Consider the following 115,343-nt stretch of genomic DNA (forward strand, 5'->3'; position numbering starts at 1 on the left):
TTCGTAGGACGAACTTCTATTTTACTTGGCAAAACATTTGGATTCATTTTCAATAAATCAACGACCATTTGTCCTAAATCTTCGGGCTGAATTTTCCATCCATCCTCAGAATTTGGCACATGATCATTAAAATTTGAAGTCACAGAACCAGGCATAATCGTTGTACATTTGATATCATAATTTCTCAAATCTAACATCGCAGCCTGCGTAAAACCAACAACGCCAAATTTCGAAGCATTGTAACCAGCTCCATTCGCAAAGAAATTTGTTCCAGCCAAAGAAGCAATCGAAATATAATATCCTTTCGAAACTTTTAATGCTTCAACTGAAGCTTTTATCGTATGAAAAACTCCCGTCAAATTTGTATCAATCATCGCATTCCAATCTTCTAAAGAAAGTTCATCAACTGGAGCAAACTTCCCTAAACCAGCATTTGCAATGACAATATCCAAACGTCCAAACGCAGAAATAATCTGCTCAATTGCATTTTGTTCATCTTCGAAATGTCTCACATCCGACTGAATTGCCAACACATTTTGATTTCCTAAATAGTGACGCGCTTTTTCAACATCATCAATATTTCGTCCAGAAATTGCTACTTTTAAACCATTTTCTACCAATGATTTTGCAATTCCTAATCCAATTCCTTTTGTTCCGCCCGTTATATAAGCTACTTTACCTTCTATATTTTGCATAATTATTTTATTTTTGATTCAACCAATTCCATTTACCATCTTTTCGGTAAATAAATCCGCCTTCTTTCGCATTATCTTGATGCACATAAATCGCATCATAATCTAAAGTTACGATTTCATTTTTAGAAACTCCATTTAAATTTCGTTTAACTCCATCTTTATAATTCGAATAAAGTGGCGTTCCTTTCGGAATCATCATCAACGTTCCGAAATCATAATTTGTAATTTTGAACGGATCTTTTGCTCCTCCCAAACCATAAATTTGACTTCCTTTTTTTAGATTGTTTACTATAAATAAACGTACATTTCCTTTTGTATCAATCATTCGATATAAATAATCCACCACGCCATCTCCAAAAAAATCGCCTTTAATTGCGAAACATTTATAAGCTGTAGCTAAATAAAATTCGCTAAAAGCTGGGTGTGTAGAAATTTCTGTTTCGAATTGATTGACAAAATTTTGTTGCGTGATTAAATAACCACTAAATGCATACAAATCGCCTTGAACAGAAGAGTCACTAACACCTTCATCCAGAATTAATTTAGACGAGCTAACATCCAATTTCATCCAATTTCCACTTTTTGCTTTCCCATTATCTTTGATTGCAAACGCTTCACCTTTTTCTGAAATTTTAACGGGATAACCGTACGGAATTTTACCAATTCGTTTTCCATTCGGACTTGTTCTAACAGTCAATCCTTCTTGTGCTATAACTTGATAAATTTCTTGTGAAAACACAACAGAACTCATCATCAAAATGAATCCAACAACTATTTTTTTCATGATGTAAAATTAAAAAGCTTCAAGTAATCTTGAAGCTTTTATATGAACTATTTTAAATTAAAATTTACTTAAAATTAGGTTTTCTTTTCTCAACAAAAGCCGTTGTTCCTTCTTTGAAATCTTCTTCGTCAAATAAATTTCCGAAACTTTCAATTTCAACCTCAAAACCATTGTCTTTATCCGATGCATTGATCGCTCTAATCGCATGACGAATCGCTACAGAAGAATTTTTAGAAATTTTCGTCGCAATTTCTTTCGCTCGGTTGATTAATTCAGCTTGTTCCACGACTTCGTTCACTAAACCAATTTCATATGCGCGCTCAGCCGTAAACATATCAGCCGTCATAATTGCTTGCATTGCACGACCTTTTCCAATTAATTTTGGCAATCGTTGCGTTCCTCCATAACCAGGAATCAAACCTAATGTAACCTCTGGTAATCCTAATTTTGCATTGGTTGATGCAATACGAAAATGAGAAGCCATCGCCAATTCTAAACCTCCTCCCAATGCAAAACCATTCACAGCCGCAATTACAGGTTTCTTAGAATCTTCAATTTTATCAAAAACATTTTCTTGACCTTTTGCAGCTAATTGCTCTCCTTGACGACCATCAAAATTTGCAAATTCTTTGATATCAGCACCAGCAACAAAAGATTTTTCACCAGAACCAGTCAAAATAATTACTCGAATAGCAGGATCTGAATCCGCATCCGTAAAAAAGTTTGAGATATCATCTAATAAATCTTTGTTCAATGCATTTAACGCTTGCGGACGATTTAAAGTAACTAACGCAATTTTATTTTCTACCTCAACAATCAGATTGTTATAATTATATTCCATTTTGTTTGTGTTTTTATTATTCACTCAAAAATATCAATTGTTCACTCAACTAAAAAATTTATCAAAAAATAATTTGTACAATTCAAAATCCTTTCTAAATTTGTCCCAATGAAAACATTATTTACAAATAACTGGTGGTGGAATATCGAACAACAAAACGTTGGTTCGTAAGACCTCTATGCAGTTATATGTAGAAAAGGCTTGTCGTAACCGACAAGCCTTTTTTTTGTGCTCTAAACCTAAATATTTAACTAATGAATTTAACTTTTAACATACAGAAAGAAACTGTTTTAGCGGATTTAACGACTCCTGTTCAGCTTTATTTGAAACTGCGAGATATTTATCCGAATGCCTTATTATTAGAGAGTTCTGACTATCATTCGAAGACAGATGCTAACTCTTTTATTTGCCTAAATCCGATCGCGACTTTTAAGGTTACAAACGGAATGGTGAATGAAACGTATGCAAATGGAGAAACAAAAGAATACGCATTGAATGGTCAAGAATTGACAGAAAAATTCAAAGAATTTACAAGTCAGTTTATCATTCAAAATGGAGAAAATTTACCTGTAAATGGTTTATTCGGATACATTGCTTGGGATGCGATTCCTCATTTCGAAACAGTAAAATTTTCATCTAAAGGAAATGAAGCAACGATCCCAGAATTTTCATATTCATTCTATCAAAATATTGTGGTCTTCAATCATTTTCACAACGAAATTCAGTTTATCGAATATCAAAATGATGAAACAGCTTCTAAATTTTCTGAAATTAAAAGTGTTGTTCATAACAAATCAATTGTTGAATATCCATTTAATGTCGAATCTGAAATTCAATCGAATTTAACAGATGATGAATTCAAAGAAATGGTGACAAAATGTAAACAGTCTTGTTTCCGTGGAGATGTTTTTCAGATTGTTCCTTCTCGTCAATTCAAACAAAAATTTTCGGGTGATGAATTCAATGTTTACCGCATTTTACGTTCGGTAAATCCTTCGCCTTATTTGTTTTATTTCGATTATGGAAATTATAAAATCTTCGGTTCTTCGCCAGAAGCGCAAATTATCATCAATAATAATCATGCAGAAATTCATCCAATTGCAGGAACTGTTCGTAGAACAGGAAGTCCAACTTTGGACAAAGAATTAACCGAAAAATTAATCGCCGATCCAAAAGAAAACGAGGAACATGTGATGTTAGTCGATTTGGCACGTAACGATTTGAGTAGAAATTCTACTGATGTAAAAGTCGCACAATACAAAGAAATTCAGTATTTCTCGCATGTGATTCACATGGTTTCGAAAGTTACTGCGCAATTGGATCCAAGCGTGAATACAATGAAAGTTTTTGCAGATTCTTTTCCTGCCGGAACACTTTCTGGTGCACCAAAATTCAAAGCAATGGAATTGTTAGACGGTTACGAAAATCAAAATCGTGGCGTTTATGGTGGCGGAATTGGCTATTTAGGGTTTAACGGAGATATCAACATGGCGATTGCGATTCGTACGTTCGTCAGCAAACAAAACACCTTATATTTTCAGGCTGGTGCTGGAGTTGTTTCCAAATCGGTCGAAGAAAATGAATTACAAGAAGTCAATCATAAATTAGGAGCGCTTCGTCGCTCAATAGAAATCGCTCAAAACCTATAAACTATGAAAATTTTAGTTATCGATAATTACGATTCGTTCACCTATAATTTAGTGCATTCACTAAAGAAATTCGCCGATGATATTACCGTTGTTCGTAATGATGGAATCGCTTTGGAAGAAGTAAATAATTATGATAAAATATTACTTTCTCCTGGTCCAGGAGTTCCTGATGAAGCTAATTTATTGAAACCAATCATCGAGAAATATGCTGCAACGAAATCTATTTTTGGCGTTTGTTTAGGTCAACAAGCAATCGGAGAAGTTTTTGGAGGAAAATTATTAAACACACAAGAAGTTTTTCACGGTGTAGAATCTACGATTGAAGTAATAAAAGACGAAGTATTATTCCATAATTTACCGAAGAAATTAGAAGTTGGTCGTTATCATTCTTGGGTAGTTTCGAACGAAGATTTTCCTGAAGAATTAGAAATTACAGCAATTGGTCCAAAAGGAGAAATCATGGCTTTGCGTCACAAAACCTATGATGTCCGTGGTGTTCAGTTTCATCCAGAATCTATTTTGACGTCACTTGGAGATGAGATGATTAAGAATTGGTTAGAAGCTTAAAACGATGAAAAAATTATTAAATTTATTATTCGAAAATTATACCTTGAGCGAAGATGAAGCGTATCAAATTATGGTGGAAATTTCGGAAGAAAAATATTCGGCAGTCGAATTAGCTTCTTTTGTAACCATTTTTAATATGCGCAACATTACGTTGGAGGAATTAAAAGGCTATCGTCGAGCGTTGTTAGATTTATGTATCAAAGTTGATTTGCCAAAGCAAGCGATTGATGTTGTAGGAACGGGTGGTGACGGAAAAGACACCTTCAATATTTCGACATTAAGTTGTTTTGTTTTGGCTGGAGCTGGCGAGAAAATTATCAAACAAGGAAATTATGGAGCGTCGTCTGTGAGCGGTTCTTCGAATATGTTGGATAATTTTGGTTACGAATTTTCTGTTAATCAAGATAAATTGAACCGTGAGTTCGACGAAGTTGGAATTACATTTTTACATGCGCCACTTTTTCATCCAGCTTTAGCGAAAGTTGCTCCGATTAGAAAAGGTTTAGCGGTGAAAACATTTTTCAATTTAATGGGACCTTTGGTGAATCCAGTTCAACCAGAATTCCAAAATTTGGGAACATACGATGTCAAAACTGCGCGATTATATCATTATGTGATGCAAAATTCGGGTGTATACTATTCGATTTCGACTGCTCTGGCTGGTTATGATGAAATTTCGTTGACATCGCCTACAAAAGTGTACAACAATTCGGGTGAATTTGTTTTAGAAAGTAAAGATTTTGGTTTAAGCATTCTTCAACCTGATGAGATAAAAGGAGGAAAATCAATCGAAGAAAATTCTAAAATATTTTTGAGTGTTTTAGAAGGAAATTCAACTCAAGCACAAAAAGAAGTTGTTTTAGCAAACGCAGCTTTAGCGCTTAAAACAATTTATCCAACCAAAGATTTAATCGAATGTGTAGCGATTGCGAACGAAAGTTTAGACAGTAAAAATGCCTTGAATGTATTCCAAAAATTAATGAAACCATGAAAACGATATTAGACGAAATTGTCGCGCAAAAACGTGTTGAAATTCTAGAAAAACAGAAAACTCAATCAATCGAAAGTTTTAGAAATTCAGAAAATTTCTTGCTTCCTGTAAAATCTGCGAAAGCTTCAATTTTAGATGATACAAAATCTGGAATTATTGCAGAATTTAAACGAAAATCTCCTTCAAAAGGTTTTATCAACAAAGATGCAAACGTAAAAGAAGTTGTTTCGGGTTACGAAAAATATGGAGCTTCTGTTGTTTCTGTTTTGACGGATGAACAATTTTTTGGCGGAAGTTTTGATGATTTACAACAAGCAAAAGAAGTTTTGAATATTCCAGTTTTGCGTAAAGATTTCATTGTTGAAGAATTTCAAGTGTACGAAACGAAAGCAATTGGTGCGGATTTGATGTTGTTGATTGCAGAATGTTTAACGAAAGATGAAGTCTATCATTTAGCGAAAACAGCTAAAGAAATTGGTTTAGAAGTTTTGTTGGAATTGCATTCGGAAGATCAATTGGAAAAAGTGAATGAATTCATCGATTTGATCGGGATTAACAACCGAAATTTGAAAAATTTTGAGGTTGATATTGAAAAATCGAAACAAATTTTGAAACAATTACCAACCGATTTAATCAAAGTTGCGGAAAGTGGAATTTCTGATCCTAAAACAGTAAAAGAATTAAGACAAGCTGGATTTCAGGCATTTTTGATTGGTGAAAATTTTATGAAAGCTGAAAATCCTAGTTTAGCATTTGAACAATTTGTAAAAGAATCAAAATGAAACGTTTTCAAGTAAAAGTTTGTGGAAACAATAACATCGAAAATTTCAAAGAAATTGCAGCAGTCGAACCTGATTATGTTGGCTTTATTTTCTATCCAAAATCAAAACGATTTGTAGAAGATGAATCTGTTTTTGAAGTTTTTCCAAATGCAGAAAAAGTTGGTGTTTTCGTGAATGAATCTATTGAAAATATTCTTGAAAAAGTTGAACAATATAAATTAGATGTTGTGCAATTGCATGGTGATGAAACATCAAGATTTTGTGAAGAATTAATCAATCGAAAACATCAACGATTACTAACTGATGAAAGCTTTTTAGACTTTAAAATTTGGAAAGCTGTTGGTATAAAATCGATTGAAGATTTTCAACAATTAACCACTTATCAACAAGTTGTTGATAGTTTTGTTTTCGATAAAAAATCAAGTGATTATGGCGGAACAGGAAAAAAATTTGATTGGCAATTGTTAACAAACTATCAGTTATCAACACCCTTTTTATTAAGTGGAGGAATAACATTGGAAGATGCATTTATCTTGAAAAATTTTCAACATCCGAGATGTATTGGATTTGATATCAATAGTGGTTTTGAGTCAGCACCAGGAATAAAAAAAACTGACGAAGTAAAACAGTTTATCGATACAATTGATGGACGAATTGAACAAAATTAAAAAAGAAACAAAATGAAATACGAAGTTGACGAAAGAGGTTTTTATGGTGAATTTGGAGGAGCATTTATTCCAGAATTATTACATCATAATTGTGAAGAATTATCAGAAGCTTTAGCAAAATATGTCGATACAGACGAATTCAAAAACGAATTTAATTTGTTACTAAAAGATTACGTTGGTCGACCAAGTCCATTGTATTTTGCTCCAAATCTTTCCAAAAAATATAACACTAATATTTTATTAAAACGAGAAGATTTGAATCATACAGGAGCGCATAAAATCAACAATGCGATTGGTCAAGTACTTTTGGCAAAACGAATGGGTAAAACCAAAATTATTGCCGAAACTGGCGCTGGACAACATGGTGTTGCAACTGCTACGGTTTGTGCATTGATGGGATTAGAATGTATCGTTTTTATGGGAGAAATTGACATTGCTCGTCAAGCACCAAATGTTGCGCGAATGAAAATGTTGGGTGCAGAAGTAATCCCAGCAACATCAGGGAGTAAAACCTTGAAAGATGCAACAAATGAAGCAATTCGTTATTGGATTAATAATCCTGAAACTTTTTACATCATTGGTTCTGTCGTTGGACCTCATCCTTATCCAGCAATGGTAACAAAATTCCAAGCGATTATTTCGGAAGAAATTAAAGCGCAAATGAAAGAGAAATATGGGAAAGAAAATCCTGATTACGTGATTGCTTGTGTTGGTGGAGGAAGTAATGCAGCAGGAGCTTTTTATCATTTTTTAGATGATGATTCTGTCAAATTAATCGCGGTTGAAGCGGCTGGTTTGGGCGTAGAATCTGGAGAAACTGCTGCTACAACTATCAAAGGAACGGAAGGAATTATTCATGGAAGTCGAACATTATTGATGCAAGATAAAGATGGACAAATTGTTGAACCTTATTCAATTTCGGCTGGATTAGATTATCCTGGAGTTGGTCCTTTACATGCGCATTTGTTCAAAACTGGACGTGCAGAATTCTTAAATGCAACAGATGATGAAGCCTTGGAAGCTGCTTTTATGTTAACAAAAGAGGAAGGAATCATTCCTGCATTAGAATCTTCTCACGCTTTAGCAGCTTTAGAAAAAATTAATTTTAAACCGCAAGATATTGTGGTTCTGAATCTTTCGGGTCGAGGAGACAAAGATTTGGAAACCTATATGAAAGTTTCGGAAAAATATTCTTAAAAATATTTGGATATCTCCCAAATGTAGCCTTAAATTTGCACCCACGATAATGAAATCTATCGGGGTGTAGCGTAGCCCGGTCATCGCGCCTGCTTTGGGAGCAGGAGGTCGCAGGTTCGAATCCTGCCACCCCGACAAAATTTTCATCCGAAAATAGAAAGATTTATCGTAAAGAATGACCGAATCGGGGTGTAGCGTAGCCCGGTCATCGCGCCTGCTTTGGGAGCAGGAGGTCGCAGGTTCGAATCCTGCCACCCCGACAAAATTCAATGAATTTTTGGATCGGTCCAGTAGCTCAGCTGGATAGAGCAACTGCCTTCTAAGCAGTAGGTCTCAGGTTCGAATCCTGACTGGATCACACGTTTTATTAAAAACCAGGAGAGGTGCCAGAGCGGTAATGGAGCAGATTGCTAATCTGTCATCGGGAAACCGATGCCAGGGTTCGAGTCCCTGTCTCTCCGCATTTTTTTTGAATGACCGAATCGGGGTGTAGCGTAGCCCGGTCATCGCGCCTGCTTTGGGAGCAGGAGGTCGCAGGTTCGAATCCTGCCACCCCGACAAAAACCTTTGTATATTTGCAAAGGTTTTTTTTATACATTTATTTCATGAAATCTATCTTAGGTAACAAAGAATCTTTCGTCTCATACTCCGTCGCTTTTCTATTTATTTTAATCATGATTGGAACAGCAATGATTTATGGTGATAAAGAAATTATTTTACCAGAAGTCGCTGCATTATCTGTCGGAATTTTAACGTTTCGAGAAAATAAATGGCTACAACGACCATTTCATATTTTTTTACTTCCATCTATAACCGCTATTTTAGGATTTGGAATTAATTTTTTACCAATTTTACTATCATTCAAATTAGCATTGGTATTAGTTGCGATGTTAATTGTCTTGAAAATTTTTAAAAGTCAACTTGCACCTGCTTTAGCTACGGGATTATTACCAATTGTTACAAATGCAGAATCTTTTGTATTTCTATATGCAATATTTCTGTTTGTCTTTTTACTTTTTCTATCAATAAAAATATTCAAACTAAAACCAACTGAAAATGCGGTTCCAATGATTTATACAAGCCATAACAGATGGTTAATTGGACTATGTGTAGTTTGGTTTGCGGCTTGTTATTTTAGTGGATTTGCACACTTCTCTGCTATTCCTCCTATTATTGTAATTTCTTTTGAATCTTTAAATAATCCAACATTAAAATTAACTGTACGTTTAAAACGTATTCTTGTAATGTTTATGGCTACAATGACTGGTTGTTTAACAACGCATTATCTTGATAATTGGTTAATCATTGGCTTGATCGATTTGATTATCGTAATGTTTATTTTGAAATTAACAAATTTACGCTTACCTCCTGCTTTTGCAATGGTTATTTTACCAATGATTTTACCTTCTGACTCGATAAAATATTTACCTGTTGCAACATTAATCATGAGTATATTTTTTATGTTATCGATTTATATTATTCAGAAAGTTGCTTATCCAAAAGCGATCGATTTCAAATAAAAAAGTCATCCAAACTTGAATGACTTTGTAGCTATATTTTAACAATATTTTTCTCCGTTTTTCTGTAATTTCAAATCGCTCACATAAGTTTTTATAAACTGTACATTACTTCGAGGACAAATCAATAATCCTTTCTCCGAATTAATAACCACATAACTATCTAATCCGTCAATAATAATTGCTTTATCTTGTGTAGAATAAATGAAATTGTTTTTAGCGTTGTATCCAGAAAAATGTTTACACAATAACGTATTGTGATTTTCATCCTGATCTTCACCTGTATATTTATACTTTTCGTTGATTGCCGACCAAGTTCCAATATCACTCCAGCCAAAAGTTGTCGGAATAACATAAACATTATCTGCTTGCTCTAAAATTCCTTTGTTAATAGAAGTTACATCTAACGTTGTGTAAATAGGTTTTAAAGTTTCTGTATTCTGTAAAGAACGATCAAGATCAAAATACTTTTTCAAAGTTTCTTTCATCGAAGGTAAATGTTGTTGAAAAGCTTTTACAATACTATCTACAGACCAAATAAGGATTCCTGTATTCCAAATAAATTCGCCACTCGTTATAAAAGATTCAGCAAATTCTAAATCAGGTTTATCGATATAAGATTTTACTTTTTTTATAGGTGTTGTATTTTCAATGAACTGAATGTAACTGTAATTAATATCTGGACGCGTTGGAGCTACTCCCAAAGTAATCAATCGATCGTTGTCAGCATCCTCGAAAGCAAGATTTACTTTTTCTACAAATTCATCTTCATCAAAAATAAAATGATCTGAAGGAGAAATTATCAATTTTGCATTTGGATTAATTTGTTGGATTGTCATTGCGGCCAATAAATTACAAGCTGCGGTATTCATGACTCTTGGTTCGATGATAAAATTTTCATCCTCAAAATCAGGTAATTGTTCTTTTACAATCTCTTTATAATCTTGAATAGTTACAATGAAAATATTTTCTTGTGGAACGATTTTTTTTAATCGATTATATGTTAATTGAATAAAAGTTTTTCCGATTCCTAATAAATCATGAAATTGTTTTGGTTTCTTAATCGTACTCAAAGGCCATAATCTCACTCCTGTACCACTGGCAAGGATAACAGCATAGTTATCTTTATTATTCATGATTGTCTCTTAAAGTTTATTTACAGTTGCAGTTGCGTTTATCAAATATTTTTTCTTGGTTTTCAACTCTAAACAAAGATACCTTAATTTTCGTTTAGATTCTTTTTTAAAGATTCTTTTTCCAATCGAAAATATTGTGCCATCCTCCAAATCTTCAAGATAAATTTGAGCAGGATTTTTATCATCTATAATATATTTTGAGATATTAACATCCGCTCCTAAACTTGCCTTTGGATGTTTGGCATGATGAAGAATATACGGTTGCAATTCTTCGGGATAAACGTGAAGAGATTCTAATAATAAATGCCCAAAAATGGTTTTCCATTCTTTTCCGTGCGGATTTATTTTACGCGAATCAAACTGAACAAAAGTTTTGAGATGCGCCACTTCATGTGTAAAAACAAAAAAGAAAGCATACTGATTTAAGTCGCCATTCACTGTAATTTGATGACGATTATTTTCGACCAATTTGCGATAATCTCCCAACTTAGTTTCACGTCTTCTTGTAATTTTTAACGTTATAAAATGATTTTCTAACCACTTTTTTACATACAAGTCTGCATTATGAGGGAGATAAGAAGTTAAATGTTCTAAATTCACATTGTGCAAGATAAATAAAAAGCCTTTCCAATAAAAATATTAATTTTGTCGTAATGAAACTAATCGAAAATTTAGGGTCATACTTTATGCTTATGGGTAAAGTATTTAGCAAACCTCAAAAATTGAGCGTTTTCTGGAAATTGACCGTTAGAGAAATATATGATTTAGGTGTCAACTCTTTGGGAATTGTAACCTTTATCTCAACATTTATGGGTGCAGTTGTAGCAATACAAATGGCGCAAAACTTTCAGGGAGCGTCTATTCCTGTTCCAGATGCTTACATTGGTTATGCGACCAAAGTGGTTTTGGTGTTAGAGTTTGCCCCAACCATTATGTCGCTAATTTTAGTTGGTAAAGTAGGTTCGTACATCGCATCGAGTATCGGAACTATGCGTGTTACAGAACAAATTGACGCGTTAGATGTAATGGGGATCAATTCTGCAAACTTCTTGATTTTACCAAAAATTATCGCCTGTGTATTTTTCAATCCTTTATTGGTTATGATTTCTATCGGATTTGGATTATTAGGAGGTTACTACATTGGTGTTTTTACAAAACTATGGTCTGCAGCCGATTTTATTACAGGTTTACAAATGAATATGGCAACAAAAATCTTTGTCTATACATTCCTTAAAACAATGGTATTCGCGTTTGTTATCGCAACAATTCCGGCATATTATGGTTATAAAGTAAAAGGAGGTTCGTTAGAAGTTGGTCGTTCTGCAACAACAGCTGTTGTATGGACATCAGTAGCAATTATTGTGATCAATTTAATATTAACACAAACAATTTTGAGCTAATGATTGAGGTAAAAGATATCAGAAAATCATTTGATGCAGTAGAAGTACTGAAAGGTTTTTCTGTCACTTTCGAGAAAGGAAAAGTTAGTTTGATTATTGGTCAAAGTGGTTCTGGAAAAACTGTTTTTTTGAAAAATTTGATTGGATTATTAACGCCAACTTCAGGTCAAATTTTGTACGAAGGAGATAATATGATCGAGTTTGATTACAAAGAAAAACAACGTTTACGTTCAGAAATTGGAGTAGTTTTTCAAGGTTCGGCTTTGTATGATACGATGAATATTGTCGAAAATGTAAAATTTCCATTGCAAATGTTTTCGGATATGTCAAATGCAGATGCCGAAAAACGTGCACGTGAAGTGTTAGACCGTGTAGAAATAGCTCGTACAGCACTTAAAAAATATCCGTCAGAAATATCTGGAGGAATGCAAAAACGTGTGGCAATTGCGCGTGCGATTGTAAATAATCCAAAATATTTATTTGCTGATGAACCAAACTCTGGTCTTGACCCAAAAACGGCTTTAGTTATCGACCAATTAATTTATGATATCACAAAAGAATATAACACAACAACCGTTGTAAATACACACGATATGAACTCGGTGATGGAAATTGGAGATCATATTGTTTTCTTAAAAAATGGTTTCTTGGAATGGGAAGGTACAAAAGAGGAGATTTTGGTGGCTGATAATCCAAATGTAATTGATTTTGTATATTCGTCAAATCTTTTCAAGAAATTAAGAGAAGCCTTATTAAAAGAGCAACAATAAATCAATAAAAATAAAAATTCTATGAAAAAATTAATTTTAACTGCAATTGTAGGTTTAGCTGCAAATTTTGCTACAGCACAAAATATCGATTTTGGTATCAAAGGTGGAGCTGTTTTCAATACAGATAAAGGAAAAGTTTGGCAAGATGCTGGAAATATTTTCAAGAGAGATGGAAAAGCTTCTGCTGGATTTCAAGCGGGTGCTTTAGCGCGCGTTTCTTTAGCAGGAATTTACATTCAGCCAGAGTTATTGTATACGCAATTCAAAAACGAATATGATGTTGATGGACAAAATCTTGATGTAACTAAAAAACGTTTAGATATTCCTGTAAATGTTGGAAAAAGATTTTTAGGAATCGGACACGTTCAAGCAGGACCAGTTTTCTCATACTATTTTGATGATAAATTATCTGTAAAAGATTTTACAACTGCAAAACAAGACGAATTTAATGTCGGAATGCAAATTGGTGCAGGTGTGGAAGTTTCTAAATTATTATTCGATTTACGTTACGAATTCGGTTTAGGAAAAGTTGGATCTGACATTTTGAATGGATCAAAAGGACAATATAGAACAGAAAATCGTCCACAAATGTTGAACTTATCAGTAGCATATTTATTCTAAAAGGTTGTTTGTAAATAAATTTATTGGATATATTTGTTCCAAATTGTATTTTTGCAACCTCGTAAATTATTAAAATGGCAAAAAATAATAAAAAAGAAGAATTCGCAACAGAGCAATTCGTAGAAAAATTAGATAGAACAGCTTTCAACGTAGAGTTCTTTGTTGAAAAATATGCTAAAGCAATTGGTATTGGTTTAGGAGTAATTATTGTAGCTGTTTTAGGTTATTTTGCTTACTTAAAATTAGTCGTAGAACCTAAATCGGATGACGCTTTCAAAGAAATGGTTCAAGCAGAACGTCTTTTCGATCAAGATTCTATTAACGTCGCTCTTAATGGTAGCGCAGGAAGCTTCCAAGGTTTACAACAAATTGTTGATGAATATGGAAATACTGATGCGGGTAATTTAGCACGTTTCAAAGCGGCAAGTTCTTATTATAAATTAGGAGATTACGCATCTGCTGTAAAATTATTAGAAGATTTTGACACTGATGACAATGTAATGTTAGCGCAAAAATATGGTATGTTAGGAAATGCATTAGTTGCTTCTAACAAATTGGAAGAAGGTTTACCTTACTATGTAAAAGCTGCTGAAGCGACAGAAGTTGAAACTTTACAATCAACTTACTACACAAAGGCAGGTGAAATTGCAATGGAATTAGGTAAAGATGCTGATGCTTTAAAATATTTTCAAGCTTTAGAGGATAAATATCCAAATGCGAATAATGGTGAAACTGCGAAGTTTATTGAGCGTTTAAAATACGCTTCTGAAACTGCGAAATAATTCACTTCAAAAGATAATTAAAAGCCGAACAAGTTGTTCGGCTTTTTTTATTGACTCAAATCAAAGTTTATCCTAAATCATTTTTGTAATTTTACCATTCAAATTTTAAACAAAATGGCAACAGAAAATAAAAATTTATCTCAATATAATAAAGCAGAATTACCAAATGTAGCGGGCTCTAAGTTTGCAATCATTACATCTGAATGGAATAATCATATCACATTTAATTTGCGCGATGGAGCAAAAGACACATTGATTGATTTGGGTGCAAATCCTGACGATGTTACATTATATCAAGTTCCTGGTAGTTTTGAATTGATTTATGGAGCAGATAAAGTGGCGCAAACCCATCCAAATTTGGACGGAATTATCGTTGTTGGATGTGTGATTCGTGGAGCAACAGCGCATTTTGATTATGTTTGTCAAGGTGTGACACAAGGTGTAAAAGATTTGAATATCAAACACAATATGCCAATTATTTTTTGTGTTTTAACGGACGAAAATGAACAGCAATCAATTGATCGTTCTGGCGGAAAACATGGAAATAAAGGAGTTGAAGCTGGTGTAGCTGCGGTTATGATGGCGGATATGAAAAAGAAATTAGGAAAATAATTTCACTATAATAGATTCAAAGCTTTATCGATGCCAATAGCAGAAGATTTTAAATCAATTTATACGAAAAATTGGGAAATTTATTTTTCTCAATGTGATCCGACAGGTAAAATGAAATTGTCTGAAATGGCAAATCTTTTTCAATTAACAGCTTCAGAACATGCGATAAAAGGAGGTTTGGGATTCTTTGATTTACAAGAATTTAATCAATCTTGGGTAATGAATCGACTTCGAATAGAAATTGATGAATTACCTTCTTGGACAGATTTTGTTGATGTAAAAACGTGGATTGAGGTGCTGAAAGGTGCAAAATCTATTCGTGATTTTACGATTGAGAAAAATGGAAAAAAATTAATTGGAGCTTCAAGCTTGTGGGCGGTTTTCAATACAGAAAAACGTCGTCCGGATATTCTTCAACTTGATTCATCTCACATTGAACGATTTCCTAATCTAAAACCAACAGAAATCGAGAATTCGATTTTGAACATTGATTTTGAACCAACAGAAGTTATTCAGTATAAAGTTCAATTCTCTGATTTGGATATCGTAAAACACGCCAATAACACCAAATATTTGGATTGGTGCTTGAATACTATTGATCCTGAAATTACATTAAAACATCGTATCAAAGCGATTGATATGAATTTCTTAAAAGAATTAAGTTTAAACGACGAAATAGAAATCCAGAAATTAGAAACTGAACATTTAATTCAGTTTAAAATCATCAATCAAGAAAAAGTAAACTTTGTTTGTCGATTGGAGTTGAGGTAGAGTATTTGAATAGATATCAAACTGAATTTATTTCAGCTTATCAAAAAATCTAAAATTATTACAATAAAAAAAAGGTTTCATTACGAAACCTTTTTATCTATTTTTCTTTTGTCAAAACAAATTTAGCAGAATCAGCCGATTCGATTTTCTTTTGATTTTTATCTAACTGAATAATTTTTCCTTCTTCAACTAAAAAAGCATTCGGAACATTGGCAATTTCAGGAAAAACAATTGTATTTCCATCTTCTTTAAACTGAAAAGTTCCAGTTGTCATAATGGCCATTTTATCTAACCCCAAACGTTTTGTAGAATAAACATATCCTTTGTTTGGCAATAATTTTATTTCCATTTCAACCTCTTTGCAATCTTTCTCGTAACAAGGTAAAATTCCTTTGTAAGCTCCTTCGTATTGAATAGATTCTTCGGCAGTTTTTGCTTCAACTTTTACTGAATCTTCTACATTTTCTACTTCATTTTTTACAGGTTCTGTTTCGCTTTTACAACTTGACACAACGAAAGCTGCGATTGTAAATGTGGCTAAAATTATTTTTTTCATATTTTAGAATTTGATTTAAAGGTAAGTAAATTTTGAGCCAAAAAAAATCCTTCCGAATATTTTCAGAAGGATTTGTATAATGTTTTGTAATCTTATTCGATTAGAAAATTTCTTTCGCAGCAAAGTGGAAAGCAGCTTCAATAGCAGCATTTTCGTCAGAATCAGAACCGTGAACAGCGTTAGCATCGATAGATTCAGCATATTTAGCACGGATTGTACCTTCTGCAGCCTCAGCTGGGTTAGTAGCACCGATTAAAGTACGGAAATCAGCAACTGCGTTGTCTTTTTCTAAAACTGCAGCAACGATTGGTCCAGAAGTCATGAATTCTACTAAATCCTTGAAGAAAGGACGCTCTGCGTGGATAGCGTAAAATGCTTCAGCATCTTGTTTTGCTAATTGAGTCATTTTAGCCGCTTTGATTTTGAAACCAGCGTCAGTAATGTCTTTTAAAATATCTCCGATGTGTCCTTTTGCAACTGCATCAGGCTTAATCATTGTGAATGTAATGTTTGCCATTTTATTGAATTGTATTTATTACTTAATTTTTGAGGTGCAAAATTACAAAAATGATTCGAATGTTTGTGTTTTATGATTAAAATTTCTTGTTTTAATAAAATACATCAATTATTATTCATTTAAGATTATTCCAATTCGATAATATTTCTTATTTTTAAGAGAAATCTAATAACTTATGAATACAAATAATCTTTCCACATTTCATCATAAAACAAAACTCAAAAAGGTTGGTGATAAATATTTTCTGCCTTTCGAAATTTGGAATTATTTGGATTTAGGTTGGATGCTTTTACTTGTTTCGTTTTTTGCTTATGCATCAAGTGAAATCAATATTATTTTTATTTCAATGATTGTAATTTTTGGAATCCGAATAATAACGACAATTAATGATAGATTTTTTGTAGAAATTATAACATCAAAATCGTTGAGTGAGAATATTAATTTAATCAAAGAATTAGCGCAGCGACAACATAATTTTACAGAATCGTTGGATGAACAAGGTTTGTTTCTTTTTGAATATTCGGAACGAAATATTTTTTATAAATACAATTACCGAAGAAGAGATTATACCGAAACAGTTGTGATTTATTGTGAAGACAATTCGATTTGGGTGAACTCTTTTAATCAACGTTATTTGGGAATTTTTAGACGATATAATCTAAAACAATGGATAAAATTAATTCAATTAAAAAGCGAGAATTAATCTCGCTTTTTAATTTTAATATCTTTCGATTAAATCGTTTCCTATTTCGTTGATAGAATCATCAGTTTCTTTTGGGTTTGGTCCCCATTGATTAGAACCTGGTTGGCTATCTGTTACTAATGCTATTATTAATAAAATAGCTCCCACAAGAGGAATTAAACCAATTAAATAATACCAACCACTTTTTCCTGTGTCGTGTAATCGTCTTACAACAACTGCTAAAGAAGGGATAAAAGTTGCTAATGCATACAACATTAAAATTCCATAAATTAAGTAAAATAAAATTCCAGGACTTTCTCCATCGCTTCCAATAGCTACAGAGATAATAACTAGAATATACATTACAAATGAAATGATAACATTACATAATGTATAATACCAATATTCGCTTCTGCGGGCTCTTCCCGAGAAGTTAGCGTAGTTTTCGAAAACTACTTTTTTGTACCAGTCGATCATAATGAGGTAGTTTAGTTTTGTTAAAAATATTAAGAAAAATTTTACTACGCAACTCTTAATCTGCTTTTAAACGTTTAGTTTTGAACATTTCTGGCTTATAATTAATAATAAAAACACCAAGAATAATTAGAATAGTAGCGACAATAAATTTTGATGAAATCTGCTCGTCAAGAACTAACCAACCCAAAATAATTGCAATAATCGTATTGAAATAAGAAAGAATAGAAACTTGTATAGGCGAAATTTTGGTCAATGCATAATGAAATGAAAAAAACGTAATCACAGAACCAAAAACAGCTAAATAAAGCATGGCAGAAATACTTTTTGTACTCCAATTCTCGAAATTATAATTTTCTGTAAAAGCGAAAGCAAAAATAATTTGTACAATTCCAGCAAATATAAATTGGTAAAAAAGATTGAGAGAAATATTTTTGGATTGAATATTCATTTTTTTTGTGAAAATAGTTCCTGTTGCCCAACCTGTAATCGCACAAAAAAGTAAAATAATTCCTGTTTTATATGCTGGATTTGCTAATTCTTGAATTCCATCCCAAAATATAAAAATTACACCTCCAAAACAAAGTAAAACGCCTAATAATCCGCGGTAACTGAATTTTTGTAAGCCAATAAAAATACTTCCTAAAAAAACGAGAATAGGTGAGGTTGCGCTAATTAATGCAGCTAAACTACTCGATAAATTTTCTTCTGCAACAGTAGTTAAACCATTTGCAGCGATTAACATCAAACTTGAAAATATAAGTTGATAAGACAAATTTTTCCAGCCAATCCATTTTAATTCCTTTTTCGAAAGTAAAATAATTAGCATAATTAGCCCTGCCAAAAATTGACGAATTCCAGCTACAAACCAACCTGGAATAGTTTCTACAGCTACACGAATTCCGAGAAAAGTTGTTCCCCAAACAATTGCAACTATACTTACGGCAATCAATAATTTGATGTCTTTCAAGATTAAAAAAGTTAAAAGTGTTAATTCTAAATAGAATTATAAAAATAAAAAAAGCGACTTGATAAACCAAGTCGCTTTTAAATATTATGATCGAGATTTGTTATTTAACAAAATCTTCTGCTTGTTTTAGTGCAGCATCTAATCCAGAAACTTCTTTACCACCTGCAGTAGCTAAAAAGGCTTGTCCACCTCCGCCACCGTTGATGTGTTTCGCGATTTCTTTTACAATTTGTCCTGCATTATAACCTTTATCATCTACAAGGTTTTTCGCGATAGAAATTGTAATCGATGGTTTTACTGCATCATTCGTACCAACAACGATAAATGCATTTTCGATTTCTTTTGTCAAATCAATTGCATTTTGTTTTGCTGCATTTGTATCTAAATTCGTTTTAACCGCTAAGAAATTAACACCGTTAATCTCTTTAACAGCAGCTTTCCAAGTTGCTTTTTCAGCAGCAGCTTGTTGCGCAACAAACGATTCTAATTGTTTTTTCAATTCAGCATTTTCATCTAATAAATGTTGAACCGCTTTTACAGCGTCATTTTTAGTTTTAAGCGCAGCTAAAACATCATTGTAGTTTTTCTCAGCATCTTTGTACGCTTCGATAGCTTTGTTTGATGTAATTGCTTCGATACGACGAATACCAGCAGCAGTCGAAGATTCAGATAAAATTCTGAACAAACGAATATCTGCAGTATTTTTTACGTGTGTACCACCACATAATTCGATTGAAGATCCGAAACGAATCACACGAACTTTATCACCATATTTTTCACCGAATAAAGCCATTGCACCTTCAGCGATAGCGTCGTTGATATCACAATCTCTTTTTTCGATTAATGGTAAAGCTTCTGCAATTTTATCGTTTACTTTTTGCTCAACAATTGTCAATTCTTCATCTGTCATTTTAGAGAAATGAGAAAAGTCAAAACGTAAATAATCATCTCCAACATAAGAACCTTTTTGTTCTACATGAGTTCCTAAAACTTCGCGTAATGCTTCGTGCATTAAGTGTGTTGCAGAGTGATTTTTCGTTGTCTCGTTACGTTTTTCTGTGTCAACTTTTGCATTGAATGTAGCGTTTACATTTTCTGGTAAAGTTTCAACAAAATGAATGACTAAGTTGTTTTCTTTTTTCGTGTCAACAACTTCAATTGTTTCATTCAAAGTAGAAATTGATCCTGTATCACCAATTTGTCCTCCAGATTCTGCATAGAATGGCGTTTGGTTGAATACTAATTGGAAAAATTCTCCTTTTTTATTTTTTACTTTTCTGTAACGTGTAATTTTTACTTCAGCTTCTGTGTTATCATAAGCGATAGACGTTTCGTTTCCTTTGTCATCTAAAATAACCCAGTCGTCCGTTACCAAAGCAGTTGCTTTTTTCGAACGTTCTTTTTGTTTCGCCATCTCCGCTTCAAAACCAGCTTCGTCAATTGTGAAACCGTGATCTTCTGCTACAATACGAGATAAATCTGCAGGGAAACCGAATGTATCATATAATTCGAAAATTACATCACCAGGAACAACTTTAGAATCTCCTAATTGCTCGATGATTTGATTTAATCGGTTTAATCCTTGTTCAATTGTACGTAAGAAAGAAGCTTCTTCTTCGCGAATAACGCCAGTTACAATTGTTTCTTGTTTTACTAATTCTGGGAAGAAATCACCCATTTCAGCTTTCAAGATTGGATATAATTTATAGATAAAAGGTTCTTTAAGACCTAAGAAACGATATCCGTAAGAAATTGCACGACGTAAAATACGACGAATTACATATCCTGCTCCTGTGTTTGATGGTAATTGTCCGTCTGCAATTGCAAAAGAAACGGCGCGTAAATGGTCAACTACAACACGTATAGCGATATCTGTTTTTTCTGCTGTTCCGTATTTTACACCAGAAATTTCTTCTAATTTATTGATTGTTGGTTGAAAAACATCTGTATCATAATTAGATGATTTTCCTTGTAAAACCATTGCTAAACGCTCAAATCCCATACCTGTATCGATGTGACGCGCTGGTAAAGATTCTAAAGAACCATCCGCTTTACGTTGATATTGCATAAATACCAAGTTCCAAATTTCGATCACTTGTGGATGATCCATATTAACCAATGTTTTACCATCAACAGCTAAACGATCCGCTTCTGGACGAATATCTACGTGAATTTCAGAACATGGTCCACATGGTCCGATATCACCCATTTCCCAGAAATTATCTTTTTTATTTCCGTAAAGAATTCTGTCTTCCGCAATATGTTGTTTCCAAAGTTCTAACGCTTCTTCATCTAATGATGTTCCGTCACCTTTATCACCTTCAAAAACGGTTACATAAATTTGATCTTTAGAGATTCCGTATTTTTCTGTTAGTAATTCCCACGCCCAAGCGATTGCTTCTTTTTTGAAATAATCACCAAAAGACCAGTTTCCTAACATTTCGAACATCGTGTGGTGGTAAGTATCTTTTCCTACATCATCCAAATCATTATGTTTACCAGAAACACGAAGACATTTTTGTGTATCCGCGATACGATTACTTTTTGGAGTTCCGTTTCCTAAAAAATATTCTTTGAATTGTGCCATCCCCGAATTATTGAACATTAATGTCGGATCGTCTTTCAAAACAATCGGCGCAGAGTCTACTATTAAGTGGCCTTTTGTCTCAAAAAAATGCAGAAATTCTTTTCTTATATCTTTGGATTTCATTTAATTAAATTATTTTTATCATTTGATTAACAAGTTTACTCGTACAATATTCGTTACTTTGCAAACGTTTTACAAAGATAATAAAAGGTTGGTTAAGTAATGGAAAATAAAAACTATAAGTATAATTCTGTGAAATTTTTAATGAGTTGGGCGAAGAAAAGAGTCCAAAAAACTCCTAAAACAGCATTATACGTATTACTATTTTTATGTCTATCGACAATATCTGCTGGAATGATTGGATATCATTTTAATGATTCTGAATACGCATCGAGAGCAGGAAAATTCAAAGACGACAAAAGCAAATTATTGGCTGAGTTGGAAAGAATGGAAAATGAAAATCAGCAATTACATAAAAAATTCAAAGAAGTAGAAGAAGCTTTGACAGAAATCGAAGAAAAAGATCGCAATATTTATCGTACGATTTATGATATGCGTGTCAATGAAAACATCGATTCTGTAAATAAAGAAATTGACAATTATACAGCAGAAGATATTGAGAAATTAATCGATAAAATCGAAATTGAATCAAAATCGTTGGACGAAGTGTTTCGTTCGGCTGGTGTAAAAGATGCTAATTTATCATCAATGCCAGTTCTAAAACCTGTTGCTGATAAATATGTAAGTAGATTAGCGTCTGGTTATGGATCTCGTTTTCACCCAATTTTGAAAGTGAATAAAATGCACAAAGGTTTAGATTTTGCAGCTTCTACGGGAACACCAATCTATGCAACTGGAGATGGTTCTGTAAAAGTTTCAGAATTTAATTCTGGTTACGGAAATATGGTGGTCTTGAAACACGGAAATGGTTACGAAAGTTTGTATGCTCACATGTCTCGTGCGAAAGTTCGTAGCGGACAAAAAGTGAAAAGAGGTGATGTAATTGGTTATGTTGGGACGACTGGACTTTCTACTGGAGCGCATTTGCATTACGAAATTCACAAGAATGGAGAACCTGTAGATCCGATTATGTATTTCTATAATGATGTTGATCCAGACGATTTCATTAAAATTTATCAAAACTCTAAAAAATTGTCATTATCTTTGGATTAAACGCTGATAATGAACGTAGACCTGCCTGATAAACTATATTATTCGATTGGCGAAGTTGCCAAAGCCTTTGATGTAAATGCATCGTTGATTCGATTTTGGGAAAAAGAATTTGAAATTATTCAACCCAAAAAGAACAAAAAAGGAAATAGATTATTTACCAAAAATGATATTGATTGTTTTAAGAATATCTATTATTTGGTCAAAATAAAAGGCTATACGTTAGAAGGTGCAAAACAAGCGATAGGTAAAAAAGGAATTGCGACAACAACGGATGAAATAGATGTTGTGAAGCGATTAGAAAATATAAAAGACGAACTCATCAAACTTAAAATGAGTTTTGAATCCGAAGAAATTTTAGAAAAAGATGAACTGAATTAAGTTCATCTTTTTTGGTTTGATTAAGCTGCCATTTCTTTGCAAATTTTAGCACATTCGCGGCAAGCTTTCGCACATTCTTCGCAATGTTTCATACCCATTTTGGCGTGCATTTCGCATTCTTCGGCACACGCTTCACACGCTTTGACACATATAGCACATAATTCTTTGGCAAACTTTCCATTCAAGCTCATTATTTCAACAGCGGTGTTACAAATTGCAGCACATTCTAAATTTGTTTGAATACATTTTTTCAAATGTTCTACTTCTTTTTCGTTCAAACATGCAACGGCACATTGTTTACAAATGACTAAACATTCTAAGCAAGCTTCGATACATTTTTTGTAATCAGTTTCTAACATAATTTATATTTTTTGTGGTTATAGCTATAAAGCTCCAAATATTATGCCGCTGATTTTTAATGAATTGTTGTTAAAATAATTTTATAAAAGCTAAATAAGTAAAAACCGCCATAAAAAAAGCAATGATAATTAAAACCCATTTTGGTTTTTCAGTTGATTGATTTTCGAATAATTTTATAAATATTTCTTTAACTTTTCTGAAATCAATTATTAAAATAATGAAGATGAAGAATTGTAGATAAATCGAAATTCTTAAGGCTGAAATTTCATAGAAATAATCTTGTAGAATAATATTAACTAAAATTGTGGTTAATAACAAACATCCAAAAATTCTTGTCCTTCTAAAAAGTAAAGTAATTGCACCAATCACTTCAAAAATTCCGATGATTATTGGATATCCTTTACTAAAACCATAAAAATTCCACATTAATTGATGACCTTCAGAAAGATGATTATTAATGGCGTTACTCGTATTTGCTAATTGAGTAGGTTTCAAAATTCCATATACAAAAATTGATATTGAAACTGTAAAAATTGCAGCCCAATAAAGTATATAAATTAGTTTTTGTCTCATTTATTTTTTTAAATTATTTAGAATAATCATTACAGTTTTTATAATTAATACAATAATAGTGATTGGAAACAAGAAGAAAAAAATAGAATATAAAATCCAAGAGTCATCTAAAATTTTAAAATATTCTAAAAAATATAAACCGATATAATATAGCCAGAATAAAAAAACTAAAATGAGAAGGTTATTTATTTTGAATATTTTTCGTTCAACGTAATAAAAAGATAAAATAATCAAAAGTGGTATTGCAATAGTATAAACGTAAAACATATTGGATATATATCTTTTAATAAAATTACATTTTCTATAAAAACTTTCTTAACTTATCTTAAGAAAATCTTCTGCTAAGATTTCGTAAATTTACAGATTCAAACGAAAACTCAATGTACTTAATATACGATACAGAGACAACTGGTCTTCCGAAAGATTGGAATGCGCCGATTTCTGACTCCGACAACTGGCCGCGTTGTATACAAATCGCTTGGCAATTGCACGATGAAATGGGACAAATTATTGAACATCAAGATTATTTGGTTCGTCCAGATGGTTTTGATATTCCGTATGATTCTGAGCGTATTCACGGAATTTCGACTGATTTGGCTACCGAAAAAGGTGTTTCATTAAAAGAAGTTTTAGATAAATTCAACGAAGTTTTAGGTAAAGCTAAATTCATTGTTGGACAAAATTTAGGTTTCGATATTAACATTATGGGAGCCGAATTTTATCGTCTGAATTATGAAAATAATTTAGCCGAAAAACCTGTTTTGGATACCTGTACAGAAGTAACTGCCGAGTTATTGAAACTTCCTGGTGGTCGTGGAGGTCGTTACAAATTACCAACGTTAACGGAGTTGCATCAATATCTTTTTGGTGTTCCATTTGGCGAAGCGCATAACGCGACTGCCGATGTGGAGGCAACTACGCGTTGTTTTTTCGAGTTGATTCGTAAAGGAATTTTTACGAAAAACGAGTTAGAAGTTGAGGATGATTATTTTGTTCGATTTAATGAAATTAATCAGACAAATATTCAGCCAGTTGGACTAAATCACGTCAATCTTAAAAAGGCTTCGGAAGAAATTGCGAAAATTAAAGCTAAAGAAGATGGAGGTGATGAGGTCGTTGAAATTTCGGAGGAAGTTTTAGCACAGTTTGAAAAAGCAAAATTTGCGCATTTACATAATCACACACAATTTTCGATTTTGCAATCAACCATTTCTGTAAACGATTTGGTGAGTGCTGCGGCAAAAAATAAAATGCCTGCAGTTGCGATTACCGATCATGGAAATATGATGTGTGCGTTCCATTTTAATGCAGCAGTTCAGAATCATAACAAAGCGGCAAAAGAAAAGAATGCAGAATTAATTGAAGAAGGAAAAGAACCAACGGAAGTGTTAATTACACCGATTATTGGTTCAGAATTTTTTGTGTGTGAGAATCATTTAGATAAATCAAAAAAAGATAATGGTTATCAAATTGTTGTTTTTGCAAAGAACAAAAATGGTTATCATCATTTAGCAAAAATGGCGTCGAAGGCGTATACAGATGGTTTTTATTATGTACCTCGAATTGATAAAGCGATTATTGAAGAATATAAAGAAGATTTGATTGTTTTGTCTGGAAATTTACAAGGTGAAGTTCCAAATAAAATTTTGAATCTTGGTGAAAAGCAAGCCGAAGAAGCTTTACTATGGTGGAAAGAGCAGTTTGGTGATGATTTTTACATCGAATTGATGCGTCACGGACAAGAAGATGAAGATCGTGTTAATCAGACTTTGCTTGCCTTTGCCCGTAAACACAATGTAAAAGTTGTGGCTACAAATAATACGTATTATATCAATCAAGACGATTCGAATGCACACGATATTTTGTTGTGTGTGCGCGATGCAGAAAAACAATCAACGCCAATTGGTCGTGGTCGCGGATTCCGTTTTGGTTTGCCAAATCAAGAATATTATTTCAAGTCAGAAGCTGAAATGAAACAATTGTTTCAAGATGTTCCTGATGCGATTATTAATATACAAGAAATCATTGATAAGATAGAAGAGTACACGCTTTATCGCGATGTATTACTTCCAAAATTTGATATACCAGAAGAGTTTCATCATGTAGAAGATGACAAAGACGGAGGAAAACGTGGTGAGAATGCTTACCTAAAACATTTGACATACGAAGGTGCGAAAAAACGCTATCCCGAATTGACAGATGAAATAAAAGAGCGTATCGATTTTGAATTAGCAACAATTGAGAAAACTGGTTATCCGGGTTATTTCTTGATTGTACAAGATTTCATTGCTGCGGCTCGTGAAATGGGCGTTTCTGTTGGTCCTGGTCGTGGTTCTGCAGCAGGTTCTGCGGTTGCCTATTGTTTGTGGATTACCAATTTAGATCCAATTCAGTACGATTTACTTTTTGAGCGTTTTCTTAATCCCGATCGTGTTTCCATGCCCGATATCGATATCGACTTTGATGACGAAGGTCGATCGTTGGTAATGGATTATGTAATTGATAAATATGGTGCAAATCAAGTAGCGCAAATCATTACGTATGGTACAATGGCAGCGAAATCTTCGATAAAAGATACGGCTCGTGTATTAGATTTACCATTGTTTGATGCGAACCGTGTTGCAGGTTTGATTCCGAATATGAAGTTATCTAAAATCTTCAATTTAGATGAAGCTGCATTAAAAGGAGCCTTAAAACCAGAAGAGTTTGATGCTGTAAGCGAATTAAAACGTTTATCGAATGGAGACGATTTAGCTGCAGAAACTATTCAGCAAGCAAAAATTTTAGAAGGTTCTGTTCGTAACACGGGAATTCACGCGTGTGGGGTAATTATTACGCCAGATGATATCACGAATTTCGTACCTGTAACAACGGCGAAAGATTCAGATTTATATGTAACACAATTTGATAACTCGGTTGCAGAAAGTGCCGGATTATTGAAGATGGACTTTTTGGGGTTGAAAACCTTAACCTTGATTAAAGATACCATCAAATTAGTAAAAGCGAGAACAGGAATCGAGATTAATCCGGATGAAATTCCGATTGATGACGAAAAAACATATGAGCTTTTCCAGCGTGGTGAAACGGTTGGGGTTTTCCAATATGAGTCTCCCGGAATGCAAAAATACATGAAGGATTTACGTCCGACAGTTTTTGCCGATTTAATTGCCATGAATGCCCTTTATCGTCCAGGGCCTATCGAATATATTCCGTCGTTCGTTCGTCGTAAAAATGGGGAAGAACCGATTCAGTACGATTTGGATGCGATGGAAGAATATTTATCAGAAACCTACGGAATTACGGTTTATCAGGAGCAAGTAATGTTGCTTTCGCAAAAATTAGCAGGTTTCTCGAAAGGTGATGCCGATGTTTTGCGTAAAGCAATGGGGAAAAAGCAAAAAGCTGTCTTGGATAAAATGAAACCAAAATTTGTTGCGCAAGCTTCAGAAAAAGGGCATGATCCTAAAATTTTAGAAAAAGTTTGGACAGACTGGGAAGCCTTTGCGTCCTACGCCTTCAATAAATCGCACTCGACATGTTATGCGTGGGTTGCGTACCAAACAGCTTACCTAAAAGCGCATTATCCTGCTGAATATATGGCGGCTGTTCTTTCAAATAATATGAATGATATCAAGCAGGTTACGTTCTTTATGGAAGAATGTAAACGCATGGGATTAGCTGTTCTTGGACCGGATATCAACGAGTCGATTACGAAGTTTAACGTAAACGAAAATTATGAAATTCGTTTCGGAATGGGCGCTGTAAAAGGAGTTGGACATGCTGCGGTAAATTCGATTATTTCGGAACGTGAAGAAAATGGTCCATTCAAAGATATTTACGATTTTGTAAAACGTGTGGAATTAAGAACAGTCAACAAAAAAACAATCGAAAATTTAGTTTTGGCTGGAGGTTTTGATTCGTTCGAATTTCATCGTGGACGTTATTTCTTTATCGATAATACAACGACGAATTTGGAGAAATTAATCAAGTATGGAGGAAATTATCAGGAGCAAAAAAATTCTTCTCAAACTTCTTTATTTGGTGATTTTGGCGGAGATTCTGTTGTAGAAGATGTGGTTCCGATGTTGCCAGATTGTGAGAAATGGAATATGTTGCAACGTTTGTCGAAAGAGAAAGAAGTTGTCGGAATTTATATTTCTTCGCATCCGTTAGATGATTTTAAACATGAGTTGAAAATGGCTTCAAATTGTAGTATTTCTGATATCAATGCGAATGAAGATAACTTTGTTAACAAAGAAGTTTCGATTTGTGGAATGATGTCAAATATTCAACATAGAATTGCCAAAAATGGAAACGAATTTGGTATTTTTACGTTTAGCGATTACACCGATTCGATGGATATCATGGTTTTTGGAAGCGATTATATGAAGTATAGACACTTTATGCAAGAAAATATGTTCTTGAATTTGAAATTGAATATCTCGAAAAAAGAATTCAAAGACAAAGAAGGAAATGTAACGCAAGGTCGTGTGTATAAAAACATCACAAATATTTTGTTGTTGAATGAAATTGTGGAAAAGCAAGCCGAAAAAATGACAGTGAAGATTGAAGTTCCAGAATTTTCGGAAGAAACATTTAGCAAATTATCAGATATTATGTTCAAATATCAAGGAGATAAATTATTAAAAATTCAATTAATTGATCCAAAAGATTATTTGAATAATTTAGATTTACCAGCAAGTAAAATAAAAATTAACATTTGTCGAGATTTGTTGAAAGAATTAGATGAATTGCAGGAAATTACATTCAAACTGAATTAATTATTCGTTTCATCTATTGAATAATTGATAGATAATATGAACGAAATTTTTCAAGAATAAAATTTTATGTAGATTTGTAAACTTAAGATTAGATAAAAAAATATAAGATTATGGCATTAGAAGTAACAGACGCATCATTTGCATCAGATATTATAGAGTCAGGAAAACCAGCAATGGTTGATTTTTGGGCTGTTTGGTGTGGTCCTTGTAGAATGGTTGGTCCAGTTGTGGAAGAGCTTGCTACAGAATATCAAGGAAAAGCAGTTATTGGTAAAGTTGATGTAGACACAAACCAAGAAGTTGCAGCAAAATATGGAATTCGCAACATTCCTACAATTTTATTCTTCAAAGACGGAGAAGTAGTAGATAAAGTTGTTGGAGTTGTTCCAAAAGAGCAATTAGTAGAAAAATTAAACGCGATTTTATAATAAATTAAATCGCTGATTTTGAAATAAAAGAATCTCGGATGCAAAATTTCCGAGATTTTTTTTGAAAAAAGTTTAGGTTTTATCAGAAAACCGCCTATATTTGCAATCCGAAATCGATACAGATTTTGATCCGGTAGTTCAGTTGGTTAGAATACTTGCCTGTCACGCAAGTGGTCGCGGGTTCGAGTCCCGTCCGGATCGCAAAAAGTTCGTTCTTTTACACAATATATTTTTTATAATTTCTGATCCGGTAGTTCAGTTGGTTAGAATACTTGCCTGTCACGCAAGTGGTCGCGGGTTCGAGTCCCGTCCGGATCGCAATTTTTTATAAAAATTCATAAAAAATATATCAATTTATAATTTTCTGATCCGGTAGTTCAGTTGGTTAGAATACTTGCCTGTCACGCAAGTGGTCGCGGGTTCGAGTCCCGTCCGGATCGCATCTATTTCTTTTTCTATTTTAGATCGATCGAAAATTATAAATAAAAAAAACAGACTGATCCGGTAGTTCAGTTGGTTAGAATACTTGCCTGTCACGCAAGTGGTCGCGGGTTCGAGTCCCGTCCGGATCGCCAACTTTTATAAGCTTCACTTATTGTGAAGCTTTTTTTTGCTCCAAACTTTTTATTTTTGCATAACGCATAACGCATAACGCATAACGCATAACGCATAACGCATAACGCATAACGCATAACGCATAACGCATAACAATGAATCATATTTATTTGGTGAACGCCTTGGTTACAGATGAAACGGGTAGGATGTTAGCTGTCCGAAAAAAGAAATCGAAATTTTTTCAGATGGTTGGAGGAAAACGAGAACAAGATGAAGAATTATTAACCACACTTCGACGCGAATTTTTAGAAGAGATTAATGTTTATATTCTACAACATGATGTTTCATTTTTAGGGCAACACACTTCTATTGCCGTTAACGAAGCGAATACTGAAGTTCATGCAAATGTGTTTCATGTTAAATTAAAATCATTAGAAACGCTTAAAATCGCTTCTGAGATAGAAGAAATGGCGTGGATAACGAAAGAAAACTACAAAGAATTTCAATTGGCTCATTTATTAGAAGAATTCAGTTTACCGATTTGGTTAGAAATGGAATTTTAAGCAAATATTTTTGAAACACGCTAATGCGATTGTATTGCATTAATTAAAAATCATCTATCTTTATTTAAAAAAATAAATGATGGAGATAATTATAAAAACAATATTGGTTGGCGTTGGAGCAACAATTGTGATGGATATTTGGGCTTTTATTTTGAAATTATTCGATATTAAATCTTTGGATTATAGATTTGTAGGCCGTTGGATTGGACATTTTGCAAATGGAAAGTTTACGCATGATAAAATATTTGATTCAAAACCAATTCAAAATGAAGTTTTTATCGGTTGGTTGGCGCATTACTTAATCGGAATTACATTTTCTATTTTATTAGTCGTGATTTTTGGGGTAGAATGGTTAAATCATCCTACAATTTTTCCTGCTTTATTTGTAGGGTTTTTTACAATTGTAGCACCTTTTTTTATTATGCAACCAGCATTTGGGCTTGGAATTGCATCTTCAAAACTTGCGTCGCCAAATGTAATGCGTTTTCGCAGTTTGCTTACACATCTTATTTTTGGTTTTGGTTTATATATTTCTGCATTAACTCTTTCTCTATTCTAAATATTTTTCAAAAAAGTTTGTAACGTTTTTACTTTTTTGCTACTTACTAGTAAACACTAAAATAATTAAACGATGAAATCTATTTGGGAAACAACAGTTGAAAATAATGTTATCAGAATCGAGAATAATTGGTTTTCTGGCGAAAAACTTTTTGTAAATGATAAATTACAAGATTATCAAATTAACTATTTTTCTGCACCAATTTTAACGGGACATTTAAAAAATTCTAAAGATGAAAAGTTAAATATCAAAGTAAATATTTTGCAAGAATTTTTCGGAGTCAATTGTATTTTATTTATCGACGATGAACAAGTTGCGTTGAAAAAAATAAAGTAACGATTTTGGAAGCTAAACAAACTCTTTTTTTAGAATTAATCGATCAACACAAAGGGATTTTACACAAAATCGCTAAGATGTATATGGATAATTCTGAAGATCAAAATGATTTGATACAAGAGATTGTTTTGCAACTATGGAAATCTTTTGATCGTTTTGAAGGTAAATCTCAATTTTCAACTTGGATGTATCGCGTTTCGTTGAACACGGCGTTAACTTATTTTAGAAAAGAAAAGAAAAAAGCAGATCGTCATACTTTTTTAGAAAATATTGATCAAGTAGATGAGATGGATTCTGGTGAAAAAGAAACACAACTCGAATTGTTTTATAAAGCAGTTCATGAATTGAATAAAGTAGAAAAAGCATTGATTTTTCTGTTTTTGGAAGGACAAAATCACAAGGAAATTAGTATGAACTTGGGAATTTCGGAAGTAAATGCACGTGTGAAATTGAACAGAACGAAAGAAAAAATACAAATCATCATAAAAAAATACGGTTATGAATTTTGATGAATTACAAAAACAATGGGACAATCAATCTTCAGATGAAGTGAAAATTGATCCAAATCTTGAGCTTAATCAAGAAGCAAATACCATTATTGATAAAGTAAGAAAAACATTGAAACAAGAGTTTTATTTTCAATTATTAGGATTATTGTTTTTATATACTTTTCCTTTCTTATTTGATGCAAATACGCCAACAATTTGGTGGACATTGTTGTGTGTTTCGTTGACTTTTTTGGTGCCGTTTATTTATGTTTTCAAGTTTTATAAACGATCATATCATCTGGAATATAATTCGTTAAAGAATATCAATTGGTTTTATTTCAATTACAAATCTGCGATTGATATTTACAGTATTTACTCGTACATGATCTGTATTTTAATGTTGATGATTATTGGTGTTTCGTATATCCAGCATCCTAACTCGTTGCAATTTGTTCATAAATTTCAGTTTTATCTTTATATTTTTCTTACACTATTTTTCTATGTTTTAATTTGCGTTTTATTATTAAAATGGTGGATTTCTACTTATTATAAAAAGAATCTGGTAGAATTAGAAAATATATTGCATCAATTAGAAGAGTAACCAAAAGTTACTCTTTTTTTAATACGGAATATCGAGGATAAACTTAAATTTCATCGGAACATTATTTCGGAGAATTTCTACTGAAATTTGTTGAAATTCATTTTTAATCATAAATTTTTCGATATCATCTAAACTCATTTTATTCACTTGTTTTCCATCCAATTTTGTAAGTATATCATTTGCTTTCAAACCCACTAAATCTGCATTCGATTTTTTACGAACTGCTTCTATTTTATAAACAGGTTTCATCACATATTGATAGTTAACTTTGTTTGTCGTGATAGAATTATATTCAGATATAGATGTATTTTGTGATACAATATTTATTTTTTCATTTTTCCATTCAAATTGATCGTGAATTATCGTTAATCCACTTCTGTTGTAGTGGAAAGCATCTTTGAAATTTCGATTGGGTTTATAATAAAACAACTGATTTTTATAATCTAAAATAATTGTAAATCTTCTCAAAATTTCATTTCCAAGAGAGCCTTTTCGATTATTTTTTAAATTAAGATATTGGATTGATTCGATATCTGGAATGGCAATTAAAGGAAATTCTAGTTTATATTTTCCAAGGTTAGTAGATGAAATAACTCCACGCTTTCCATTGATCGAACCATTGAAACCTTTGCCCAATTCATCCGAAAATACATATTGTAAAGGTGCTAAATTCTCAATTTGATTCTCGAAAAGCCACAAACCATCACTATTTCCGATATCTATCAACATTTTTTGATTCGTGTAAGTTGTTTGATGCGTAAAATCAACAGTTGTAAAAGGTTTTATTTCTGGATTTATTTCTAATGGATTTGATTGAAATTTTTTTAAATTTTTAACTTCAAGAATAGATTTATAAATGGTAATTTTTCTTTTTGCATAATCTATTTGAATTGGATGATTTTTGAAAAAGTCTGCACCAATTATACCGTGAACATCAAGTCCTAAGCGAGAAAAAAGATTAAAATTCTCGTCTTGTATCACGATAATATCCATATTGTTTGATGAATAATTTTTACCAATCTCGATTTGATTATTTGATGAAAAAAATCCTTTGGTATCGATGTTGTCTTTTCCTAAACCTTTTAAGTTTACTTGACGGAGATTATTTTTATTAATTGTTTCGTCGTATTGGCTAAATAAAATAGTTTCTTTAAGACCAGAATCTACAATGAAATTCATTTGATGACCATTGAATGTAATTGGAACAATAACTAAATTCTTGATAAATTGAAATGAAATTGTCTCTTTATTTACATTTTCGGCCAAAGAAAGTTCTTTTTTTTGTGCATGAGTTAGTAAAAAAGTAAACACAAAAATTATTGAAAGTAATAATCTAATTTTCATTCAAATTTCAGTTTTTATTAAAATTATGCAAAAAAAATGATGTGATAATAAGATTATTCTTAATGTTAGAATTAAAACTTTAACATGTTATTGTGTAACCTTTGTGAATTTTGAACATCTATATTTTATAAAATTGATAAATGATTTAAAAACCAAATAGATGACAAAAATTTACTTCCTTTTTTTATGTTTTATAACGTTTGCAAATGCGCAAGATTATAAAAAAGATACGATAGAATTGCATGAAACGATTTTGTATGATAAAAGCAAATTTCGATTGAAACGTGTTGGTCCAGAAACAAAATCTAAAAGTATTTGTCTTCAATTTTCTACAATAAAAGATAGTGTAAAATGGAATAAACCGATCATAGAAAGTTTTATTCAGGTGAATGCTCCTAAGAAAGATTTTATTGTAAAAGCGATTAATTTTAATTTTTCATATCCTCCAAAAGAAGAAAGTTTAAAATTTAATTTAAAACTATATAAATCGTCTAAAAATACTCCTGTTGATACTGTATTTTTTGAAAAGAATAATATTGAGATTTCTCCAAGTGATATTGTAAATCAATCGTACAAACTTGATTTAACCGATGATAACATTAGTTATAATGACGAATTTTATATAAGTGTTTTGATGACAAAAAGATTGGTTGATGAATTTGTTTGTTTAAGTGGTGTTATTTTGTCGAATGGATTTACAAGAAACTTAACGACAAATGGAGGTTTTGAGAAAAATCCTTTGGGAGCAAAACCATCTGTAAACGCTGATTTATTGATAAAAAGATAAAAGAGCTTTTCAGCTCTTTTATTATCGTGGTGTTGCCCAACCCCAAGATGCTGGCGGAGTTTCAATTTCTTTTGTCAAGTCAAAATAGACGTTGAAAGGTGTTTTAGAACCTGCTTTTTGCAAATTGTAACTAAACGTTTTATCATCTAAGGTAATCCACCAAATATTTGTAGAAGCATAATCTATTAAGGTTGCAGTTTCTTGATCGGCAGGAAACATCTGGAAATTTTTGAAACCATAATTTGTATTTGTTCCTCCATAAAATGTAATTGTTTCCGAAGTTCCATTTTCGTGACGATGATCGTGTTTTAGCGTGATGATTCCATCTTTTTTAGTCAAAATCCACGTTCTCGAATAATTATCACCAACATTGAACGGAATTTTAATTTCGTTTGCAGAACAACTTTTTACATGCATGGTCAATTTTTTACCTGCAAAATCATCGCGCGTAATATGTTCAGGCAATTTGCCTTCGTAAGCTTTACCGCAATGTTTTTCGAGATTTTTCCAGAATATTTCTGAAGGTTTTTCGGTTTGTGCAAAAAGTGAGGAACAACCAATTAAAACGAATCCAAGTTGTAAACATTTTTTAATCATAATCAGTAATAAAAATTATTCAATAATGATTTAAAGATAATATTTTAAAAATGATTAAGCGTTGTTTGTCTATTTGGAAATAAAGACTAACAAAAAAGCCCTCGCTTGTTCAGGGCGAGGGCATATAGTTAAGTGCTTTTTTCTTTTTTCAAATAAAAATTCTGAATTAAAATTAATTAATATCTATAATATTCTGGTTTAAATGGTCCTTCAACCGTTACACCAATGTATTCTGCTTGTTCTTGAGATAAAACTTCTAATTCTACTCCTAATTTAGCTAAATGCAATTCTGCAACTTTTTCATCTAAATGCTTAGGTAAAGTATATACTTCGTTTTTGTAAGCTGATGAATTTGTCCACAATTCGATTTGAGCTAAAGTTTGGTTAGAGAAAGAGTTTGACATCACAAAAGAAGGGTGTCCTGTTGCACAACCTAAGTTTACTAAACGTCCTTCAGCCAAAATGATGATGTCATTTCCGTTGATGTTGTATTTGTCAACTTGTGGTTTAATTTCTTCTTTCGTGTTTCCGTAATTTCCGTTTAACCAAGCCATATCGATTTCGTTATCGAAGTGACCAATGTTACACACAACTACTTTGTCTTTCATTTTCTCGAAATGCTCTGCACGTACAATTCCAAAGTTACCAGTAGTCGTAATTACGATATCAGCGTTTGCAACCACTGTATCTAATTTTTTTACTTCGTAACCTTCCATAGATGCTTGTAAAGCACAAATAGGGTCGATTTCTGTTACTGTAACAATTGCTCCAGCACCACGGAAAGAAGCCGCTGTACCTTTACCAACATCACCAAATCCACAAACTACAACACGTTTACCAGCGATCATCAAGTCAGTAGCACGTTTGATAGCATCTACTGCAGATTCGCGACATCCGTATTTGTTGTCGAATTTAGATTTTGTTACAGAATCATTTACGTTAATTGCAGGCATAGGCAATGTACCTTTCTCCATTCTTTCGTAAAGACGGTGTACACCCGTAGTTGTTTCTTCTGATAATCCTTTGATCTCAGCAACCAATTCTGGGTAACGATCAATCACCATATTCGTTAAGTCTCCACCATCATCCAAAATCATGTTTAATGGTTTGCGATCTTCTCCGAAGAATAATGTTTGCTCGATACACCAATCGAATTCCTCTTCGTTCATCCCTTTCCAAGCATACACAGGAATCCCAGCAGCAGCAATTGCAGCAGCAGCGTGATCTTGTGTAGAGAAAATATTACATGACGACCATGTAACATCAGCTCCTAAAGCAACCAACGTTTCGATTAATACTGCAGTTTGGATTGTCATGTGTAGACAACCTGCAATGCGAGCACCTTTCAAAGGTTGAGCAGCTTTGTACTCTTCACGGATAGCCATCAACCCAGGCATTTCTGCCTCAGCCAACGTAATTTCCTTTCTTCCCCACTCAGCTAAAGAAATATCTTTAACTTTGTATGGAATGTATTGCGTTTTTGTATCCATCAATTGATATATTTAACTAACTTTTTTTTAAAGTTTATAAGGAACAAATTTACAAACAAATTTCGATTAATAAAATGCCCGTTATCGATTATATTAACGATTTTAAACATACCCGCATTATTACGTGGAATGTAACAGAATCGAATGAAGAATTATTAGAATATCTTCATTTAGAGGATTATAGAATAGAAAAATATAATAATCTTCGACCTAAACAGGCCAGAGAATATCTTGGTTTGCGCGCTTGTCTAAAGAAATTGGACTTGGATTATGATGTAAATTATGACGAACGTGGAAAACCTTTTTTGCCTACAAATAAAGAAATTTCCATCACACATTCCTATGGATTGGTTTCTGTTGGCGTGAGCGAATATAATATTGGGATTGATATTGAATTGGCTCGACCAAGAAAAATTTTGAACATCAAACATAAATTTGCGCGTCCAGATGAAATAGCTTGGATTCCGCAAGAGCATGAAATTGAATATTTGCATGTGATTTGGGGAATGAAAGAAGGTTTGTACAAATTGAATGGTGGAAATCTTTGGAATTTTCTGAATCATTATCGTGCAGAAGAATTTGAATTAGTAGAGAATAAACAATTTATTTGTTGGATTTCGGATGATGTGAAATCTCGAAAATATCATGCATTCTATAAAATGATTGGTGAATATTATTTGGTTTGGGTGTTGGATTATGAATAGATCGAAGTTAGAAATTACGAATTTAGATTTTTGATTTACGATTTAGAATGAATTATTTTTAACTCACAACTTAACAATGAACGATTTTATTGATTACATCCTTGCGCCTTACAAAACTTATTCTACGCTGAATATCTTGCTAGAAACGATAGCAACGTTGTTCGGAATTATTTCAGTTTATTATACCTACAAACGCAATATTTGGGTTTATCCAACTACAATTATTTCGACGTTTATTTTCATTTATTTATTTTTTAATTGGGGATTATATGGTGAGACGATTATTAATGTTTACTATACTTCGATGGCGATTTATGGTTGGATTTTGTGGCAAAAAAATCTCGAAGCCGATCATAAACATGTTGACGTATCATGGGCAACGAAGAAAGAATATCTGTACGCAACGTTACTTTTCGCGTTGAGTTTTCTCTTTATTTTGACGATTTATTATTTCCGTCCAGTCATTCAAAACGGGTTTGATTTCAGTTTTATCAATCAATGTAAATTACATTATACCAAAATTGATTTTATAGACGCATCGACGACTGCTATTTTTTTGATTGGAATGTGGATGATGGCGAGACGAAAAATTGACAACTGGTATTTCTGGATTATCGGCGATTTAATCATGATTCCATTAATGATTTACAAAGGAGCAGTCATCACTTCGGTGCAATATATTGTCTTGTTGATTTTATCATTTATTGGATTAATCGATTGGATAAAATCAGTCAAAAATTCACAGAAAATAGTGAGTTAAGAAATAATTTAAAATTAGTATTTTAGCCTTATAAATTGAATTTGAAAAACCTATAAAAATTACGAATATGGAAAATCAACACGTATATCAACAAAACCAATTGGTTGCAGAAGCAACAAGCGTAGAAAGGGCAAATTTCTATAAACATACTTACGGACACGTTGCTGGAGGAGTTTTGGTATTTGTTTTAATCGAATCTTTGATGTTAAAATCAGAAGCATTAGTGAGCTTTATGTTAAGTTTAACTTCTGGATATCTTTGGCTTATTTTACTAGCAGGTTTCATGGGAATTACATGGGTTGCACAAAAAATGGCGTACGGATCGATTTCAAAATCTAAACAATATTTAGGCTACTTTTTATACATAGTTGCAGAAGCTTTAATCTTTGTGCCAATGCTTTACATTGCCTTGTATTATGGCGGAACTTATGTGATAAAACAAGCAGCCGTTGTAACAGGCGGATTATTTGTAGGATTATCAGCTATTGTATTTTTAACAAAAGCAGATTTCTCTATCTTACGAGGAGCATTAACTATAGGATTTTTCTTAGCAATTGGATTGATTATTGCAGGAATGTTATTCGGGTTCGATTTAGGATTATGGTTCTCAGTAGGAATGTGCGTCTTAGCTGGTGGAGCAATTTTGTACAACACTCACCAATTAAAATATGAGTTCGGAACACAACAATATGTTGCAGCGGCATTGTCGTTATTTGCTTCATTAATGTTATTGTTCTGGTATATTTTGAGAATTTTTATGAGTAGAGATTAATCATTAAGAAACAATAAATTTGTATATTGAACCGTAGCATTTTTGTTGCGGTTTTTTTATTTAAATAATATGACAGATAAAGAAAAAGAAGACGATAGAATACAATCTCCGTTTCGACCAAAAGATTGGAATGAGATTAGAATAAATGATTCTTGGGCGTTGTTCAAGATTATGGCAGAGTTTGTAAATGGTTACGAAGTAATGTCTAAAATAGGACCTTGTGTGTCTATTTTTGGTTCGGCACGTACTTCGTCAGATCATCCATATTATGCTTTAGCAGAAGATATTGCATACCGATTAACACAGATTGGTTTTGGAGTAATTACTGGTGGAGGTCCTGCAATTATGGAAGCTGCAAACAAAGGAGCGCAAAAGGGTGGAGGAACTTCTGTTGGATTGGGAATTACATTGCCTTTCGAAACAGAATTGAACAAATATATCGACCGCGAGTATGAAATTAATTTCGATTATTTCTTTGCACGAAAAGTAATGTTTGTGAAATATTCACAAGGATTTATTGGAATGCCAGGAGGTTTCGGAACGTTAGACGAATTGTTTGAGTCGATGACATTAGTACAAACGAAGAAAACAGGACGTTTCCCGATTGTGTTAGTCGGAACTGAATATTGGTCAGGTTTGATTGATTGGATCAAAGAAACAGTTTTGAGAGAAGGTTATATTTCTGAGAAAGATTTGGATCTTTTCCGTTTGGTTGATACAGCGGAAGAAGCCGTTGCTCATATCAAAAATTTCTACGAAAAATATAATATTAAGCTTAATTTTTAAGCAACAAAAAAACCTCATCAATTGATGAGGTTTTTTTATTTCATAAAGAATGATAATTATTGTTTAATTAATTTAGACGTTCCAATTTTTCCATTTTTAGCTTCAATATCAAGAATGTAAATTCCTTTTGGTAATTCTTTGATGTTAAATTGATGTATCGCTGAAAATTTTCCTGAAAATTCTTTGACCAGTTTTCCTGTTAAATCATATATTTTTACTTTTTCTGAATGAATATTTAGTGAAAAAGAAGAAGAAACTGGATTTGGAGTTATAGAAATCTTCTCTGTTTTAACCTCGATATTGTCCATTGATAAATTTGCTTTTGCATTCCCATAAATTCTGAATTCACCTGGATTTAGATTAATTGTAAACGATGAATTTGTATTGGTTACATTCAGCGTTGTTTCGTCCATTAAATTGTACCAATTTCCTACAAATGGAAAAAGTGGCGCAATTGCTTGAGTACTTGTAGTGAAGTTTGCAATCACAATAACTTCATATAAATCAGAAGTTGATAATAAGTTATTTGTAATCTGAACACGAGGTTTTAAATCGCCAGATGTAATCGTATAATTATCAGTTTCGAAAACTTTGTTGTTTAATTTAAGTCCAATAATTTTTGCCCAAACATCATAAACAGATTTTCTATCAGTATTTGTTAAATAACCAATTTCGCTTGGAATTGGTTTTGGATTGGTACGGCATCCGTCACTATTTGTCTCATCTTGACAATGATTAATCGAGTAATCGTATCCTAATTCTCCGAATTGCCACAACATTTTAGGACCAGGAATTGTAAATAAAACTGCACCAAGAGCTTTTTGTCTTTCTAAAGAAGTTTTTAAATCTTTTACATTATAGGTTCCTGAAGATGCACCATATTGTAAATTCTTGTACATCATTCTTTCCTCATCATGACTTTCTGCGTAAGCAACTAAATGTTTTTTCGTAAAACCTTTTACAGTATGTTTTAACCAATCAAAATTGCTATCCGAAGCATATCCCATTGTATTCTGATTGAAATTGTTTGTCGCTTTCCCCCAAAGCATAATTCCTTTCCCTTCGTTAATGCGATAATTTGCCCATTCTGTTTCTTCTTGTGCAGAACCATTATTTCCTAAATGCTCAAAAATGATGTAAGAATTTGGATCAATTGTCCATTGCATATCAGCATATTTCTTTAAAATTGCTACACGATCAGCTTGATATCCGTTTGTACAAGTTTCATCAGAAGGCGTACAATTTTGAGTAAATCCTTTTGTTAAATCCCATCTAAAACCATCAATTTTGAACTCTTCAATCCAATGTTTTAATGTACGTTGCACATAATTTTGAGTTGGCGTTAATTGATGATTCAAGTCGTAACCAACATTGTAACTATGTTTTGCGGTTTGATTAACATAAGGATTTGTAGAGGTTGGTTCTCCAAAACCATCTCCATCAAAATCATTCATCCACATTCTAACCAACGGAGAACGACCATAAACGTGATTTAAAGCAACATCTAAAATGATTGAAATTCCATTTTGATGACATAAATCGATGAATTCTTTCATTTTATCTGCTGGTCCATAAGCTTTATCCAAAGCAAGATGATAAGCGGTATTATAACCCCAAGAAATATTTCCTTCAAATTCCATTACAGGCATCACTTCGATAGCGTTGATGTTTAATTTTTTGAAATAGTCAAAATCATCAATTAAAGATTGCCACGTTTTTGTCGAATTGAAATCACGAATTAATAATTCGTAAATCATCAAATTTTCTTTATTTGGACGAGCAAAATTGGAAACTTTCCAATTGTATTTTGTTTGATTTGTTTGTAAAACCGAAACTTCAAATTGTTGTCCAGTTGGATAAACAGGCATATTTGGATACGTAGCTGCGGTAATATGCGGATCATCATAAGGCGATAAAACTAAAGTCGAATAAGGATCGGCAGTTTTGATTCCATCACTTGTACGGTATTGAAATGTATAAATTTCATTAGCTTTAAGATTAGATAATTCAATCCAATATAAATCTTTGTTTGTTGTATCACGATTCATTACATATTGATCAGAAAGTTGCCAATTATTGAAACTTCCAATCACATGAATAAACTCTTTTTGTGGAGCGTATAAAACCAAATATGCTTTTGTAAAATCATTATTCAAATAATTAATTCCTTCATGTAAATTAGATGGAATGGCTACATCTTTAACCGTTGGTTTGATATTAATTGTAAAAGATTTGCTTATTGTTTGACCATTAAAAGTTGCATTTAATGTATAATTCTGATTTTGTAAAATGGTATAATTTTTATCAAAAGAAGTTGAATTATTTAATGCATCAATTTGAGTTCCGTTAGCAGATAATGTCCAATTAGCAGATTTTGTAGCTATCGCTTTGATGTTAAAACTTGATCCTGAAGAAACATTTGTAATTGAATTTTCGAGCGGATTAGTTAAAGTAACTTTGAAAGAACCTACCGAAATAGAAAGATCCGTAGTTTGTTGTTTTCCATCTGCACTTCTAAAAACAACATCTATTGCTGTAATATTTTTAGAAGTATCAACTCCATAGAATTGATAAATAGATGTAGGGATTTCTAATTTGTAGGTTGATCCAGAAACGAAAGTTAATTTGGGTTGAGTGGTATTATTTCCCCAACTTTCAATTATATTTTCCCATTGTTTTCCATCAATAGTTACGCCTGTATGCGCATAAATATCTCCCGAATAATTGGCAAGACCTGTTCCTATTTTATCAAAGTTTATTACAACTGCTTGGTTTGCTTCGGGCGGTGAAGGTGTTGTTGTAATTTGTGCTTTGGTAAAAGATATTACCATTAAAAGCATCAAAATAGATAGAATGTTTTTCATGTTTTGAGTGGTTTTAGAAAAAAAGCCATTAAAAAACGTAATTGAATTTTAATGGCTTTTAAAAAATTAATTGTTGATGAGAAAAAATTTTATTGAGCTTCTACTGTATAAGTTTTCTTTGTGAAATTAGCTGTGATTTTATATTTTCCAGCTTTTATTTTGATGTTAGCTCCGTCTTTATCTGTTAACTCTCCTGCGTTGCTTGTACCACCATAGTTTGTTCCCCAATCATTATTTAAACGGAATTTAAATTCTCCATCTTTTAATGTTGTGGTAATAGTCCAAGCATCTAAAGTTCCATCATAAGATAATTTTTGGTCTGGACCATCCCATCCGTTTGCTGTAGCGTCACCTACTAATCCCCAAGAATAGTTATCTAATTTATAAGTTAGATTTGTTAAGTCCATAGTTATCTTGTAAGTACCAGCATCTACTGCGATGTTTTTACCTCCTTTTTCAAGTTTTCCATTAGATCCACCATAATCTAACTCCCATTTGTTGTCTTGACGGAATTTGATTTCACCACCTTTTAAATCTGTGTACGCTACAAATACATTTGTAACATCAGTTTTCCAAAATGGAACGTCTGGCCCGTCCCAACCGTTAGGAGTAGCAGAACCAACAACACCCCAATTTGTAGATAAATCTGTTGGATATGGTGTTATTTTTAATGTATTGACATTAGAGATTAATTGTTGAGAACTAGGTGTACCAACTGTAGAAACAATACGATATTCTATCTCTCCTTCTTTAAAAGGTTCTAATCCTAAAGCAATAACTGCTAAATTCAATTCTTTTACTGTTACATCAGCTGTTAATGTTGAAGTTGAAGAAAGAACTTGATGATTTTTAAAATTATCTCCTTTGATATCAATTTGTAATTCATATTTAGGAGGAGTATTTGTTCCATAATTTGCAGCACTCCAATTAAACGTCATTGCTGTATTTGCAGCATTTTCTTCTAACAATTCAATTGTTGATGAAGCAGGCGTTTCTACTTTCGGTGCAACAAAAGTTGAAGGATCTAATTTGATGATATCTTCATCGTCGTTACATGCGCTTAAGGCAAAAATACTCGCACAAGCTAACGAAATATATTTTATAAAATTTTTCATCTTAATAACCTGGATTTTGAGTTAAGTTTGGATTAATGACAATAATATTGTTTGGAATTGGGAAGATAACTTTTGTTGCATCTACAGAAGTTCCGTTTTGAACGCCACCTTTCCAAGGCCAATTGTAATTATTTGTATATCTACTGAAACGAATTAAATCCGTTCTACGCGTTCCTTCCCAGTACAATTCTCTTGATCTTTCAGCTAAAATGAAATCTAAGTTTAATTGTCCGTCAGTAATATTACCTGATGTATTTCCGTATGCACGAGTTCTTAATTGATTAATTAAGTTCAATGCAGTTGCGCGGTCTCCACCAGTTCCTCCACGTAAAACAGCTTCAGCATAATTTAAATAAACTTCTGCTAAACGAATTACTGGAACATCTGTGTCAACATATTCTCCTGTTGCATCGTTTGCACTTTTTCCGTCTGAACGTTTGTTTGACCATTTGTAAACAGCATAACCTTCTCCAAATGTACTTACGTTATTAATCTCAAATGTTTGTCCGTCTGTAAAGAACATTGCACGTTTATCTTTCCATGCAGTTGGATTTCCGTTACTGTCTTTTGTTGTAACAGCATCTGTAAATTGATTCACCAATGCTTTTGTAGAACGAGGACCTCCCCATCCACCATTTACACCGTAATCAGCAGCAGTCATTTTTCCACCGATTGCAGCTTTTACTAAGAAAGTGGAACCTCCGTAGGTACGAGAATTATTTCCGTCAAAGTTTAAAACGAAAATAGCTTCGTTTTGCGCGCCATTCGTATTATTATCAGCTAAAAATAATTCGTCATAAGCAGAACCATTTTTATTTGCATCAGTTGTGTTAAGCGTATATCCAGCTTGCATAGCCAATTTAGAATAAGTAATAGCCTCTGTATATTTTGCTTGACCAATCCAAGTTTCTGCATTTAGATATAAACGAGATAATAATGCTTCGGCAGCTGCTTTGTCTACACGTCCGTATTCGTTTGCGCGACCAGCTTTTAATTCAGCTTCGATTGCTTTTAATTCACTTTCAACGAAAGTGAAAATCTCTTGACGATTGCTTTGTTTTGGTAATTCAGAAGAAACTTCTGTTACTAACGGAACATTGGCATATAAATCCATTAAGCTATAATAAGCATATGCTCTAATGAAACGCGCTTCAGCTACATATTCTTTCACTTCCGGAGTTGTGCTAGATAAAGCTTCAGCATTTGCAATAAATGAGTTTGAGAAAGAAACAGTTTGTGCTAAACGATAATACATTGCTTCAACAAAACTGTTGCTTGCTCCCCAAGAAATCTCATGCAAGTTTGGTAAACCTGGATCTCCCCAGCCAACAATAGATTCGTCTGTTGTCAATACATTTAAGTTGAACATTAAACGAGTATATTGAGAAGCACCTTCGTCAATACCTTGAATATCTCCACTTCCCGCTGGACCTTTTTGTCCCGTAAGCGCTAAAGAAGCGTATACTTTTGCTAAAGCAGATTTTGCTGTAGCAGCATCTTTGAATACATCAAATTGTGTATAAGTATCTGGATCATTTGGCATTAAATCTAAATCATCTTGACAAGAAGAAACAGAGAAAGCCAATGCCGCTGCTAAAATATATGTTGAAATTTTAATCTTTTTCATTGTAGTTTTCTTAGAAATTAACATTTAAACCAAATACATACGTTCTCGGTCTTGGATAAAAACTATTATCAATTCCGCGGTAAATTTCAGGATCTAAACCACTGTAATTTGTGAATACAGCTACGTTTTGAACCGCTCCATAAAGACGAATATCCAATCCTTTGATCGCTTGTTTTAGGTTGTAACCTAATGTAATGTTATCAATACGGAAGAAAGATGCATCTTCTATAAAGTGGTCACTTAACAAATTAGTTTCTGTGATACTTGTGAAACCTGTGTTGTAGTAGCTTGATAGGACATTAGATAAATAGTTTTGACCATTTCCTGTCGCTTTTTTGCTGTAACCTTTAGACGAAGCCATGTTATTGTAAGCATAGTTTCCGATATTAGCACGAGCAGTTGCACTTAAATCCCAATTTTTGTAACGGAAGAATGTATTGAATCCCATTGTTACTTTTGCGAAAGGACTTTTGTGAATATAACGGTCTTTTTCGTTGATGATTCCGTCGTTGTTCAAATCTTCGTAAGCTCCTTCGATTGGTTTTCCGTTTGCATCATAAATTTGCTTGTATACGTAGAAACTAAATGGTTCTTCTCCTTCACGTTGAATTTGAATATTGTTACCAGTTCCTCCATCGATACCACCTGTTAAGTTATCAGTAGGTAAGTTGACAATTTTATTATCATTGAAAGCGATGTTGTATCCAAAAGACCAATCAAAATCTTTTGTTTTTACGATATCGGCATTGATGCTAAATTCGATTCCTTTATTTTCCATATCACCGATATTTTTATCGATCATATTTCCAAAGTTTGTAAATGGATCTACATAAACACTCGCAATCAAATCACTTGTTTTTTTCTTGTAAACGTCTAATGTACCATAGATTCTATTTTTGAATAAAGAGTAATCAATACCAGCATTTAATGTACTAGAAATTTCCCATTTCAAATCACCATTAAATGGTTGAGGACGATAAGTTTGATAGAATGTAGAGCCAAATTGATAATAAGCTGTTGATTCTGATCCTTGATAACGCGTTAAGAATTGGAAGTTTCCTAGCCCGTTTACATTACCAACTTTACCATATCCAACACGTAATTTTAAATCATTAACAACAGAACTTCCTTTCAAGAATTCTTCTTTAGAAATATTCCATGCAATAGCTGCGGAAGGGAAATATCCCCATTGGTTGTCATGACTTAATTTTGATGAAGCATCTGCACGCATAGTCGCTGTTAAGATGTAACGATTATCAAAATTATAGTTTAAACGTCCAAAATATGATAATAAAGAATAGTGATCACGGTCTACAAAACGAAATTGATCAGAACCTTGTTGCTCTAATTCGCTATCGTAATTGGTGTTGTATGTATTAAAGTATTGATAACTGTAACCTCCAACAACAGTTAATCCGTGTTGTCCAAAATCTTTGTTGAATGTTAAATATGCATCAAATAATTTGTTGTAGAATTGCGCACTAAAAGTTGTTTTAGAACCATCCCAAGTCAAAGAAGAACTTGGCATATTTGCAGTCGTTACATTGCGCCCATTCGCATTAGAAATATCATAACCTACATTTACCGTTGCAGTAACAGATGGTAAGAAATGTAATTTATAATCCATTTTTGCATTTCCTACAAAACGGCGAACTTCAGATGTATCTCTGTTTTCGTTGATTAATGCAACTGGGTTAGTTGGCGCTAAATTGTGTTTTACAGCTCCATCCATCCAAGTGTGGTAGCCTCCAAATACATTTGCTCCAGAATAAACTGGTTGAGTTGGGTCGTACTCTAAAGCAGCTCCAATTGCACCTCTGTTTGCAAATTGATTTTCGATATAAGAACCACGAGCATTCAATTCAAATTTTAAGTGATCATCTAAGAAAGATGGACTCAAGTTCATAGAAGCTGTTGTACGATTGATGTTATCTCCTTTCAAAATACCATCTTGATCTGTATTAGAAATAGAAAAACGAGAAGGCATTTTACCTCCAATATTTCCTGTTGCACTAAAATTGTGATCAAAACCTACAGCAGTTTTATAAATTTCTTTTTGCCAATCTGTATTTGCATTACCTAAACGAGCAATTTCGTCAGCTGTTCCTACAGATTTTACCAATTCACGGAATTGATCTGCATTCATTACGTCAATATAACCTTCTGGTTGATAAATTGATGTAACTGAATTATAGTTAAAACGGAATTTTTTCCCTTTACCTTTTTTAGTTGTAACCATTACAACACCATTCGCAGCACGAGAACCATAAATAGCAGTTGCCGAAGCATCTTTCAGAATAGTCATCGTTTCGATGTCGTTAGGATTTAAGAAATCCAAAGGATTTCGAGAACCTCCAATATTTACTTCAGATAAAGGAACGCCATCTACCACATATAATGGTTGAGAGTTTAATGATAACGAACTATTACCACGAATGATAATGTTTTGTCCATCACCAGGAGCTCCACCAGCAGATGTTACCACAACACCAGCGATTTTTCCAGTCACTAATTCTTGTGCAGAAGTGATTGATCCTTTATTGAAATCTTCTGAATTTAATTGATTTACAGAACCTGTAACATCTTCTTTTTTTGCTGTACCATATCCAATTACAACAACTTCTTTCAAGTTTTCTGTCGTTTTAGACATACGAAGTTGTAATTGTGTTTGTCCCGCAAAAGTTATTTCTTGATCGTCATAACCAAAAAAACTGATAACAATTATATCACCATCGTTCGCTTCTAATGTAAAATTTCCTTTTTCATCAGAAACTGTCGATTCTCCTGTTGTAATGTTCGAAACATCTGCACCAGCTAAAACCGTGTTATTAGCGCTATCTTGTACTGTTCCTTTTATCGCAGTTTGTGCAGATAAAATAGCAGGGCTTGATAAAACTAATGCTAGAAGAGATTGTTTTAAAATCCTCATATATTTTTCGTTTTGTTTCGTTAATTATTAATTTATATTTTTACTTCTCATTACCAAATGTAAGTCGTTTAATTGATTGATTGTGTATGTAATACACCGACTAACTAAACGAAAACGTTTTCGTGTTAATAAATAATTAAATTAATTGTTAGCGCTTGTTAATTTTTAATAAAAAAGACGGAAATTAGTAGAATAAGATTGATGGTTAAGGTAGAAAGAAGATTATGAAAAAGAATTTGACATTAAAACAGATTGCAAAAGAGTTAGATGTTTCGATATCAACGGTTTCTAAAGCGTTGAAAAATAGCGAAGAGATTAGTGCTGCAACGAAACAAAAGATTCAAGCATTTGCAAAATTATACAACTACAAACCGAATAATATTGCATTAAGTCTAAAGAATCGAAAAACGAAAACAATTGCTGTGATTATTCCCGAAATCGTTCACGATTTTTTCGCGATGGTAATTAGTGGGATCGAAAATTTAGCAAATCAATATGGTTATAATGTATTAATTTGTTTGTCAAATGAATCGTACGAACGCGAAGTTATTAATATGGAGATGCTTGCGGCGGGTAGTATAGATGGATTTGTAATTTCTCTTTCAAAAGAAACTCAAGCCAAAAAAGATTATCATCATATCAAAGAAATCATCAACCAAGGAATGCCAGTTGTGATGTTCGATCGTGTAACACGTGAGGTTTATACCGATAAAGTGATTATTGATGATGTACTTGCGACACAAGAAGCAATTCAATATTTTATAAGTAAAGGACGCAAGAAAATCGGCTTTATTACGACGCCAGATTATATAAGTGTCGGACGCTTAAGAACCGAAGGATATAAAAGAACGTTGGAAGCGAATGGAATTGAAATTGACGAAAACTTGATTTTGCGTGTAGAAGACGAGAGTCAGTTGGACACTATGATTGATGAATTTTTCGAAAAAAATAAATTTGACGCAGTAATGGCAGTAAATGAATTATATGCCGTAAAAGTTTTGAGAGCTGCATTGAAAAAAGGAATCAAAGTGCCAGAAGAGTTACATTTAATTGCTTTTACAGATGGTGTAATTTCCAAGAACTCAATTCCAAGCATTTCTACAGTCAAACAAAATGCATTCAAAATGGGTGAGATTGCTGCGCGTTTATTGATTCAAAAATTAGAGTCAGAAAACGAGCACGAACATTACATTACCGAAGTTGTCGGAACTGAATTATTACACCGAGAAACTACAACGATTTAGTAAGTTTTTTTTGGTTAAATAATTGTTACAGTTGCAATAATCCCAAAAAAAAGTTTTAACATTGTAAACAAATCAAAACATATTTTTACTTCTCAAATTACAAAAATATAGTTTTGATAAGCATAAAACGCTTATCGTAAAATACATAAAAAAATTACGATAATGGGAAAGCGTAGATTAGGATTTCTTGAAATCTGGAATTTAAGTTTCGGATATTTAGGAGTTCAAATGGGTTTCGCCTTGCAAAACGCAAATGCGAGCCGTATTCTAAGTTCATTTGGTGCTGATGTGCACGAATTGTCTTGGTTTTGGATTGTTGCACCGTTAATGGGATTGATTGTTCAGCCTATTATTGGTCATTATTCAGATAATACTTGGTCCAAATTTGGACGAAGAAAACCATACTTTTTAGTAGGAGCTTTATTGGCTTCTTTCGGATTAATCTTAATGCCACAAGCAGGTGCATTTACGGCATTGATGCCTGCATTATGGATGGGCGCTGGATTCTTGATGATAATGGATGCTTCATTCAATATCGCCATGGAACCGATGCGCGCATTTGTAGCTGATATGTTGCCTTCGGATCAACGTACATTAGGATATTCAATTCAAACTGTAATTATTGGTTTAGGGGCTGTTGTAGGTTCGTGGTTACCTTATATTTTGAGCAACTGGTTTGGTGTTTCAAGTGTTGCAGCGGAAGGAGAAGTTCCGTTTCACTTAATTTTATCATTCATTATTGGAGCAATCGCAATTATTGTAACCGTTTTAATCACCATTTTTACAACAAAAGAATATTCGCCAGAAGAATTAGACGCTTTCGAAAAAGCAGAAGGTAGAGAACCAATTGTTGAAGAAAAAGCAAGCTTAACACAGATTTTTACCGATTTTGGAAATATGCCAAAAACGATGAAACAATTAGGCTTGGTGCAATTTTTTACGTGGTTTGCATTATTCGGAATGTGGGTATTCGCTACACCAGCAATCGCTCATCATGTGTACGGTTTGTCTTTGAGTGATACACATTCAGAAACATATCAAAAAGCAGGAGATTGGGTTGGAATTATCTTCGGTGTTTACAACGGAATTTCTGCAATTTTCGCCTTCTTTTTACCTGCAATCGCCTTAAAATTTGGTCGAAAAACAACACACGCTATTTCATTAATTTGTGGAGGATTAGGATTAATTTCAATCTATTTTATTCACGATCCAAAATTATTAATCCTTTCCATGATCGGAGTAGGAATTGCTTGGGCAAGTATCTTATCGATGCCTTATGCAATTTTAGCAGGAGCAATTCCAGCGAAAAAAATGGGTGTTTACATGGGGATTTTTAATTTCTTCATTTGTATGCCTCAAATCATTAACGCTCTTTTGGGCGGTCCAATTGTAAAATATTTATATCACGATAATCCAATCTACGCCATTGTTACCAGCGGTGTTGCGCTAATTATTGCAGCACTTTTTGTAACGCGCGTAAAAGATGTGGATGAACCAATCAAAGCATAATCATTTTGAAAACTAAAGTATTTATTTTTGATTTAGATGGTGTCATCGTTGACACTGCAAAGTACCATTATTTGGCATGGAAAAAATTAGCGAATAATCTAAACATCGATTTTACGCACGAACACAACGAATTATTGAAAGGTGTTTCTCGTGTACGATCATTAGAAATTATTCTTGGATTGGGAAATGTTGAAGCTTCTGATGAACAGAAAAACGAATGGTTAGTTCAGAAGAACAAAGAATATTTAGAATACATCGATAAGATGGACGATTCTGAAATTTTACCAGGTGTAATGAAGGTTTTAAACTTTCTAAAAGAAAACAATCAACCAATTATTTTGGGATCAGCTTCTAAAAATGCGCGTCCAATTTTGGAGAAAGTTAATATTCTAAATTATTTCGATGATATCGTGGATGGAAACGATGTTTCTAACGCGAAACCAGATCCAGAAGTTTTTATCGTTGGAGCGAAAAAAGCAAATCAAACGAATGAAAATTCAATTGTATTTGAAGATTCTGTTGCTGGAATTGAAGCAGCAAATGTTGCAGGAATGACAAGCATCGGAATTGGAGAATCTTCGGTTTTGAATGAAGCAAAATACAACTTTAATAATTTCACAGAAATCTCAGAGGATTTCTTGTTAGAATTAATCAATCAATAATTATACAAACTACATACAACAAACAAAATGAATCAAGATTATATCATCCCGAATGCGTGGTCAATTATCGAAGAAGGGTTTGAAAAAGATCGTGTAAAATCGTCTGAAAGTTTATTTTCTATCGGAAATGGAGCAATGGGACAACGTGCCAATTTCGAAGAATTTTATTCGGGCGATACATTTCAAGGAAGCTATATTGCCGGCGTTTATTATCCTGACAAAACAAAAGTGGGATGGTGGAAAAACGGTTATCCAGAATATTTTGCAAAAGTATTAAATGCGCCAGTTTGGATTGGAATTGACATCGAAATTAACAGTGAAAAATTTGATTTGAACACTTGTAAAGAAGTTAAAAATTTCCGTCGCGAATTGAACATGAAAGAAGGTTTGTTGGATCGTTCTTTTATTGCGATTTTACCTTCTGGATTAGAGGTTGAGGTTTTTGTTCGACGTTTTCTTTCTGCTGATTTAGATGAATTAGGAGCAATTAAATATGATATTAAACCAATCAATGGTGATGCAAAAATTGTCTTCAAACCTTATGTTGATGCAGCTGTAAAGAACGAAGATGCGAACTGGGAAGAGATTTTTTGGGAACCAATTTCTTCTGAAATTAAAGGTGAACAAGGTTTCGTTCAAGCGCGTACGTTCAAAACTCATTTTGAAGTGGTAACATTTATGCAGAATAAAATCTTAGTAAATGGAAGTTATCAACAAAATACACCAACAAATGCTGTTAAAACTGAAACAAAAGTAGAATTCACATACGAAGTTGAGGTAAAAGCAAATGATACAGCGACAATTGAGAAATTTGGAGGTTATGTAGTTTCGACAAATCATCCTAAAAATGAATTAATTAACGCTGCCGAAAATGTATTATCTCAAGCAAATGAACAAGGTTATGAACAATTGTTAATAAACCAAAAAGAAGCTTGGGCAAAGATTTGGGAAATGGCTGATATCACGATAGAAGGTGATACGAAAGCGCAACAAGGTATTCGTTTTAATATTTTTCAATTAAATCAAACGTATTCTGGAAAAGATGCACGTTTAAATATCGGTCCAAAAGGCTTTACAGGAGAGAAATACGGAGGTTCTACATATTGGGATACAGAAGCATATTGTTTGCCATTTTATATGGTGACAAAAAATCAAGAAGTTGCGCGAAACTTATTAATGTACCGTTTTAATCAATTGGATAAAGCAATTGAAAATGGTGAGAAATTAGGTTTCAACAAAGGTGCAGCTTTGTATCCGATGGTTACGATGAATGGTGAAGAATGCCACAATGAATGGGAAATTACATTCGAGGAAATTCACCGAAATGGAGCGATTGCATTTGCGATTTACAATTACGTTCGTTTTACGGGAGATCAAACGTATATTCCAGAAGCTGGTTTAGAGGTTTTATTAGGAATTGCGCGTTTTTGGAAACAGCGTGTAAATTGGTCAAACGACAAAAAACAATATGTAATGTTAGGAGTTACAGGTCCTAACGAATACGAAAATAACGTTAACAACAATTTCCATTCAAATTATTGTGCGCAATGGTGTATGAATTATTTGTTGGAACAAGTTGAAAACGTCAAAACTAATTATCCAGAGGATTTCGCTCGAATCGCTGCAAAGAGAAGTATTACTGATGCTGAATTAGCAGAAATGAAAGAAGTTGCAGAGAATATTTATTTTCCATTCAGTGAAGAATTAGGAATTTATTTACAGCAAGATGGTTTCTTGGATAAAGATTTAACACCTGTTTCTGAATTACCAAAAGAAGAACGTCCGATTAATCAAAAATGGTCTTGGGATAGAATTTTACGTTCAGCTTATATCAAACAAGCAGACGTTTTACAATCGTTCTATTATTTCGAAGATCAATTTTCGAAAGATCAATTAGAAAAACATTTTGATTTTTACGAACCATTAACGGTTCACGAATCATCTTTATCGCCTTGTGTTCACTCTATCCAAGCGGCAACGTTAGGAAGAATGGAACAAGCATATACATTTTATTTGAGAACTTCTCGTTTAGATTTAGACGATTATAACAAAGAAGTTCACGAAGGATTACACATCACATCTATGGCAGGAACTTGGATGTCGATTGTAGAAGGATTTGGAGGAATGCGTGTGAAAAACGATCAATTGTATTTTGAGCCACGTTTACCAGAACAATGGGAAGGATTTACATTCAAAGTGAATTTCCGTCATCAAATCCTAAAAGTTATCGTAAATAAAGGAGAAACAACTTTTGAATTGGAAGGAACAGAACCGTTAGAGGTTTATGTTTTTGACCAGAAAGTAGTTGTTCAGCCTTCGATTTAATAAAGGGAATCTAATACCTTGAAGGCTTCGGTTTTCAGGGTATTTTTATTTAAAGTAATAGGTTTTAAGTTCTACGTTCTAAGTTTATTCTGAAAACGTATTTAAAAAAAGTCATCCTGAATTCATTTCAGGATCACATAAAGCAGAGAATGAGAAGCTGAAACAAGTTCAGCTTGACAGAGAATTTTAAAAGATTCTTCGATAAACTCAGAATGACAATTTCATTAACGATAATAAAGTAAATGTCATACCGAGCTTGTCGAGGTATCTAAAAAAAGTCATCCTGAATTCATTTCAGAATCGGATGAAGTAGAGAATGAGAAGCTGAAACAAATTCAGCTCGGCAGAGAATTAAAAAGATTCTTCGATAAACTTAGAATGACAATTTCATTAAAGACAATAAAGTAAATGTCGTACCGAGCTTGTCGAGGTATCTAAAAAAAAACAAAACACATGAAAAAAATACTATTATTATCATCTTTCCTATCAACATTTGCGTTTGCTCAAATCCAAAAAGTTGAGCCAATGTTTTGGTGGAAAGGAATGAAAAATCCAGAAGTTCAAATTTTGGTTTATGGGAAAGATATTAGTAAATACAATATTGAATTATCGGATAATGTAAAAATTCAAAATTTACAGAAAACTGAAAATCCAAATTATGTTTTTGTAACGATTAATACGAATGAAGTAAACAAATCATCGTTCAAAATTAACATCAAAAACAAAAATAAAATTGTTGATTCGTATACATACGAGTTAAAAGATCGTCAACCAAATTCTGCAAATCGAACATCTTTTACATCAAAAGATATGGTGTATTTGATTATGCCAGATCGTTTCGCAAATGGTGATGAAAGCAACGATTCGAAGAAAGAATTAACAGATAAAGCCAATCGTTCTATTCCAGATGGTCGTCATGGTGGGGATTTGCGAGGAATTATCAACAATTTAGATTATTTACAAAATCTTGGTGCAACAGCGGTTTGGTTAACGCCTGTTAATGAAGATAACGAGAAACAACATTCCTATCATGGCTATGCACAAACTGATTTGTATAAGATTGATGGACGTTACGGAAGCAATGAAGATTATCGCGAATTATCACAAAAATTAAATCAACGAGGAATGATGTTGATTCAAGATTATGTGACAAATCATTGGGGAATTTCGCATTGGATGATTCAGGATTTGCCTTCGCAAGATTGGATTCACAAATTTCCTGGAGGAAAAGATGGCTTCCGTCGTTCCAATTATCGTACAACAACCCAATTTGATAAAAACGCTGCAGAAGTAGACAAAAAAGAAGCGTTGAATGGTTGGTTTGATTATACAATGCCAGATATGAATCAATCAAATCCTTTGGTGCTAAATTATCTGACGCAAAATGCAATTTGGTGGATAGAATATGCAGAATTAGGAGGAATGCGTGTTGATACATATCCGTACAATGACAAAGAAGGAATGGCAAAATGGGTAAAAGCAATTACGACAGAATATCCAAATTTCAATGTAGTTGGAGAAGCTTGGATGTATTCGCCTGCGCATATTTCGTATTGGCAAAAAGATTCTAAAATTGCTGAAATCGATAATTATAATTCGTATTTACCTTCTGTAATGGATTTTCCATTATTCTCAGAATTGCCAAAAGCAATCAAGGAAGAGGAATCGTGGGACAAAGGAATGATTAAATTGTACAATTCATTTACAAATGATTTCTTGTATCCAAATGTCAACAATATGTTTGTGTTTATGGAAAATCATGATACAGAGCGTTGGAACGAAATTATGAATGGAGATGTGAATGATTATAAACTTGGTTTGTCATTAATCTCGACTGTCCGCGGAATTCCTCAAGTTTATTACGGTTCTGAAATCGGAATGAGAGGAGATAAAAGTAAAGGTGATGCAGCAATTCGACAAGATTTTCCTGGTGGTTGGAAATCAGATAAACAATCGGCTTTTACAAATGAAGGAAGAACTACGGAGCAAAAAACGTTTCACGATTTTACAGCAAAACTTTTCAATTGGCGAAAAAATAAAGAAGTTATTCATTCAGGAAAAACGAAGCATTATATGCCACAAAGTAATGTTTACGTCTATTTTAGATACAATGAGAACGAATCTGTAATGGTTATTTTGAATGCAAATCCAGAAAAACAAACGTTCAAATTAGATCGTTTTGCAGAATCATTAAACGGATTTACTTCTGGAAAAGATATTATTTCGGACAAAGTTTTACCAATCAATACAAACGGAGAAATCACAATTGATGGTAAATCTTCGATGATTATTGAACTTGGAAAGTAGTAGGTTTCACGTTTATTCTGAAAACGTATTATAAAAAATGGCATTAAATATATGACGTAAATAAAATTTAAAAAGTGAAGAGTAAAAATGATTTAATGAGCGATAGCGAATTTTTAAATCATTCTCGAAACGGTTTAAATTTTTAGTCAAATAGATTTACCGCCTTGACTTTTTTGATTCGTTTTTGTGTCAAGACTTCCCCGAAGGGCATATGAATTCATATAAAAGAATTTAAAATAGTCATGAATAAAAATGAATGAAATATAAAAGTCATCCTGAATTCATTTCAGGATCACATAAAGTAGAGAATGAGAAGCTGAAACAAGTTCAGCTTGACAAGAAATTTATTGCTTTACGCATTAGGCGTAAAGCATAAAACAGACAATAAAACAAAAACAAGAAATATGAAAAACTTTAAGTTTATACTGGGGTTAGGAATCGCGATGATGAATATGGTTTATGGACAAGAATTGAAATCTCCAAACGGAAATTTTGTAATGGATTTTTCGTTGTCTAAAGATGGAAAACCTACTTATCAGTTAAAATACAAAGGAAAAGATGTGGTTAAACCAAGTCATTTAGGATTTGAGTTTAAAACGAAGCATAAAGAAATGGATTTTGCAGTGCAAGATCGAGTAGAAGATGAGCGTGCAAAAGACATTGCAAACTTCTTATCAGGTTTCAAAATTATTGATACTAAAACATCAACTTTTGATGAAACTTGGAAACCGGTTTGGGGAGAAGTAGACAAAATCAGAAATAATTTCAACGAATTAGCGGTGACGGTTTCTCAACCAAATACAGATAGACAAATGATTATTCGTTTTCGTTTGTTTAATGAAGGATTAGGTTTCCGTTACGAATTCCCAGAACAAAAGAATTTGAAATATTTTGTGATCAAAGAAGAGCATTCACAATTCGCAATGGCAGGAGATCATACTGCTTTTTGGATTCCTGGTGATTACGATACGCAAGAATACGATTACACAGAATCTAAATTATCAGAAATTAGAGGATTATTTGATAAAGCTTATATTGGAAATGCATCTCAACAAGCTTTCTCAAAAACAGGAGTACAAACATCTTTGATGATGAAAGCAACAAATGGACTTTACATCAATTTACACGAAGCAGCGTTGATTAATTATCCTGCAATGAGTTTGAATTTAGATGATAAAACATTAACGTTTGAATCTTGGTTGACTCCTGATGCTTTGGGTGATAAAGGTTATTTACAAGCGCCTTTCAATACGCCTTGGCGTACTATTATTGCGAGTGATGATGCACGAGAAGTTGCTTTCAAAGGTCCGCAATTGGTTTATAATTTGAATGAACCTTCAAAAATTAAAGATACTTCTTGGATCAAACCTGTAAAATACGTTGGTGTTTGGTGGGAAATGATTACAGGAAAAAGCTCTTGGGCATATACAGATGATTTTCCGACAGTACAATTAGGTGTAACCGATTATAAAAATGCGAAGCCAAACGGAAAACATGGAGCAAATAACGAACATGTAAAAGAATACATCGATTTTGCTGCAGAAAACGGATTTGATGCTGTTTTAGTTGAAGGTTGGAACGAAGGTTGGGAAGATTGGTTCGGTAATCACAAAGACTATGTGTTCGATTTTGTAACACCTTATCCAGATTTTGATGTGAAAATGTTAAATGCTTATGCAAAATCTAAAGGTGTAAAAATTATGATGCACCACGAAACTTCGGGTTCTATTCGTAATTATGAAAGACATTTGGAAAAAGCCTATAAATTCATGAACGATAACGGTTATACATCTGTAAAAAGTGGATATGTAGGTGATATCGTTCCTCGTGGAGATTATCATTACAGCCAAAATACGATTAATCATTATCAATATGCAATCGAAAAAGCGGCTGAATATAAAATTATGGTTAATGCTCACGAAGCGGTTCGTCCTACAGGAGTTGCGCGTACATGGCCAAATTTAATCGGAAACGAATCTGCTCGTGGAACAGAATACCAAGCTTTCGGTGGTTCTAAACCAAATCACGTAACGGTTTTACCTTTCACGCGTCTTTTAGGTGGGCCAATGGATTACACGCCTGGTATTTTCGAAATGGATGTGAAAAAATTAAATCCAAACAACTATTCTCACGTCAATTCTACGATTGCAAATCAGTTGGCTTTATACGTGACAATGTATTCGCCTTTGCAAATGGCTGCTGATATTATTGAGCATTACAAACAATTTTCTGATGCATTTCAATTCATCAAAGATGTACCTGTAGATTGGCAAGATTCTAACTATTTAGAAGCTGAACCAGGAAGATATTTAACAATTGCACGTAAAGACAAAAACTCAAATAATTGGTTTGTTGGAAATGTAAATGGTGAAACGCCACGTTCAACGAAAATCAAATTAGATTTCTTAGATAAAGGAAAAAAATACGAAGCGAAAATCTATGCTGATGCAAAAGATGCGCATTATAAAACAAATCCTCAAGCCTATAAAATCGAAACAAAAAAGGTTGATTCAAAATCTGTTTTAGATTTAACATCTCAAGCTGGTGGAGGTTTTGCAATTAGCATTAAAGAGATTAAATAAGTCTTAAGTTACAAGTTCTACGTTATAAGTTGAGAAATATTTCACTTAAAACGTAGAACTTAAAACATACAACGTATTATGAAAAAAATACTTTTCACATTAGGAATAGCGTCATTGTTTTTAAGCTCTTGTTCAAAAACAACAACACAAGCTACGCAAACAAATCATTCAGAAAAACAACCATTTGTTTGGAATGGTGCAAATATTTATTTTTTGTTGACCGATCGTTTCGCGAATGGAGATAAAAAGAATGATGTCAACTATGGGAGAACTGCTGAAACTTCTAAATTAAGAGGTTTTGAAGGTGGAGATTTTCGTGGAGTAATCAATAAAATAGAAGATAATTATTTTTCAGATTTAGGAGTTAATGCGATTTGGATGACACCGATTGTGGAGCAAATTCACGGTTTTGTAGACGAAGGACAAGGAAAAACATATGGATTTCACGGTTATTGGACAAAAGATTGGACGTCGATTGATAAAAACTGGGGAACTGAAAAAGAGTTGCAAGAATTGGTAGACAAAGCCCATGCGAAAGGCATTCGTATTATGTTGGATGCGGTGATTAATCACACAGGTCCAGTCACAAATTCGGACGGCGTTTTTCCTGCTGATTGGGTTCGTGTTTCGCCACAATGTACCTATGAATCTTACAAAACGACGATAGAATGTACGTTGGTGAAAAATCTTCCAGACATTTTAACAGAATCAGAAAATGATGTGATGTTGCCACCGCAATTGTTAGCAAAATGGTCGCAAGAAGGTCGTTTGGACAAAGAAGTTGCTGAATTGAATGCTTTTTTCGCGAAATATAATCTTCCAAAAGCACCGAAATATTACATTATGAAATGGCTTTCAGATTATATTCGTAAGTACGGAATTGATGGTTATCGTGTCGATACGGTGAAACATACAGAAGAAAATGTTTGGAAGAAATTCGAAGAAATTTGTCAAGATGCGTTTGCTGAATATAAAGCGAATAATCCTACAAAAATATTGGATCATAATAAGTTTTTCTTGTTAGGAGAAGTTTATGGATATTCGATTAATGATGGTCAACAATATAATTTCCCTGATAAAACGGTTAATTATTTCGAGAATGGATTTGATGCATTAATCAATTTTGATTTACGTTCAACTCAAAAAGAATCTAATCAAACTGTTTTTGATCGATACAATGATATTCTTCAAAACAAGATGAAAGGAAAGTCTGTAATGAGCTACATTACATCGCACGATGATGGTTCGCCTTTTGATAAAGATCGTCAAAATCCTTGGGACGCAGGAACTCGATTGTTGTTGGCGCCAGGGATTTCGCAAATTTATTATGGAGACGAAACGGCTCGTCCGTTAGAGGTTGAAGGTGTTGATGGAGATGCAAATCTTCGTTCGAATATGAATTGGGAAGATATCAAACCAAATTCAGAAACGGAATCATTATTGAATCATTACCAAAAATTAGGACAATTTAGACGAAATCATCCAGCAGTTGGAGCAGGAAATCAAACAGATTTGCAAAATTCTCCGTATATTTTTACAAGAAAATATAAGACAGACGAAGTGGTGATTGGTTTGGAAATGCCAATTGGTAAAAAGACAATTAATGTAAGTTTTGTTTGGAAAGATGGTACGAAAGTTCGCGATGCTTATTCAGGTTTTTCTGGAAAAGTTGTGAACGGAAATTTAGAATTGAATACAACTTCTGATATTGTATTATTGGAAAAAGTGAATTAGTTTTTTGAGAAGTAATAGAAGAAAAATGATAAAAAAAATAGTTGGTTTAACCTTGATGACAACTTTGTTTTTAACAAGTTGTGAAAGCAAAAAGGAAACAAAGTCAGAAGACGTTAAAAAAGAAAGGAAAGAACAAAGTATTTTGCCTTTTACGGCTGATATGGCAGAAACTTCTGTGATTTATGAAGTGAATGTTCGTCAATTTTCACCAGAAGGAACTTTTGCTGCGGTAACAAAAGAGATTTCGAATATCAAGAAATTAGGGGTTAAAATCCTTTGGATTATGCCTATTTATCCAATTGGAGAAGAAAACCGAAAAGAAGGTTTAGGTTCGTATTATTCGATCAAAGATTATAGAGGAATCAATCCAGAATTTGGAAATGCCGAAGATTTCAAGAAATTAGTTGATGAGGCGCACAAAAACGGAATCTATGTGATTTTGGATTGGGTTGCGAATCACACGGCTTGGGATCATCCTTGGGTAAAACAACATCCTGATTGGTACGAACAAGATAAGAATGGAAAAATGCATTCTCCTTACGATTGGTCGGATGTTGTGGCGCTAAATTTCGATAACAAAGAAATGCGCAAACAGATGATTGCCGATATGAAATATTGGTTAGATGATTTCAAAATTGATGGTTTCCGTTGTGATATGGCGCATGAAGTTCCGACAGATTTTTGGAACGAAGCAAAACCACAATTGGCAAATGGTCGCGAAATTTTTATGTTAGCTGAAACGGAGAAACCAGAATTATTAGCAAATGATGCATTTGACGCCGCTTACGGATGGGAAATTCATCATATCATGAATGATATTGCAAAAGGTAAGAAAAACGTTTCTGCGATTGATGCGTACATGGATTCGATTCCGAAAAAATGGCAAGCCGATGATTATAAATTATTGTTCACATCAAATCATGACGAAAATTCTTGGGCTGGAACTGAATATGAAAGAATGGGTGATGCAGTGGAAACATTTGCTGCATTAACATATACTTTACCAGGAATTCCGTTGATTTATAATGGACAAGAAGAAGATTTTAATCGTCGTTTAAAATTCTTTGTCAAAGATTCTATTGATCGTAATCCAACTTCAAAAATGCGTGGCGTTTATGAAAAGTTAGGAGAACTTAAAATCACAAATGAAGCGTTTAATGGAGCGAAAAAAGCAGCTTCTTACGAACGTTTGAAAACATCTGATGATAAATCTATCTTAGCATTCAAACGTCAAAAAAATACGACAGATGCTTATTTTATAGCGAATTTTACGAAAACAAATAAAGAAATTACAGTTCCAATCAATGGGGTGTACAAAAACTTTATGAACAACGAAGATGTTACATTTGATGCAACAACAAAACTGAAATTAAAACCTTGGGAATACCTGATTTTAGTTCAGAAGAAAAAATAAATTCTTAAAAGCTGGTTAAATTTTTAACCAGCTTTTTTTATGGTATAATGCTTGTTGATAAACGTTTAAAATCCAAATCATGAGAAAAATAATTTTATCAACAGCCGCCATTTTAAGTTTAGTTTTATCTTCGTGCGAATCGAAGAAAACAGAAAACACAGAAGTTGTAACAAATAAATCTGAAGTTGCAGAACAGCCAATTGTTTCGGAGAGTGATATTGCAAATAATCCAGAGTCATCGACTTCGTCAAATACCTATGTGGTTTTGCAAGATAATGGTCAACAAAAAACGGTAAATATTGACCCGAATGAAACCGTTATTTCAGCAAATAATTTGCCTGTTAATGCACAAAATTTTGTTTCGAAAAACTTTGGTAATATGGAGTTCGTGAATGCGATAAAAGAAGTTGAACGCAATATCACAACATATAATATTCAGTTGAAAGACGGAACAAAAATAGAATTTACAGATAATGGTGATTGGAAGGAAGTGAAAAATGGTCTAGGAAAAGCGATTCCGATTAAATTTTTCCCAGATAATATTCAAAAATATCTTCAAACTAAATATCCTAAAATTGATGCGAAATCAATTGAAATGGATACAAAAGATAAAGAAATAAAAGTAGAATTGTTACAAAATAATGTCGATTTGAAATTTGATCTGAATGGTAATTTTATCAAAATTGATTAATCACATACATCAAAAACCTTATCAATAGATGAGGTTTTTTTTATTTCTGATTTTTAAAATTTTACAATAACCTTCACATCAACTTTTCGCAATTTTCAATATATTTATAGTAGAAAAAATCAACCAAAATGGATAAAAAATATTTGAGATCGCTAATTTTTAGACATCTCGATGGTTTGGTAACGGCTCCGGTATTAAGCGCTTTGGCTAAAAAAGGAGCTTTGCATTACATTGTCGAGCACAAAACTATACAGTTAGAAGAATTGACAAAAGAATTTCAGGCAAACGAAGGTTATCTAAATGTTGCTTTGCGTGTATTGGCTTCGCAGAATATGTTAGAATATTCGGTGGACAATGCGAAAGATAATGTCGAAATTCAAACCAATAAATATTCGGATCGCGCATTTACTAATATTGATATTTACCATGATTTAGCTGTTTTTTTGGCAGAAAATGAGGTAATCAATCAACATGATTTTTCGGATGAGTTTTGTAAAAAATGGATCAAATTATTTGATAAATATAAAACTTATTTGATGACTGCTGATGACGAAGAGTTTCTTGAAAAACCTTTGCATTATCAAATTACCAAACATATCGAAGGCGTTTTAGTTGGACCAATTATTGTGCGAATGGGAATGAGCGGTTTGTTTCATAAATACTTTATGGAAGCCTCTTTCAATCCAGATGAATTTCACAAAAATCCACAAACTTTCGAAAAAATATTGGAAAGATTAACCGAATTAGGTTGGTTTACTAAACACGAAAAAAACTATAAATTCACCGAAATAGGATTGTTTTTTGCGCGTCGTGCAACATCGTATGGTGTTACAGTTTCTTATTTACCAATGTTTGCAAAGTTGAATGATTTACTTTTCGGTTCGCCAACAAAATTGCGTGAAATTACCGATGGTGAAGATGAGCAACATGTGAATCGCGAAATGAATGTTTGGGGTAGTGGAGGAGCTCATTCCACTTATTTCAAAGTGATAGATGAGTTTATTGTTGATATTTTCAATCGTCCGATAGAAGAGCAACCGAAAGGGATTTTGGATATGGGATGTGGAAATGGAGCGCTTTTGCAACATTTGTATGATGTGATAGAACGTCAAACCTTACGCGGAAAACATCTAGACGAATACCCACTTTTCTTGGTTGGTGCAGATTATAATCAAGCAGCATTGAAAGTGACGCGTGCCAATTTAATTAAAAATGATATTTGGGCAAAAGTGATTTGGGGCGATATTGGCGATCCAGATCGTTTAGCAACAGATTTGAAAAATGATTATTCAATAGAGTTGAGTGATTTATTAAATATCCGAACATTTTTAGATCATAATCGAATTTGGGAAGATGTAGAAGATGTCAAAACAAATCGAATTAGTGCTTCTACAGGAGCTTTTGCGTTTAGAGGAAAACGATTATCAAACAATGATGTGGAACAAAACTTATTGAATCATCTTAAAAAATGGGCGCCTTATGTAGATAAATTTGGATTGTTGTTGATCGAATTACATACGATTTCTCCAGATTTAACGGCGAAGAATTTAGGAAATACGCCTGCAACAGCGTATGATGCGACGCATGGATTCTCGGATCAATATATTGTGGAAGTAGATGTTTTTCATCGTATTTGTCAAGAAACTGGTTTGGTTCCAGATAAAACATTGTTCAAAAAATATCCAAACAACGAATTGGCAACTGTTAGTATTAATCTTTTGAAACGATAATATTTAAAAAATATATTAAATCAAAAAAAAGCTCAGCAATTGCTGAGCTTTCTTGGTTAGTCTTGTATCAATAATTAGTTTAGGGTTATTTTTGCTTGACTAATCTTAAATCCATTTTCGTAAACATTGAACGTGTAAACTCCTTTTTGGAATTCCTCGTTTTCCCAATCAAACGTAATATTTTTTGTTTGTCCGTTTGTGTAATTAAAGTTGATTGCATCAGAGAAATTTACTGTATCTCCAGATCTCAATTCAATTTGTCCACCTTGTGCATTTCCATATCTTCCTAAAGTTCCATCAGGATTATAGATAGCAACATATAATTTTTTCTCTCCAGATTCTGTTCTCGAATTACGATCTACATCAAAAGAAACACGAATTTTATCTATACGTTTTGCACGTGTTTTTTCAACTTCTTTTCCGCTATTTCTTACACGAATTCCTTTGATTTGTTGATTCGAAACAGATAAAGTTGAACTTAATTCATTAATCTTTCCTTTCGAAATTGCATTGTCTTTTTGACGAACACTTTTTTCTGTTTCGTAGTTATATGTTAACTCTTTATTGTTTTCTCTTAAATTATTGTTGTCTGTTGTTAAAGCAGAATTTTTATTATTTAATTCGTCAACACTACGTACAAGAATTGCATTTTCTTTTTGTAAACGCGCAACTTCAGATTTGTAATTTTTTACACTTCCTTCTAAATCGTTGATCATTTTACGAGCACGATTCATTTCTTCTGCAGTTGGATTGTCTTTATCTAGAATTTCTTGAATATCTTGATTCTTTAACTGAATCATATTTTCTTTATCACCCAATAAATTGTTACGATCTTCGATGCGAGCTTTATATTGTGTATAGTCGTTTAAAATCGAATCATATTGTTTACGAATTTGATCTTTTTGACCCGTTTCGTTTTTAAGGATTTGAGAATTTAAAGATTCATTTTTTTCAAGATTCCCGATTTGATTTGCTTGATAAATATTATATCCCACACTTCCGGCTAATAAGATTCCGACAAGTGCCAAAGGAACTACTAAGCCATTTTTTCCTTTGTTTGTTGGTTGATTGTTTTCTTCTAATCCTTGCATATGAATTATTATTTAAGGTTAATTGTTTTTTTATTGTTTTTAGTGTTAAGAAATTATGATGCCAAAAACTTAGGATGATGTTAAAACAAGGTTTTTTTAACAAATTTTTTCACATTTTAGACCGAAAATGAATAATTATGCAGAATTTTATTCTAAATAAATCATAAAAAAAGCTCCAGAATAATCTGAAGCTTTCTTTCTATTTTGATGAATTGTATTTACTTTTTATCAAAAGTTCCTGTGTAAACAGAAGTCAATTTATCTAAAGAAATGTACTTTTTGAACACTTCGTTCACTTGGTTTACATTCAATGCATCTACTTTTTTCTCTAAATTATCAAATTCATCAAACGTAATTCCATTCAATAAATAACCATTCGATAAACCTAATAAAGTTCCGTCAGTTCCCAAAGAAGTCGTACGACCGTTTTTCCAACTTACAATATTTGTTTTCAATTCGTCCGCTGTGAAACCATCTTTCAATGCTTTTGCAACTTCTTCTTTCAATGCTTTTTCTACCGCTTCACGTTTTGTAGGATTCAAGAATGCATAATATCCCCAAGAAGAAACATCGTTTTTAGGATCGCTTGGAATCGAAACAAATGAACCTGCACCGTAGCTGATTCCTTCTTTTTCTCTTAATCGCATAGGGATACGAGCAGATAAAAATCCTCCACTTCCAATCATTTCATTTGCCATTATCATTGCAGCATAATCAGCACTTTCACGATTCATTTTGAAGTTAATTGATCCAACTGCAGCAGCATTTTCTTTGTCTGGAATGTTGTAAAGTTTATCCTCTTTTTTCGTTGCTGTAAAAGTCGGATACGCTTTTTCGTACTTCGATTTGCTGTTCCATTTACCAAAAGTATCATTCAATAATTTTTCAACTTTAGCTTTGTCATTTGTTCCAACAATAGAAACAACGCCATTTTGCGCACCTAAAATATTTTTATAAAAATCAACTAAATCAGCTTGTTTGATTTTCTTCAAATCATCTTTCGTTTCAGCAAAAGAAGCTGTGTAGAAAATAGAAGATTTAGGATAATTAGATGTTAAACGACTAATTTCGTTGAAGGCTAATGCTTGTGGATCGTTTGTATTTGCATCTAAATATGTTACATATTCGTTCACAGATTTCGCTAATTCAGCATCTGGGAAAGTAGGTTCTGTAATGATTTGACGCACAATATCCATAGTTTTGTCTAATGAATTTTTGTACGTGTTGATTGTAACAGATAAATTTTGTCCTCCAAATCTAAATCCAACTGAAGATTTTAAAGCATCTAATTGATCTTTGATTTGTTCTTTTGTTAGATTCTTCGTTCCAGACATTAACAATTCAGCCGTTAATTGACCTATCATTCCTTTATTTGCCAAATCTTTTTCATTTGAAACAGGTAAATTAAATGAAAGAATTACTTTTTCACCTTTAATTTCTTTATCGATGATTCCGTATTTCAGACCATTGTTCAATTTTCCTTCTGCATAATGAGCTTTCAAATTTTTGATCGAAGCTTCAAATGGTTTTGCTTCTTTCTCAACTGCGCGACCTTTGTAATTCGAAACTAATTCTGAGATTTGTTTATTCGTTAATTCAGTCGGTTTTACACGAATTTCATCTTTCGTAGGAATAAAAGTTCCAACTGTTCTATTATTCGCTCTAAAATATTTTTCAGCAACACGTTTTACATCTTCTTTGGTTACTTTCTCGATATTATCGCGGTACAAGAAACCTAAACGATAATCACCAGCACCAACAATTTCTGTTAAACCAATGGCATAATTAATCGTATTATTTTTTTGATTTTCGATGTTTTTCACAATACTTGCTTTCGCACGTTGCACATCTTGATCAGTATAATTAATTGTAGCAACTTTGTCTAATTCAGCACGAATATCATTTTTCGTTTGCTCGATATTTTTCTCTTTTGGAATTTCAGTTCCAATATAGAAGAAACTAGCATCACGAACTTCTGGACTATACGCCCAAATTGATGCAATTTTGTGTGTATCAACCAAAGATTTGTACAAATATCCAGAAGGATCTGAAGTTAAAATATTATTTAAAACATCAATTGCCGCATAATCTTTATCGCTATATGCTGCAACGTGATACATTACACCAACCGATTGCGAATCTCCTGCACGTTTTACTTCAACAAATTTTTCACCATCTTGCGCTGGTTCAACTGTTAAAATTTCGTCTAAAACACGCGTTGGTTTTGAAATTGAAGCAAAATATTGATTCACATATTCCATCGTTTTTTTCTCGTCAAATTTTCCAGCAATAATTAAAGTTGCATTATCTGGTTGATAATATTTTTCGTAGAATTTGCGTAATTGAGGAGATTTTACACGCTCAATATCTTCTTTAGATCCAATGGTAGATTTTCCGTAATTGTGCCATAAATATCCAGCCGAAATAACGCGTTCCATTAAAACACCTGACGGATCATTTTCACCAATTTCAAATTCATTACGCACAACCGAAAATTCTTTGTCCAAATCTTCTTGTTTAATGGTTGCGTTAATCATTCGATCAGCTTCCATTTCCAAACTCCAACGTAAATTTTCGTCGCTTGAAGGGAAAACTTCGTAATAATTTGTACGATCATAATATGTCGTTCCATTTGCGCGTCCACCTTTGTCAGATAACATTTTCTTGATATCACCTAAATTCTTAGTTGATTTAAACAACATATGTTCTAACAAATGTGCCATTCCTTTTTCGCCATAACCTTCGTGTTTAGAACCAACATTGTAAACAATATTTACGACAACATTACTTTGCGATTGATCAGGAACCAATAAAACTTGTAATCCATTTGGTAGTTTGTACTCCTTAATTCCTTCTACTTGCGTCACAAAAGTTGCGCTTCCAGATTTAGTTTGAGCCATTAAGTAAGGCGAATTTGCAAAGGCAAAAACCAGACATATACTCAGTAAAGTTTTTTTCATGTATTTATTTTTATAGTTATTAATTGGATGATACAATTCTATAATCTATTCGTTAGACGCAAATTGTATGGTGTAAGTTACAAATCTTTTGTTAAATTTGTGATGCAACAAACAAAAGAAATGGAAACAAAAGAGGTAAATAAAATTACTTTCGAAGAGTTTAAAAGTCAAATCATTAATGATTACAAGACGGCTTTTATGTCTCGCGAAGTAAGTCTTTTAGGGAGAAGAGAAGTACTTACTGGGAAAGCAAAATTTGGAATTTTTGGTGATGGAAAAGAATTACCACAAATTGCAATGGCAAAAGTATTCAAAAATGGAGATTTTCGTTCCGGATACTACCGCGATCAAACATTTATGTTCGCAATTGGTCAATTAACAGTTGAACAATTTTTTGCACAATTATATGCTTTAACAGATTTAGAGAAAGAACCTTCATCTGGAGGTCGTCAAATGACATCTCACTTCGGAACACGTTCTTTAAATGAAGACGGTTCTTGGAAAAAATTAACAGAACAAAAAAATTCGAGTGCTGATATTTCGCCAACAGCTGGTCAAATGCCACGTTTGTTAGGTTTAGCACAAGCTTCAAAATATTTTAGAAATGTTCCTCAATCAGACGAAGATCAACAATTTTCTGTAAACGGAAATGAAATTGCTTTCGGAACAATTGGAGATGCAAGTACTTCTGAAGGACATTTTTGGGAAACGATAAATGCTGGTGGAGTTTTGCAAGTGCCAATGGTTGTTTCTATTTGGGACGATGGTTACGGAATTTCTGTACCAGCTAAATTTCAACGTACAAAATCGAATCTTTCTGAATTATTATCAGGTTTCGGAAGAACGGAAGAAGAAAGAGGTTACGAAATTATTACTGTAAAAGCGTGGGATTATCCTGCTTTGATCGAAGCGTATACACGTGCAGAAAGATTTGCGCGCGAGCATCATATTCCGTGTATTGTACACGTGCAAGAATGTACGCAGCCGCAAGGACACTCGACTTCTGGTTCGCACGAACGTTATAAATCAGAGGAGCGTTTGACGTGGGAAAAAGAATTTGATGGAATCACAAAATTCCGTGAATATATTTTAGCATTTGCAGATCATTCGGAAGCAATTATTTCTGCGGAAGAGTTGGATCAGTTAGAAGCTGATGTTAAAGCTGAAGTAAAAGCTTCTCAAAAACAATGTTGGGACGATTATTTGAATCCTATTTTAGATTTGAAAAATGAAGCTTTAGAATTATTAACGAAAGTTGCTTCAGAAAGTGCAAACGGAGCTTTTATCAATATTGAAATTAGTAATCTAAAATCAAAGAAAAGCCCTTTCAAACGTGATGTTTATGGAGCTGTTCGTAAAGTTATTCGTTTAACTCGTTCAGAAAATTTAACTTCAAAAACTGAATTAATTTCTTGGTTAGATGTTAAAATGAAACGCGAAGAAGAAATTTATTCGACTAAATTAGTTTCTGGTACTGCAACGCAAGTTCCACAAGTAAAACCTGAGTTTGGAGAAAATCCAGCGCTAGAAGATGGTCGTGTAATTGTTCGTGATAACTTTGATAAAATTTTCGAAAAATATCCAAAGGCATTAGTTTTTGGTGAAGATGCGGGAAATATTGGTGATGTAAACCAAGGTTTAGAAGGTCTTCAAGCAAAATATGGAATCGATCGTATTTCGGATACAGGTATTCGCGAAGCAACAATTCTTGGTCAAGGAATTGGTTTGGCGATGCGTGGTTTACGTCCAATTGCAGAGATTCAATATTTAGATTATATCCTTTATTGTTTACAAGGAATTTCTGATGATTTGGCAACTGTACTTTATCGTTCGAATGGAGGTCAGAAAGCGCCTGTGATTATCAGAACGCGCGGTCACCGTTTAGAAGGTGTTTGGCATTCAGGTTCGCCAATGGGAGGAATTTTGAATTTGGTTCGTGGCGTGAATGTTTTGGTTCCGCGTGATTTAACAAAAGCCGCAGGTTTTTACAATACATTGATGCAAGCAGATGAACCTGCAATTGTAGTAGAAAGTTTGAACGGTTATCGTCTAAAAGAGCCTGCACCAACTAATATCGGTGAATTTACAACGCCAATTGGTGAAGTAGAAATTACAAAAGAAGGAAAAGATGTAACGTTGTTAACATATGGTTCTACTTGGAGAATTGTGATGGATGCAGCGAAAGAATTGGAGCAATTAGGTATTTCTGTTGAAGTAATTGATGCACAATCTTTATTGCCTTTCGATATTAATGCTGATGTAGCGAAAAGTTTGAACAAAACGAATCGTTTAGTGATTGTTGACGAAGATGTTCCGGGCGGAGCAAGTGCATTCTTATTACAAGAAATTATCGAGAAACAAGGTGGATATTTTACATTAGATAGCGCACCATTAACGATTACAGCGAAAGCTCACCGTCCTGCGTATGCAACTGATGGAGATTATTTCTCAAAACCTTCTGTTGATGATATTACAGAACAAGTTTATGAATTGATGCGCGAAGCAAAACCAAATGAGTTTCCTGCTTTGTACTAAAAAATAAATTTTAGAGTTATATAAGCGTATGTCTTTTTCAAAAAAGGCATGCGCTTTTTTTGTATTTTTAACAATCAAAATTATAATGTAAATGAAATTTTATTCAATCATACTTTGTCTGTTAACTTCTGTTCTTTTTGGACAATTTCAGGATATAATTCCTCCAAAAAATATTAAGACGGTTCAAGTTTTTAATCCACAAACAAACGATAATACGCCTATTATTAAGTTAGGTTCTAGCGAAAGATTGATTTTTCTTTTTGATGATATCAGTGCAGGTTACAAGCGTTATCAATATTCTATTGAACATAGAAATGCAGATTGGTCTGAATCGAATATTTTTCAGACCGAATTTCTAAATGGTGTTAATGCTGATTATGCGCGCACGTATAAGAATTCATTCAATACGTATCAAAAATATACCAATTATCAAATTCAATTTCCGAATGAGCAAATGAATGTAAAATTGCCTGGAAATTATGTGTTGAAAGTGTATTTAGAAAATGATTCGAATCCAATTTTCACGAAACGTTTTGCAGTTTATCAGCCAATTGCAGATGTTGGTGTGATGGTTTCTCGTTACAATAATCCAACGGTAAAAGAGTTAAATCAACGTTTACAAGTTCAAGTTTCGAGCGGAACACAAAATTTGACTGAAGTTCCAGATGGAGCAAAATTATTTTTGATGAAAAATAACAATTGGAATGAAGGTTATTTTGTTAATCGACCATCTTTTTCTCGTCCAAATCAATTAACATATAATGATACCAATATTTTGTTTGACGGTGGTGCAGAATATAATTGGTTTGATAATAAAAATCTAGAAGTTCCGAGTTTAACAACAGAAAAAACATTCAGAAAAGATAGTGTTTACCACACTGTTTTGCGTGCAGATATTCCGAAATATAATTTACCTTATGATGATTATCCAGACATTAATGGAAATTTTTATATCCGAAATAATCGTTATGGAAACGAATATGCAGCAAATTCTGAAGCAGATTATTCGTGGGTTTATTTTGCCTTAGACGCTTTCGAAGATCAAAATGGATTGTACGTTCCGTATGTTGTGGGAGCTTTTAATAATTGGGAAATTGACGAAAACTCAAAATTAGAAAAAGACGATGCAGGATTTTGGGTAACCGAATTATTCTTGAAACAAGGTTATTACAATTATCAATATGTCGTAAAAAATACTAAAACAGGAAAAATTGATCCAAGTTATGTGAGCGGAAGTTTTTGGCAAACTGAAAATCAATATCAAGCGTTGTTTTACTATCGCCCTTGGGGACAACGATACGATGTATTGATGGGATATGGAACTGGAAATTCGAGGAGATAAATAATTCAGTTTTTTATCAATCATGACTTTCAACACTCAACCTATAAAATTTAAGTATTCTTGGCGCGATTATCAACAGCGTGTTTTAGATGAATTAGAATTTCATTTAGAAGATGCGCATCTTAATGTTGTAGCACCTCCTGGCTCTGGAAAAACGGTTTTGGGATTGGAAGTAATGCTTCGAATTAATGAGCCTACGCTTATTTTAGCGCCAACTTTAGCGATTCGTAATCAATGGAAAGATCGATTTATTGAGCTTTTTCTTGATAATAAGGAAGTTGATTGGATTTCGATGGATATTCATCAACCAAAATTTCTTACCATTTCTACTTATCAGGGATTGCATGCTTCGATGATGAAAGACGAACAATCTTTGATTCAATTATTAAAAGAAAATAATGTCAAAACTTTGATTGTAGACGAAGCGCATCATCTAAAAAATGAATGGTGGAAAAGTCTCAATAAAATCAAAAATGAATTATCGCCAAAGGTTGTTGCGCTAACTGCGACTCCGCCTTTTGATGTTGCCAAAGAAGAATGGAATCGTTATCTTACTTTTTGTGGTCCGATTGATTGCGAAATATCTGTTCCAGAATTGGTCAAACAAAAAGATTTATGTCCACATCAAGATTTATTGTTGTGCTCATTTCCCACAAATTTCGAGAGTGAAATTATTTCTAAAAACCTTGAAGAAGTAGAATCTTTTTTCCAAGAAATCAAAGAAAATACAGCTTTGTATGATTTTGTTTTGACGTTAGATTTTATCAAAACGCCCGCAAGTTGTTTCGACGAAATTTATGCAGATTTTGATGCGTATGCGTCTTTTGTGATTTATCTGAAATCGTTTGATACGCCATTGGATTTTCAGCATTTGGATTTATTGGAAAATGAAACGATCGATTTTCCGCCTTTCAATTATTATTGGGCAGAATGTATGTTCAATTATTTGTTGTTTAAAGATGAAGAATTTTATTTAAGACACGAGAAATTCTTGAAACCATTTTTAACGAATTTAAAACGAATCGGAGCAATCGATCAGAAAAAGGTTACGTTACATTATAATCAAAAAGTTAAAAATTCGCTTATAAATAGTGTAAAAAAGATTGATAGCATTGCTGAGATTGTAAATTCAGAATATCAACATTTGGGCGATAATTTGCACATGGTGATTTTGACGGATTATATTCGAAAAGAATTTTATTCGGATAATTTACAGAATGAACCAAGTAAAATAAAGTTGGGCGTTTTTCCAATTTTCGAAAAACTTCGAAATCTAAATTCAGAAATAATTCCACATCTTGCGATTATTACAGGTTCGATGGTAATCGTTTCGAAAACCATTCTTCCAAAAATGATTTATCAGTTCAAAGATAGAGCAGAAGCGATTCAGTTCAAATCGGTGATGTTCGATGATAATTTTTTCGAAGTTGTTGCAGAAGATAATTCAAGAGGAAATTTGTTGGCTGTTTTAACAAAATTATTCAATGAAGGTTTTATCAAAATAATTGTCGGAACTCGCGCTTATTTGGGCGAAGGTTGGGATGCACCAAGTATCAATAGTTTGATTTTAGCGAGTAATGTAGGTTCTTTTGTAACGTCAAATCAGATGCGTGGGCGTGCAATCCGTGTAAATTCTGATGATCCAAATAAAGTGAGTAACGTTTGGCATTTGGTTACGTTGGATTTGTTTGCGCAAAATGGCGGTGGAGATTTGGATAAAATGAAACAACGATTTGAAGCTTTTGTTGGAATTTCGCAAAAGGAAAACACGATTTCGAATGGTATTTCTCGTCTAAATCTTCCTGAACAATTCACTGTGGAATCAATTGAAAATTACAATCAGCAGACGATAGAATGGAGCAAAAATGATATTCAAATTAGAGATTCTTGGACAAATTCTATTGCCGAAGGAACAAAGATTGATAATGAATTAAAGTATTTTTATGACGGAGAAAAAGAATATGATTTCTCAAAACATTTGTATTATTCGAAGTCGATAAAAAGTTTAACAACAAGTTTGCTTCTTTCATTCATCTCTTTTATCGTTTTCTTTTTCGAAGAAAGTATCCGAACACTTTTATTTTCGATGTCGAAAAGAAGTTTTCTTTCAACCATAATTTTTCTCTCAACGGTCGGAATTGTGTATTTCGGAGTTAATTTTTACAAAAACATCAAACTTTATATTCAATATAGAGATATCACCAAAGATTTTCAGAAAATAGCTGTTGCGTTATTCAATACTTTGCAACATTTTAATTTATTGTCTGATGAATTGCGCGAATCAAATATTTTGACAACTGTTGATAAATCTGGAAATATATCGTGCAGTTTATTGTCGGCAACAACTTATGATAAGGCGATTTTTTTAGATTCGCTCGAAAATATTTTAAATCCAATTGATAATCCACGTTATTTTATCGAACGAAAAAGTGTGTTGATGAAGCTTTTCAAACAAAGAGATTATCATTCGGTTCCCGAAATTATTGGTCAACACAAGAAAAAGGCTGAATATTTTCATCAACAATGGTTTCAACTTGTAGGCGATGCAGAATTGCATTATACAAGAAGTTATTATGGGCGAAAAAAGTTGATCAAAGCAAAAATAAAATCGTTAAGTTTTCAGTTAAAGCAACCAATTGAGCATATCAAAAAGTGGAAATAATCTAACTTCTCAAAATCTTTTCCATCGTTTTTCCTTTGGCTAATTCATCGATTAATTTATCTAAATATCGAATTTTTTGCATCAATGGATTTTCAATTTCTTCCACACGATAACCACAAATCACACCTTTTATTTTAGCCGCATTTGGATTAAAATTTGGCGCATTTTCAAAAAAATCTTGAAAGTTGGTTTTATTGGTTAAAATTTCTTCCAAATCTTTTTCGGTATAACCCGTCAACCAAAAAATAATTTCGTCAACTTCCTTTTTTATTCGGTTTTTCTTTTCTGCTTTCGTGATATAATATGGATAAACGCTCGCAAAAGACATTTCAATTACACGCTGAAAATTTTTATCATTCATTTTTCAAGAATATTATGAAATATAAATTTCGACAATTAATTTGATAAAATCTCACTATTTTCATCGATTGTGCTTTGTAGATTTTGAGTTAAATTTGAGTATGAAATTTTTATTCAGATTTTTAATCCTATTTACGATAATTAGTTTGGTTGGATGTACTTCCGAAACCAAAAAATCGCCGATTGATTTTTATTATTGGCGAAGTAATTATTCGGTGAACGAAACAGAAAAAAAAGCGGTTGATTCGTTGAAAGTGGAAAATGTTTACGTTCGATTTTTTGATGTGGATAAAAAGTTGAATAAAATTTCTCCGGTTGGAATTATTCAGAATTTTGATGCAACAAAGCTCAATGTCAATTATATTCCGACGGTTTTTATTACCAATCAAACTTTTCTGAATACATCCAAAGATCAAGTCAAAATTTTAGCAAAAGATGTCTATAATTTTTTGAGTGAAACGGCTGAAAGAGGAAATCTGAAAAATTTCAATGAAATTCAGATAGATTGTGATTGGACAAAATCTACACGCGAAAATTATTTTATGTTTTTGTCAGAATTGAAACATATTTCGGGCAAAAAACTTTCGGCAACTTTGCGTTTGCATCAAGTCAAATTTAAAGAACAAGAAGGTGTTCCGCCTTTGGATAAAATGGTTTTGATGTGTTATGCAACCGAAAATCCAACTGATCAATCTGAAAATAATTCGATTTTAGATTTGAAAATAGCGAAAGATTACTTGAAGAATTTAAACGATTATCCAATCAAATTAGATGTTGCTTTGCCCATTTATTCGTGGGCAATTTTGACAAATCATCAAGGAAGAATAAAATTAATCAATTCCTTTTCGGAGCAAGATTTGATAGGAAAACCTGTAAAGAAAATTAGAAATGGTTTTTATGAAGTGGAAGATGATTTTTTTGTTCGAAATTTTTATGTGAGCAAAGGTTTTACAATAAAAGTTGAAATGATTTTTCCCGAATTATTAGTTGAAACAAAGTCATTTATCGATACAAAATTATCTTACAATTATCACTTGATTTATTATCATTTAGACTCAAAATTTTTGAAAAAAATACCAACACAATTATGAAAAAAATAGTACTTACTTTATGCTTAACTTTTGGTTTGACCAAAGCATTTGCGTGTGCTGATGGAGGTGGAGAAGATTATTATTACTACAATCTTTTTTCGCAAACATTAAGTGAAGCGCCTCAATATCAGCCATTTTTGATGACGTTGGATAATCCATATTATACGATGGATGTAAATCAAAAGAATGAAAATATTTTGGATTGGCAAAAAACGTTGGCAATTAGCTATCAGCAAGCATTTGAGTTGGTTTTTAAAGCATCGAAACAAGAAATTGATTTGATGGTGAAGAATGGAAAATCGTCGAATTCGAACTATAATTTTGCGACAACAGATTGGGTAAAAAAGAATAAACAAAGTTTACTTTATCTGTCGTATGCTAAGTATTTAGAGCCTTACATGGCTTTTTATTACATCGATAATGGTGAATGGTCGTATGTCGATCGTCCAGAAAAAAATGTCAATAATCTAAATTATAAAAAAGTTCTTGAGGTTCTAAAGAAAAGTTGGAATGCAGAAACGGACAAAGAATTAAAAATTCGTTATGGTTATCAATTGGTGCGTTTTGCGCATTATTTCCACGAATATAAAGATGCCATCAATTATTTTAATATGTATGTGGCGTCACAAGGACTCAAAAATTCGATGTACTATTATGCATTAGATCAAAAAGGTGGAGCGGAGCGTGCGCTTGGAAACTATATTCAGGCGAATTATGACTTTTTCGAAGTTTTTTCTCATTCAAATGATCGAAAAATGAGTGCTTATCAATCCATGCGCGTGACTGAAGATTTGAATTATGAGAAAATGTTAGCCAATGCCAAAACGATTCAAGAGAAAAATGATTTGTATTTATTAATTGGTTACAATGATTTTTCGAATCCGTTGGCGCCTGCGAAAAAAATTATTGCGAATGATGTGAATGCGCCACAAGCAAGAATTTTATTTGCACGTTCTATCAATTTAATTGAGCGCGAATATTTGCAACAAAATCCTGAAGATTATTATTGGGATTCGTCGCAAGTGCGAAAAAAATACACGGATTTGTATTTACCTGTAAAAGCGAATAACGATTATTATGGAAGTTCTGATGAAAATTCGAAAGATGAAATTCAGATTAATGAATTAATTTCTTTGGCAAAATCGCAAGCAACAAAAGCTAATGACAAAGAATATTGGAATTTATCGGTGGCATATCTTAATTTATTGAACAAAAATTTTGCAGAAACAAAAACGTATTTAGCCAAAGTAAATTCAACTTCGAAAGAATTTCAACAACAGAAAAAAGTGATTGAAATTTTATTAGAGATTTTCGAACAAAAGAAAATTTCAGATAGTTTTGAAAATCAATTGATGCAAAAATATGCGTCGATTTTGAATTATGAATATCCAAAATTACCAGAAGATGTGTATGATTATTCGGATGAAGATGATCAAAAAATGAACTTGAAAAATGTGATTTTAGATGTTTTGGCAAATCGATATTTTCTGCAAGGTGACAAAGGAAAAGCATTTTTAATTCATAATGAAATTACACAATTAGGTACAAATCCAGATTGGGCAATTATCAATGATTTGGATAAATTGGATAAAAAATCGAATAAATCTGCTTTTGAGAAATATTTAATTAATGCAAAAGTAAAATCGAGTTCATGGGATTGGAGAACAGAAAAATCGACGAATATTCAATTCAAATTATCTGATTATTTAGCCGATTTCAAAGGAACATTGTATTTAGGTGAAATGAAATTTGATTTGGCGAAGAAAGAATTTGAGAAAATAGATCAAAAATATCATACCTCAGAAAGTGCTTATTTTGTTTATGATTACGATTATACAACAGAAAAAGAAAGCAAAACTTGGGTAGAAAATCAGTTTGATGGCTATCATAATATTCCGAATAAAATTTTTGGCTATAATAAGATTGAATGTTTTAATTGTGACGAAAATCAAGTGATCGCAACACCATATTTGAATGAATTCAAATTTATCAAACCAAAAATGTCAAAATTAGAATTGACAAATGCGATGATTGAATTGAATAAAATAGCAAAGAAAAATACCGAAGAAGCTGCGAAAGCAAATTATTTGTTGGGAAATTTCTTTTATAATACGACGACTTTGGGCTATTATCGTTATTTGTTGACATTTGATCGAAACAATGATAATGGACCAAAATTTAATAATTATGGAGATCAATATGAAGCAACAAGCAACTTCTTTTACAAAAGTTTTGGTTGGGGAGGAAATTACGTAGATAATTTTACGCCTTCAGAAAATTATTTGAAAAAAGCATTTGATTCGACAAAAGACAAAGAAATGAAAGCGCAAATTTTGTTTGCATTGTCGAAAAATGAACAAGGAAGATTTTATAATGCAAAAGATCCTGTGTTGAAACGTTTGTACGAAAATGAATATGATAACGAAGATAAAATTTTAGCGTTTAAAGTGGCAAATTATCGTTCTAATTTTAAAAATTTGAAACAATATTCGGACACGAAAACCTATCAAGAAATAAAATCAAATTGTAAATATTTCGATTATTACACGAATAACTTTTAATAATTAAAACGCTTCTAATTTTAGGAGCGTTTTTTGTTATTTGATTTTTGACTAAAATAGATTATTATGAAATGTTTTGTAACTCAAAAACCAATTAATCGCTACGAAGCTGTAAAAGGAAAAGAAATTCAGCAAGAGATTTTTAAATTGATTGAGCAAGATTATCCAGCAATTACCGAAGAAGATTATGTTTCTATAAAAGTATTGAACAAATATCGTCGTCAATTTTTTGCAAATTTGATTTCGCAAGAAAAAGGTGAAATGGAAAAATTGGATCAAGATGTAGTGGAAGCGATTCGTGATAATTCTATTCTTTCCGAAAATATAAAAGAAAATACAACAAAACCATTGACAACAGGCGATAGAATCGCAGATAAAGTAGCATCTTTTGGTGGAAGTTGGACATTTATTATTTCTTTTTTTATTTTCTTATTGGCTTGGATGTTTCTTAATTTTTGGATGTTGCACAACAAAGGTTTTGATCCCTATCCATTTATTTTACTCAATTTGATTTTGTCTTGTTTAGCAGCAATACAAGCACCAATTATTATGATGAGTCAAAATCGTCAAGAAGATAAAGATCGTGATAGAGCCGAACATGATTATAAGATTAACTTGAAAGCTGAATTGGAAATAAAATTATTAAGTGAAAAAATAGATCATTTATTGGTTCATCAGAATAAGAAATTATTAGAAATACAGGAAATGCAGATTCAGTATTTAGAAAATATCGAAAATCAAATTCTTCATACAAAAGATAAAAAAGAAAATAAAAAGGAAGAATAATGGATAATTTTATGTCTAAAGTGATAAAAGACTTAATTATCTGAACTGAAACATTTCCATTTATTTTTCTTAAATTTGAACTTTGAAAAGTATAAACAAACAAAATAATCAAAATGTCAAAATCATTTGCTCAAATTCCTCACGCTGTTAACGAAGAGGTAAAATCATATGCTCCTGGTACGCCAGAGCGTGCGCAATTATTAGACGCATACAAAAAAATGTTTAACGAGGTAACAGAAGTTCCTCAATACATCGGTTCTGAAGAAATTTTTTCAGGAAATAAAAAAGAAATTCGTCCTCCACATGATCACCAAAAAGTTGTTGGTTATTTCCACGAAGGTACGCAAGCAGATGTTGTAAAAGCTATTGATACAGCTTTGGCAGCGAAAGAAGCTTGGGTTGCAATGCCTTGGGAAGATAGAGCGGCAATTTTCTTGAAAGCTGCAGATTTGATTGCTGGTCCTTACCGTGCAAAAATAAATGCTGCAACAATGATTGGTCAATCTAAAAATGCAATGCAAGCAGAAATTGATTCAGCTTGTGAGTTAATTGACTTTTTACGTTTCAATGTACAATACATGACAGAAATTTATGCAGATCAACCAATTTCTTCTCCAGGAATTTGGAATCGTGTAGATTATCGTCCATTAGAAGGATTTACTTTCGCAATTACTCCATTCAATTTTACTGCAATCGCTGGTAACTTACCATCTTGTATGGCTTTGATGGGGAATGTTGTTGTTTGGAAACCTTCTGATAAACAAACTTTAGCTGCTAAAGTAACAATGGAAGTGTTCAAAAAAGCTGGTTTACCAGATGGTGTAATCAACATGATCTTAACTGATGGAGCAGAAACTGCAAAAACAGTTTTAGAACACAAAGATTTCGCAGGTTTACACTTCACAGGTTCTACAAAAGTTTTCAATACTTTATGGAAACAAATTGGAGATAATATCAATAATTACAGAACTTATCCACGTATCGTAGGAGAAACAGGAGGAAAAGATTTCGTAATGGTTCATAAATCTGCTTGTCCAACAGAAGTTGCTGTAGGATTAGTTCGTGGAGCATTCGAATACCAAGGACAAAAATGTTCTGCTGCTTCTCGTGCTTACATTCCATCTAACTTATGGAACGAAGTTGAGAAACAAATGAAAGAAATGTTAGCAACTGTTACATTAGGATCTCCAGAGGATTTCTCTAATTTCATGACAGCTGTTATTGATAAAAACTCTTTCGAAAAATCTAAAGCATATATTGATCGTGCACAAGCATCTTCAGAAGCTGAAGTTGTAATTGGTGGTACTTATGATGATTCAGTTGGATATTTTGTTCAACCAACAGTTATCAAAGCAACGAATCCTAAATATGAATCAATGGTAGAAGAAATCTTCGGACCTGTATTATCAGTTTATGTTTATGATGAAAATGAATTCGAAGCAACTTTAAAATTAGTTGACGAAACTTCTGCTTACGCATTAACAGGATCAATCTTCGCGAAAGATCGTGCTGCTGTAGAATTAGCTGCTAAAGCATTGAAAAATGCTTGTGGAAACTTCTACATCAACGACAAACCAACAGGTGCAGTTGTAGGACAACAACCATTTGGTGGGGCACGTGCTTCTGGTACAAATGATAAAGCAGGTTCTGCAATGAACTTGTTACGTTGGACTTCTGTTCAAACAATCAAAGAAACATTTGTTCCTGCAAAAGATTATAAATACCCATTCTTAGAAAAATAATATTTTCGAGATATAAAATTAGAATAAGCCTTACATTTGTAGGGCTTATTTTTTTGGTATGAATGATAATTCGGAAAAAGCAATCAAAGCTTCGATTTTTAGTATAGTAGGAAACGCTTCTTTGGCTGGAATTAAGTTTTTGGCTGGTTATTTTGGGAATTCTTACGCACTTATTGCAGATGCTATCGAGTCTTCGGCAGATGTTTTTTCTTCTATATTTGTTTTCTTTGGACTAAAATATTCTGCAAAACCTGCAGATGAAAATCATCCTTACGGACACGGAAAAGCAGAAGCGTTAATCACATTTTTAGTGGTTACTTTCCTTATTGTTTCTGCGATTATCATTGCAAAAGAAAGTATTACCAATATTATTACACCGCATCATCAACCCAAACCATTTACATTGTTAGTTCTTGGAGGAATTATTTTATTCAAAGAGTTATCGTTTCAGTATGTAATGCGAAAAAGTGTAGAAACAAATAGTTCTTCTCTAAAAGCAGATGCTTGGCATCATCGTTCGGATGCAATTACATCATTAATGGCGTTTATCGGAATTTCGATTTCGTTGGTAATGGGACCAGGTTGGGAGGCAGCAGATGATGTTGCGGCGCTTTTTGCTTCAAGTTTTATTTTATACAATGCGTACAAAATCCTTCGACCTGCGTTGGGAGAAATTATGGATGAGCAATTGTACGAAAATGAAATTGAACAAATTAGAGAAATCGCTTCGCATGTTCCGGGTGTTATGGCGACTGAAAAGTGTAATGTACGTAAAAATGGAATGAATTATTATGTGGATTTACATGCAATAGTCGATGGAACGATTTCGGTAGTGGAAGGACATAAAATTAGTCATGATCTGAAAGATGCTGTACAAGCTAAAATGCCACAAGTAAAAGATGTATTAGTGCATATAGAGCCTACTTTTGTTTCGGTTCGAGAATATTTTCGAACAAATCACATCGAAGATAAAAGAGTGGAAGAGTAAAATTTTATCTTATGAAATATTTTGGAATTTGCATTGTTTTGTTTTCATTTTTCTGTTGTAATCCATCAGTTTCAGAGAATAATGCTTTAAGTGAAACAAATTATGGTAAGATTGATGATTCTGATTTAAAATTCAAATTTGGAGATATTATTTTGTTTGAGGATACTAATATTAAAGCGGTTGTGATTGATATTTTTAAAGAGGATAATATAATTTTCTACGGAATATCTTTTATGATGAATGATAATATTTTTGGAAGAAGAATTCCAGAAGGTTTTGAAGGTAATTGCATTGATTTAATCGATATTTTATATGTAAATGAAAATTATCTCGCAAACAAAAAAGTTTCTGTAATAAAGCAAGAAAATTTAAATTTTAAGAAAATAGGAATTGGGGCTTATGGTTACATTAAAAGTTATGAAGAAATTCTAAGTGATTATAAAAAGGGAATTGAAATTCGAAAACTAGAACAAACTCCTTGTGCAAATTTGACTGAATTGAAACCTATTTATGAGCAATATTTTGATATAAATCAATTTAAATAAAAAAAGAGAAGCAATTGCTTCTCTTTTTGATTTTTCCCTTCGTTTAAAAATCATAATATATAATAAAAGGTCGAGTTAGAATAGTTTGAAACCAATACCTGTACTGATTAACCAAGGATTAAGATCAACATCTGCTGGTACATAAACTTGTTGATCCAAAGCTGCACCAACTGTAACATCTGTATTCAAGTATAATTTTTTGACATCTACGTTCCAATACAATTTATCATTGATTTTGTAATCAAATCCGAATTGAAATCCGAAACCTACATTGTTTTTGTAATCTACACTTGTTACAGCTGCATTTCTCCCTTTTCCTTGCCCTTGATCGTAGAAAATTGTATAATTAATTCCTGCACCAACATAAGGTTTTAGGTTTTTGGTTGGATATAAATGATATTGCACATTAAGAGTTGGAGGCAACAACATTACTCGTCCCAAATCTAAATTACCTAATGCAGTATTTACCGCAACAACTTCGTGTTTAGATGTTCCTAAAATTAATTCGGCTGCGATATTTTTTGTAATATAATATGTAAAGTCGATTTCTGGAATAAGGTTATTCGTCACTGCGACATTTCCACCTATTGCTTCTATTTTAGCATCTTCCATAGGAACTACACCAGTTGCTCTTACACGCATATGCAATTCACCAGCTTCTTGTCCAAATGAATTTATCGATGCCAAAATTGCTCCTACTATTAATAGTCCTTTTTTCATAATGTTTTATTTTATTTCTAAGAACAAAACTCAGATTAATTTATCCGAATTAAAATGTCAAATATCATTTCCGAAAATGACTTTAAACATTTGTTATTTTTCAGGATAGTATTAACTTAAACACGCTGATAGTCAATTATTTTTAATGAATAAAAATAATCGTAAAAGAAAAACTTTTCACTTAATAGAAATTTATTACTTTTGGAGGAAAGTCATAAAAAAACAAAAAAACTCAAAAAAATGGATTTCTTAGAAAATGAAAATTTATCATTAATCGCGCAATCGGCAAGAGATTTCGCAAAACAATACATTCAACCGAATATAATGGAGTGGGATGAAGCTCAAACTTTTCCAGTTGAAGTTTTCAAAGAACTTGGAAAAATGGGATTCATGGGAATCGTTGTTCCAGAAGAATATGGTGGAAGTGGTTTGTCTTATGACGAATATGTATCAATTGTAGATGAAATTTCGCAAGTTGATCCTTCTATCGGTTTATCTGTAGCAGCACATAATTCACTTTGTACAAATCATATTTTAGAATTCGGTAACGAAGAACAAAAACAACGTTGGTTACCAAAATTAGCAACAGCAGAATGGATTGGTGCTTGGGGATTAACAGAGCATAATACAGGTTCTGATGCAGGAGGAATGTCTACAACAGCTGTAAAAGATGGTGACGAATGGGTAATTAATGGAGCGAAAAACTTTATTACGCATGCAATTTCTGGTGATGTTGCGGTTGTGATGACAAGAACAGGAGAGAAAGGAGCAAAAAATAACGCGACGGCTTTTGTGATCGAGAAAGGAACGCCAGGTTTTACTTCTGGTAAAAAAGAAAATAAATTAGGAATGCGCGCTTCGGAAACGGCAGAGTTAATCTTCGATAATGTACGTGTTTCGGATGCAAATCGTTTAGGGAACGTAGGTGATGGTTTCAAGCAAGCGCTTAAGATTTTAGATGGTGGTCGTATTTCGATTGCAGCTTTATCTTTAGGAATCGCGAAAGGAGCGTACAAAGCAGCGTTGAAATATGCGCAAGAACGTCATCAGTTTGGAACTGCAATTGCAAATTTCCAAGCAATTAACTTCAAATTGGCTGAAATGATTACAGAAATCGAAGCTTCAGAATTATTAATTCGTAAAGCATCTTATTTAAAAAATCATAAAAAACCAATGACGACAGAAGGTGCAATGGCAAAATATTATGCATCGGAAGCGTGTGTTAAAATCTCGAATGAAGCGGTTCAAATATTTGGTGGATACGGATATACAAAAGATTTTCCAGTAGAGAAATTCTACCGCGATTCTAAGCTTTGTACAATTGGTGAAGGGACAACGGAGATCCAAAAATTAGTGATTGGAAGAAATATTTTGAAAGATTAATACAAAACGATTTGTTTAATTACTAAAGAGTTGTATATTTGCCATCTCAAAAAGAAATAGATAAAATTATGTTGATTATACCAGTAAAAGACGGAGAGTCAATCGAAAGAGCTCTAAAAAAATACAAAAGAAAATTTGATAAAACAGGTGTTGTACGTCAGTTAAGAGCACGTCAACAATTTACAAAACCTTCTGTTACAAATAGAATTAAGATGAGTAGAGCAATCTACAAACAAGCCTTAATCGAAAAGGAGGAAGCATAAATTGCCGTTTTAAACGATATAAAGAAATTAATTTCTGTTGACCTATTTATTAAAGTTGTAACTTTGATGAATAGGTTTTTTTATGGAATTTATTCAACTATTCTTAGATTATTTAGCGCTCGAGAAAAACTATTCTACGCTAACAATCACAAGCTACAAAAGAGATTTGGACGATTTTGTTGAGTTCTATCAACAAGAAGAAAATTCGTCGGAAATACAACTTGCAACAAAAAATCATATTCGTGCATTTGTGATGCATTTATCAGAATTAGAAAAGTCTGAGAAAACGGTTAATCGCAAATTAAGCGCTTTACGGACGTTTTATAAATATCTGATCAAAGAAAATCATCTTACCATTAATCCAATCGAACAAATTCATTCACTGAAACAAAATAAACAAGTTTTGGTGCCATTTACAGAAGCAGAACTGAATGATTTGTTGAATAATGATGAGTTTTTCCCAGACACGTTCGAAGGTTTACGTGATCGATTAATGATTGATGTAATGTACCAAACAGGAATTCGACGTGCCGAATTAATTGGTTTAAAAGAAAATGATATCGATCCGAATACACTTTCTATAAAAGTTCTTGGAAAAAGAAATAAAGAACGCATAATTCCTATTTCGACCTTTCTGTTAGAGGATTTGGTGAATTATAATACCAGAAAACATAACGAAATTACCTTACAATGTACAAATGTTTTTGTAACAGAAAAAGGAAAACCTTTGTACGATAATCTTGTTTATTCGAAAGTAAAATACTATCTTAGTCTTATAAGTGTAAAACATAAAAAAAGTCCTCATATGTTGAGGCATTCATTCGCGACCCATATGTTAGATTCCGGAGCAGATCTGAATGCGGTAAAAGATATCTTAGGGCATTCAAGTTTGTCATCGACTCAAATTTATACACATGGGAGTATAGAAAATTTAAAAAAAGTGTTTAACAAAGCTCACCCGCGTGAGAACAAAAATGAGTAATTATGACAATTAACTTTCAAGCAGTAAACTTCAATACTAAACCAGGTTTAGAGGAGTATTTAGAGAAAAAATTAGAAAAATTAGAAACTTTGTCAGACAAAATCATTGCAGCGAATGTTTCTTTTAAGTTAGAGAATACTGCAGAAAAAAATAATAAGACAGTTGATATTAAGTTAGAAGTACCAGGAGATGACATTGTTGTGAGTAAAACAGGGCAGTCTTTTGAGGAATGTATTGATTTGGCGGTAGATACATTAAAAAAATTAATTATCAGAAAAAAAGAAAAAATTAGCGAAAGATAAAAAATAACGAATTGACTAAAAAAAGAACCTAAAAATTTGGTTAATTCAAAAAACAACGTAAATTTGCAGTCCGTTAAACAAACATATTTAACGGACTGTTCTTTTAAATAACGATTTTAAAAACAAAAATGCCGATGTAGCTCAGCTGGCTAGAGCAGCTGATTTGTAATCAGCAGGTCGTGGGTTCGAGTCCCTCTATCGGCTCAAAGTTTTTAGAAGAACAAAAAAAAAGTAAGGCGGGGAGATACTCAAGCGGCCAACGAGGACGGACTGTAAATCCGTTGGGTAACCTTCGCAGGTTCGAATCCTGCTCTCCCCACAAACTTAATTTTTAAAATTTTTTGTGGTTTAGGATTTAATCTTTAAATTTGCAAAGCTTTTTAGAAGTGAATGCGGGAATAGCTCAATTGGTAGAGCGTCAGCCTTCCAAGCTGAATGTTGCGGGTTCGAGTCCCGTTTCCCGCTCAAATTCTGGTTCGTCCAGTATAGTTAATCTTTTAAGTAGTTGTTGAAACTCATTTAAACCAAGGTTAACGCGAGTCAAAAATTAATATCTTTATATAAATCAAAAAGTGTATTTTTACACTTGAAAATAATTTAAAGTTATTTTTTTAATTTAAGTATAACAATAGAAATTAATAAAAAGTAAAATGGCAAAGGAAACTTTCAACCGTAATAAGCCGCACTTAAATATTGGTACTATTGGTCACGTTGACCACGGTAAAACAACTTTGACTGCAGCGATTACTAAAGTATTAGCTGATGCTGGTTATTCAGAAGCAAAAGCTTTCGATCAAATCGATAATGCTCCAGAAGAAAAAGAGCGTGGTATTACAATTAATACATCTCACGTAGAGTATGAAACTGCTAACCGTCACTACGCACACGTTGACTGTCCAGGTCACGCGGATTACGTAAAAAACATGGTTACAGGAGCTGCTCAAATGGATGGTGGTATCTTAGTAGTAGCTGCTACTGATGGTCCAATGCCTCAAACTCGTGAGCACATCTTATTATGTCGCCAAGTAAACGTTCCTCGTATCGTTGTTTTCTTAAACAAAGTTGATATGGTTGACGATGCTGAGTTATTAGAGTTAGTAGAAATGGAAGTAAGAGATTTATTATCTTCTTACGAATATGACGGAGATAACACTCCAGTTATCCAAGGATCTGCTTTAGGTGCATTAAACGGTGAGCCTCAATGGGTTGAAACTGTATTGAACTTAATGAACAATGTTGATGAGTGGATCGAGCAACCAGTTCGTGATCAAGATAAACCATTCTTAATGCCAGTAGAGGATGTATTCTCTATTACAGGTCGTGGTACTGTTGCTACAGGACGTATCGAGGCTGGTGTAATCAACTCTGGGGATCCAGTTGACATCGTTGGTATGGGAGAAGAAAAATTAACTTCTACTGTAACAGGTGTTGAAATGTTCCGTAAAATCTTAGATAGAGGGGAAGCTGGTGATAACGTAGGTTTATTATTACGTGGTGTTGATAAAACTGACATCCGTCGTGGTATGGTTATCGCGAAACAAGGATCTGTTAAACCACACAAAAAATTCAAAGCTGAGGTTTATATCTTAACTAAAGAAGAAGGTGGTCGTCACACTCCATTCCACAACCGTTACCGTCCACAGTTCTACGTACGTACAACTGACGTAACAGGGGAAATCAACTTACCAGAAGGAGTTGAGATGGTTTTACCAGGAGATAACTTAACTATTACAGTTGAATTATTACAACCAATCGCATTAAACGAAGGTTTACGTTTCGCAATCCGTGAAGGTGGACGTACAGTTGGTGCTGGTCAGGTAACTGAAATTTTAGACTAATTAGTCAAAATATAATATAGAAGATGTGGTAATCTTCCATGATTACCACTCTTTTTATCTACGGGCATAGTTCAATGGTAGAATAGCGGTCTCCAAAACCGTTGATCAGGGTTCGAATCCTTGTGCCCGTGCTAAATGAAAACGATATGAAAGTCGTACAATATTTTAAAGATTCCTTTGTAGAATTTAAAGATCATGTTACATGGCCATCATTCTCAGATCTACAAAGAGACACAATTATTGTTGCAATAGCTACAGTTTTGTTAGCTATATTTTTATATGCGGTAGATACATTATTCACACAAGTGCTTAACTTTATCTACGGCGCTTTTTAGTTTGTAAAATATCCCGTTTAGTAATTAGAATCATGAGTGAAAAGAAATGGTATGTAATCAAGACTGTAGCTGGACAAGAGCTAAAAGTTAAGGATTATATTGAAAGAGAAATTCAGTACCAAAATTTGAATGATTATGTAGGACAAATTGTTGTTCCTATGGAAAAAGTGATTCAAATCCGTAACGGTAAAAAATATCAAAAGGAAAAAGTACACTTTCCTGGTTACATCATGATAGAAGCTGAACTTGTAGGGGAGATTCCTCACATGGTAAAGAATACATCAGGTGTAATTAGCTTTTTGAGTGCAACGAAAGGAGGTGATCCTGTACCAATGAGACAATCGGAAGTTAACCGAATGTTAGGTAAAGTTGACGAATTAGCAGAAAACATCGATACAAATTTAGGAATATCTTACATCGTAGGAGAAACTGTAAAAGTAATCGATGGACCATTCAATGGCTTCAACGGAACAGTTGAGAAAATCATTGAAGACAAACGTAAACTTGAAGTGATGGTTTTAATCTTCGGACGTAAAACACCACTAGAGTTAAGTTTTAACCAAGTTGAAAAGATTGCATAATCAATCCATCAACAAATTAAAAGTAGAAATTTAGGCTGCTTCCACATAACGCTTAATTTTAAGAATTAAAAAAATGGCAAAAAAAATTGAAAAAGTTGTAAAACTTCAAGTTAAAGGAGGACAAGCAAATCCTTCGCCACCAGTAGGGCCAGCTTTAGGTGCTGCAGGTGTTAACATCATGGAGTTTTGTAAACAATTTAATGGACGTACACAAGAAAAACAAGGTGCAGTGTTACCAGTTGTTATTACTGTGTATCAAGACAAATCATTCGATTTCGTAATTAAAACTCCACCAGCTGCTATTCAGTTAATGGAAGCTGCGAAATTGAAAAAAGCATCAGGAGTACCTAACCGTCAAAAAGTTGGTACTGTTACTTGGGATCAAGTTAGAGCTATTGCTGAAGACAAATTAGCGGACATGAACTGTTTTACTGTTGAATCTGCTATGAAAATGGTTGCTGGAACTGCACGTTCTATGGGTATAACTGTAAAAGGTGGGCAAGCTCCAGAATAATTAAAACATTTTAGGAAATGGCAAAGTTAACAAAAAGACAAAAAGAGGTATTAGCTAAAGTAGAAAAAAACAAACTTTACTCTATTGATGAAGCATCATCATTGGTAAAGGAAGTTAACTACGCTAAGTTTGATGCTTCTGTAGATATAGCAGTTCGTTTAGGTGTAGACCCTAAGAAAGCTAACCAAATGGTTCGTGGTGTAGTTTCATTACCACACGGAACAGGTAAAGATGTAAAAGTATTAGCATTAGTTACTCCAGACAAAGAAGCAGAAGCTAAAGCAGCAGGTGCAGACTATGTAGGATTAGACGAATACTTACAAAAAATTAAAGAAGGTTGGACAGATGTTGACGTTATCGTTACTATGCCAGCAGTTATGGGTAAATTAGGACCATTAGGACGTGTTTTAGGACCTCGTGGATTAATGCCTAACCCAAAATCAGGTACTGTAACTTTAGAAGTTGGTAAAGCCGTTTCTGAAGTAAAAGCAGGTAAAATCGACTTCAAAGTAGACCGTTACGGAATCATCCACGCTGCAGTTGGTAAAGTATCTTTCGATGCTGATAAAATTAAAGAAAATGCGAATGAATTAATTCAAACTTTAATTAAATTAAAACCAACAGCTGCTAAAGGAACATATGTAAAAAGCATCACGCTTTCTACAACTCAATCTGTAGGTGTATCAGTAGATCCAAAAAGTGTAAACGCTTAAAATTAGTAGATTATGGCAATGACAAAACAAGATAAAGCAAATATGATAGATGAATTGCAAGCTGTATTAGCAGAAGCAAAAATCATCTACTTAGCAGATATCGACGGATTAAACGCTGTTAATACTACTGAATTAAGAAGAGCTTGCTACAAAAGCAATGTATCTTTACGCGTAGTAAAAAACACTTTATTAAAGAAAGCTATGGAGCAAATCGAAGACAAAAACTTCGAAGAGCTTTACGGATCTTTAAAAGGAAATACAGCATTAATGACTGCTGAAGTTGGTAACGCACCAGCTAAAGTAATCGATACTTTCAGAAAAAAATCTGAAAAACCTATTTTAAAAGGAGCTTGGATTGAAGATAATACATTCGTAGGTGATGACAAATTACCACAATTAGTAGCATTGAAATCTCGCGAAGAATTAATCGCAGACATCATCATGTTACTTCAATCTCCAATCAAAACTGTTGTTTCTCAATTAGAGAACAAAGACGCTGCAAAAGCAGAAGAAGGAGCTTCAGAAGAATAAGACACACTCATATCAAATAAAAGTTTAAAAAACAAAAAGCATTAAAATGGCAGATTTAAAAAAATTAGCTGAAGAGTTAGTAAACTTAACAGTTTTAGAAGTTAATGAATTATCTACAATCTTAAAAGATGAGTACGGAATCGAACCAGCTGCTGCTGCTGTAGTTGTTGCTGCAGGTGGAGCAGGTGAAGCTGCTGAAGAGCAATCAGAATTCGACGTAATCTTAAAAGAAGCAGGTGCATCTAAATTAGCAGTTGTTAAATTAGTTAAAGAATTAACTGGTAAAGGATTAAAAGAAGCTAAAGATTTAGTAGATTCAACTCCAGCAACAGTTAAAGAAGCAGTTTCTAAAGACGAAGCTGAAGCTTTAAAGAAACAGCTAGAAGAAGCTGGTGCAGTAGTAGAATTGAAGTAATTTTTATTACTCAAAAATATAGGTTTGGACCTAACACAGGACGTGTTAGGTCTAAACCTTTTTACGCATAAAGTCATTATATAAACCAAAATTCATTCGAAATTGGCCACTAAAGCAACATTAAGCAACTCGACTGAGAAAAAAGAAAGATTGAACTTCTCTTCTGCAAAAGCAGTCGCTCAGTTCCCAGATTTCCTTGACATTCAGATCAAATCGTTTGAAGATTTTTTCCAGTTGGAAACAAGACCTGACCAACGAAAAAATGAAGGTCTTTACCGAACATTTGCTGAGAATTTTCCAATTACGGATACTCGCAATCAGTTTGTTTTAGAATTCTTAGATTATTTCGTAGATCCACCACGTTACACAATTGATGAGTGTATCGAAAGAGGATTAACGTACAGCGTACCATTGAAAGCTCGTCTTAAATTGTACTGTACGGACGAAGAACACGAAGATTTCGAAACTGTAGTGCAAGACGTATACTTAGGAACAATTCCTTACATGTCTCCTTCAGGATCATTCATTATTAATGGTGCAGAGCGTGTTATTGTATCTCAATTACACCGTTCTCCTGGGGTATTCTTCGGACAATCTTTCCACGCGAATGGTACAAAATTGTACTCATCTCGTATCATTCCTTTCAAAGGATCTTGGATTGAGTTCGCAACAGACATCAACAGCGTAATGTACGCTTACATCGATCGTAAGAAAAAGTTACCATTAACTACTTTATTACGTGCTATCGGATACGAAAGAGATAAAGATATCTTAGAAATTTTCGACTTAGCAGAAGAAGTAAAAGTTAATAAAGCTAATTTAAAGAAAGTTGTAGGTCGTAAACTTGCTGCACGTGTATTAAATACATGGCACGAGGATTTCGTAGATGAAGATACAGGAGAAGTTGTATCTATCGAGCGTAATGAAATTATCTTAGACCGTGAAACAATCTTAGAGAAAGATCACATCGATCAAATCGTAGATTCTGGTGTTAAGACGATCTTATTACACAAAGAAGACATCAATTCTGCTGATTATGGAATTATCCATAATACTTTACAAAAAGACCCTACTAATACTGAAAAAGAGGCAGTAGAGTATATCTATAGACAATTACGTAACGCTGAGCCACCAGATGAGGAAACAGCAAGAGGAATTATTGACAAATTATTCTTCTCTGATCAACGTTATTCATTAGGTGAAGTAGGTCGTTACAGATTAAATAAAAAATTAGGCTTAAGCATTAGCGAGGACGTACAAGTATTGACTCGTGAAGATATCATTTCGATTATTAAATATTTAATCGAATTAATCAACTCTAAAGCAGAGGTGGATGATATCGACCACTTATCTAACCGTCGTGTAAGAACGGTAGGTGAGCAAATGGCAAGCCAATTCGGAGTAGGTTTAGCTCGTATGGCTAGAACTATCCGCGAAAGAATGAATGTTCGTGACAACGAGGTGTTTACACCAATCGATTTGATTAATGCTAAAACATTATCATCTGTTATCAACTCATTCTTCGGAACGAACCAGTTATCTCAGTTCATGGACCAAACAAATCCATTATCAGAGATTACAAACAAACGTCGTTTATCAGCATTAGGACCTGGAGGTTTATCAAGAGAAAGAGCGGGATTCGAGGTACGTGACGTACACCACACTCATTACGGACGTTTATGTCCAATTGAAACTCCTGAGGGACCAAACATTGGTTTGATTTCGTCATTATGTGTATTCGCTAAAGTTAATAACTTAGGGTTCATCGAAACACCGTACAGAAAAGTAGAAGATGGAAAAGTGGACGTCGAATCAGCACCAATCTATTTAACTGCGGAAGAGGAGGAATCAAAAGTAATTGCTCAAGCCAATATCGACATGACAGACGATGGTACTATTGCTACTGAACGTGTAACTGCTCGTGAAGATGGGGATTTCCCTGTTGTAACGCCAGCAGAAGTTGATTTAATTGACGTTGCACCTAACCAGATTGCTTCTATCTCAGCATCATTAATTCCTTTCTTGGAGCATGATGACGCCAACCGTGCGTTAATGGGATCGAACATGATGCGTCAGGCAGTTCCATTATTAAAACCTCAAGCACCAATTGTAGGTACTGGATTAGAAAAACAAGTTGCAAAAGATTCAAGAATCTTAGTAAATGCAGAACGTGAAGGTACAGTAACTTATGTTGATGCTGACATTATAACAATTAAATATGATCGTTCAGAAGACGAAGAATTAGTAAGCTTCGATACTGCTGAGAAAACATATAATTTAACAAAATTCAGAAAGACGAATCAAGGAACTACAATTACGTTGAAACCAATTGTAAAAGTTGGTGATCGTGTAGAGAAAGGACAAGTTTTATCTGAAGGTTATGCAACAGAAGGAGGAGAATTAGCAATTGGTCGTAACATGGTTGTTGCCTTCATGCCTTGGCAAGGGTACAACTTCGAGGATGCCATTGTAATCTCTGAGAAAGCTGTTCGCGAAGACTGGTTTACATCTATCCACATCGATGAATATTCATTAGATGTACGTGATACAAAATTAGGTATGGAAGAATTAACTTCAGACATTCCTAACGTTTCGGAAGAGGCTACAAAAGACTTAGACGAAAACGGTATGATCCGTATCGGAGCAGAAGTAAAACCTGGTGATATCTTGATTGGTAAGATTACTCCAAAAGGAGAATCTGATCCAACTCCAGAAGAAAAATTATTACGTGCGATTTTTGGTGACAAAGCAGGTGATGTAAAAGATGCTTCTCTTAAAGCTTCTCCATCATTACGTGGTGTTGTTATCGACAAAAAATTATTCTCACGTAGTATTAAGGATAAACGCAAACGTTCTCAAGACAAAGCTATCATTGATAGTGTAGAAGCTGAGTACGACGTTAAATTCAACGAATTAAGAGAGATTTTATTAGAGAAATTATACGTTTTATTAAACGGAAAAACTTCTCAAGGTATTTACAACGACTTGAACGAAGAAGTAATCAAGAAAGGTGTAAAATACACGCAAAAAATCTTATCTAATGTTGAAGATTTCTTAAACTTAACTGGAGCAGAATCTCTTTGGACAACAGACGAGGATAAGAACGAATTAGTAAAAGAATTGTTACATAATTACAAAATTAAGTACAATGATTTACAAGGAGCACTTAACCGCGAAAGATTTACAATTTCTGTTGGAGACGAGTTACCTGCAGGTATCGTTAAATTAGCGAAAATCTACATTGCGAAAAAACGTAAACTAAGAGTAGGGGATAAAATGGCAGGACGTCACGGTAACAAAGGTATTGTTGCACGTATCGTTCGCGACGAAGATATGCCTTTCTTAGAAGACGGAACGCCAGTAAATATCGTGCTTAACCCACTTGGGGTACCATCTCGTATGAATATCGGTCAGATTTATGAAACGGTATTAGGATGGGCTGGACTTAAAATGGGTCAAAAATTTGCTACACCTATCTTCGACGGTGCTGAAATCGCTGATATCGATCGCATCACAGAAGAAGCAGGTATTCCAAAACACGGTACAACATATTTATATGATGGTAACACTGGAGAACGTTTTGATCAAAAAGCTACTGTAGGTGTGATTTACATGTTGAAATTAGGACACATGGTTGATGATAAAATGCACGCGCGTTCTATCGGACCATACTCATTAATTACTCAACAACCATTAGGAGGTAAAGCACAATTCGGTGGACAACGTTTCGGAGAGATGGAGGTTTGGGCATTAGAAGCATTTGGTGCATCTAATATCTTACGCGAAATCTTAACAGTTAAGTCGGATGACGTAATTGGACGTGCGAAAACTTACGAAGCAATCGTAAAAGGAGAGCCAATGCCAGAACCTGGTATTCCAGAATCATTTAACGTATTGTTACATGAATTACAAGGTCTTGGATTAGACATAAACTTGGAAGAATAATAGGGCAACCTATTATTCTACCTTTTTCGTTATAATAATATAATTGTTAGATACATTTCTATATGTCAACAAAAAATAAAACAAGTCAATTCTCAAAAATCCGTATCGGGTTAGCTTCTCCAGAATCGATTCTTCAAGAATCTAAAGGTGAAGTTTTAAAACCTGAAACGATTAACTATAGAACGCACAAACCAGAGCGTGACGGGTTATTCTGTGAGCGTATCTTTGGACCTGTAAAAGATTACGAATGTGCCTGCGGAAAATATAAAAGAATCCGTTATAAAGGTATCGTTTGTGACCGTTGTGGGGTTGAAGTTACTGAAAAGAAAGTTCGTCGTGAGCGTATTGGACACATCAATCTTGTTGTGCCAATTGCACATATTTGGTATTTCCGTTCATTACCAAACAAAATTGGTTACATCTTAGGATTACCATCTAAGAAATTAGATATGGTAATTTACTACGAAAGATATGTAGTGATTCAAGCAGGTATCGCAAAAGGACCAGAAGGTGAAGAATTAAATAGATTAGATTTCTTATCAGAAGAAGAGTATTTAGATATTTTAGAAACTCTTCCAATCGAGAATCAATATCTAGAAGATACAGATCCTAATAAATTCGTTGCGAAAATGGGTGCTGAAGCATTAGAAGACCTATTATCTCGTATCAATTTGGATGAGTTATCTTACGAATTAAGACACAAAGCACATAACGAAACTTCTAAACAACGTCGTACAGAAGCGTTAAAACGTTTACAAGTTGTTGAGTCGTTACGTGAGTCAAATATGCACCACGTAAACCGTCCAGAATGGATGGTAATGCGCGTTATTCCGGTTATTCCACCAGAATTACGTCCATTAGTTCCATTAGATGGTGGTCGTTTTGCAACATCAGATTTAAATGATTTATATCGTCGTGTAATTATCCGTAACAATCGTTTGAAACGATTAATGGAAATCAAAGCGCCAGAAGTAATCTTACGTAATGAAAAACGTATGTTACAAGAAGCGGTTGATTCATTATTCGATAACACACGTAAAGCATCTGCTGTAAAAGCTGATGGTAACCGTCCGTTAAAATCATTATCTGATTCATTAAAAGGTAAACAAGGTCGTTTCCGTCAAAACTTATTAGGTAAACGTGTGGATTATTCTGCTCGTTCTGTAATTGTTGTTGGACCAACACTTAAGTTACACGAATGTGGTTTACCAAAAGATATGGCAGCTGAATTATACAAACCATTCGTAGTTCGTAAATTAATCGAGCGTGGAATTGTAAAAACAGTTAAATCGGCTAAGAAAATTATCGATAGAAAAGAGCCAGTTGTTTGGGATATTTTAGAAAATGTAATCAAAGGTCACCCAGTTTTATTAAACCGTGCCCCTACGTTACACCGTTTAGGTATCCAAGCATTCCAACCGAAATTAATCGAAGGTAAAGCAATTCGTTTACACCCATTAGTGTGTACTGCCTTCAATGCCGATTTCGATGGTGACCAGATGGCCGTTCACTTACCATTAGGACCAGAAGCTGTTTTAGAAGCACAATTATTAATGTTGGCTTCTCAAAATATTTTGAATCCTGCTAATGGTTCTCCAATTACTGTACCTTCTCAGGATATGGTTTTAGGTCTTTACTACATGACGAAAATTCGTCGTACTGACCACCAATTTACAGTAAAAGGTGAAGGATTAACTTTCTATTCAGACGAAGAAGTTCAAATTGCATACAACGAAGGAGCTGTTGACTTAAACGCCCCAATTCGTGTAAAAGGAACAATTCGTGTAGGAGAGGAGTTAGTAGAAAATCAATTAATCGAAACTTCAGTAGGACGTGTGTTATTCAACCAAATTGTTCCGAAACAAGTAGGTTATATTAATGAAGTATTAACGAAAAAATCGTTACGTACAATTATTAATAAAATCATCAAGATTACAGATTTCCCTACAACGGCTGCTTTCTTAGATGATATGAAACAATTAGGATACCGTAATGCCTTCGAGGGTGGTTTATCATTCTCATTAGGAGATATCTTAATCCCAGAACAAAAGAAAGACCTTATCTCTGGTGCGATCAACCAAGTTGAGAACATTAAGATGAACTATAACATGGGTCTTATTACAAATAACGAACGTTACAACCAAGTTATTGATGTTTGGACAACAACAAACGCAACATTAACAGAAATTGTAATGAAACGTATGACAGAAGATCAACAAGGATTTAACTCAGTATTCATGATGCTTGATTCTGGAGCGCGTGGATCTAAAGAGCAAATTCGTCAGTTATCAGGTATGCGTGGATTGATGGCTAAACCTCAAAAAGCTGGTTCTACTGGTGGGGATATCATCGAAAACCCAATTATCTCTAACTTCCGTGAAGGTCTGTCTATCTTAGAGTACTTTATTTCTTCGCACGGTGCGCGTAAAGGTCTTGCCGATACTGCCTTAAAAACTGCCGATGCTGGATACTTGACTCGTCGTTTAGTTGACGTTGCACAAGACGTTATCGTAATGCACGAAGATTGTGGTACATTAAGAGGTTTAGAAGTTACTGCACTTAAGAAAAAAGAAGAAATCATCGAAAGTTTATCTTCTCGTGTATTAGGTCGTACTTCATTAAATGATATTTACAACCCAGATAATGGTGAATTAATCATTTCTGCTGGTAACATTATTACAGAAGATGTTGGTGATGCTTTAGAAGCAGCTGGTATCGAAAATGTAGAAGTTCATTCTCCATTAACTTGTGAAGCGAAAACTGGAATTTGTGCTAAATGTTACGGACGTAACTTAGCTACAGGTAAAGGTGTTCAGAAAGGTGAATCAGTTGGTGTAGTTGCTGCACAATCTATTGGTGAGCCTGGTACACAGTTAACATTACGTACTTTCCACGTTGGGGGTACTGCGGGTAACGTTTCTGAGCAAAATACAATTAATGCTAAAGTTGACGGTACAGTTGAGTTTGACGACTTACGTACTGTTGAATCGACAGATGATGCAGGTAACAAAGTAGATACAGTTGTTTCTCGTTCTACAGAGATGAAAGTAATTGACGATTTAGGAAACGTTCGTCAACAAACTAACATCGCTTACGGTACTATCTTATCTGTTAAAAACGGAGCTAAAGTTCAAAAAGGTCAAGAGATTGCAAGTTGGGACCCTTATAATGGGGTTATCATCGCGGAATCTACTGGTAAAATCGAGTACGAACAATTAGAGCAAGGGGTAACTTTCCAAATTGAAATCGATGAGCAAACAGGATTCCAAGAAAAAGTTATTTCTGAATCACGTAATAAAAAATTAGTTCCAGCGTTAAGAGTTATCACGATTGATGGTGAAGAAAAAACATACAACTTACCAGTAGGTGCACACTTAATGGTAAATGATGGAGAAAAAATTAATGCAGGTAAAATCTTAGTTAAGATTCCTCGTAAGTCAGCTAAATCTGGCGATATTACAGGAGGTTTACCTCGTATTACAGAGTTGTTAGAGGCTCGTAATCCATCTAACCCATCAGTTGTTTGTGAAATGGATGGAGTTGTATCTTTCGGTAAAATAAAACGTGGTAACCGCGAAATCATCGTTGAATCTAAAAATGGTGAAATCCGTCGTTACTTAGTTAAATTATCAGCACAAATCTTAGTTCAAGAAAATGACTTCGTACGTGCAGGTGAGCCTTTATCAGATGGAGCAATTACACCAGAAGATATTTTAAGAATCTTGGGACCAACAGCGGTTCAAGAATACTTAGTAAACGAGATTCAAGATGTATACCGTTTACAAGGGGTAAAAATCGATGACAAACACTTCGAAATTATCGTACGTCAAATGTTACGTAAAGTTCGTATTGTAGATTCAGGAGATTCAAGATTCTTAGAAGATAGTTTAGAGCACAAAGATGATTTCATGCAAGAAAACGATCGTTTATTCGGAATGAAAGTCGTAGAAGATGCTGGTGATTCTGACACATTAAGTGCAGGACAAATCATCACAGTTCGCGAATTACGTGACGAAAACTCTAAATTAAAACGTGAAGACAAAAACTTAGTAACAGCTCGTGAAGCTTTACCTGCAACAGCAGAAGCAGTTTTACAAGGTATTACAAGAGCGTCTTTACAAACTAAATCTTTCATGTCTGCGGCATCGTTCCAGGAAACTACAAAAGTTCTTAACGAAGCAGCTGTAGCTGGTAAAGTAGACGGTTTAGTAGGATTAAAAGAAAACGTTATTGTTGGACACTTAATTCCTGCCGGAACTGGATTAAAAGAGTATCAAAACATCATCGTAGGATCTAACCGTGAATACGAGGAATTAATAAACGCAAAACAAGAATTATAATGTCAGAAAATCAACAAAACGAAGGATTAAACATTGAGTTAAACGAATTAGTAGCTCAAGGTGTTTATGCTACAGGAGCAATCATCAACCACTCACCATCTGAGTTCGTTGTAGATTTCGTTCAATTTTTACCAGGTGCTAGACCATCAGTAAAATCAAGAATTATTTTGTCTCCATTACAAGCAAAACAATTATCTCAATCGTTAGCAGAAAACGTAACTAACTTCGAGAAAAGCTTTGGTGAAATCAAAGAACCTCAAGTAAACAACGGTACTGCAACTTACGAAGCTTAAGAATCATTCTTAATATTTCAAAAAGTCCCTCAATCTTAGATTGGGGGATTTTTTTATGCAATCAAAACTATCAAATCATTAAAAATAATCTTATAAAAGTTATCTCAATTATTAAATTGATAATTATTTGTGATATTAATACGAATAATTTAAAAATAAAATACATTAATCTTTTTAACAGTATTTTTTTGAATCGAAAAAATGTTTAGATTTGTATTTAGCAAATAACACAAGAATGTCTGACTATAAATTAATTCTACCTTCTATGGGAGAAGGTGTAATGGAAGCTACTGTAACAAATTGGATCAAGAATATTGGTGATTCGATTAGTGAAGATGAATCGGTTGTAGAAATCGCAACTGATAAAGTAGATTCTGATGTTCCTTCGCCAGTGGCGGGAGTTTTAAAAGAAATCTTAGTTCCGGTAGATGGAATTGCAAAAGTAGGTGAGCCTATCGCAATTTTGTCTGTTGATGGAGTTGTAGAACAAGCTGATTCGGCAGAAGAAGTAGATACAAATAGCGATCAGGAAATTGCTGATGCTGCAAAATCTATAGAGGCTGAAGTTGCAACAATCAAAACTGAAACGGTTATTACTTCGTCTGATGATAAATTTTATTCTCCTTTAGTAAAATCTATTGCGAAAGAAGAAGGTGTTTCTCAGGCTGAGTTAGATCAAATTTCAGGTTCTGGAAAAGACGGACGTGTAACGAAAGATGATATTTTAAATTTCGTTAAAAATAGAGGTAATCAACCAGCGAAACCAGTTGCTACGACTTCTGTTGCTGCACCAGTTGCTCAACCTCAAGCACCACAAGTGCAATCTGCGCCAATTTCTGTTGGTGAAGGTGATGAAATCATCGAAATGGATAGAATGCGTAAGATTATTGCGCAAAATATGCTACAAGCAAAACAAATTGCTCCACACGTAACGTCTTTCGTAGAAGTTGATATGACGAATATTGTATTGTGGAGAGATAAAAATAAAAATGAGTTTCAGAAGAAACATGGTGAGAAAATTACCTTCATGCCAATTTTTATTGAAGCAGTAGCAAAAGCAATTCAAGATTTCCCAATGATTAATGTTTCGGTTGATGGAGATAAAATCATCAAAAAGAAAAATATCAATATTGGAATGGCAGCAGCCTTACCAAGTGGAAATTTAATTGTACCTGTTATAAAAAATGCAGATCAATTTAATTTAGCGGGGTTAGCTTCTCAAGTAAATGATTTAGCAAATCGTTCTCGTAACAATAAGTTGAAACCAGCAGAAATTCAAGGAGGAACGTATACAATTACAAATATTGGTTCTTTCGGAAATACATTAGGAACGCCAATTATTCCTCAACCACAAGTCGCTATTTTGGCTGTTGGTGCAATTGTGAAAAAACCTGCGGTTATCGAAACTCCACAAGGAGATATGATTGCAATTCGTCACAAAATGTACTTATCTCATGCTTACGATCACCGTGTTGTGGATGGCGCTTTAGGAGGTATGTTTGTAAAACGTGTTGCCGAATATCTTGAGGCTTTCGATATGAATACGCCTGTGTAATATTAGAATCATAAAAAAACGTATATAACATCTTAAAAACTCTGATTAAGTCAGAGTTTTTTTTATTTTTACAATTAGGTTTAGTTGTAATGAAGATGAGATTTATCTATCTACTTGTTTTATTTTTTTCTGTATACTGTTTTTCTCAAGATGTTGAGGAGAATAATGCGTTCTATAAAGAAGCTGTGGAGAAATTAAAAATAGATAATTCTAAAAGTATTAAGATATATGAATACTTGATTAACAATTCTGCAAACACCATTCAAAAATTAAATTATCAACTCGATTTAGTAAAAATAAAAGTATACGTTTCTAAAGATACAGAGGCTTTAGATATTTTTTTCGCGATTGAACCAGAAGTTTTAGCATCAAATAATCAAGAATTGAAAGATCGATACTATCTTATAGGATCAGATTTATTTTATTATTTAGGGTTTAAGGAAGAATCGAAGAAACTGTTAAATAAAGTCAAAACAAAAGATAGTTCTTGGATAAATGATACTAGAAACAAGTTTATTAATCTTAAATATGATTTATCTTTTAGTCCAATTATATCAAAAAAAATAAATAATTTGAACGAAGCAAATGCTACGATTGACAGTTTGCAGATTGCAAATGAAGTTGAACGATTTATTTTGTTAAAAAGAATTCAAAATTATTTTTTATCTACTAATTCTCTTAAAGAATATGCGATTTATACGAGTCAATTAAATGAATTAGCAGAGCGTTTGAATGTTGAAAAGAAAACAACTCAAAATTATTTAGTCAATAAACTTATTGATCAACAAAAATCTCAAAAAGAGATTAAAGAAAAACATTTAAAAAGAGCTTCTGTTGTTTTATCTATTGTATTTATATTAATCATTATAACGTTGATTTTTTATAAGAAAAAGAAGCGAATAGAAGAAAATATAGTTAAAACAAATCTAATTTCTGATAAAGTTGAAAGCGAAATTTTAATGAAATTAGAAAATTTTGAGAAAAATAAAGGTTTTCTAAATCCTACGATCACGATTTCAATTTTAGCCAAAGATTTAGATACAAATATTAAGTATTTATCATCTATTTTAAATAATGTAAAACAGAAAAGTTTTAATAATTACATTAATGAATTGCGCATAGATTACATCGTAAAAATATTAAAAGAAGATAAAAAATTTCGGTTATATAAAATTAGTCATTTAGCTAAAGAAAGCGGCTTTATATCTCAGAGTAGTTTTACCACTTTTTTTAAATTAGTAACAGGTGTTACACCTTCTGTTTTTGTAAAAAATTTAAATGAAGATGAATAATATAATTTTAACCTTACTTTTTTTATTCGGAACTTCTTTCAGTTTTGCTCAGAAATCAGATAGTGTGAGAATTGCTTACGATTATGTTTATTTTAATCCGCAAAAAGCGATTGAAATGGCAAATCGTATTATAAAAACTTCAGAAAATAAAGACGATCAAATTACTGCTCGATTAATCAAAACAAATGCATATAGTTCTTTAGATGATACTTATAATGCGTTGAAATACGCATTTGAAACATATGATTATGTTAAAAAAGAGAAAGATACTTTTAATGAAGCTAGAATTTTAGGAAGAATAGGTGAGCTTTTTCAATTGTATGGATTTAATACTCAATCTCGCTATTATCTCGAGAAATCTGAAAATTTAATTCTTTCGAAAGAATTTTCGGAAGAAAAAAGACCAATGTATTTAGGGAATATTTACGGAATAAAAGGAAATGGATATAAAGATGATTTAGATTGTGATTTTGCTTTAAAATATTACGATAAATCGATCAAATCTTATAAGAGTAGAGAATTAAATCAAAGTACATTAAACAATTTAGCATTAGTTTATATTGAGAAATCAAATTGTTTAATTGATAAATCGATCTTAGATTCTGCTACATTGTACTTAGATGAAGCTTTTTTTGTTATTAAAAAGAATAATCTAAAAGAATATGATCAGTCTGCCAAAACTAGCTTGGCAAGGATTTATCAAGCAAAAAAAGATTATATATATTCCAATCAACTTTTGAAAGAAGTTTTAAAAGAAATAAAAGCTTCGGAACCTATTAGTGTAAATTTGTATGTATATAGAATTTTGGCACAAAATGCTTTTTATCAACAAGATTATATTGCTTACAAAAAATATATAGATTATATCAAAAAAATAAATTTGCAATTGGAAAAAAGTAATCAAGAAGCAAAAGAGAAAAGCCTAAATTTTTTGTTATATAAAGATCAAGGATTCTGGTATAACTTATCTTTTTTTAAACTGCCATTAGTCTTATTACTTGTCATTATTTTTCTACTATTTCTAAAAAATAGTAGAAATCAGAATTTTTTAAATTTAAAATCTATTTTCAGAAATAATAAAGGTTAATTTATTTATTATTAATTAATTATATTGTTTTTAGTGTTGATGAATTTAAGTAAAATTCATTTAAATTAGAGCTAATTCAATTTCATATTCAATAATTATTTTTTTCATTTGAAAAAATTAAATAACACATTGAATTATGAAGAAGACTTTTATTCTATTGGCAACAATTTTTGGGTTATGCTCAACTACTTATGCGCAAACAATTTTCGAAAAATCGAATACTATAGTTTTTGAAAGAATAAAGAAGGATAAGAAAGAGACGTTAAAAAGAAATTTTGACTGGACAACTTATAATAGAGGAAAAGATATTAATTCTTTTGGAGAATTTTCTCAAGTTAATAGTTCTGTGAAAAGTAGAGCGACTGAGCAGAATGATATAAAACCTTTTGGAAATATAAATGCACAACGTTGGGCATATGGAAAAAATGTAGATAATAATGAAACGATTTTGTTTTCTATTGATTCTAAATATGGACCAAATGCAACATTTACATTAAAAACATATACGGATGATTTAAAAGTAGATAAACAATTTACAATTAGTATTCCAGAAACAACAACAAGAGCAGAAGCAATCGCAGATTTTTCAGCAAAAATATTAGACAATAATGATAAATTAATTGTTGGGGTTTATGTGCATTTTACAGATGGAGGACAAGGTCCAGAATCTGTAAAAGATCAAATTTGGTTTGTAAATGAAGCAGGAGAAGTTTTATATAAAGAGGATACTACTTCTGCAGAGTTTTTAACAGATTCGAAAGGAAAACAACAAGCGTATACTTATAAAACGAATGATGATTTTGTAACAATTAAGAAAATTAATTTAACTGATACATCGAAAAATTTAGAATATAAAATTCCATTTAGTCTTGCTAATTTTTATGTAGGAATGCCAATAGTACATAAAAATTTGAATGGAAAAGATTATGTAGTTTTAGCGCGTTATACTGAACAATTAGTTGATAATTCAACATTAGAATTTAATACAAATGCAAAATTTGCTTTAGATTTCATTGATGCAGAAACGTTTGTTTTAGATAAAACATATACTTTACCAGTAATCGGATTTGATGAAGAAAATCCGTACACAATTCCGATGGCTACTTTTGGATTGTTCTATAATACTGATAAATACGATATTTCATCTAATATTTATAATACGGATAGTAAATTAGAGTTTACTTATGGTTCATATATTTATGATTTGATGGCTGATAAAGAGTCGTATAATTATTTTGTTGTGAATGAAGATGGTACTATTTTAAAATCACTTACCGAAGATGTCGTAGCTGGTGGTATAGAAACTGGGATCGAATTAATAGAGATACCAAATCAAAAAGATCAAGTAGCAATGTTAGTTGACCAAAATGGTGAAGGAGGATCTAATGTTAAAATATATAATTTACCAGATTTCGAGTTAGCACAAGATTTTCCAGTATTATATAATGATGATATTTTGTCTCTTAATATGAATAGAATTCCAAGCGATAATTCTTTTAATTATGTAGTTGGTTTAAACGCAGGTGAAATGGATGGAGATAAAGCATTTGGTCTTGTAAAACATTATGATGCGAAAGGTGTAGAAGTGAAAAAAGTCAGATTACCAATTACTCTTGAAACAGAATTATTTGCTCCGTTTTTAAATGCATTAACGTTAAATCCAACTATTGTTAATGATGATGATAAGATAGAATATGTGTATGCTTATCAAGATAGAGAAAACGGTGTTGCAGCGAATACATATGGTATTGCGCAAGATGAGAATAATGTTTTAGCAATGTTCTCAGGAAGAACAGAAAGAGGAAACATAACGACAATAGGTTATGGTATGAATAAAAAAGGAGAATTTGATCGTTTATATGCTTATTATGGAAGCGATTATTCTGCTACATCATTTATAACAGATTTCTATAAATTTCCTTTTGAAAGTTTAGCAGTTAATGATATTCAAAAAAATACACAATCAATAAAATATTTGAGTAACGTAAAAGAAATCCGAGTTGATTATGATTATGAGACATATCAAGTATTTAATATGAGTGGAAACTTAATTTCTTCAGGAAATTCTTCTAAAACAATTTTTACAAACGGATGGAATAAAGGAGTTTATGTCATCAAAACAATAGACAAACAAGGTAAAGCTAATACAGCAAAAATCTTAGTTTTCTAATTCTAATTAACACTAATTATGAAAAAAATCCAACTAATTTTAGTTGGATTTTTTTCGTTTAAATTTATAAGTAAGCATTACGCCGCCTTTGTACAGAATCCATTCTCCACTTTTGTTGAATGATTGTGCAGAATCATACCGTCCGAAATTAGGAGAATCTTCTTTATAATAACCTTTGTAATTTCCTTGAGAGTGCCCTCCTCCAACAAAAACATCTAATCCCCAATGTTCGTTGATTTTGACTTGATATCCAATTGTAGCTCCTGTTAAAATTGCTATTCCTCGTTGGTATTTATCAGTGTTCCAATAATTCCATTTTTGAAGATCAAAGAAACCAACACCAATATTTGGACCTACATAAAACTTACTAAATGATTTATCAAAGTAATACCTACCTTCACCAAAAGCCATATACATTTGTAAATGATTTCCTGCAAATGATTTCCAAGGAGAGATAAATCCGTCAGCTTGCAAAGTTATTCTATCTGTAATTGCATGTTCAACACCAAGATTTACCATTGCGAGTGGCATTGTTAAAGCATTAGCTTTTATTTGTGTTTCACCTTTTTGAGCAAAAATTGTGGCGGGAAATAACAACCAAATTAATTTATTCATATGTATTTTATATTTGTTTGCTAGGCTAAGGTAAAAAAAGCAGTTTATTTAGATGTTAATTCAAGCTTTTTTATAACTTTACTTAACATTTAAGTACATTATGGCGCCAATATTATCAATCCTAATTATATTTTTGATTTTCGGAATTTTTGTTTCGATATTCTTTGTTATTGCCGTATCTGATGCGAAAGTCAGAGAGAAAAATGAACAACATACACTGAAAAGCTTACCAGATCAGGTAGACTTAAAAGCTGTTGTACGTTACAATATTGGGCGTCCGCAAGGGAGATTTCTTAAAATGAAATCTTTTCAGGGAAGTGGTGTATTATATGTACAAGGAGATCAATTAATTTTCAAAGATATTTTGGGTAATGAAGATCATATTTTTGATTTGAAAACATGCAAATTATCTTGGGTTGAGAACAAAATAAATGGGATTACAAATGCTTTTAAAGTTGCCGATCACGAAGCAATTATCTTCTTTTATACTGATAAAGGTGTTTTTATTTTTAATACGATTGAAGAAAATGCGTCGACTTCAGATTTATATATTCGTTTGAAAGAATTGCGTAAAAGTATTAGAAATGCTAAAAAAGCTGAGTCGGCAAGTGAATAGTTAATACAGCTCGGAAACCGCTCATATCTTTAAAATTTTTATTTTCTCTAAACTCGAAAGAATAACCAGCATTTAACTCTACAATGCTCAAAACTGCAATACCAGCTTTTGGTGTAATTGTCCATGGAGAAACTTCGGCGCGAATAACATAAAAAGCAGAGCTAAAATTTGAACTATAAGGATCACCTGGATTGTTGTGAAAATTGAACATATATCCAGCTCCAACTTCTGGAATTACACGAAATTTATCTTTCATATAACCCAAATTCGCATTGGCGCTAAACGTCAAAATATTGTTGTTATCTTGTACTAAGAACAAATCTGTTCCAACTTTTCCATAATTTCCGTTCCAATATTCATAACCAAGATTAATCGTAAAATAATCGGTTAAGTTTTGTTGTGCTTTCGCTTGAAAACTAATGATAAAAACAAAGATTGCGATGAACTTTTTCATGTGATAAAATTAATGAATTATTTAGTTTTCTTCCAAAAAAATAAATTTTCGTCGTTTTTACTTTCTCTAATTCCAATTGAAAGGAATATTAATTCCAGCAGAAAATTGAAAGCCTTTTATCGGTTTGAAATTATCTTTCTCATTAATTTTAAAACCATATCCTATTCCAAATTCAACTATGGTCAAAAAAGTTAATCCAACTTTTGGAGTGATTGTATACGGTGTAAACTCGCTTTCTACAAAAGGAAAAATATATGAGCCGCCTGAGGTAAAATAGCCTGTAATACCAATTTCTGGAATGACATGAAAATTATCTCGCATATAAGCCATGTTTGCGTTGGCATCTATTCGTGGAGTGATAAATGTATCACCTAATCCAAAAGTGTAAAACAGACCTAGTTTGGCAAAGTTCCCAGATTGATTAGAATAACTTCCTGAAACGCCAAATAAGTTTTGACTGAATGCAAAAGAGGAGAATAAAAGAATGAAGATTGTACTGATTTTCCTTAAAGTCATACGTTTGGTTTTGAAATTAAACTTAGTGTAAAGATAAATAGCTACAACTTATCTTGTTGTAGCTATTTATAATGATTTATTAAAATTTAAAATCGACTCAAAATTTTAATCCATCGTGAATCCTTTTGTATAGATTCGTCCGTAATAATCTGCAAATTTAATTGATACGCGACCTTTATAATTTTTTAATATTTTTTCGATATCGTCTTGTGAACTTACATTTTTATCATTGATCGATAAGATAATAAATTCTTCTTGAACACCTGCTGCAGCTAATTTTCCTGAATTATCAAGATGTTTTACCATCACACCATAATTAATTCCGAAACTATCTTTTTGACGTTCTGTTAATGGCTCAAATTCTGCTCCAAGAACTTCAGTTGGCGTTAAGTCAGATTTGCTTCTCACTTTAGTGCTTCCTTTAGCATCTTTCAATGTAATGTTGTATGTTTTCTCAGAGTTTCCACGTCTTACAGTAAGCGCAACATTGTCACCAGGACGTTTGCTTCCTACGATGAACGATAACGAAGAGAAAGATGTAATTGGTTTTCCATCTACAGCTGTAATAATATCGCCTTCTTCGATTCCAGAATCAATTGCAGACCCTTTCGCTACCAATTCAGTTACCATTACTCCATTATCGGTTTTAATATTTTTCTTGAATTGCTTGTTGTATTGTTTTACAGCATCTTCATTCGATAAATCAAAACCTTTGATACCTAAATATCCACGTTGTACAATTCCGTACGATTTGATATCCTCCACAACTTTTTTCACCAAGTTTGCAGGGACAGCAAATCCGTAACCAGAATAAGCTCCTGTTGGTGAAGAAATAGCTGTATTAATACCAATTAAATCTCCGTTTGCATTTACCAAAGCACCACCAGAGTTTCCTGGATTAATCGCTGCATCGGTTTGAATAAACGATTCGATTGGTGATTCAGAATTTTTACCTAAAATATTAATGCTACGACCTTTTGCTGAAACAATACCTGCTGTAACAGTAGAAGTCAGTCCGAATGGATTACCAACTGCTAACACCCAATCTCCAACGTTAATGGCATCAGAATCTACAAATTTTGTGAATGGTAAACCTTTTTCACTAATTTTCAATAAGGCAATATCCGTACTTGGATCAGTTCCAACTAATTCAGCAATATAACTTTTTTGATTATTCAACGTCACCTCAATTTTAGAAGCGCCTTGTATCACGTGATTATTTGTAACTATATATCCATCTTGAGAAATAATTACACCAGAACCCATTCCAGATGGTTGATCTTGATCAGGTTGCTGTTGTTGTCTTCCTCTTTGTTGTTGCTCTGGTTGACCAAAAAAGAAATCAAAAGGATCAAACATTTGTTGCTGTTGTTGCTGTCTTTGATTCGAATAATTTTTGATACTCACAACCGTATGTACTGCTTTGTTAGATGCCTGCACAAAATTTGGCGCATCATATCCATAATTTCCTTTATAATCTACAAATTCAAAGTCTCCGTTTTTCTGATTACTCGCATTTGTAATAAATGGATTACTTCCATTTTCGTTCATCAAATAAAAACCTCCCATAGTTGTCATAGAGCTCACTAATCCAACTAATAAGTATCCTGTATATTTTTTCATCTTTATTATATAAGTTTTTAATGTTTTAGATTAAATCAAATTTAAGACCAAAATTTTAACATTTCAAACCGTTTAACGCATGTTAACACTATATTATAAATCTTTTATAACATTAGTTAAGAGTGATAAAAATGTCTTTACTTTGTTTAAAATTAAAGAAGTTGAAATTAAAATTTTATAAATATCAAGGAGCTGGGAATGACTTTGTCATGATTGATGATCGAGAAAAAACGTTTCCAATCTCTACAGAATTGATTAATAGGCTATGTGATCGTAATTTTGGGATTGGAGCTGATGGTTTGATTTTGTTACAAAATGATGAAAATTCAGACTTCAGAATGGTGTATTTCAATTCAGATGGAAATGAAAGTACAATGTGCGGAAACGGAGGACGTTGTATTATTCGATTTGCAAATGATTTGGATGTTGCCAATGACAAAATGACATTTAATGCGATTGATGGTCTGCATCATGGTATTGTAGATCAAGAAGTTATTCGTTTACAGATGATTGATGTAAATGAAGTGGAAGATCACGACAAATATTTGTTTATGAACACAGGTTCGCCACATCACGTAGAATTTGTGGAGAATGTAAAAGATATTAATGTCTACAAAAAAGGAAAAGCGATTCGTAACGGTGCACCTTATTTTGAGAAAGGTTCTAACGTAAATTTTGTTGAAGTTATGCCAGATAATAGTCTTACAATTCGTACGTATGAACGTGGAGTAGAGGACGAAACCTTGGCTTGCGGAACAGGGATTACGGCTGCTGCGATTTCTGCTTATGTCAAAAATTTGGTGGATAAAAAAGATATCAAAGTAAAAGCAATGGGTGGAGATTTATCTGTAAATTTTGAAGAAAATAATCATAACTTTGTCAATGTTTGGTTAAATGGACCAGCAGTAAAAGTTTTTGAAGGTGAAATTGAAATTTAATTCAATCCAATGAAAAAATTAAATTTAGTATTAATATTAATCTGTTCATTCGCATTTGTAGGATGTACATTTATAGATGGTTTCAAAGGAAATGCAACCAAAGATGGTTATATCTATATTTCTCGTGGAGCTAAATTTGAGCAAGTTTTAGATTCTTTAAAACCATTTTTGAAGGATGAAAAATTGTTCAAACAATATGCAGAAGATGCAGATTATCCAGCAACGATAAAATCTGGAAAATATAAAATCTCAAGCTCAGATTCTAACCGCGATATTATTGATCGTTTGCAAGGAGGAGAGCAAGAAGAAGTGAAGCTTCGTATCAAAAATGAACCGACAATTTATCATTTAGCAGGATCAGTTTCCAAGCAAATTGATATGGATTCTATCGAAGTTTTGACGGCTATTCGCGATTTTGTGAAAGAAAAAAACGATACAACGTTAAACGACGAAACAGTTAAGCAATATTTTATCCCAGAAACGTATTTCGTGTATTGGGGATTAACACCAGAAAAGTTTGTAGACAAAATGGTAGCTCAGCATGACAAAGTGTGGAATGCAGATCGTTTGGCAAAAGCAAAAGCGCTCAACATGACACCTTTGCAAGTGACAACTTTGGCGTCTATTGTACAATTGGAATCGTCTGATAATATGGATGAACAACAAAAAGTTGCACGAGCATATATGAATCGTTTGGCGAAAGATATGCGTTTAGAGGCCGATCCAACTTCTATTTATGCGTACAAAATGGAAAATGGTTGGGATCAAAAAGTGCAACGTGTGTACAAAAAATGGACGTGGTCTTCGAATGCGTACAACACATATCGTAACAAAGGTTTACCACCAGCGCCAATTTGTTTACCAAATTTAGGAGCAATTGATGCGGTTTTATCACCAGCAAATCACGATTTTATTTTCTTTGTTGCAGATCCTAAAAAACCAGGTTACCACATTTATACCAATGATTATCAGGAACATTTGAAAAATGCTGAGAATTATAGAAATTGGTTAAAAGAGAATAATATCAAATAGTTGTATCTTTAGCTAAACCAATTTTAGCTATGTCACAATCAAATTATACAAAAAGAGAATTCCTAAAACTGCTTGGTACAGGTAGTTTAGGAATTTTTTTTATGTCTTTTTATTCGTTTGATGATTTTTTGGATGATGATTTAATAATCTTGACAAAAGATGATGCAAAATATGATCAATACCGAAAATCATTCAACAAAAGAATTGAGAAGTTTCCGAAAATTATAGCAGTTTGTAAATCCGAAACTGGAATAAAAAAAGCAATTGCTTTAGCAAACGAAAAGAAACTAAAAATTGCCATTCGAAGTGGAGGACATAGTTTTGAAGGTTTTTCGAATGTTGATAACGGATTGTTGATTCATCTTGGATTGATGAATAAAATTACGTGGTTGCACGAGAATAAAGTGAAATTACAACCAGCTTGTTTGTTGCAGGAAATTTATGCGAATTTTTTACCTAAGAAAAGAATTATTCCAGCTGGTTCGTGTGGAACTGTCGCTATTGGAGGTTTGACTTTGGGCGGTGGTTACGGTTTTTTTAGTCGGAAATATGGTTTGACCTGTGATAATTTGCTTCGTGTAAAAATGATCGATTACAAAGGAAATATAATCGATTCTGATAAAGATCCAGATTTACTTTGGGCGTGTAAAGGAGGCGGAAATGGAAATTTTGGAGTTGTGACGGAATTACATTTCAAAACTTATCCTGCACCACAATCTTTCAGTGGATATCGTATGAAGTTTAATAATTTGACTTCTGATAAATTTGTCAAATTGATTCGGATTTGGTTTCAAGCAACGGAAAAGTTACCGAACGAAGCTTTTTCTGCTTTTGTGTTGAATGGAAAATTTTTAACGATTTTATTTACCAATTTTGCAGCAAATCAAACTGATTTTGAGAAAATATTTTCGAGTTTAATTCCACTAGCGAATGATTACAAACCGATGAAAAATAGAAATCTGGCTGCTGCACTCAAAAATTATTATGGTGTAACAGAACCAATTTATTTCAAAAATTCTTCGGCTGGTTTGTACACAGGAATTGAAGACATCGAAAAAGGTTTGGAAGATATTTTTGCAAAAGTTGTTGCTTCTAAAGGAATGATTTATCAGATCAATACTTTGGGAGGAAAAATCAATGAAGTCAAAGCTTCAGATTCTGCTTATCCACATCGTGATATTAATTATTTAAGCGAATTACAAGCATATTGGGATTTGCCTTCACAAGAAGAAAAGTTGACAAAATCATTTGAAGAAGTACAACAATTATTAAGAAATCTTGGAAATGTAAAACAATACCGAAATTATCCAGATATCAATTTTCCTGATGCAAATAATGCTTATTTCGGAAATAATTTGGTTCGTTTGCAAAAGTTGAAAAAGAAATATGATCCAAATAATTTGTTTGATTATCCACAAGTGATTAAATAAAAAAACTCCTGAAAATTATTTTTCAGGAGTTTTTGATTGATTATTTGAAAGCTTTTTTCATCTTAAATTTTAGCATATTCATTAATCCAGATTCGATAATATCAATACCTAAACCGTAATTACTATCTGCAATTGTGTAATGATTATTTCGGAATTCCTCGAAATTTTCCATCGTAATTTCATGATTCGTCGAAGGATTGTATTCAATGTAAGCACTTCCTCCACTTGCTGTAATTTTCTTTCTACTTGAGTAGGTGAAATATTTATCATTAATCGTCGATTCTTGAATCGTATACTTTTCCTTTGTATCAATTTTTTGATCGGTTGATAAGTTGATTTCATACTTTTCACTATCGAAATTATGCCAAAAACTTGCGTCTTCGTGAATAAAATCTCTCACATTATTTTTCGGGATATTTCGATCAAAGAACATCAAGAAGCGTTCGTTTGTCACTTTATCTTTAAAATATGGATTCTCGATTCGTGCTTTATATTTTATCGTTAATTCGTTCAGCTTTTTATCATCCGAAACAATTTCAATCGAAGTGTCTTTAAAAATTTCTCTCAAATCCATTTCAGGGCGATCTGCACTATAATTTAACGCATAATAAAAGAAACTATTCCAACTATCAATAATTTCGCGCTTGTTAGTATTCTTGAAATATCGGCGCATATTATTTGCACGATTGTAACGATAAATCGATTCAGATTCTAAATAACCTTCGTTTCCTTTTGCCGCTACACTGACTTTTTCATCTATACAAAACTTAGGAAATTTGTAAGGTTCACGAATTTGTAAGGTCTGATTTGGTTTAATTTCTAAATAATGCGCAAAATAAATAAAGCTTCTATTTTCTAAGTAACCATACTCATTACGCATTGTTGCATCAACGTAATATGTCTCATTATTATGTTTCACTTTTACAATCACATGATTGAATGCCAACAACGATGGGAGATAATATTTGAAATAGAAATCAGTATTATAATTCAGTAAAATGATTGAAGATTCTAATCCTAGATAATCAAAAATAACTTTCAATAAAATAGATTTAGCCTTGCAATCTCCTTGTTTATTTGCATAAGTTATTTCTGCTTCTTGAGGTTTGTGACCGCTCATTTCATCGGCATTGTAGATATAATAAATATGGTTTTGAACATATTCTATCGCATATTCAATTTTATCTTCGATGTCAGAAAATTCATTTAATTTTTCGATCAGATTTGGTGCGAAACTTTCAAGATTAGCTTTGTTAAGCACTTCTTCGTAATAAGGCGAAATAAAGTTTGAAAGCTTTTCCCAGGTGCTTTTTGTTGCAAAATCGATGTAAGGAAAAATCTCGCGATTTGGATCTGTTGGATTAAGATAATTTACCAACTCAAAAACGTAAGAACCGCCAGAAGAAATTGTTCCTATTTCAGCTTCGATTACATTTCCATTTTCATTTTGGTCACGGAAGAAGTTTTTCTTGTAAACAAATTCATCATCACGCTCATTGATTAATTCGAACGTATAATTTCCATATGCCCAATACGAATCAGGGCTAACCCACAAATAACGGCTGTATTCTTTGCGGACAAAATCTTTATCAGTAAATATTTTTTCTCTTGCATCTTCCAACACAAGAATATCATATAAACGCAAATCTTTGATCGAAATATTAATTTTTTTGCTTTTGTTGATTACGCCAGAACCGCTATCATTTTCGTTATCCAAAACTTTTACAGTGATATCTGCTAATTTATCAATTAACTCTCCATCACGAATCACAGAAATTCTATGAATCAAATAAATTTCGTTTTCTTCGACAATTGTATCGAATGTAGAAGCTTTTTCTAAATTTGCAGGATCAGTTAAAG

The 115,343-nt window shown here is 32.9% G+C and carries 97 protein-coding genes and 13 tRNA genes (2 of these 110 cut by a window edge); 82 read left to right on the plus strand and 28 right to left on the minus strand.

All coding sequences use genetic code 11. The features are described from left to right. The 3 genes from N5D90_RS04830 to N5D90_RS04840 form a co-directional block, all read right to left on the minus strand. On the minus strand, window positions 1-695 hold the 5' portion of the coding sequence (locus tag N5D90_RS04830; RefSeq protein ID WP_038330800.1) for an SDR family oxidoreductase. The gene continues 10 nt to the left of window position 1, outside the view; the window shows 695 of its 705 coding nt (coding positions 1-695); the start codon lies at window positions 693-695; the stop codon falls past the left edge of the window. Window positions 696-702: 7 nt separating this feature from the next. After that, window positions 703-1,479: a hypothetical protein gene (locus N5D90_RS04835; RefSeq protein ID WP_280061757.1), complete on the minus strand. Its 777-nt coding sequence runs from the start codon at window positions 1,477-1,479 to the stop codon at window positions 703-705. A gap of 64 nt (window positions 1,480-1,543) precedes the next feature. Then, complete coding sequence (locus tag N5D90_RS04840) at window positions 1,544-2,320, minus strand: enoyl-CoA hydratase/isomerase family protein (RefSeq protein ID WP_280061758.1); 777 nt, start codon at window positions 2,318-2,320, stop codon at window positions 1,544-1,546. 254 nt (window positions 2,321-2,574) lie between these two features. Here N5D90_RS04840 and N5D90_RS04845 point away from each other — a divergent pair, with 254 nt between their 5' ends. From N5D90_RS04845 to N5D90_RS04900, 12 genes are all read left to right on the plus strand, one after another. Beyond that, window positions 2,575-3,969 carry an anthranilate synthase component I family protein gene (locus N5D90_RS04845; RefSeq protein ID WP_280061759.1) on the plus strand — a complete coding sequence of 465 codons (1,395 nt, stop codon included), beginning with the start codon at window positions 2,575-2,577 and terminating at the stop codon, window positions 3,967-3,969. Window positions 3,970-3,972: 3 nt separating this feature from the next. Continuing rightward, a complete protein-coding gene (locus N5D90_RS04850; RefSeq protein WP_280061760.1) occupies window positions 3,973-4,536 on the plus strand; it encodes an aminodeoxychorismate/anthranilate synthase component II in 564 nt (187 codons plus the stop codon). 4 nt (window positions 4,537-4,540) lie between these two features. Then, a complete protein-coding gene (gene trpD, locus N5D90_RS04855; RefSeq protein ID WP_280061761.1) occupies window positions 4,541-5,527 on the plus strand; it encodes an anthranilate phosphoribosyltransferase in 987 nt (328 codons plus the stop codon). Next, the gene (trpC, locus tag N5D90_RS04860; RefSeq protein ID WP_280061762.1) at window positions 5,524-6,309 is read left to right on the plus strand and encodes an indole-3-glycerol phosphate synthase TrpC; all 786 of its coding nucleotides are present in this window, start codon (window positions 5,524-5,526) and stop codon (window positions 6,307-6,309) included. Before trpD ends, trpC begins: the two co-directional genes overlap by 4 nt. After that, window positions 6,306-6,977: a phosphoribosylanthranilate isomerase gene (locus tag N5D90_RS04865; RefSeq protein WP_280061763.1), complete on the plus strand. Its 672-nt coding sequence runs from the start codon at window positions 6,306-6,308 to the stop codon at window positions 6,975-6,977. Before trpC ends, N5D90_RS04865 begins: the two co-directional genes overlap by 4 nt. 12 nt (window positions 6,978-6,989) lie before the next feature. Beyond that, entirely contained in the window at window positions 6,990-8,174 is a 1,185-nt protein-coding gene (trpB, locus tag N5D90_RS04870) for a tryptophan synthase subunit beta (RefSeq protein ID WP_280061764.1), read from the plus strand. A gap of 60 nt (window positions 8,175-8,234) precedes the next feature. Continuing rightward, window positions 8,235-8,309: transfer RNA gene (locus N5D90_RS04875), tRNA-Pro, on the plus strand. 50 nt (window positions 8,310-8,359) lie between these two features. Beyond that, window positions 8,360-8,434: transfer RNA gene (locus tag N5D90_RS04880), tRNA-Pro, on the plus strand. Window positions 8,435-8,458: 24 nt separating this feature from the next. Continuing rightward, a tRNA-Arg gene (locus N5D90_RS04885) sits at window positions 8,459-8,532 on the plus strand. Window positions 8,533-8,551: 19 nt separating this feature from the next. Beyond that, window positions 8,552-8,635 (plus strand) — tRNA-Ser (locus N5D90_RS04890). A 22-nt stretch (window positions 8,636-8,657) separates the two neighbouring features. After that, window positions 8,658-8,732, plus strand: a tRNA-Pro gene (locus N5D90_RS04895). A 47-nt stretch (window positions 8,733-8,779) separates the two neighbouring features. After that, entirely contained in the window at window positions 8,780-9,694 is a 915-nt protein-coding gene (locus tag N5D90_RS04900) for a hypothetical protein (protein WP_280061765.1), read from the plus strand. 38 nt (window positions 9,695-9,732) lie between these two features. Here N5D90_RS04900 and N5D90_RS04905 read toward each other — a convergent pair whose 3' ends face one another. Together N5D90_RS04905 and N5D90_RS04910 are read right to left on the minus strand one after the other, a co-directional pair. Next, on the minus strand, window positions 9,733-10,827 hold the full coding sequence (locus N5D90_RS04905) for a mannose-1-phosphate guanylyltransferase (protein WP_280061766.1): 1,095 nt from the start codon (window positions 10,825-10,827) through the stop codon (window positions 9,733-9,735). A 9-nt stretch (window positions 10,828-10,836) separates the two neighbouring features. Further along, on the minus strand, window positions 10,837-11,427 hold the full coding sequence (locus tag N5D90_RS04910) for a SprT-like domain-containing protein (RefSeq protein ID WP_038331159.1): 591 nt from the start codon (window positions 11,425-11,427) through the stop codon (window positions 10,837-10,839). Between the two features lie 53 nt (window positions 11,428-11,480). On the opposite strand from N5D90_RS04910, the gene N5D90_RS04915 reads away from it, so the two are divergent. From N5D90_RS04915 to N5D90_RS04940, 6 genes are all read left to right on the plus strand, one after another. Beyond that, window positions 11,481-12,227 (plus strand): ABC transporter permease, encoded by a 747-nt coding sequence (locus N5D90_RS04915; RefSeq protein ID WP_280061767.1) that lies wholly within the window; start codon window positions 11,481-11,483, stop codon window positions 12,225-12,227. Beyond that, window positions 12,227-12,997 carry an ABC transporter ATP-binding protein gene (locus N5D90_RS04920; protein WP_280045469.1) on the plus strand — a complete coding sequence of 257 codons (771 nt, stop codon included), beginning with the start codon at window positions 12,227-12,229 and terminating at the stop codon, window positions 12,995-12,997. Before N5D90_RS04915 ends, N5D90_RS04920 begins: the two co-directional genes overlap by 1 nt. Before the next feature lie 21 nt (window positions 12,998-13,018). Further along, window positions 13,019-13,618 (plus strand): porin family protein, encoded by a 600-nt coding sequence (locus N5D90_RS04925; RefSeq protein WP_280061768.1) that lies wholly within the window; start codon window positions 13,019-13,021, stop codon window positions 13,616-13,618. Between the two features lie 74 nt (window positions 13,619-13,692). Then, entirely contained in the window at window positions 13,693-14,400 is a 708-nt protein-coding gene (locus tag N5D90_RS04930) for a tetratricopeptide repeat protein (RefSeq protein ID WP_280045471.1), read from the plus strand. 114 nt (window positions 14,401-14,514) lie between these two features. Next, window positions 14,515-15,012, plus strand: coding sequence for a 6,7-dimethyl-8-ribityllumazine synthase (ribH, locus tag N5D90_RS04935; protein WP_114998794.1), 498 nt, complete (start codon window positions 14,515-14,517; stop codon window positions 15,010-15,012). A gap of 30 nt (window positions 15,013-15,042) precedes the next feature. Beyond that, complete coding sequence (locus N5D90_RS04940; RefSeq protein WP_114998796.1) at window positions 15,043-15,783, plus strand: acyl-[acyl-carrier-protein] thioesterase; 741 nt, start codon at window positions 15,043-15,045, stop codon at window positions 15,781-15,783. Between the two features lie 97 nt (window positions 15,784-15,880). Here N5D90_RS04940 and N5D90_RS04945 read toward each other — a convergent pair whose 3' ends face one another. Further along, window positions 15,881-16,339, minus strand: a complete 459-nt coding sequence (locus tag N5D90_RS04945) for a copper resistance protein NlpE (RefSeq protein WP_280061769.1) — start codon at window positions 16,337-16,339, stop codon at window positions 15,881-15,883. A 100-nt stretch (window positions 16,340-16,439) separates the two neighbouring features. Next, on the minus strand, window positions 16,440-16,856 hold the full coding sequence (locus N5D90_RS04950) for a nucleoside-diphosphate kinase (protein WP_038330990.1): 417 nt from the start codon (window positions 16,854-16,856) through the stop codon (window positions 16,440-16,442). 175 nt (window positions 16,857-17,031) lie between these two features. Here N5D90_RS04950 and N5D90_RS04955 point away from each other — a divergent pair, with 175 nt between their 5' ends. Beyond that, the gene (locus N5D90_RS04955) at window positions 17,032-17,559 is read left to right on the plus strand and encodes a hypothetical protein (RefSeq protein WP_280061770.1); all 528 of its coding nucleotides are present in this window, start codon (window positions 17,032-17,034) and stop codon (window positions 17,557-17,559) included. Between the two features lie 15 nt (window positions 17,560-17,574). Here the strand turns inward: N5D90_RS04955 and N5D90_RS04960 are convergent, their stop codons facing one another. The 3 genes from N5D90_RS04960 to alaS all read right to left on the minus strand — a co-directional run bounded on the left by N5D90_RS04960 (window position 17,575) and on the right by alaS (window position 21,692). Further along, the gene (locus N5D90_RS04960; protein WP_114998800.1) at window positions 17,575-18,015 is read right to left on the minus strand and encodes a DUF805 domain-containing protein; all 441 of its coding nucleotides are present in this window, start codon (window positions 18,013-18,015) and stop codon (window positions 17,575-17,577) included. Between the two features lie 55 nt (window positions 18,016-18,070). Continuing rightward, entirely contained in the window at window positions 18,071-18,982 is a 912-nt protein-coding gene (locus tag N5D90_RS04965; protein WP_280061771.1) for a DMT family transporter, read from the minus strand. 100 nt (window positions 18,983-19,082) lie between these two features. Next, window positions 19,083-21,692: an alanine--tRNA ligase gene (gene alaS, locus N5D90_RS04970; protein ID WP_280061772.1), complete on the minus strand. Its 2,610-nt coding sequence runs from the start codon at window positions 21,690-21,692 to the stop codon at window positions 19,083-19,085. Between the two features lie 99 nt (window positions 21,693-21,791). On the opposite strand from alaS, the gene N5D90_RS04975 reads away from it, so the two are divergent. Together N5D90_RS04975 and N5D90_RS04980 are read left to right on the plus strand one after the other, a co-directional pair. Then, the gene (locus N5D90_RS04975) at window positions 21,792-22,742 is read left to right on the plus strand and encodes a M23 family metallopeptidase (RefSeq protein WP_038330999.1); all 951 of its coding nucleotides are present in this window, start codon (window positions 21,792-21,794) and stop codon (window positions 22,740-22,742) included. Window positions 22,743-22,751: 9 nt separating this feature from the next. Beyond that, on the plus strand, window positions 22,752-23,120 hold the full coding sequence (locus N5D90_RS04980; protein ID WP_038331000.1) for a MerR family transcriptional regulator: 369 nt from the start codon (window positions 22,752-22,754) through the stop codon (window positions 23,118-23,120). 20 nt (window positions 23,121-23,140) lie between these two features. Here N5D90_RS04980 and N5D90_RS04985 read toward each other — a convergent pair whose 3' ends face one another. Further along, on the minus strand, window positions 23,141-23,479 hold the full coding sequence (locus tag N5D90_RS04985; RefSeq protein ID WP_280061773.1) for a four-helix bundle copper-binding protein: 339 nt from the start codon (window positions 23,477-23,479) through the stop codon (window positions 23,141-23,143). A 70-nt stretch (window positions 23,480-23,549) separates the two neighbouring features. Beyond that, window positions 23,550-24,053, minus strand: a complete 504-nt coding sequence (locus N5D90_RS04990) for a hypothetical protein (protein ID WP_280061774.1) — start codon at window positions 24,051-24,053, stop codon at window positions 23,550-23,552. 380 nt (window positions 24,054-24,433) lie between these two features. Here N5D90_RS04990 and dnaE point away from each other — a divergent pair, with 380 nt between their 5' ends. From dnaE to N5D90_RS05045, 11 genes are all read left to right on the plus strand, one after another. Continuing rightward, window positions 24,434-28,834 (plus strand): DNA polymerase III subunit alpha, encoded by a 4,401-nt coding sequence (gene dnaE / locus N5D90_RS04995; RefSeq protein WP_280061775.1) that lies wholly within the window; start codon window positions 24,434-24,436, stop codon window positions 28,832-28,834. A gap of 110 nt (window positions 28,835-28,944) precedes the next feature. Then, window positions 28,945-29,262: a thioredoxin gene (gene trxA / locus N5D90_RS05000; RefSeq protein ID WP_038331009.1), complete on the plus strand. Its 318-nt coding sequence runs from the start codon at window positions 28,945-28,947 to the stop codon at window positions 29,260-29,262. Between the two features lie 127 nt (window positions 29,263-29,389). Then, a tRNA-Asp gene (locus N5D90_RS05005) sits at window positions 29,390-29,463 on the plus strand. A gap of 43 nt (window positions 29,464-29,506) precedes the next feature. After that, a tRNA-Asp gene (locus N5D90_RS05010) sits at window positions 29,507-29,580 on the plus strand. A gap of 48 nt (window positions 29,581-29,628) precedes the next feature. Continuing rightward, window positions 29,629-29,702: transfer RNA gene (locus tag N5D90_RS05015), tRNA-Asp, on the plus strand. Window positions 29,703-29,760: 58 nt separating this feature from the next. Next, window positions 29,761-29,837 (plus strand) — tRNA-Asp (locus tag N5D90_RS05020). Window positions 29,838-29,972: 135 nt separating this feature from the next. Then, window positions 29,973-30,380 carry an NUDIX domain-containing protein gene (locus N5D90_RS05025; protein ID WP_280061776.1) on the plus strand — a complete coding sequence of 136 codons (408 nt, stop codon included), beginning with the start codon at window positions 29,973-29,975 and terminating at the stop codon, window positions 30,378-30,380. A 79-nt stretch (window positions 30,381-30,459) separates the two neighbouring features. Continuing rightward, window positions 30,460-30,939 carry a DUF2938 domain-containing protein gene (locus N5D90_RS05030; RefSeq protein ID WP_280061777.1) on the plus strand — a complete coding sequence of 160 codons (480 nt, stop codon included), beginning with the start codon at window positions 30,460-30,462 and terminating at the stop codon, window positions 30,937-30,939. 72 nt (window positions 30,940-31,011) lie between these two features. Next, window positions 31,012-31,275 carry a hypothetical protein gene (locus N5D90_RS05035; protein ID WP_280061778.1) on the plus strand — a complete coding sequence of 88 codons (264 nt, stop codon included), beginning with the start codon at window positions 31,012-31,014 and terminating at the stop codon, window positions 31,273-31,275. 77 nt (window positions 31,276-31,352) lie between these two features. Continuing rightward, the gene (locus N5D90_RS05040) at window positions 31,353-31,784 is read left to right on the plus strand and encodes an RNA polymerase sigma factor (RefSeq protein WP_407932336.1); all 432 of its coding nucleotides are present in this window, start codon (window positions 31,353-31,355) and stop codon (window positions 31,782-31,784) included. Continuing rightward, window positions 31,774-32,364: a hypothetical protein gene (locus N5D90_RS05045; RefSeq protein ID WP_280061780.1), complete on the plus strand. Its 591-nt coding sequence runs from the start codon at window positions 31,774-31,776 to the stop codon at window positions 32,362-32,364. Before N5D90_RS05040 ends, N5D90_RS05045 begins: the two co-directional genes overlap by 11 nt. An 18-nt stretch (window positions 32,365-32,382) precedes the next feature. Here N5D90_RS05045 and N5D90_RS05050 read toward each other — a convergent pair whose 3' ends face one another. Further along, window positions 32,383-33,708, minus strand: a complete 1,326-nt coding sequence (locus N5D90_RS05050) for an aspartyl protease family protein (RefSeq protein ID WP_038331018.1) — start codon at window positions 33,706-33,708, stop codon at window positions 32,383-32,385. A gap of 160 nt (window positions 33,709-33,868) precedes the next feature. Between N5D90_RS05050 and N5D90_RS05055 the strand changes: the two genes are divergently transcribed. After that, window positions 33,869-34,495, plus strand: coding sequence for a hypothetical protein (locus N5D90_RS05055; RefSeq protein ID WP_280061781.1), 627 nt, complete (start codon window positions 33,869-33,871; stop codon window positions 34,493-34,495). Between the two features lie 21 nt (window positions 34,496-34,516). Here N5D90_RS05055 and N5D90_RS05060 read toward each other — a convergent pair whose 3' ends face one another. Both N5D90_RS05060 and ahcY read right to left on the minus strand, forming a co-directional pair. Next, on the minus strand, window positions 34,517-35,092 hold the full coding sequence (locus N5D90_RS05060; RefSeq protein WP_114998808.1) for a hypothetical protein: 576 nt from the start codon (window positions 35,090-35,092) through the stop codon (window positions 34,517-34,519). Between the two features lie 176 nt (window positions 35,093-35,268). Then, complete coding sequence (ahcY, locus tag N5D90_RS05065) at window positions 35,269-36,582, minus strand: adenosylhomocysteinase (RefSeq protein ID WP_038331025.1); 1,314 nt, start codon at window positions 36,580-36,582, stop codon at window positions 35,269-35,271. Window positions 36,583-36,656: 74 nt separating this feature from the next. Here ahcY and N5D90_RS05070 point away from each other — a divergent pair, with 74 nt between their 5' ends. The 4 genes from N5D90_RS05070 to N5D90_RS05085 all read left to right on the plus strand — a co-directional run bounded on the left by N5D90_RS05070 (window position 36,657) and on the right by N5D90_RS05085 (window position 39,604). Continuing rightward, a complete protein-coding gene (locus N5D90_RS05070) occupies window positions 36,657-37,286 on the plus strand; it encodes a 4'-phosphopantetheinyl transferase superfamily protein (protein WP_280050754.1) in 630 nt (209 codons plus the stop codon). 76 nt (window positions 37,287-37,362) lie between these two features. Continuing rightward, window positions 37,363-38,046: a nicotinamide riboside transporter PnuC gene (pnuC, locus tag N5D90_RS05075; RefSeq protein WP_280061782.1), complete on the plus strand. Its 684-nt coding sequence runs from the start codon at window positions 37,363-37,365 to the stop codon at window positions 38,044-38,046. Window positions 38,047-38,113: 67 nt separating this feature from the next. Then, window positions 38,114-38,818 (plus strand): Bax inhibitor-1 family protein, encoded by a 705-nt coding sequence (locus tag N5D90_RS05080; protein WP_280061783.1) that lies wholly within the window; start codon window positions 38,114-38,116, stop codon window positions 38,816-38,818. 69 nt (window positions 38,819-38,887) lie between these two features. Then, entirely contained in the window at window positions 38,888-39,604 is a 717-nt protein-coding gene (locus N5D90_RS05085) for a TIGR00730 family Rossman fold protein (protein WP_038331032.1), read from the plus strand. A 56-nt stretch (window positions 39,605-39,660) separates the two neighbouring features. Here N5D90_RS05085 and N5D90_RS05090 read toward each other — a convergent pair whose 3' ends face one another. From N5D90_RS05090 to N5D90_RS05105, 4 genes are all read right to left on the minus strand, one after another. Then, complete coding sequence (locus tag N5D90_RS05090; protein WP_280061784.1) at window positions 39,661-42,468, minus strand: alpha-amylase family glycosyl hydrolase; 2,808 nt, start codon at window positions 42,466-42,468, stop codon at window positions 39,661-39,663. 89 nt (window positions 42,469-42,557) lie between these two features. Beyond that, a complete protein-coding gene (locus tag N5D90_RS05095; protein WP_280061785.1) occupies window positions 42,558-43,583 on the minus strand; it encodes a SusE domain-containing protein in 1,026 nt (341 codons plus the stop codon). A 1-nt stretch (window position 43,584) separates the two neighbouring features. Continuing rightward, entirely contained in the window at window positions 43,585-45,210 is a 1,626-nt protein-coding gene (locus tag N5D90_RS05100; RefSeq protein WP_280061786.1) for a RagB/SusD family nutrient uptake outer membrane protein, read from the minus strand. A 10-nt stretch (window positions 45,211-45,220) separates the two neighbouring features. Further along, window positions 45,221-48,139: a SusC/RagA family TonB-linked outer membrane protein gene (locus N5D90_RS05105; protein WP_280061787.1), complete on the minus strand. Its 2,919-nt coding sequence runs from the start codon at window positions 48,137-48,139 to the stop codon at window positions 45,221-45,223. A gap of 224 nt (window positions 48,140-48,363) precedes the next feature. Between N5D90_RS05105 and N5D90_RS05110 the strand changes: the two genes are divergently transcribed. The 10 genes from N5D90_RS05110 to N5D90_RS05155 all read left to right on the plus strand — a co-directional run bounded on the left by N5D90_RS05110 (window position 48,364) and on the right by N5D90_RS05155 (window position 64,337). Then, window positions 48,364-49,383, plus strand: coding sequence for a LacI family DNA-binding transcriptional regulator (locus tag N5D90_RS05110; protein WP_280045491.1), 1,020 nt, complete (start codon window positions 48,364-48,366; stop codon window positions 49,381-49,383). Between the two features lie 162 nt (window positions 49,384-49,545). Beyond that, window positions 49,546-50,892, plus strand: coding sequence for an MFS transporter (locus tag N5D90_RS05115; RefSeq protein WP_114998827.1), 1,347 nt, complete (start codon window positions 49,546-49,548; stop codon window positions 50,890-50,892). A 5-nt stretch (window positions 50,893-50,897) separates the two neighbouring features. Then, the gene (gene pgmB, locus N5D90_RS05120; RefSeq protein WP_280061788.1) at window positions 50,898-51,554 is read left to right on the plus strand and encodes a beta-phosphoglucomutase; all 657 of its coding nucleotides are present in this window, start codon (window positions 50,898-50,900) and stop codon (window positions 51,552-51,554) included. 27 nt (window positions 51,555-51,581) lie between these two features. Further along, entirely contained in the window at window positions 51,582-53,879 is a 2,298-nt protein-coding gene (locus tag N5D90_RS05125) for a glycoside hydrolase family 65 protein (protein WP_280061789.1), read from the plus strand. Window positions 53,880-54,332: 453 nt separating this feature from the next. Further along, window positions 54,333-56,186 (plus strand): glycoside hydrolase family 13 protein, encoded by a 1,854-nt coding sequence (locus N5D90_RS05130; protein WP_280061790.1) that lies wholly within the window; start codon window positions 54,333-54,335, stop codon window positions 56,184-56,186. A 404-nt stretch (window positions 56,187-56,590) separates the two neighbouring features. After that, window positions 56,591-58,768 (plus strand): glycoside hydrolase family 97 protein, encoded by a 2,178-nt coding sequence (locus tag N5D90_RS05135; protein WP_280061791.1) that lies wholly within the window; start codon window positions 56,591-56,593, stop codon window positions 58,766-58,768. A gap of 78 nt (window positions 58,769-58,846) precedes the next feature. Next, a complete protein-coding gene (locus N5D90_RS05140; RefSeq protein WP_280061792.1) occupies window positions 58,847-60,502 on the plus strand; it encodes an alpha-amylase family glycosyl hydrolase in 1,656 nt (551 codons plus the stop codon). Between the two features lie 25 nt (window positions 60,503-60,527). Further along, window positions 60,528-61,916 (plus strand): alpha-amylase family glycosyl hydrolase, encoded by a 1,389-nt coding sequence (locus N5D90_RS05145; RefSeq protein ID WP_280061793.1) that lies wholly within the window; start codon window positions 60,528-60,530, stop codon window positions 61,914-61,916. Between the two features lie 79 nt (window positions 61,917-61,995). After that, window positions 61,996-62,607 carry a PepSY-like domain-containing protein gene (locus N5D90_RS05150; protein WP_280061794.1) on the plus strand — a complete coding sequence of 204 codons (612 nt, stop codon included), beginning with the start codon at window positions 61,996-61,998 and terminating at the stop codon, window positions 62,605-62,607. A gap of 128 nt (window positions 62,608-62,735) precedes the next feature. Further along, window positions 62,736-64,337 (plus strand): class I SAM-dependent methyltransferase, encoded by a 1,602-nt coding sequence (locus N5D90_RS05155; RefSeq protein WP_125349446.1) that lies wholly within the window; start codon window positions 62,736-62,738, stop codon window positions 64,335-64,337. A gap of 74 nt (window positions 64,338-64,411) precedes the next feature. Here the strand turns inward: N5D90_RS05155 and N5D90_RS05160 are convergent, their stop codons facing one another. Both N5D90_RS05160 and N5D90_RS05165 read right to left on the minus strand, forming a co-directional pair. Next, complete coding sequence (locus tag N5D90_RS05160; RefSeq protein WP_280050768.1) at window positions 64,412-65,428, minus strand: hypothetical protein; 1,017 nt, start codon at window positions 65,426-65,428, stop codon at window positions 64,412-64,414. Window positions 65,429-65,646: 218 nt separating this feature from the next. Continuing rightward, window positions 65,647-68,388: a pitrilysin family protein gene (locus N5D90_RS05165; RefSeq protein WP_280061795.1), complete on the minus strand. Its 2,742-nt coding sequence runs from the start codon at window positions 68,386-68,388 to the stop codon at window positions 65,647-65,649. Window positions 68,389-68,508: 120 nt separating this feature from the next. On the opposite strand from N5D90_RS05165, the gene N5D90_RS05170 reads away from it, so the two are divergent. From N5D90_RS05170 to N5D90_RS05180, 3 genes are all read left to right on the plus strand, one after another. After that, complete coding sequence (locus tag N5D90_RS05170) at window positions 68,509-70,923, plus strand: thiamine pyrophosphate-dependent enzyme (protein WP_244958001.1); 2,415 nt, start codon at window positions 68,509-68,511, stop codon at window positions 70,921-70,923. Between the two features lie 91 nt (window positions 70,924-71,014). Further along, window positions 71,015-72,265 (plus strand): type IX secretion system plug protein domain-containing protein, encoded by a 1,251-nt coding sequence (locus tag N5D90_RS05175; protein ID WP_280061796.1) that lies wholly within the window; start codon window positions 71,015-71,017, stop codon window positions 72,263-72,265. A 22-nt stretch (window positions 72,266-72,287) separates the two neighbouring features. Further along, entirely contained in the window at window positions 72,288-74,927 is a 2,640-nt protein-coding gene (locus N5D90_RS05180; RefSeq protein ID WP_280061797.1) for a DEAD/DEAH box helicase family protein, read from the plus strand. Between the two features lies 1 nt (window position 74,928). On the opposite strand, the gene N5D90_RS05185 is transcribed toward N5D90_RS05180, so the two are convergent. Further along, complete coding sequence (locus tag N5D90_RS05185) at window positions 74,929-75,288, minus strand: DUF2200 domain-containing protein (RefSeq protein ID WP_280061798.1); 360 nt, start codon at window positions 75,286-75,288, stop codon at window positions 74,929-74,931. Window positions 75,289-75,388: 100 nt separating this feature from the next. On the opposite strand from N5D90_RS05185, the gene N5D90_RS05190 reads away from it, so the two are divergent. The 6 genes from N5D90_RS05190 to N5D90_RS05215 all read left to right on the plus strand — a co-directional run bounded on the left by N5D90_RS05190 (window position 75,389) and on the right by N5D90_RS05215 (window position 83,000). Beyond that, the gene (locus N5D90_RS05190) at window positions 75,389-76,378 is read left to right on the plus strand and encodes a hypothetical protein (RefSeq protein ID WP_280061799.1); all 990 of its coding nucleotides are present in this window, start codon (window positions 75,389-75,391) and stop codon (window positions 76,376-76,378) included. Beyond that, the gene (locus tag N5D90_RS05195; RefSeq protein ID WP_280061800.1) at window positions 76,375-78,939 is read left to right on the plus strand and encodes a hypothetical protein; all 2,565 of its coding nucleotides are present in this window, start codon (window positions 76,375-76,377) and stop codon (window positions 78,937-78,939) included. The genes N5D90_RS05190 and N5D90_RS05195 overlap by 4 nt, the downstream gene beginning before the upstream one ends. Before the next feature lie 66 nt (window positions 78,940-79,005). Then, window positions 79,006-79,725, plus strand: a complete 720-nt coding sequence (locus N5D90_RS05200) for a DUF1003 domain-containing protein (RefSeq protein ID WP_280061801.1) — start codon at window positions 79,006-79,008, stop codon at window positions 79,723-79,725. A 113-nt stretch (window positions 79,726-79,838) separates the two neighbouring features. After that, window positions 79,839-81,467 carry an L-glutamate gamma-semialdehyde dehydrogenase gene (pruA, locus tag N5D90_RS05205; RefSeq protein ID WP_221853982.1) on the plus strand — a complete coding sequence of 543 codons (1,629 nt, stop codon included), beginning with the start codon at window positions 79,839-79,841 and terminating at the stop codon, window positions 81,465-81,467. Between the two features lie 58 nt (window positions 81,468-81,525). Then, the gene (locus N5D90_RS05210; RefSeq protein WP_114998851.1) at window positions 81,526-82,455 is read left to right on the plus strand and encodes a cation diffusion facilitator family transporter; all 930 of its coding nucleotides are present in this window, start codon (window positions 81,526-81,528) and stop codon (window positions 82,453-82,455) included. A gap of 11 nt (window positions 82,456-82,466) precedes the next feature. Continuing rightward, the gene (locus N5D90_RS05215; protein ID WP_280061802.1) at window positions 82,467-83,000 is read left to right on the plus strand and encodes a hypothetical protein; all 534 of its coding nucleotides are present in this window, start codon (window positions 82,467-82,469) and stop codon (window positions 82,998-83,000) included. A gap of 75 nt (window positions 83,001-83,075) precedes the next feature. Here the strand turns inward: N5D90_RS05215 and N5D90_RS05220 are convergent, their stop codons facing one another. Further along, entirely contained in the window at window positions 83,076-83,720 is a 645-nt protein-coding gene (locus N5D90_RS05220; protein ID WP_280061803.1) for an OmpW family protein, read from the minus strand. A 240-nt stretch (window positions 83,721-83,960) separates the two neighbouring features. Here N5D90_RS05220 and N5D90_RS05225 point away from each other — a divergent pair, with 240 nt between their 5' ends. The 22 genes from N5D90_RS05225 to N5D90_RS05330 all read left to right on the plus strand — a co-directional run bounded on the left by N5D90_RS05225 (window position 83,961) and on the right by N5D90_RS05330 (window position 106,259). Further along, the gene (locus tag N5D90_RS05225) at window positions 83,961-85,103 is read left to right on the plus strand and encodes an acyl-CoA dehydrogenase family protein (RefSeq protein ID WP_038331167.1); all 1,143 of its coding nucleotides are present in this window, start codon (window positions 83,961-83,963) and stop codon (window positions 85,101-85,103) included. Window positions 85,104-85,171: 68 nt separating this feature from the next. After that, window positions 85,172-85,366 carry a 30S ribosomal protein S21 gene (gene rpsU / locus N5D90_RS05230; RefSeq protein WP_038331168.1) on the plus strand — a complete coding sequence of 65 codons (195 nt, stop codon included), beginning with the start codon at window positions 85,172-85,174 and terminating at the stop codon, window positions 85,364-85,366. 82 nt (window positions 85,367-85,448) lie between these two features. Next, window positions 85,449-86,348 (plus strand): tyrosine-type recombinase/integrase, encoded by a 900-nt coding sequence (locus N5D90_RS05235; protein WP_280061804.1) that lies wholly within the window; start codon window positions 85,449-85,451, stop codon window positions 86,346-86,348. Window positions 86,349-86,350: 2 nt separating this feature from the next. Further along, window positions 86,351-86,650, plus strand: a complete 300-nt coding sequence (gene hpf / locus N5D90_RS05240) for a ribosome hibernation-promoting factor, HPF/YfiA family (protein ID WP_038331066.1) — start codon at window positions 86,351-86,353, stop codon at window positions 86,648-86,650. 130 nt (window positions 86,651-86,780) lie between these two features. Continuing rightward, window positions 86,781-86,854: transfer RNA gene (locus N5D90_RS05245), tRNA-Thr, on the plus strand. A gap of 34 nt (window positions 86,855-86,888) precedes the next feature. Continuing rightward, window positions 86,889-86,969 (plus strand) — tRNA-Tyr (locus N5D90_RS05250). A 73-nt stretch (window positions 86,970-87,042) separates the two neighbouring features. Beyond that, window positions 87,043-87,115: transfer RNA gene (locus N5D90_RS05255), tRNA-Gly, on the plus strand. Window positions 87,116-87,300: 185 nt separating this feature from the next. Next, complete coding sequence (gene tuf, locus N5D90_RS05260) at window positions 87,301-88,488, plus strand: elongation factor Tu (RefSeq protein WP_038331067.1); 1,188 nt, start codon at window positions 87,301-87,303, stop codon at window positions 88,486-88,488. Between the two features lie 60 nt (window positions 88,489-88,548). After that, window positions 88,549-88,619, plus strand: a tRNA-Trp gene (locus N5D90_RS05265). A gap of 15 nt (window positions 88,620-88,634) precedes the next feature. Then, entirely contained in the window at window positions 88,635-88,823 is a 189-nt protein-coding gene (secE, locus tag N5D90_RS05270; protein WP_038331172.1) for a preprotein translocase subunit SecE, read from the plus strand. A gap of 32 nt (window positions 88,824-88,855) precedes the next feature. Then, window positions 88,856-89,404, plus strand: a complete 549-nt coding sequence (gene nusG / locus N5D90_RS05275; protein WP_038331068.1) for a transcription termination/antitermination protein NusG — start codon at window positions 88,856-88,858, stop codon at window positions 89,402-89,404. A gap of 73 nt (window positions 89,405-89,477) precedes the next feature. After that, window positions 89,478-89,918, plus strand: a complete 441-nt coding sequence (gene rplK, locus N5D90_RS05280; RefSeq protein WP_038331069.1) for a 50S ribosomal protein L11 — start codon at window positions 89,478-89,480, stop codon at window positions 89,916-89,918. A 17-nt stretch (window positions 89,919-89,935) separates the two neighbouring features. Beyond that, on the plus strand, window positions 89,936-90,631 hold the full coding sequence (rplA, locus tag N5D90_RS05285) for a 50S ribosomal protein L1 (protein WP_038331070.1): 696 nt from the start codon (window positions 89,936-89,938) through the stop codon (window positions 90,629-90,631). Window positions 90,632-90,649: 18 nt separating this feature from the next. After that, window positions 90,650-91,162 (plus strand): 50S ribosomal protein L10, encoded by a 513-nt coding sequence (rplJ, locus tag N5D90_RS05290; RefSeq protein WP_052217500.1) that lies wholly within the window; start codon window positions 90,650-90,652, stop codon window positions 91,160-91,162. A 46-nt stretch (window positions 91,163-91,208) separates the two neighbouring features. Further along, window positions 91,209-91,577 carry a 50S ribosomal protein L7/L12 gene (gene rplL, locus N5D90_RS05295; protein WP_019974307.1) on the plus strand — a complete coding sequence of 123 codons (369 nt, stop codon included), beginning with the start codon at window positions 91,209-91,211 and terminating at the stop codon, window positions 91,575-91,577. A gap of 102 nt (window positions 91,578-91,679) precedes the next feature. Further along, window positions 91,680-95,522, plus strand: coding sequence for a DNA-directed RNA polymerase subunit beta (gene rpoB, locus N5D90_RS05300; RefSeq protein WP_280061805.1), 3,843 nt, complete (start codon window positions 91,680-91,682; stop codon window positions 95,520-95,522). Window positions 95,523-95,584: 62 nt separating this feature from the next. Then, the gene (gene rpoC, locus N5D90_RS05305) at window positions 95,585-99,862 is read left to right on the plus strand and encodes a DNA-directed RNA polymerase subunit beta' (RefSeq protein ID WP_280061806.1); all 4,278 of its coding nucleotides are present in this window, start codon (window positions 95,585-95,587) and stop codon (window positions 99,860-99,862) included. Next, entirely contained in the window at window positions 99,862-100,155 is a 294-nt protein-coding gene (locus N5D90_RS05310) for a DUF3467 domain-containing protein (protein ID WP_038331074.1), read from the plus strand. The genes rpoC and N5D90_RS05310 overlap by 1 nt, the downstream gene beginning before the upstream one ends. 235 nt (window positions 100,156-100,390) lie before the next feature. Next, a complete protein-coding gene (locus tag N5D90_RS05315) occupies window positions 100,391-101,710 on the plus strand; it encodes a dihydrolipoamide acetyltransferase family protein (protein WP_280061807.1) in 1,320 nt (439 codons plus the stop codon). 95 nt (window positions 101,711-101,805) lie between these two features. Continuing rightward, complete coding sequence (locus N5D90_RS05320; RefSeq protein WP_280061808.1) at window positions 101,806-103,002, plus strand: AraC family transcriptional regulator; 1,197 nt, start codon at window positions 101,806-101,808, stop codon at window positions 103,000-103,002. Further along, a complete protein-coding gene (locus tag N5D90_RS05325; RefSeq protein WP_280061809.1) occupies window positions 102,995-104,089 on the plus strand; it encodes a hypothetical protein in 1,095 nt (364 codons plus the stop codon). The genes N5D90_RS05320 and N5D90_RS05325 overlap by 8 nt, the downstream gene beginning before the upstream one ends. 136 nt (window positions 104,090-104,225) lie before the next feature. Continuing rightward, a complete protein-coding gene (locus N5D90_RS05330) occupies window positions 104,226-106,259 on the plus strand; it encodes a T9SS type A sorting domain-containing protein (RefSeq protein WP_280061810.1) in 2,034 nt (677 codons plus the stop codon). A 39-nt stretch (window positions 106,260-106,298) separates the two neighbouring features. On the opposite strand, the gene N5D90_RS05335 is transcribed toward N5D90_RS05330, so the two are convergent. Next, complete coding sequence (locus tag N5D90_RS05335; protein WP_280061811.1) at window positions 106,299-106,874, minus strand: DUF3575 domain-containing protein; 576 nt, start codon at window positions 106,872-106,874, stop codon at window positions 106,299-106,301. A 100-nt stretch (window positions 106,875-106,974) separates the two neighbouring features. Here N5D90_RS05335 and N5D90_RS05340 point away from each other — a divergent pair, with 100 nt between their 5' ends. Further along, window positions 106,975-107,490 carry a hypothetical protein gene (locus tag N5D90_RS05340; protein ID WP_280061812.1) on the plus strand — a complete coding sequence of 172 codons (516 nt, stop codon included), beginning with the start codon at window positions 106,975-106,977 and terminating at the stop codon, window positions 107,488-107,490. Here the strand turns inward: N5D90_RS05340 and N5D90_RS05345 are convergent. The 3 genes from N5D90_RS05345 to N5D90_RS05355 all read right to left on the minus strand — a co-directional run bounded on the left by N5D90_RS05345 (window position 107,462) and on the right by N5D90_RS05355 (window position 110,083). Then, a complete protein-coding gene (locus N5D90_RS05345; RefSeq protein ID WP_038331078.1) occupies window positions 107,462-107,944 on the minus strand; it encodes a hypothetical protein in 483 nt (160 codons plus the stop codon). The genes N5D90_RS05340 and N5D90_RS05345 overlap by 29 nt on opposite strands. Window positions 107,945-108,010: 66 nt before the next feature. After that, window positions 108,011-108,460 carry a hypothetical protein gene (locus N5D90_RS05350; protein WP_038331079.1) on the minus strand — a complete coding sequence of 150 codons (450 nt, stop codon included), beginning with the start codon at window positions 108,458-108,460 and terminating at the stop codon, window positions 108,011-108,013. 105 nt (window positions 108,461-108,565) lie between these two features. Continuing rightward, window positions 108,566-110,083, minus strand: a complete 1,518-nt coding sequence (locus N5D90_RS05355; RefSeq protein ID WP_280061813.1) for a Do family serine endopeptidase — start codon at window positions 110,081-110,083, stop codon at window positions 108,566-108,568. Window positions 110,084-110,244: 161 nt separating this feature from the next. On the opposite strand from N5D90_RS05355, the gene dapF reads away from it, so the two are divergent. The 3 genes from dapF to N5D90_RS05370 are packed head-to-tail and all read left to right on the plus strand — an operon-like array spanning window position 110,245 to window position 113,483. Beyond that, on the plus strand, window positions 110,245-111,021 hold the full coding sequence (dapF, locus tag N5D90_RS05360) for a diaminopimelate epimerase (RefSeq protein WP_115001951.1): 777 nt from the start codon (window positions 110,245-110,247) through the stop codon (window positions 111,019-111,021). Between the two features lie 9 nt (window positions 111,022-111,030). Continuing rightward, on the plus strand, window positions 111,031-112,053 hold the full coding sequence (gene mltG, locus N5D90_RS05365; protein WP_114998867.1) for an endolytic transglycosylase MltG: 1,023 nt from the start codon (window positions 111,031-111,033) through the stop codon (window positions 112,051-112,053). Window positions 112,054-112,082: 29 nt separating this feature from the next. Then, window positions 112,083-113,483, plus strand: coding sequence for an FAD-dependent oxidoreductase (locus N5D90_RS05370; RefSeq protein ID WP_280061814.1), 1,401 nt, complete (start codon window positions 112,083-112,085; stop codon window positions 113,481-113,483). Window positions 113,484-113,523: 40 nt separating this feature from the next. Here the strand turns inward: N5D90_RS05370 and N5D90_RS05375 are convergent, their stop codons facing one another. Next, a protein-coding gene (locus tag N5D90_RS05375; RefSeq protein WP_280061815.1) for a hypothetical protein crosses the window boundary here: on the minus strand, window positions 113,524-115,343 show its 3' portion. 208 nt of this gene lie beyond the right edge of the window; only the last 1,820 of its 2,028 coding nucleotides appear in the window; its start codon lies off the right edge, out of view — the gene reads right to left on this strand; the stop codon is at window positions 113,524-113,526.

Origin of the sequence: Empedobacter sp. GD03797, assembly GCF_029842105.1 — a bacterium.
Classification (GTDB): domain Bacteria; phylum Bacteroidota; class Bacteroidia; order Flavobacteriales; family Weeksellaceae; genus Empedobacter; species Empedobacter falsenii_C.

Excerpts from the sequence above, each read along its gene's own strand:
- N5D90_RS04835 (WP_280061757.1), bottom strand. The coding sequence starts at position 1,479 with ATGAAAAAAATAGTTGTTGGATTCATTTTGATGATGAGTTCTGTTGTG.
- N5D90_RS04840 (WP_280061758.1), bottom strand. The coding sequence starts at position 2,320 with ATGGAATATAATTATAACAATCTGATTGTTGAGGTAGAAAATAAAATT.
- N5D90_RS04845 (WP_280061759.1), top strand. The coding sequence starts at position 2,575 with ATGAATTTAACTTTTAACATACAGAAAGAAACTGTTTTAGCGGATTTA.
- N5D90_RS04850 (WP_280061760.1), top strand. The coding sequence starts at position 3,973 with ATGAAAATTTTAGTTATCGATAATTACGATTCGTTCACCTATAATTTA.
- trpD (WP_280061761.1), top strand. The coding sequence starts at position 4,541 with ATGAAAAAATTATTAAATTTATTATTCGAAAATTATACCTTGAGCGAA.
- trpC (WP_280061762.1), top strand. The coding sequence starts at position 5,524 with ATGAAAACGATATTAGACGAAATTGTCGCGCAAAAACGTGTTGAAATT.
- N5D90_RS04865 (WP_280061763.1), top strand. The coding sequence starts at position 6,306 with ATGAAACGTTTTCAAGTAAAAGTTTGTGGAAACAATAACATCGAAAAT.
- trpB (WP_280061764.1), top strand. The coding sequence starts at position 6,990 with ATGAAATACGAAGTTGACGAAAGAGGTTTTTATGGTGAATTTGGAGGA.
- N5D90_RS04900 (WP_280061765.1), top strand. The coding sequence starts at position 8,780 with ATGAAATCTATCTTAGGTAACAAAGAATCTTTCGTCTCATACTCCGTC.
- N5D90_RS04905 (WP_280061766.1), bottom strand. The coding sequence starts at position 10,827 with ATGAATAATAAAGATAACTATGCTGTTATCCTTGCCAGTGGTACAGGA.
- N5D90_RS04915 (WP_280061767.1), top strand. The coding sequence starts at position 11,481 with ATGAAACTAATCGAAAATTTAGGGTCATACTTTATGCTTATGGGTAAA.
- N5D90_RS04920 (WP_280045469.1), top strand. The coding sequence starts at position 12,227 with ATGATTGAGGTAAAAGATATCAGAAAATCATTTGATGCAGTAGAAGTA.
- N5D90_RS04925 (WP_280061768.1), top strand. The coding sequence starts at position 13,019 with ATGAAAAAATTAATTTTAACTGCAATTGTAGGTTTAGCTGCAAATTTT.
- N5D90_RS04930 (WP_280045471.1), top strand. The coding sequence starts at position 13,693 with ATGGCAAAAAATAATAAAAAAGAAGAATTCGCAACAGAGCAATTCGTA.
- ribH (WP_114998794.1), top strand. The coding sequence starts at position 14,515 with ATGGCAACAGAAAATAAAAATTTATCTCAATATAATAAAGCAGAATTA.
- N5D90_RS04940 (WP_114998796.1), top strand. The coding sequence starts at position 15,043 with ATGCCAATAGCAGAAGATTTTAAATCAATTTATACGAAAAATTGGGAA.
- N5D90_RS04945 (WP_280061769.1), bottom strand. The coding sequence starts at position 16,339 with ATGAAAAAAATAATTTTAGCCACATTTACAATCGCAGCTTTCGTTGTG.
- N5D90_RS04950 (WP_038330990.1), bottom strand. The coding sequence starts at position 16,856 with ATGGCAAACATTACATTCACAATGATTAAGCCTGATGCAGTTGCAAAA.
- N5D90_RS04955 (WP_280061770.1), top strand. The coding sequence starts at position 17,032 with ATGAATACAAATAATCTTTCCACATTTCATCATAAAACAAAACTCAAA.
- N5D90_RS04960 (WP_114998800.1), bottom strand. The coding sequence starts at position 18,015 with ATGATCGACTGGTACAAAAAAGTAGTTTTCGAAAACTACGCTAACTTC.
- alaS (WP_280061772.1), bottom strand. The coding sequence starts at position 21,692 with ATGAAATCCAAAGATATAAGAAAAGAATTTCTGCATTTTTTTGAGACA.
- N5D90_RS04975 (WP_038330999.1), top strand. The coding sequence starts at position 21,792 with ATGGAAAATAAAAACTATAAGTATAATTCTGTGAAATTTTTAATGAGT.
- N5D90_RS04980 (WP_038331000.1), top strand. The coding sequence starts at position 22,752 with ATGAACGTAGACCTGCCTGATAAACTATATTATTCGATTGGCGAAGTT.
- N5D90_RS04985 (WP_280061773.1), bottom strand. The coding sequence starts at position 23,479 with ATGTTAGAAACTGATTACAAAAAATGTATCGAAGCTTGCTTAGAATGT.
- N5D90_RS04990 (WP_280061774.1), bottom strand. The coding sequence starts at position 24,053 with ATGAGACAAAAACTAATTTATATACTTTATTGGGCTGCAATTTTTACA.
- dnaE (WP_280061775.1), top strand. The coding sequence starts at position 24,434 with ATGTACTTAATATACGATACAGAGACAACTGGTCTTCCGAAAGATTGG.
- trxA (WP_038331009.1), top strand. The coding sequence starts at position 28,945 with ATGGCATTAGAAGTAACAGACGCATCATTTGCATCAGATATTATAGAG.
- N5D90_RS05025 (WP_280061776.1), top strand. The coding sequence starts at position 29,973 with ATGAATCATATTTATTTGGTGAACGCCTTGGTTACAGATGAAACGGGT.
- N5D90_RS05030 (WP_280061777.1), top strand. The coding sequence starts at position 30,460 with ATGGAGATAATTATAAAAACAATATTGGTTGGCGTTGGAGCAACAATT.
- N5D90_RS05035 (WP_280061778.1), top strand. The coding sequence starts at position 31,012 with ATGAAATCTATTTGGGAAACAACAGTTGAAAATAATGTTATCAGAATC.
- N5D90_RS05040 (WP_407932336.1), top strand. The coding sequence starts at position 31,353 with ATGTATATGGATAATTCTGAAGATCAAAATGATTTGATACAAGAGATT.
- N5D90_RS05045 (WP_280061780.1), top strand. The coding sequence starts at position 31,774 with ATGAATTTTGATGAATTACAAAAACAATGGGACAATCAATCTTCAGAT.
- N5D90_RS05050 (WP_038331018.1), bottom strand. The coding sequence starts at position 33,708 with ATGAAAATTAGATTATTACTTTCAATAATTTTTGTGTTTACTTTTTTA.
- N5D90_RS05055 (WP_280061781.1), top strand. The coding sequence starts at position 33,869 with ATGACAAAAATTTACTTCCTTTTTTTATGTTTTATAACGTTTGCAAAT.
- N5D90_RS05060 (WP_114998808.1), bottom strand. The coding sequence starts at position 35,092 with ATGATTAAAAAATGTTTACAACTTGGATTCGTTTTAATTGGTTGTTCC.
- ahcY (WP_038331025.1), bottom strand. The coding sequence starts at position 36,582 with ATGGATACAAAAACGCAATACATTCCATACAAAGTTAAAGATATTTCT.
- N5D90_RS05070 (WP_280050754.1), top strand. The coding sequence starts at position 36,657 with ATGCCCGTTATCGATTATATTAACGATTTTAAACATACCCGCATTATT.
- pnuC (WP_280061782.1), top strand. The coding sequence starts at position 37,363 with ATGAACGATTTTATTGATTACATCCTTGCGCCTTACAAAACTTATTCT.
- N5D90_RS05080 (WP_280061783.1), top strand. The coding sequence starts at position 38,114 with ATGGAAAATCAACACGTATATCAACAAAACCAATTGGTTGCAGAAGCA.
- N5D90_RS05085 (WP_038331032.1), top strand. The coding sequence starts at position 38,888 with ATGACAGATAAAGAAAAAGAAGACGATAGAATACAATCTCCGTTTCGA.
- N5D90_RS05090 (WP_280061784.1), bottom strand. The coding sequence starts at position 42,468 with ATGAAAAACATTCTATCTATTTTGATGCTTTTAATGGTAATATCTTTT.
- N5D90_RS05095 (WP_280061785.1), bottom strand. The coding sequence starts at position 43,583 with ATGAAAAATTTTATAAAATATATTTCGTTAGCTTGTGCGAGTATTTTT.
- N5D90_RS05100 (WP_280061786.1), bottom strand. The coding sequence starts at position 45,210 with ATGAAAAAGATTAAAATTTCAACATATATTTTAGCAGCGGCATTGGCT.
- N5D90_RS05105 (WP_280061787.1), bottom strand. The coding sequence starts at position 48,139 with ATGAGGATTTTAAAACAATCTCTTCTAGCATTAGTTTTATCAAGCCCT.
- N5D90_RS05110 (WP_280045491.1), top strand. The coding sequence starts at position 48,364 with ATGAAAAAGAATTTGACATTAAAACAGATTGCAAAAGAGTTAGATGTT.
- N5D90_RS05115 (WP_114998827.1), top strand. The coding sequence starts at position 49,546 with ATGGGAAAGCGTAGATTAGGATTTCTTGAAATCTGGAATTTAAGTTTC.
- N5D90_RS05125 (WP_280061789.1), top strand. The coding sequence starts at position 51,582 with ATGAATCAAGATTATATCATCCCGAATGCGTGGTCAATTATCGAAGAA.
- N5D90_RS05130 (WP_280061790.1), top strand. The coding sequence starts at position 54,333 with ATGAAAAAAATACTATTATTATCATCTTTCCTATCAACATTTGCGTTT.
- N5D90_RS05135 (WP_280061791.1), top strand. The coding sequence starts at position 56,591 with ATGAAAAACTTTAAGTTTATACTGGGGTTAGGAATCGCGATGATGAAT.
- N5D90_RS05140 (WP_280061792.1), top strand. The coding sequence starts at position 58,847 with ATGAAAAAAATACTTTTCACATTAGGAATAGCGTCATTGTTTTTAAGC.
- N5D90_RS05145 (WP_280061793.1), top strand. The coding sequence starts at position 60,528 with ATGATAAAAAAAATAGTTGGTTTAACCTTGATGACAACTTTGTTTTTA.
- N5D90_RS05150 (WP_280061794.1), top strand. The coding sequence starts at position 61,996 with ATGAGAAAAATAATTTTATCAACAGCCGCCATTTTAAGTTTAGTTTTA.
- N5D90_RS05155 (WP_125349446.1), top strand. The coding sequence starts at position 62,736 with ATGGATAAAAAATATTTGAGATCGCTAATTTTTAGACATCTCGATGGT.
- N5D90_RS05160 (WP_280050768.1), bottom strand. The coding sequence starts at position 65,428 with ATGCAAGGATTAGAAGAAAACAATCAACCAACAAACAAAGGAAAAAAT.
- N5D90_RS05165 (WP_280061795.1), bottom strand. The coding sequence starts at position 68,388 with ATGAAAAAAACTTTACTGAGTATATGTCTGGTTTTTGCCTTTGCAAAT.
- N5D90_RS05170 (WP_244958001.1), top strand. The coding sequence starts at position 68,509 with ATGGAAACAAAAGAGGTAAATAAAATTACTTTCGAAGAGTTTAAAAGT.
- N5D90_RS05175 (WP_280061796.1), top strand. The coding sequence starts at position 71,015 with ATGAAATTTTATTCAATCATACTTTGTCTGTTAACTTCTGTTCTTTTT.
- N5D90_RS05180 (WP_280061797.1), top strand. The coding sequence starts at position 72,288 with ATGACTTTCAACACTCAACCTATAAAATTTAAGTATTCTTGGCGCGAT.
- N5D90_RS05185 (WP_280061798.1), bottom strand. The coding sequence starts at position 75,288 with ATGAATGATAAAAATTTTCAGCGTGTAATTGAAATGTCTTTTGCGAGC.
- N5D90_RS05190 (WP_280061799.1), top strand. The coding sequence starts at position 75,389 with ATGAAATTTTTATTCAGATTTTTAATCCTATTTACGATAATTAGTTTG.
- N5D90_RS05195 (WP_280061800.1), top strand. The coding sequence starts at position 76,375 with ATGAAAAAAATAGTACTTACTTTATGCTTAACTTTTGGTTTGACCAAA.
- N5D90_RS05200 (WP_280061801.1), top strand. The coding sequence starts at position 79,006 with ATGAAATGTTTTGTAACTCAAAAACCAATTAATCGCTACGAAGCTGTA.
- pruA (WP_221853982.1), top strand. The coding sequence starts at position 79,839 with ATGTCAAAATCATTTGCTCAAATTCCTCACGCTGTTAACGAAGAGGTA.
- N5D90_RS05210 (WP_114998851.1), top strand. The coding sequence starts at position 81,526 with ATGAATGATAATTCGGAAAAAGCAATCAAAGCTTCGATTTTTAGTATA.
- N5D90_RS05215 (WP_280061802.1), top strand. The coding sequence starts at position 82,467 with ATGAAATATTTTGGAATTTGCATTGTTTTGTTTTCATTTTTCTGTTGT.
- N5D90_RS05220 (WP_280061803.1), bottom strand. The coding sequence starts at position 83,720 with ATGAAAAAAGGACTATTAATAGTAGGAGCAATTTTGGCATCGATAAAT.
- N5D90_RS05225 (WP_038331167.1), top strand. The coding sequence starts at position 83,961 with ATGGATTTCTTAGAAAATGAAAATTTATCATTAATCGCGCAATCGGCA.
- rpsU (WP_038331168.1), top strand. The coding sequence starts at position 85,172 with ATGTTGATTATACCAGTAAAAGACGGAGAGTCAATCGAAAGAGCTCTA.
- N5D90_RS05235 (WP_280061804.1), top strand. The coding sequence starts at position 85,449 with ATGGAATTTATTCAACTATTCTTAGATTATTTAGCGCTCGAGAAAAAC.
- hpf (WP_038331066.1), top strand. The coding sequence starts at position 86,351 with ATGACAATTAACTTTCAAGCAGTAAACTTCAATACTAAACCAGGTTTA.
- tuf (WP_038331067.1), top strand. The coding sequence starts at position 87,301 with ATGGCAAAGGAAACTTTCAACCGTAATAAGCCGCACTTAAATATTGGT.
- secE (WP_038331172.1), top strand. The coding sequence starts at position 88,635 with ATGAAAGTCGTACAATATTTTAAAGATTCCTTTGTAGAATTTAAAGAT.
- nusG (WP_038331068.1), top strand. The coding sequence starts at position 88,856 with ATGAGTGAAAAGAAATGGTATGTAATCAAGACTGTAGCTGGACAAGAG.
- rplK (WP_038331069.1), top strand. The coding sequence starts at position 89,478 with ATGGCAAAAAAAATTGAAAAAGTTGTAAAACTTCAAGTTAAAGGAGGA.
- rplA (WP_038331070.1), top strand. The coding sequence starts at position 89,936 with ATGGCAAAGTTAACAAAAAGACAAAAAGAGGTATTAGCTAAAGTAGAA.
- rplJ (WP_052217500.1), top strand. The coding sequence starts at position 90,650 with ATGACAAAACAAGATAAAGCAAATATGATAGATGAATTGCAAGCTGTA.
- rplL (WP_019974307.1), top strand. The coding sequence starts at position 91,209 with ATGGCAGATTTAAAAAAATTAGCTGAAGAGTTAGTAAACTTAACAGTT.
- rpoC (WP_280061806.1), top strand. The coding sequence starts at position 95,585 with ATGTCAACAAAAAATAAAACAAGTCAATTCTCAAAAATCCGTATCGGG.
- N5D90_RS05310 (WP_038331074.1), top strand. The coding sequence starts at position 99,862 with ATGTCAGAAAATCAACAAAACGAAGGATTAAACATTGAGTTAAACGAA.
- N5D90_RS05315 (WP_280061807.1), top strand. The coding sequence starts at position 100,391 with ATGTCTGACTATAAATTAATTCTACCTTCTATGGGAGAAGGTGTAATG.
- N5D90_RS05320 (WP_280061808.1), top strand. The coding sequence starts at position 101,806 with ATGAGATTTATCTATCTACTTGTTTTATTTTTTTCTGTATACTGTTTT.
- N5D90_RS05325 (WP_280061809.1), top strand. The coding sequence starts at position 102,995 with ATGAATAATATAATTTTAACCTTACTTTTTTTATTCGGAACTTCTTTC.
- N5D90_RS05330 (WP_280061810.1), top strand. The coding sequence starts at position 104,226 with ATGAAGAAGACTTTTATTCTATTGGCAACAATTTTTGGGTTATGCTCA.
- N5D90_RS05335 (WP_280061811.1), bottom strand. The coding sequence starts at position 106,874 with ATGAATAAATTAATTTGGTTGTTATTTCCCGCCACAATTTTTGCTCAA.
- N5D90_RS05340 (WP_280061812.1), top strand. The coding sequence starts at position 106,975 with ATGGCGCCAATATTATCAATCCTAATTATATTTTTGATTTTCGGAATT.
- N5D90_RS05345 (WP_038331078.1), bottom strand. The coding sequence starts at position 107,944 with ATGAAAAAGTTCATCGCAATCTTTGTTTTTATCATTAGTTTTCAAGCG.
- N5D90_RS05350 (WP_038331079.1), bottom strand. The coding sequence starts at position 108,460 with ATGACTTTAAGGAAAATCAGTACAATCTTCATTCTTTTATTCTCCTCT.
- N5D90_RS05355 (WP_280061813.1), bottom strand. The coding sequence starts at position 110,083 with ATGAAAAAATATACAGGATACTTATTAGTTGGATTAGTGAGCTCTATG.
- mltG (WP_114998867.1), top strand. The coding sequence starts at position 111,031 with ATGAAAAAATTAAATTTAGTATTAATATTAATCTGTTCATTCGCATTT.
- N5D90_RS05370 (WP_280061814.1), top strand. The coding sequence starts at position 112,083 with ATGTCACAATCAAATTATACAAAAAGAGAATTCCTAAAACTGCTTGGT.